The organism is Cycloclasticus sp. PY97N (assembly GCF_002443175.1).
GTDB classification, from domain to species: Bacteria; Pseudomonadota; Gammaproteobacteria; order Methylococcales; family Cycloclasticaceae; genus Cycloclasticus; species Cycloclasticus pugetii.
Window position 1 is genome coordinate 286279 of the sequence record NZ_CP023664.1, and the last position, 115343, is coordinate 401621.

Below are 115343 nucleotides of genomic sequence, written 5' to 3' on the forward strand. Positions count from 1 at the left end.
TTAAGATCATTAATGGCTTTGAAGCCATCAAAGCTCACACTGACATCTTCCATATATAAAATAATGTCTTTACTAACCTCTAGGTTAGGATTTATATCCGGCTTTAATAAATCAAACACCTCATCTCGGCGCAATACATCACGCACCATATCTAATGTACTCATACCGTAGCCTCTTTGCTTTTTTTGAATAAGCCGGCTACTCCTTGCGGTAGGTACATGGTTGCAAAGATAAATAACCCGCCTAGTGCATATAACCAAACCTCAGGAAATGCACCGGTAAAGTATGTTTTTGAAAAATTCACTAAAATCGCCCCTATTACCGCACCATATAGTGTTGACCGTCCACCAATCGCTACCCAAACGACCATTTCTATAGAGAGTAATGGTGAAAATTCACCTGGATTAATAATCGCAACCTGTGGTACATACAAGGCACCAGCAATGCCTGCAAGAATTGCAGAAAAAGTGAATATCCACAGTTTTACATTTTCAACTCGGTAACCAATAAAGCGAAGCCTATCTTCTGAGTCTCGTACCGCTATTGCAACGCGACCTAATTTAGATTGTACGATCGCTCGACAAGCTAAATAACCAAAAGCTAGCGCCACAGCCGAAGCAAAGAATAAACCCACTCTAGTTGCATCACTTTGCAGTGAAAAACCGAGAATATCTTTAAAATCCGTTAAACCATTATTCCCACCAAAACCAAGCTCGTTTCTAAAAAACGCTAACATTAGTGCATAAGTTAATGCTTGAGTCATGATTGATAAATAAACACCTGTTACACGAGAACGGAAAGCTAACCAGCCAAACAGATAGGCTAATAAACCCGGTACTAACATAACCATAATCGCTGCAAACCAAAACTGATCAAAGCCTTGCCAAAACCACGGTAATTCAGTCCAGTTAAGAAAAACCATAAAATCTGGTAACTCAGGGTTCCCATACACGCCTCTATCACCTATCTGACGCATAAGGTACATACCCATCGCATAACCACCCAGTGCGAAAAAAGCCCCGTGTCCTAAACTTAAAATGCCTAGCACTCCCCAAACCAAATCGACAGCTATCGCCAATAATGCATAAGTAAGATACTTGCCTAATAAAGTGACTGTATAGGTTGTTAAGTGAAAGGCACTTCCTTCTGGTACAACTAAATTTAATAGCGGCACCATAATACTAACGAGCAGTAAAATAGTAAGAAAAACTTGACCACCGACATCATCTTTTAAAATTTTCTTTAAATACATTTTATTTATCCCCCCACTTTTAAGTTGCTGCCCGACCTTTTTGTGGGAATAGCCCACTAGGTCGTTTCTGAATAAATAAAATGATAAATAGCAAGACGATAATTTTCGCTAACACTGCACCCGCCCAAGGTTCGAGTAATTTATTAGTGATACCCAGGCTTAGTCCAGCAACTAACGTACCCCATAAATTCCCTACCCCACCAAATACAACCACCATAAATGAGTCGATAATGTAGGCTTGCCCTAAGTTAGGGCCTACGTTTGTTAACTGACTAAGTGCTACCCCCGCGACACCTGCAATACCAGAGCCTAAACCAAACGTCATTGCATCCACCCAGTTTGCTTTAACCCCCATTGCACAGGCCATAGTCCGGTTTTGGGAAACGGCCCTTACCTTTAAACCGAGTGTGGTTTTTTTTAAAATAAACAATAAAATGAAAAACACCAATACTGCAAAAACAATAATATAGAGCCGATTCCACGTTAGTGCTAAAGCATCATTAACCTGCCACACCCCACTCATCCATGTTGGTGATTCTACTGCTCGATTTAAGGGTCCAAAAATTGATCGTACAACTTGTTGTAAAACTAAGCTGACACCAAATGTAGCCAGTAATGTTTCAAGTGGTCTACCATATAAGAACCTAATAATGCCACGTTCAATTAGAATTCCCACCAATCCTGAAACAATAAATGCCAGTGGAATAGCAATTAATACTGAATATTCAATTAGGTTTGGAAACCAAAGTTGCACAACATATGTTGTGTAAGCACCTAACATAATTAATTCGCCATGAGCCATATTGATAACACCCATCACACCAAAGGTTATAGCTAGGCCAATAGCGGCAAGTACTAACACTGATCCAAGACTTAAACCAAAAAACAGGGTTTCAACTTTGGCATACTGGCTAACTCGTTGATCAATCTTGGCTAATGTTTTCGTCGCAAGATTTTTCGTTTCTTTATCGTTTACATTGTCTATAACTTCTGCCAATACTTGACGCACACTCGGGTTAACACTGTCTTTCACATTTGCGATCAAGTTTTGTGTATCACCCTCATTCTTTTTAAGCTTTAGCGCTGAAATAGCAACATTTAATTTTTCTTTAACGTCATCATCTCGCTCTATCTTATAACGTTTTTCTAATGCGGCTAATTGCTTGACATCTATTTGACTTAACACCTGATCAACAGCTGTTTTCCTTATCGTTGCATTTTCATCATTAATTTGAATCATCGCCAGCGCATCACGTAACCTTGTACGCAAACGATTACTGATGATTATTTTTTTCCACTCTGATGAAATAGCAACACCCAGCGATTCACCTGTTAATACTGCCCTTGCGTAGTCTTTACCTGTTTTTTCAGTTAATACAGCCACCAATTTATCTGCTTTTCGGTAATGAAGCTGGCTATGTAGTAAGGCATCAATTACTAGTGGCAAGCGATTGTCATTAATTTTGACGAGTTTTTCTATCGCTTGCGTCCTTTTTTTAAATTTAGATGATGTTAAATCTGCTAACACAATTTCAAAATCGGCTGATATCCCATCATCAGCAAAAGACGAAGAACTAATGGGTATCATTACCATTAGTATTAGTACGACCATCCTAGTTACGTATGTCATGAATCACACTCTTATGTATTATTGTGTTTCTGAAAAGGTCTGCTGTTATTAAGTACAATTTAATCTCTTAATTTAAATACATGGCCAGACACAACATCAACTTACTTGTGCCTGGCCAAAAATTTCGCGATTACAACTGATTAGAAGTTTTGACCTGAACACTTTGCCGTTTTCACATTGTAATTGCCGCATGAAAGCGGTTTACGCCAATCTGAAATAAGGTCTTTCGATCCTTCTAAGTAATCTGACCATGCATCCCCTGCCACTAAACCAGATGTTTCCCAAACAGTACCAAACTGACCATCATCTTGGATTTCACCAATGACAACTGGCTTAGTAATGTGATGATTTGGCATCATCGACGAATAACCACCTGTAAGATTTGGAACTGAAATGCCAATAATGGCCTCTTGTACAGCCGCTGAATCAGTTGTGCCTGCTTTTTCTACTGCTTTAACCCACATATTGAAGCCGATATACGTCGCTTCCATTGGGTCATTCGTTACCCGTTTTTCATCTTTAGTAAAATCATGCCAGGCTGAAATAAACTTATCATTAGTCTCAGCTTCAATACTCATAAAGTAATTCCATGCCGCCAAATGGCCAACTAATGGTTTAGTATCCATACCTGATAGTTCTTCCTCACCAACTGAGAAGGCTACAACAGGAATATCTTCAGCTGAAATACCTTGGTTTCCAAGCTCTTTATAGAAAGGAACATTAGCATCACCGTTAATGGTAGAAACCACTGCTGTTTTCTTCCCTGCTGAACCAAATTTCTTTACATCAGAGACTATTGACTGCCAATCTGAATGACCAAAGGGAGTGTAATTGATCATAATGTCTTCTGCTGCAACACCCTTTGATTTCAGATACGCCTCAAGAATTTTGTTTGTTGTTCTTGGGTAGACATAATCAGTTCCGGCTAATACCCAACGCTCAACACCAATGTCATTCATCAGGTAATCTACCGCTGGAATGGCTTGTTGATTAGGTGCAGCCCCTGTATAGAAAACATTTTTAGAAGACTCTTCGCCTTCGTACTGTACTGGATAAAAAAGTATGCTATCTGATTCTTCAAATACAGGTAATACTGATTTACGTGACACTGAAGTCCAACAACCAAATACCGCTGATACCTTATCTTTATCAATTAACTCCTTCGCTTTCTCAGCAAATAATGGCCAATTTGAAGCAGGATCAACCACAACGGGTTCTAGTTGCTTCCCTAGCAAACCACCTTTTTTATTTTGCTCTTCAATTAACATTAAAACCGTATCTTTTAATGTCGTTTCACTGATTGCCATGGTGCCTGATAATGAATGCAATACCCCTACCTTAATTGTATCTTCTGCCGCATAGACATTACTTGCTATTAAGGCACCTGCTGAAACTAATGATGTAACTAATTTTCGTTTTATATTCATTTTGATTTCCCTATTTAATAGTGTTGAGCTAATTATTAATACTGGAATTGATAACCGATAACAAAAGCATCCATATCATTTGTTCCGTTGTCTGTGCTTGAGTAAGCCACAGAAATTCGAGAGTTAAACCCATCGATAACATAATTAAAACCAGCATCAATTGTTTCAGAATCGCTGCCGTTATCTGGGTTTACTTCTGAGTAAGAAAAGTAAGGTTGAACCTTGCCTATACCTAACTTGTTTGGAAACAAGTAAAGTGTTGTTGCTTTCCATGAATCACCTTCAAATAAACCAAATGCATTTGTTTTTCCGTCTAAATCAAAGTCTTTATAGGCTGCTTCAATGGTCAAAACACCTTCGTTTTCCAACACGTTTTCATATAAAACATCTGTATATAAGGCTGTGAAATCACCTAAATCACCAACAATACCGGTAGCATCTTCCTCAAATTGAGCAGCCACTGAGACAGTAAAAATATCGCCCGCTGCACCGTATGATGTACTACCTGTGTAATAACCAGGTGCTTTTTCAACATTTAAGAAGTTATAACTGAACCTCGCTGCATATAAAAAGTTATCATCTGGGTCCGCATCACCCATCCCTGCACTTTCATAACCTTCAAAAACACCGACAGCATAGGTAAAACGCTCCTCAGCTCCTAAACGACCCCATACCGTTACACCTTCATCACGCCCATATAGACCTGCATTACCTTTTCCATGATCTTCTCCTTGATCAGCAGGGCCAAATGGGGTTTTAAAAGCATTCCATATATTGGCGTAGTATGGACCACTCATTTCTTCACGATCAGCAGGCACTAGCATGCGGCCAGCCCATATATTTAGTGCAGGGTTAATTTTAAACTTTGCAATAGCATCTAAAATTCCAAACTCCTCATCAAATGGTGCATTAGAACTACTCCAAAATGTCTCGGTATTTAATTCAAACCCGATATTTTCAGAAATTTGACCATTAATATAGATTCGCGCGCTATCCAAGTTAAAATCATTTGACCAATCATCCCCACTAGGCGACGCATCCTCTACTGCAGTGAAACTTGTTCTCACGCCCACACCGAAACTTATCCATTTACCATCTGAACCTTCAAATTTTGCACCAGCCAATACAGAACCAGCCATGACTTGAGCAGCAATTAATGCCGCAATCCCTGTCACTTTTCCTGAATATTTCATCATTCATTACCTTTTATCTTGTCAATGGAAGGTACTAAAATGCGAATATCATGCCAGAATATAACCCTTTGTTTTTAATGGATAATGACTATATATTTAGAATTATTGCACAAAAAAAGCTCATAAAAATGAGCCTAAAAAAAATTAATGAATTAATTTGGTGCGATTTCCAGATATAAACTAATCGCTAAAACAAAAGAACCCTCTCTTAAACAAACCTAGACCTGATTTACTTTGTGATCTTGCATCATTCGATGAATGAATACAGGCTTATACTGGTAAAGCTAACCATTGCTTTTATTTCTTATAAGGAACCAAACTATCTAAACCCCTGCTAACAGATGTTTCGACAACTAATACATACCTTAAATATACCTATCTTGTAATTATTTAATTTGTTTCTCACACGGCTTCAATAAATTTTTTTAAATCCAGGATAAAAATGAGCTCCTGAAAGCTTATTTAAGAAGCTTTTTCACATAAAGCAACCCATTTGTATGCGTTTTTTATTTTTAAGCTCTACAGCAAAGGATAAAGCCTTTAGTGAAATTCATTTCCGATTTTTCAAAAAAAAGCGGAAATTTAATTTCCGCCTTTGATACTTTTAAACGACACATAACCCTTCTGGTTTATGTGTGTTACTTTTTCATAAAAAAACTACACATCTAAGTTTGCTACTTCTAATGCGTTTTTTTCTATAAAGTTTCGCCTAGGTTCTACTTCATCTCCCATTAATGTTGTAAACACTCCATCAGCTGCAATGGCATCCTCTATTCTTACCTGCAATAAACGTCTTGAGTCTGCATCTAATGTTGTCTCCCATAGTTGATCTGGGTTCATTTCTCCTAGGCCTTTATAACGCTGGATTTGTTGACCTTTTCTTGCTTCTTTCATTAATAATTCAAAAACTTCTTTAAAACTAGTCACAGTATGTTTCTTATCAGCAATATTAAGGTGCGTGTCTTCCTCAAACATGCCCACTAATGTTTTACCAAAACTGACTAAGCGTTTATATTCACCTGATTTAAAGAACAGACGTGGCATTTCAAAAGATTTCTCTACTCCATGAGACATGGTTATACAGTGAACCGACCAATTATCTTGTTGGTACTTTAATGACAAACTATATTGGGTTGGGCAACTTTCTATTCCGTTTAGGTTTTTTTCTAAGTCTTGCAACCAATCATTTAACTCATCTTCACTAACAGATTCTGTTATTTCAGTAGAAACCAATAGCTCGTTTAAAATCAACTCATCATAACGCCCCGCCAGTCTCGCAATCATTCCTTCAATTTGAATATGTTCTTTTGCAAGTTCTTCTAGCGCAAGGCCTGTAATAGCTGGTGTTTTCTCATTAATGACTAAACTTGCTTTTTGTAAAGCCAATTGTAGAAGGTAACTATTCAGCTCATTATCATCCTTAACATAATATTCTTGTTTACCTTTTTTAACCTTATATAAAGGCGGTTGCGCAATATAGACATTACCATTCTCAATCAACTCAGGCATTTGGCGATAGAAAAAAGTTAATAACAATGTTCGTATATGTGAGCCATCCACATCAGCATCTGTCATGATAATGATTTTATGATAACGAAGATTTTCTGGCTTATACTCTTCCTTACCAATACCGCAACCCAATGCTGTTATTAAAGTTCCCACTTCATCCGACGATAACATTTTATCGAACCGAGCTTTCTCTACATTGAGTATTTTTCCTTTCAACGGCAATATCGCTTGAGTTCTTCGATCTCTGCCTTGCTTTGCTGAGCCTCCAGCCGAGTCCCCTTCCACTAGAAATATTTCTGATAATGCAGGGTCTTTTTCTTGGCAATCAGCTAATTTCCCAGGTAAACCAGCAATATCTAAAGCAGACTTACGTCGTGTCATCTCCCTTGCTTTTCTAGCCGCATCTCTCGCCCTGGCTGCTTCTAGCATTTTGCCAGCTATTTCTTTTGCTTCTGTTGGGTTTTCTAACAAAAACTCTTGTAGCGCTTCAGCTAAGGATGATTCAACAATGGATTTCACTTCCGAAGACACCAATTTGTCTTTCGTTTGTGATGAAAACTTAGGATCTGGTACTTTAACTGATAAGACTGCCGTCAGCCCTTCACGCGCATCATCACCCGATGTTGTCACCTTCTGTTTTTTTGCTAGACCGCTACCTTCTATATATTGATTTAATGTTCGAGTGAGACCTGCTCTAAAACCTGCTAAATGTGTTCCCCCGTCTCTCTGAGGAATGTTATTTGTATAACAAAAAATATTCTCTTGATAAGAATCATTCCATTGCAAAGCCACCTCCACATTCACATCATTCTTATCTACGTTGATATAAATAATATTTTCATGGATTTGAGATTTATTTTTATTTAGGTGATTAACAAACGCTTTAATCCCACCTTCATATTCAAAGATCTCTTCTTTTGCGGTGCGCTCATCCGACAACCTAATTCTTACACCAGAATTCAAAAACGATAATTCTCGTAGCCTTTTTGCCAATAAGTCAAAATGAAATTCAATATTACTGAAGGTACCGATACTTGGTTTAAACCTCAGACTTGTTCCTGTTTTTTCAGTTGGTCCTACAACTTTTAACGGCTCTACAGGTTCACCTTTTTTATACAGCTGATAATGCTGACTACCTTCCCTGTTTATAGTTAACTCTAATTCGTCAGATAGCGCGTTAACAACAGACACGCCCACACCATGCAATCCACCGGACACTTTGTAAGCGTTATCATTAAACTTACCGCCTGCGTGGAGCACCGTCATAATGACTTCAGCAGCTGATCTCCCCTCATCGGGATGGATATCAACAGGAATACCACGACCGTCATCTGTGATAGTAACCGAATTATCTTCATGAATAATCACACCAACCTCTGTGCAGTAGCCTGCTAAAGCCTCATCAATAGAATTATCAACCGCCTCAAACACCATATGATGTAAACCTGAACCATCATCGGTATCACCTATATACATTCCTGGGCGCTTTCTAACCGCATCTAAGCCCTTTAGAACTTGTATATTTGATGAATCATAAGTCTCATTGTTTTTTTCTTCGCTCACTTAATTATCCTCTATCTGCATAACTCCACGTTTCACGTGAAACACCTTAGTTTCTTTCGCATCAATAAACTCTAAAAACAAATCTATATTTGTTGTCGTCACAAAAGTCTGTATATTTAGTTTCTGTAAAAAAAACATTACTTTTCTTACATTCTCCCTATCAAGCTCAGCACCTAAATCATCCAATAACACACAAACCGACTTAGATACTCGATCACGCATTAACTTAATTTGCGCTAAATACATCGCAATGACCAGCAGTTTCATCTGCCCTCTGGATAAATAATCCTGTGCTAACCTTCCATTAACCAGAACCTTAATATCTGCTTTATGCGCGCCTGCTGTGGTGAAGCCATACAAGATATCTCGGTCCTTTGCTTTATTAAGCGCATCCTCAAACGATAAGCTTTTATCCCAGCCTTTTAAGTAATTTAAAGTAACCTCTGCATCACCAATAAACTGACAGGCAATACCTTTAAGTTCTTTATCTAACAATTCAAGATACTTCTCTCTTTCATGACTGACTATTGTACCGTATTCAATCAGTTTATTATTCCAAACAGTTAATGTATCTAATTGTTTGGTTTTCAATAACTTATTCCTCTGTTTCAATAAGTGGTTATATTGCTTCGATATATTCAAAAATGAGTGTTTCACGTGGAACACACCGGTATCAATAAAAGCCCTTCTATCAACCCCACCATTTTCTAATAATGTTTGGGATTCAGGCCTGATAAGGTGTGCATGAAACAGACGGGATAATTCAGAAGATTTTTTTTCTGATCGAGCATTTATCCTGATAATGGTTTTATGTTTGTTTTTTTTAATCGCTATCTTATGAGAAACGTTTACATAAGCTAATTGGGCAAAAACAATAAGGCTATCTTTATTATGTGAGAGAACCTTAGTAATGTTTTGCGTTCTAAAAGAGCGCGCCCTACTTAGTATGTAAAGCGACTCTAGAATTGATGTTTTTCCACTCCCGTTAGGCCCAACAATAATATTAAGCTTAGGAGATGGTTGGAATATTATATTTTCAATATTCCTAACATCTTTAATTTGAATATCGACTAAAGACAAGAAAAATAATTACAGTAAAAATGTTTATATACGCATTGGCATAATAATAAATTGACTGCTCTTATCTTCTGGGTTTTCAAGCAAGCAACTACTGTTTGTATCAGTAAAAGAAACTAACACATTATCCGATTCAATTACATTTAGGGCATCCATTAAATAACTTGAATTAAAGCCCATACTCATCTCATCACCATTGTAATCAACCACTACTTCTTCTTCGGCTTCATCCTGTTCAGGGTTATTGGCATTAATAGTCATTAATTGGTTTGATAAGTCTAAACGTATTCCTTTATATTTTTCATTGGATAAAATGGAAACACGAGATAAAGCGGATTTAAAAGATAACTTATTGATATTAAAGCTATGTTTACTTTGTTCAGGGACTACATTATTAAAATCAGGGAAGCGTCCATCAATCAACTTTGCATTAAGTTCAACATCACCCAACGAGAATTTAATACTGTTTTTAGCGATCTTTATCTCAACAGCACCTTCAAATTTATCCATTAGTCTGAGTAATTCTTGGGCTGCTTTTCTTGGAATGATAACCTGGTTAATTGATTGGTTTTCATTATCAATTTTATTTTTAGATAGCGCTAGCCGATGACCGTCTGAGGCGACAGTTTGTAATTCACCATCAACAATTTCCATCATTAAACCATTTAGATAATAACGAACATCTTGTTGTGCCATACAAAAAATAGTTTTACTAAAGGCTTTTAATAAAACCTCTTGGTTAATGTTTAGTTGATTTAGGTAACTTGATTCATCGAAAAGAGGGTACTCATCTGATGGCAGTGTCCTAAGTGTAAATCTACTTTTGCCTGATTTAATAATAAGAACGCCATCATTGAAAGATAAATTTAATTCACAGTGATCAGGTAAAGATCGACAGATGTCTAATAACTTTCTTGCAGGAATCGTTATATTAAAGCTTTCTTCACCTATCAATATGGATTTAGCGCTGACCTGTACTTCTAAATCTGTGCCTGTGAATTTGATCGTACCATTGTTAATCGATAAATAAACATTCGATAAAATCGGTAAGGTCTGTCTTCTTTCAATAACACCAAAAACCTTCTGTAATGGCTCTAATAGATCTTCTTTATTAATATTTAATTTCATATCTCTTAATACTTATTATGATTATAGGGAATTAAAAATCGGTTAGTATTTTTAATTATTCATTTTAAATCAATAACCTACGTTATTTTGAAAGGTGTTGTTAAATATAAAAACTATTGTGGATAACTTGTTTGTAAAAGCATCTCAAATTTTATCCACAGCTTACACCTAATTAATGCGATAGGGTTCTTAACAGGTTAATATAATCTTCATCAATCAATTGATCAGAGTCTCTTAGCTCTTTTACTTTTCGTGTTGCGTGAAGAACGGTTGTATGGTCCCGGCCACCAAATTGATTCCCTATTTCTGGCAAGCTGTATTGAGTAAGTTCTTTTGCCAGTGCCATTGCTATTTGTCTTGGGCGAGCGATTGATCTTGTTCGTTTAGCAGACAATAAGTCAGATGTCCTTATTTTGTAGTACTCAGCAACTGTTTTTTGAATGTTATCAATGCTAATACGTTTGTTTTGTAGAGCAATCAAATCTCTGAGTGCTTCTTTAGTAAAATCTAAGGTAATAGGTTTACCGGTAAAGTTCGCATTTGCTAAAACTCTGCGTAAGGCCCCTTCTAGTTCTCTAACATTGGATTTAATTCTATTGCCCATAAAAAAAGCAACTTCATCAGCTAGGTCAACGCCACTTAACGCGGCTTTACTTTTTAAAATAGCCACCCGTGTTTCTAAGTCTGGCGGTTCGATAGGAATTGGTAAGCCCCAACCAAAACGAGATTTAAGCCGTTCTTCTAAACCATTAATCTCTTTTGGATAGCAATCACAGGTTAGGACGATTTGCTTATTGTTTTCAATGAGAGTGTTAAAGGTATGAAAGAATTCTTCTTGAGACCTTTCTTTCTTTGCAAAAAACTGGATATCGTCAATAAGTAATAGGTCTAATGAACGATAGTAGTTTTTAAAATCATTTATGGTGTTTTTCTGTAAAGATTGGACCATACCGGATACAAAGCGCTCGGATGATAAAAAAGACACACGTTTGTTTTTGTTCTTTTGAAGAATGGCATTGCCTATGGAGTGCATTAAATGCGTTTTACCGAGCCCTACTCCCCCATAGATAAAAAGCGGGTTGTATGAAACACCCGGGTTCTCCGAGACCTGTATAGCCGCGGCTTTGGCTAACTCATTAGATTTACCCATAACGAAAGAGTCAAAAGTAAAGGCACTATTAAGATTATGGGAAACACTGGGTGTGTTATTAGCTTTAGTCGTCGTTTTTTTACTGACAGTAGCGGGCGAAGGTTGTACTTTTGAACTGCCTATTTTTAGATGAAGCTTAATTTTATTTTCAGTTAACTTATTGATTATATTGGTTATATTTTCAATGTAGTTATCTGAAACCCAATCTAAAACAAATTTGTTTGGCGCAAATAAAAGCAATTCATCATTATTAGTTTGAGCTTGAAGAGGGCGAACCCAGGTATTTATTTGTTGAGGGGGAATTTCTTCCTCTAATCGTTGTAAACATTGCTCCCAGAGAGATGACACATTAATCCTTGATAAAATTGAAACGAATGGCTTATAAGAATACCCCTTAAAGGGAAAGTTATCCACAGTAAAAAAGATTCATTAGAGAACGACACTACGGCGGGAATCTTTATTTAAACATTGACTTTTTAGAGAAATAAAACTAACCTTCCCAGTCTTTTTCTCGAAAGAAAATCAAGCTCCAAAAAGCTATCTTTCGTCATATTATTAATTAGTCATTCATAGGACATTTCAACATGAAAAGAACGTTTCAACCAAGCAACTTAAAAAGAGCGAGAACACACGGTTTTAGAGCAAGAATGGCAACTAAATCAGGCCGTAAAATTATCAATGCTAGACGTGCGAAAGGTCGAGCTCGTTTATCAGCGTAATAAAAGAAAAAAAGCACGCGTTTACAAAAACACACAAGCTGAACAGCCCGTCGGAATACGCTAACGTTTTTAAGGGAGCTGAAAGAAGCACGGATGACTTGCTGACTGTCTTAGCGCGAAAAAAAAACTTATCTGGAGCAAGGCTTGGCCTCGCAATCGCTAAGAAAAATGTTAAAAGAGCTGTAAAAAGAAACGCTATTAAACGAGTAGTTAGAGAGTCGTTTAGACAGCAAAAAGAACACTTATCTGGCTACGACTTTGTTATTTTATGTCGCCACAAGGCTGCTTCGGCAAGTAAAAAAGAATTGGCAACATCCATTAATAGACATTGGATTAGGTTTATGAAAAGTGAATAAACTCTTTATTTATTTGATTAAATTTTATCGATATTTTGTTAGCCCATTGCTAGGTAGTCGTTGCCGTTTCTACCCTACATGCTCACAGTACGCGCTTGAAGCTTTTCAACAATACAGAACAATAAAAGCAATAAGCCTTACACTAAAAAGGCTTTTACGTTGCCAGCCTTTTTGTAAGGGTGGTGTAGACCCGTTACCAACGTCAGATAAAACTCATGGATAATCAAAGAACATTACTTTTTGCAGCGCTAGCATTTATAGCAGTGCTTATTTGGCAAGCTTGGCAAAAAGACTATGTCTTACCACAACAAATACAACAGCAAGTGCAAAGTGAGGGCGTTAATTCATCAGCGGATGTACCTAATGTTGCTAAAAGTGAGCCGTTACCAACCGGTGTTAATCAAGAGACAGAACCAAAGGATTTGGCGCTTAAAGGCGGTGTTATAGAGGTTATTACAGACGTATATGAGCTGAAAATAGATAAAGTTGGTGGCAATATAGTTAACCTTTATTTAACTCAGTATCCGGATACGAAAGGTTTAGAAGAAACAGTTCAACTGTTAAATAACACACCGTCCAAAACATTCGTTGTTGAGTCTGGCTTAATTGTCCAAAATGGTGAAAGCCCTAATCATCACGCGCTTTGGAGTGCATCTGACAGTCAATATGTAATGACAGGTGATGAGTTGCGGGTGCCGTTAACTTGGAAAAATGAAAGCGGTATAGAAGTTACTAAAACCTATGTGTTTAGCAAAGGTAGCTATAAAGTTGATGTTGAAACAAGTATAGAAAATAACGGCTCTAATAGCTGGTCTGCTAGAGAGTATTTGCAAATAAAGCGTAATGATTATGCTGATAAGAAAGCAAACTCAATGATCTATACGTATACCGGTGGTGTTTTGTATACAGATGAGGACAAGTATCAAAAAATTGATTTTGATGATATGGAAGATGAAAATCTTAGCCAAGAAGCCACAGGTGGCTGGGCAGGGATGATTCAACATTACTTCGGCGTTGCTTGGGTGCCGGAAAAAGAGAATAACTACACATACTATACAAAAGCATTAAGTGCTGGAAAGTATGTAATTGGCGCTTATTCACCGATGACTGTTGTCGAGCCTGGACAGAGAAAAACAATTAATTCGGTATTATTTGCAGGGCCAAAATTACAAGAGCAGCTTAAGGAAATTGCACCGGGCCTAGAGTTAATGGTTGATTACGGTAAGCTTACGATTATTGCAGAACCGATTTTTTGGCTGTTAAGTTTCTTCTATGATTTTGTAGGAAACTGGGGTGTTGCTATCATTATGGTAACGTTTACCATCAAAGCACTGTTCTTTAAGCTATCTGAAAAAAGCTATAAATCAATGGCGCATATGAAATTGGTGCAGCCAAGAATCGTTGCATTAAAAGAACGGTATGGGGACGATAAACAGCAGCTGAATAAAGCGATGATGGAGCTGTATAAAACAGAAAAAATAAACCCATTGAGTGGTTGTTTACCGATTCTGATTCAAATTCCTGTTTTTATCGCTTTGTATTGGACCTTACTAGAAAGTGTTGAGCTAAGACAGGCTCCTTTTGTACTGTGGATTGATAACTTATCTGCTGCCGACCCGTACTTTATTTTACCGGTTATTTATGGGATCACTATGTTCTTCCAGCAGCGTTTAAACCCTGCTCCGGTCGATCCTATGCAAAAGAAAGTGATGCAAATGCTACCGATTATGTTTACTGGTTTTTTTGCCTTTTTCCCAGCAGGCTTAGTGCTGTACTGGATCGTGAATAATCTATTAACGATTGCTCAACAGACAGTGATTATTAAACGTATAGAGTCGGGAAAAGAAAAGTAATTTATTGATGGCTAATAACGACACTATTGCTGCTGTTGCCACAGCCAGTGGTCGTGGTGGAATTGGCATTATTAGGATTAGCGGTACAAACACAAAACAAATTAGCCAGCAGCTACTGGGCAGTGAAATACCCGCCAGACAAGCTTGCTTCAAGTTATTTAAAGCAAACGATAATAGCACTATTGATAGTGGGCTTGCGTTGTACTTTAAGTCTCCAGCCTCTTATACAGGTGAAGATACTTTAGAGCTTCAGGGGCATGGTGGCCCAGTTGTTTTAGATATGCTTTTAAAAAGAGTGTTAGCCTTAGGTGCACGCCTTGCTGAACCGGGTGAATTCACCCAAAGGGCATTTTTAAATAATAAATTAGACCTAGCTCAAGCTGAGGCAGTTGCTGATATTATTGATGCAGGGACAGCTGCAGCAGCCTCATCAGCGCAACGATCGTTGCAAGGGGCTTTTTCAGAGCGAATTAATGATCTACAAAGGCAATTAACACACTTGCGTTTATATGTAGAGTCGGCGATTGACTTTAGTGATGAAGATATTGATTTTTTAGCTGGTGAAGAGCTACAAAAAATAATCTCAAACCTACAACAAGCCTTTAAAACGATTACAGAAACGGCAAAGCAAGGAAGTTTATTGCGTGATGGGATGACCGTGGTATTGGCTGGTAAACCGAATGCTGGTAAATCAAGTTTATTAAATGCACTTTCACAACGTGATACGGCGATTGTGACAGCAGTCGCTGGAACGACTCGTGACGTGCTCAAAGAGCAAATTCAAATAGATGGTATGCCAGTACATATTATTGATACTGCAGGTCTGCGTGAAACCAGCGATATTATTGAACAAGAAGGCGTTAAAAGAGCAAAACATGCCATTTCACAAGCAGATCAAGTGTTGTTAGTGGTGGATGATCAAGAATCAAGCTCTGATGATTATTTGTCTTTATTAAATGATATACCCGCCTCAGTTCCAGTAACGATAGTTTTTAATAAAGTGGATATTACCGGTACGCAGGTAGGTGAAACAACGTCGAAAGATGGGCGAACGATAATAAGGCTTTCAGCAAAACATAAAGATGGGTTAAATCTTTTAACTCAACACCTGAAAGAAAGAATGGGGTTTAATTCAGAAGAAAAAAATGTATTTTTAGCTCGTCGTAGGCACTTAGATGCATTGACTCGATCTCATGCTTTTTTAAATGATGGTATTGCCCAGTTACTTCATTATCAAGCTGGGGAGATGTTTGCAGAAGACTTGCGACTGGCACAAAATGCGTTATCTGAAATTACTGGAAAAATGACACCGGATGATCTTTTAGGGGAGATTTTCTCTTCATTCTGTATAGGAAAATAAAGAAATCTGGGTGAGTTAACTATCGACGTAGTTAGTCTACTTTATACGTTTATTTAGGGGTTAGTTTGTAAGGTATTTACCCCCTTCCAGCTTAGCTGGAAGGGGGTAAATATAGACTCTTTAGAGCATACGCATAAAGCTAATACCAAAGTCATAACAACGGTGGTCAACACCATACCCAGTACCGCCCCACATAGTACCCACTAAGACGTCGACTTTCCAGGTGTCGTATTGAATTCCCATCCCTACGTTAGCGATTTGTATATCACCTAGGGTAATGGTTGCAGGGTTCTCAAACTCAGAAGGAACACCTGAAGACTCATTGGTATAACCAGCTCGTAGAGTTATCTTGTTATTTAGAAGGTACTCGGTACCTACACTATAACCATGGGCACGATTCCAGCCAGGGTCACCATCAACATTTTGTAAGAATTTTCCGGGTTCATCAAAGGTAGCATTAGAGCCAGGCCAGTTGAAATCACTCCAGTCATTTTCTCGATAATCATAAGTAAAGGTAAGTTTTTTTGTAGGTTTATATGCAACACCTACACCCCATGAAGCACCGTATTCAAAATCAGTATGCCCATCACTTTTTTCATTAGTTTTAAATGGATCAATGTTGCTACCGCCTTTAAGCCTAATCTTTGTATCACCTTCTAGTTTTATGTCACTGCCAGTGCGATATATTGCGCCTACACTCCACTGCTCATTAAACTTATAAAGCACACCAATGTTTCCTTGAAAACCATAACCCCATTTACGGATTTTTGCATCGTAGTTATAGTTCCAGTCGGAGTCAGAGGCAGAGATATAATCTTTCTTAACATCGCCACGCCAAACATTAACAAGCATATCAACGCCAAAACCGACACTTAACTTCTGTGTGACTTGATAACCGATAGAGCCGTTGATACTCATCAAGCCAAGAACGGCAAAAACATCGGCTTCGATTTCTGCATCATTAGCAGGATCAAATATTTTATCGTTGTAACTTGAATATGCCCCGCCTACACCGAATGCACCACCGGCCAGTGTATAGCGACCAAAATTTTTAAATATAAGAAACGATGGCATGGTAGCAGCACCTAACCAAAACTCTTCATCATCATCAAAGTTAGTCGGTTCGGATGGGTAAAAGCCAGGAAATAAATCGCCCTTATTGGGGTCGTAATCACCACCAGGGAGTGAGTTATTTGAAACACCGTTTTTAGCATCAACGTCAGCTGTCATTGAGTACACGCCAAAAGTATAACCAGCACCTTTTAATTGACTTAAACCAGCAGGGTTCCAAAAGACAGCAGAAGCATCATCTGCCAAACCAATAAATGCGCTACCCATGCTCATGGCACGAATGCCTAGGCCTTCCATATTTACGCCACTAGCGTAAGTTTTTGTTGCTGGAACTGAGGACAGTGAGATTAATGCGAGGCTGAGAAAAATACTGCTAAACCAGGTTTTTTTTGAAAGAGGCTCTTTCCGTTGAGAGAGTGAATTCATTATAGTAACCGTTTCCCTTGATTTTATTTTTTATAATCAACGCATTATATCAGAGAATATTAGTATTAGATGATATCGGTGAAACAAATGATATAACGCGAAGGCGTGAATGAAGGGCGTTTAAACAGGGCTTTTGTTTTAGATAAAACCAAATCAAAGGCACTTTGTTCATTCATACTTTGGTATATTGATGGTTTGCCCTAAAGGGAAAAGAAATTTATTCTAATAATGGTATAAGTAAAAAGATGACCCACCCAATAATTGAAAGCCTGTTGTGGAGGCATACCACTAAAAAGTACGATGCTTCAAAAAAAATACCCGAAGAGGAATTAAAGGTACTTTTTGAAGCAATGCGCTTATCACCCTCCTCTATTAATTCACAGCCTTGGCGGTTTGTTGTTATTGAGAGCGATGAAGCAAGACAACGTATGAGTCGGACATTTGCTCATAAATATCAGTTTAACCAAGCGCATGTTTTCGATAGCTCTCAAATTATTCTGTTTGCTCACAAACCACGTTACACTCGTGATGATTTTGCAAAAGTGGTTGATAGAGGGATTGCAGATAAACGTATAAAGCAAGAAGACCGTGACAAAGCCTTTGCTATTTTTGGATTTGCTGAAAGCAATACCGATGAAACAGGGGATACTAGCAACTGGACAAAAGCACAGACCTACCTTGCTTTAGGGAATACTTTACATACATTGGCCCGCCTTAAGATTGACTCTACGGCTTTGGAAGGTATTGATGCGGATTTGGTAAACGAAGAATTTAAAAAAGAGTTGGGCGACTACCGTTGTGAAGTGGCGCTAGCGATTGGTTACCATCACCCTGATGAAGACTATAATGCAAAACTTCCAAAATCACGACACAGCTTAAACAGTGTTTTAGTGCGCATATAAGATGATAAGTACAGGTTTAAAACAACATTAAACAGGCGAATTTTTAGTTTCTATTTTAAATAGTGTGTTGATCGATCTTTGCTTTTGGGGCATAACGAAATAATCAGTACGGTGATGAAAAGGCTGAGCAAGTTAAAAGTGAAAGTGTTTTACCTGTTGAATAAAAGAATGTTCGGCTTCTTTTCCATAACGAGTGTTTAGATACAGTGTTTTTAATGTCGTTAGGTCACCTGCCCTTTGTGGGTATTGTTTAATGGCCCGGTTAAAGTAGTCAGTTGTGGTTTCGTGTGGTTGGCGCTGCCCTATTCTTTTTGCTAATGACTTACACAGTACTAAATATGCGGTTTGAACGGCATCATGAGATTTTTTTTGCAGTAATAGCACAGCACCAATTGAGCCAATGAGCACTAGCCCGCTTAGCACCGCTAACCACTTCACCATGCCTCTCCAGTCAAAAATACCAAGATTAGAGAGAAAATTGAGTTGTTTTTCTGGACCATAGGCGAGAACAGCGTTTTGCCAATAATAATCTAAACTATTGAGAGCCCATTTAAGCTGTTGAGCCCATTGCTGGAAGCCCTCTGGGGGCGTTATAAGAAAATTAATATCGCTATTAGCTTGTTGTGATGAAGGATCAATGCTGTGTTCAATACGGTTAGGTGCGATGGCGGCAGTAGGGTCAATTCGAACCCAGCCCGCTTCTTCTAACCAAACCTCAACCCAAACATGGGCATCTGCTTGGCGGATGTTATAAAAGTCTCCAACTTTGTTATAAACGCCACCTTGATAACCGGCAACAAGCCGAGAAGGAATACCTGCTGCGCGCATTAAGGTGGCAAAACTGGTGGCAAAGTGGCCACAAAAACCGCGTTTAGTATCAAATAAAAACTCTGAAACAGGGTCTTGGCCTAATGAAGGCGGTTTAAGTGTGTAATAAAACTCTTTATTATAAAATTCAAGCGCTTGCTTAATAACGCCTTGATTATCTGCATTGGCTTTAAGCCATTTATTTGCCAAGTCGAAGACTCTCGGGTCTGTGTTATCGGGTATGTGGAGTGCTCGATTCAGGTCGTTGTCAGACGGCTTTGCCTGGATTTTTTGCGAGGTTGAACGAATATTGAACGAAATATTTCGACTGAGTTTTTTATTTAATATTAATTGGTGGTCATGCGTTAAGCGGGCGTTTTTTGGTGCTGCTGCAGGGGTATCAAGTGCAAAAAGCCAATATTGATGATGAGGTTCCATCATCAAGGTGTATTGAATATCTAAACCTTCATTATTGATAGCTTTTGCACGTTTAAATGAGTCTGATTTAGGTGGCGTTAGTGTCCAGGATCGTCCATCGGTTTCCCAAAAAACAGGGCCACGCCAATATAAGTCTTTTTGTTTGGGTGCTGTACCATCAAAACGTACCCTAAAAGCTGTTTTATCAGAGAGGGCTAAGTTTGAAACATTGCCAGGGTTAATCGTGTCGCTTAAACCACTAATTGCAGACTGTTGATTTGGCATGGCCCAAAGAGGCCCAATCATACGAGGAAAAAAAATGAAAAATATAAGCATTAACGGAACGGATAAAAAAAGGATGGCAGCCGAGATGCGTAATAAGCCTGGGTTTTTTAAACGATGACATTGAGTATTGTTGATGGTCAGTGAAAATAAAAGCAAGAAAAACACACAGAAGGCATATGTAGCAATTTCAATGTATTGTTCGAATAAAAAAGGAGTAATGAGTATAAAAAAATTCAAATAAATCACTGCTTGCGTGTCCCTGCTAGAGCGGCTTTCGAGAAGTTTTAATCCCATCAGTATAATTAATAAAGAACTACTGGCATCGCGACCTAGAGACATGCCGAATGTTTTTAATACAAAAAAAGCTAGGCCGATTGAAAGCGGTAATAACAACCATTTACTCGGTAAAGTATTAGGAAACCAGAGAGTTAGTGCTCGCCACGCTAGCAGACTAAAACCGATCACTATAAAGGGGAGAGGAAGTTCACCAATATGTGGAATGATTAGCAGTACACCAATGCTGATGAGTAGTTTGATAATGGTGGGTTGAAGGGGCATGGTTATTTATGAATGTCCGTATAAGGCTAGCGCTTTTAAACATGTATGCAGGTGTGCATGGCCATGATTTGGCTGCTGCTCAACACCGGGTAGGCGTAAACCATACTCAAGGCCTTGGGCTTCGCAGTCTAATAGCCAGAAGCACAGCTGAGATAGTTTTGCTTCGGTGTCTAATGGCTGGCAAAAATGCCAATCTAGCCAGACAGAAATGGACTCTTCAGCACTAAATTGATTACTGTAAAAACCCTTTTCAGCGGCAAAGGCTTTCCAGTTGACTTGTCGATAACTTTGCCCTTGTTGATAGGGTTTTAAGCCAATAAAGTCATCGGTACCAACTTGGTTGCTGGCAGCTTTGTTTTGTTCGTCGCCGGGTTGGTTAATTTCTAGCGATAAGCCACTATCAATTGGTTGGGGGTAAACTAAGATGGCTTGGTTAAAAAGTAGTGGTGACCAAGCTCGAAAAAACCCAAAAGGGAAAGTAGTAGACAGTGTAATGGTATCGAGTGTGTGCCATCCGCGTTGCTTAAACTTGATCGGTAAGGTAATCAATAAGGCTTGATTTTTTTGAACATCAAAAAAAGTTTGTTGGTGCAAATAAGAAGCTTTAATGGCCCAACGTTCAACCCCTTTTGTTTCCTTAATAAGCAATTTCATTTGGCCGCTAGAGCCAGCATAACAAGGGGGAGTTTTGCTCGGTGAAATAATCAACCCATATAGGTTTTTAACGCTATAAAACGTAGACATTTGTGCACTAGCAGCCAATAGAAAGCTAAAGACAAATCCCATACTATTATTGTAATTAATCGAGGCGATCAGCATTAATAAAATAACGACGAGCAGTGATAAGCCGCCTTTATTCGGTAGGATGAAGATACGCCGGTAATTTAATTGAATAGAAGAGTGCTGAGGGGCTTCGCCTTTGGTGAAGCGTCTTAAAGACATGCGTTTTGAAAGAGTAAGGGCCATACGAAGTACGATGCTTAAGTCACTTAACTGTAACACGTGTTTGTGCTGTATAAAGATGAAAAAAGCCGCTATTGCGGCTTTTTATTGTTAGCTTAAAACGTGTCTTAAAGTGTAGGAGCGGATTCTTTTACGCTTGATTTTTCTTCCATGCGAGTCATCCATGCGCTTACTCCTGAGTAATCTGCTAATAAAGAGCCCTCAGGTATCATGCCAAAAAAAGCTAAAATAGGATAAAGAAAATAATCGGCTAAAGAAGCTTGAGAGCCGGTGAGGTAATTGTTGGTGGAAAGCGTTTTATCCAATAAAGCTAGATGTGCCTTCGCCTTAGGGATTGCAGCATCAAGAACGGACTGGTCTAAAGGAATAATTTCAAATCTAAATAAGGCAATTTCATGAATTAGTTCCTGAAAAACATAAGCGTTAATGTAACTAATCCATTGGTTCATGATTGCGCGCTCTTTAGCATCAGCAGGTTGAAGTGCTGGGCCATCAAAGGCCTGATCAATGTATTTGGTGATCGCTAATGTTTCATATAAAACAAAGTCCTCGTGTTTAAAAGCAGGCACTTTGCCTGTCGGGTTAACAGCGATCATTTCTTCAGTATTGGGTTCAAAAGGTAATAGTTCATAAGCAACACCTTTCTCAGCTAAGGCAATGCGGGCTGTTCTTACGTATGTACTGATTGGAAAGCCATATAAAGTAATGTCGCTCATTTCATTTGTCCTATTATTTTGATTAAATGGAAAGTCAATAGTAAGTAATTGTCGTTAGACTGTAAATATCAATATAGGGGAGAAAAATGAGCCAACGCTTCGAAAATAAAGTTATTGTGGTAACCGGTGCGGCCCAAGGGATAGGTAAAGCCTGTGCTTTACGGTTTGCACGTGAAGGTGGTCAGGTAATGATTGCCGACCGTGTGGAAGATCAAGCTTTGTTAGTGCAGCAACAAATACAACAGGAAGGGGGTATTGCTGAAATATGTATGGCAGACCTAGAGACCAGTGAAGGTGCCAAGCACGTTATGCAAACAACCATAGAAAAGTTTGGTCGTATTGATGTGTCTGTTCACAATGTTGGTGGCACTATTTGGGCAAAGCCATTTTGGGAGTACCCAGATGATCAAATTGAAAAAGAAATTAATCGATCACTATGGCCTACTCTATGGTGTTGCCGTGCGGTTATTCCTTTTATGATGGAGCAGCAGTCAGGCGCTATTGTTAACATTGGTTCTGTAGCAACGCGTGGGATTAACCGAGTACCCTACTCCGCAGCAAAAGGGGGTGTTCAAGCGATCACGACCTGTATGGCGCTAGAGTTAGCCGAGCACAATGTGCGGGTAAATTGTGTGAATCCAGGTGGTATCGATCAAGGCGAACGAGCCATTCCTAGAAATACAGAAGCTTACTCAGATGTGGATAAAGCGGGTATGCAAGGTGTATTTGAGCAAACAGTGCGTGATACGCCTATGAAGCGCTTTGGCACACCCGAAGAGGAAGCCGCAGCCATTTGCTTTTTAGCGGCTGATGAAGCGTCTTATATAACAGGGGAAACGATTAACGTAGCGGGCGGTGGAATTGGGTAGCAGTTAAGGTTAAAAGTAAACAATAAAAATAGGGTTTTTATTTAAAATTTGATTTGAATCAAATTTCCTTTGATAATGTTTTGTTGTAAGATCATCTCATTCTGAACCTTTAAGGCCATCAGAATGAGAAGTTTTAATGGGTATTACTGGTAAATTTTAGGTGAGTAAGTGCCTTAAGTAGCGCCAAAAATAACGATAAAATGTTAATGAGTTAGAGGAGATTTGTGTATGGGTAATAAAAGGCTCGAGAGTGATTACAGCCGTTATATGGATTTAAAAGAAGGCTGGGTCGATCGTCGTATTTTTTGGGAGCAAGAGATTTATGAACAAGAGTTAGAGCAGATATTTGCTAAGGCTTGGCAGTTTATTGCGCATGACTCGATGATGCCGAATCCTAATGATTTTTATACCACCTATATGGGTGAAGATGGTGTTATTGCTGCCCGTCAAAAAGATGGAAGTGTGAAAGTGTTTCTTAACTCCTGTACACACAGAGGTAATAAAATTTGCTATGCCGATGATGGAAACACTCGAAACTTCACGTGTAATTATCATGGTTGGGCGTTTGGAACCGATGGTGAATTAAAAGGTCTATCAAATGAGCACGTGTACGATGAAGGTGACATCGATAAAAGTAAATGGGGCTTAAAACAAGCTCGGGTAGATAGCTACAAAGGTTTAATCTTTGCTACATTTGATGAAGAAGCTCCTTCACTTGAAGAGTTCTTAGGTGACTTTAGATGGTATTTGGATATCATGCTTGACCAAGATGACGGCGGTACAGAGTTTATCGGTGGTGGTATCAAAAACTATATTAATGCTAACTGGAAATTCGGTGTTGAGAATTTCGTAGGGGATGCCTATCACGCCTTATGGACACATGACTCAGGCTTTAAGGCAATGAATAACAATGAAGGCTTTCCACCAGCTGATCCAACAGATAGCTACCACGCCAGTATGAATGGTCATGGTTGGGAATTTGGCACCGAAGGGCTGGCCGATATTGCGATTTTAGGTCAACCTAAAGTGCTTGAATATTATGAAAAAATGCGCCCAAAAATGGCAGAGCGCTTGGGTGAGATGAGATCAAAAATATTCGGTTCCTTGGCATCGGTATCGCTATTTCCTAACTGTTCATTTTTACCAGGTATTCAAACATTCCGTGTTTGGTTACCAAGAGGTCCACATAAATTTGAAATGCGGATGTGGACTATCGTGAATAAAAATATGCCAGATGAAATTAAACAAGCCATTAATATTGGTTGTATGCAAACGTTTAACCCAGCTGGTGTGCTGGAAATGGACGATGGTGAAAACTGGGAAGGTAATACATCCGTTAATAAAGGTGTAGTAACACGAAGAGGAAAGCTGCATTACGGTTGTGGAATAAACCGTAGAATTGAACATGAAGAACTGCCAGGTATTGTTTATGCTAGTCAATTTAATGATGCTAACCAACGTCAATTTTATGAGCGTTGGGCTGACTTGATGAACGCGAAAAGTTGGGATCAAGTGCCTACCCGCTACACGCCGCGCTATGCAGGCAAGAAAACAGTCTAGGGGGAGCTAAAGATGACAAACGAAACAACAAGTAATAACAAGGTCGCTTCTTTAGAGTTGATTAATGAAGTACAGCAGTTTTTGTACCGTGAAGCACGGCATCATGATAATGAAGAGTTCAGAGAATGGTTAACGATGTTAACCGAAGATATTCATTATTGGATGCCATATCGTTATCAACGTTATCGTAAAAATGAGAAAGAGCCGACGATTTACGACACGGCTTATTACAACGATGATATGGAATGTTTGGTAAAACGCATCATACGAACAGAAACAGGTACGTGTTGGTCCGAAGACCCAGCAACTCGAAGTGCCCATGTGGTAACGAATATCGAAGTTGAGTTAACGGATAATCCAGATGAATTTAGGGTTTATTCGTTGGTAACTGTGCACAGAAATATTAATGAAGATGAGGAGCACACGATGTTAGGCCACCGAACAGATTTAATTAGACGCGTAGACGGTGTGTTGAAGTTGGCTAAACGTAAAATCATTCTCGATCAAAATATCTTCAAAAATAAAAGTCTAAACGTTTACCTTTAAAAAATAAATAGATTAATAAAGCACCGTTAGTGCTCTATTAATACCGTATATTAGACCCTGCGAGAGCAGGGTTTTTTTAATGGAGTTAAATCAGTGAAGAATGAAACACTTAAAGCCGTGGTGCTGTTAAATATTGCGGGATTGCTATGGGGCGGGAATATGATTTTGGGTCGGTATTTGGCTGATTTTTTAGGCCCCTGGTCGATTGTTAGTACACGCTTGGTGATTGGGGGCTTTATTTTTATATTATTGCTGATGCAAACAGGGGAGCTTAAAAAAATTAAGCATATTACAAACTGGTGGACGTTTATCGCGTTAGCAATTTTCGGCGTTATATTTTTTCAGTCCCTGCTCTACTATGGCTTAAGGCTGACAACTTCAACCAATGCCGGCTTGATTAACTCCTTAACACCACTGCTGACTGCATTTATGGCGGCGGCTTTCTTAAAAGAAAAATTAAATTATCATCATTGGGTTGCAGCGGCCGTCACTATTTTTGGCTTGTTGTTTATACTGGGCGAAGGGGATTTAACCAATTTATTGCTGCTTAATTTTAATGTTGGTGATTTATTAGTATTAGGTGCTGTTATCAGTTGGGTGATTTATAGTCTTATTGCTAAAAACGCGATGATAGGCATGTCTCCCCTACTCCTGACGGCTTTAGGTGTGCTGCTCTCTCTTGTTGTGGTGATCCCATTAGGAATATATGAGGCAAAGGTCATACAAACACCTCATTTAACAGTTAATGCATTCTGGGCCTTAATGTTTATTAGTGTAGGGCCAACGGTGTTGTCATTGTTATTTTGGAATAAGGGTATGAAGGTTATCGGCCCATCGCGGGCTTCATTGTTTTTAAATACGGTGCCTGTTTATATTATTATTATCAATGCCGTGTTTTTGGAAGAAATGCCTTATCAATACCAAATAATTGGGATGGTTTTAATTTTTATGGGCAGTTTTTATGCGGGTTTAAAAGCGCATAAACCAAAGCTAAGGGATTAACACAGGGCTGCCAATTCTATTGCGTTGAACTAGATAGTCGTGAGCCTTGGCCACATCAGACAATGCAAAGCTCTCCCCTACTTGAATATTGATGTGGCCTTTTTCAAGCATTGCTAAATAGCGGGCCGCACTGTCAAGTATCTCTTGTCGGTTTCTCGTGTAATGATATAAAGTTGGGCGAGTTAAATAAAGCGAGCCTTTTTTTGAAAGCTCTAGGACATCAAATGGGTCGGGCTTACCTGATGCATTTCCAAAACTAACCATCAGTCCTCGCACACGCAAACAATCAAGTGATTGGGTAAAGGTGTCTTTACCGACGCCATCATAAACAACATCTACTTTTTGACCGTTGGTAATTTCATCCACAGCCTTAACGAAATTCTGTTCAGTATAATTAATAACAAAATCACAACCATTACGTTTCGCTATACGGGCTTTTTCAGCAGAGCTAACAGTGCCAATAACGGTTGCTCCAACAGCTCGGGCCCATTGACAGGCAATTTGGCCAACACCGCCCGCGGCAGCATGAATGAGGATGACATAGCTCGGTTTTAATTCATGTAGTCTGCAAAATAAGTATTCAACCGTCATACCACGTAGCAAGCTGGTGGCGACCGACGTATCATCAATATTATCGGGGATAGGAACTAGTTCATTAATATGAATGACCCTATATTGTGTGTAGGCACCCTTAGCGGCAGAATAAGCCACACGTTGACCAACTGAAAACTCGGTAACGCCCTCGCCCACTTGTTCAATGACCCCAACGGCTTCATCGCCTAAGGTGGCGGGTAAATCAATTGGGTAGAGACCAGAGCGGAAATAGGTGTCTATATAATTAACGCCAATTGCAGTTTGTTTAAGTAGTACTTGCTGTGCTTTAGGCTCTTCGATAAGGGTCGTGTCGAGTTTGAAAACACTGGAATCACCAGTTTGATAAATATTGGCAGACAAGTTTGTATGCATATAAGTTCCAAGAGGTTAATGGTTTGCAGAAATTAGCAAAGTATAGTTTGCAAGTAAAATCGAAATTTAAAAACTTTGTTTAATGAAAAAAGTTGATGCAAACATGAGTAAAGCAACTATATACTGTATAGAAATAAGCGAAATATGGCTAATGTAAAAATTGGCGCGGCTTTTATTAGCCTAATTCTAGTTAAAAACCATTGACAAATATATCTGGATTATTATAGTTTTGAACGCTTGTTTGATTGGTAGTGAAGTTAAATAATTAATAGATTCAGCTGATGAGGGGAAATAGTGAAATCGATAAATCTTAAAAGAATAAAAGGCGCACGCCTTTTGTGTGTGCTTGCCTTGGCATTTCTGGTGACAGGAATTGCAACGGCAGAAAACGGAACGTCAAGTGAACAAGGTGAGTTTCAACGATTTTGGCCGGATAACCTTTATGCGGTTGAGTTTGTAAACGAGAATATTGGTTTTATAGCGGGATATTCGGGTTCTGTCTTTAAAACAGAAGACGGTGGTGAAACATGGTCTGCTATTTATATCGGTGTCAATGAGTTAATTCGTCACTTATCTTTTGTAGATGCTAACAATGGATGGGCGGTAGGCCATCGAGGCTCCATTCTACACACAGCAGATGGTGGCTTTACATGGGTTGTTCAGAAACAAGACGAAGGAAATTATTTAAGAGATATTTCATTTGCAGACGTAAATAATGGCTGGGCTGTTGGACATGGCGCGGCTATTTGGCATACCTCAGATGGCGGTAAAAACTGGGAAAAGCAAACTTTAACAGGCTTTGATGGTAGAGACTTACCAAGGTTACATGGTGTTGTGGCTAAGGATGCAGATAGTGCCATTTTAGTTGGTGAGTTTGGCATGATTGCCCATACTGAAAATAAAGGTGAGCTATGGTTGGTTAGCTATAACCCAAGTAGAGCTACATTGCTTTCAGTAGCATCACATGGTGATGGGGCAATTGCAGTAGGTCTAGATGGGGGTGTGGTTAGTATTGCTTTGGCAACAGATGAACAATGGGCTGAAGTAGAAGCGATTGAGCAAGCGCTGCAAGCAAAAAAAGAAGAAAAAGCAAGAAAGAAAGCAGCCCGTAAAAAAAGAGAGTATGTGCCTGAGCATGTAGAGCCATTACCAAAAGTGGATACCAACTACTACATAACAAAAATAGACAGTGGTCTTACCAATCATTTATATGATGTATCAGCAACAGCGAGCAATGAAGTTGTTGTGGTAGGTGCTTCGGTTATGTTTAAAGTCTCAGAAGCTGAAAAGGAAGTCGCAGCTGCAATAGAAAGCGATGATGCTACGGTAGAAGTCGTTACAGAGCCTACATATACAGTAACAAACTTGATGCCTGAGGAAGGCTTCCCACTGCCTTATACTTGGATTGGCGGTGTGGATGTGACTGATTCAGGCACAATCTGGGCTGCGGGTTTACGTGGAATGATCGTAAAAGGTAATTTGAATGATATGTCCTTTGGACAAAAACTAAATATAGCTGAGTCAGAGAACGTAAAGCTGATATCTAGTCGTTGGGGAGAAAAATAATGATTAATAAATTGTCTAGCTTTATCGCAAGAAGGCCGGTGCTAGTTGCATCAATATTGACGGTGCTAACTATTATTCCTGGCTATTATGCGTATAAGGGTTTGTCACTTAATGTAGTTCTTGAAGAAATGCTACCCGCAAACTCTAATAATGTAGAATTATTTTTACGGTTTGGTGAACAGTTTGGTGGTGCAAATACAACCCTAATTGAAGTAAAAAATAAAAAAGGGAATATTTATAACCTAGATTATTTAACTAAGTACAAACAAATAGCCGAAGACGTTTATTACAATAAACATACTTACCGTCACTTAAGTCAGTCTTTAGTATTAAGGAAAACTAAAGCTATTTCTGGTGGTGGCGGGCGTGTGGGCGTGGATGCGCTTTTATGGCCAGACTTACCTAAAACTGAACAAGAAATGACACGGATGCGTCAGTTTGTTAATAAACAATATCGTGGCCTTCAAGTATCTAACGATGAGACTTCAGCGATAGTTATTACAGACTTTAGAGACGAAGCTGATAAGTTAGAGGTTTTGAACTTTTTCCTAGATTTACGTGAGAAATATGAAGGGGAAGACTTAGAAATCAACTTTGTTGGTCGTCCAATTCTTCTTGGGTATATTTATCAGTCACTTGACTCAGTTTTCAATATTTTGGCAGCATCACTATTGATTATTGCAGTTATTTTGTTCATGTATTTTAGAACGTGGGTTGGGGTGTTTATCCCAATGTTTACTGCAACAGTTGCTACCATTTGGGGATTAGGTGCAATGGGTGCGGTTTCTTATAATTTAGATCCGTTGCTTATCCTACTTCCAGCATTTATTTTCGCTATTGTATTGTCGCATGGGGTACAGTTTACAACGCGTATTTTAGACAATATTGCGGCTTGTGAAGAGCGTCCCTCACATTGTCGAGAGGTTACTAGAGACGGCTTGGCATTGTTATTGGTACCAAGTACCGCTGCCATTATTACAGATGCAGCTGGCTTTGGTGTGTTGGGCTTGGTAGCAATACCTAGTATTGAGTCGCTAGCGGTTATTTGTGGCCTTTGGTTACTTTCAGTTGTTCCAGCGCTGATATTCGCTGCTTCTGTGATGTGTTTGATTAAACCACCTAAATCACATAAAACAGGTTCAATTCTTCTCAATAAAATTTGGGGAGCGGTTATCAATATGGAAGACCATGCTTGGACGATGGTTGGTGCTACTGCTTTATTGTTAGTAATGGGTGGTTGGTACTCACAAAATCTAACTGTAGGTGATACAAAAGGTAGTGCAATTCTGTGGCCTGAAGCTCGTTTTAATAAAGATGTAGAGTCAATTAATACAAGGTTTTCCTTCTTAGGTACCGATATTATGCAGGTGTATGTAGAGGGTGAAAAAGATACCATGCTTGAACCATCTGTTTATCATCAAACAGAAGCGTTAGATCGTTATGTGTATGAGCATATGTCAGAAGTGCGTCCTGCTATTAGCTTGGTACCAATCATTAAATTGATTAACTCTGTTCTTTTTGAAGGGGATCCTTCATACGCGATCATCCCGGACACAGCAGAAGAAGTTGGTTTTGATATTTACATGTTCCGCTCAAGAGGTGAGCCTGGTGATTTTGCCAGCTATACCAACAAAGAGTGGGAAATAGGTAACATCTCCTTTTTCTTAGAAGACCATAGTCGTCCAACAATCCAAAAGTTAAGAGATAATCTGGATGCTTTCTTTGCTAATGAGAAAGAAGTTGTTAGTGATGCAAAGTTCCTTTATATGGGTGGACAAGTTGGTATTGTTGAGGCACTCAATGAAGAAATTGTTAATTCAAATGTGAAGACGATGGTTGCAATTGCATTTGTAATTTTCTTTTGTATTGTCTTGTACTATCGTTCTGTAACAACGGGTTTAATTCTATTGTTTAGTTTGGCTACTGCTAACTCATTGACATACGCTTTTATGGCTTGGAAAGAAGTGGGCTTAAACGTTAGTACTTTACCACTTGCTGCACTTGGTGTAGGTTTAGGTGTGGACTACGGTATTTATATGATTGATAGAATTAAAGAAGAATATAAAAACCTAGGGATAAAAGATGTCCATGAGGCAATACACCAGGCTTTCTTAACATCGGGTAACGCGATATTTATTACAGCGGTTACCATGATTGCGCCATTAATTCCTTGGGCTGTTGCATCACCATTAAGGTTCCAGGCAGAAATGGGTATGTTGCTAGCACTTGTATTATTTATGAACATGTTAGGTTCGTTACTATTCGTACCCGCAGCCATTGCCGCTTTCCATCCTAAAGCATTGTTTAAAATAAAAGAAAATGCTGCGTAGCAATAAAACAACGTTGTTGTAAAAATGACAAAAAACGTTGTTTATGTATGTGAAATGACGTATAAAACAAATGTTAGAAATGTATTACTGTAAATAAAAAAGGGGAAAAGATGAAGAAAATAACAAAAATAAGTCTAGCAGCTATACTGGGTGTCTCCATGGTGGCACCTGCTATGGCGATAGATACAGGCATTAAAGGCCTAACCCAAAGCGGTCGAATTAAGTTGGGAGCGTCTGTACTATACGATCTACCAGATCAAGGTAATAAAGCAGGCCCTGCAAACTGGATTATAGAATCTAAAACAACGTACCGCCCGAATAGACAGTGGAGTTTCATTGGGAATTTCTGGTTACGAGGTGACATGTCTTCACAGTTCACCAGCTATGACTCACCAAATGGTGGTTTACCCGATCAAGTCAATGGTGCAATTGTGCCAGGTACGGGCGCTTTTACGCAAAATGCTAACTTCAATCTAAACTCAAGTAATTGCTCAGGCAACGCATATTGTGCTGAGATGGACGATGAATTAGAAGTGTTAAAAGATTGGGAAGATGTTATTCGTGAATTATCAGTTAAATATCGCGATAAGAAAAACCGGTTCTCCATAAAAGCAGGTCGTTTCCAACGTGGCTGGGGTCAATCAGATGGTTTACGATTAATGGATGTATTGCATGCTCAAGACTTGCGTCAACGTTTTGCATTTACAGACTCTGATGAGCTTCGCTTACCAGCTTTAATGGTGTCAGCTGATTTTAACTTCAGAAAGCTTGGTATAGAGGGGCCGTTTAAAGCTATTGGTATGAAAAATCCATCTTTGGAAATTAACTTTGTGCCAGAAGTTCAAACATCAAACTTTATTATTAACAACCCAACACCAGGCGATCAGACATCAGGCGGTATTTTTGGTTTAGATTGGGCTGATGTGAATGACACAACAGAAAATGGACCAGGCTTAGTTGGACTAGGTTTTAATTTATATGACAATAAACCAAATCGTCTCAGCTTAACCGATGCAGAATGGTCTATGCGCTTAAAGTTTGGAGCACTAGGTGGCTCAGCAACCATTAATGCGTTTTACGGACAACAAGATTTACCTGTTTCAAAATTGTTAGGCTCTACATTAATTATTGGCGATGGCACAAATAATCCAAATGCAGCAGGAGCAATTACACTTCCTACTTTTGACGCAGCAACAACTGAAGCAATTGTACATGGACAAGGTGGTTATCTTGATTGGTTAAGATCAGCAGACAATTTTGCTAAAACCGGTGCAGCTCCGTTAGGCAGCCCTTTAACATTGCTTGCCGGCTGTGATGATCCATTAACACCTGTAGTGGAGGGTCCAGCTTGTTCTATCAATGGTGAAGTTGAGCTGGACTATGATTATCGCCAATTGATGGTTGGATTTACCTTTGCTCGTGATTTAAGTGACTTTATCAGAATTGGACGCAAAAGCTCTGCACCAACTGTACGTTTAGAAATGTCACATGAGTTTGATCACCCATTTAATCGTTCTAGAGTTAGCCCAGGCGCAACATTCGGACCATTTGATGGTAGTTTGGCGGGTGAAGTAACTGGTTCAGGTGTACTAGCTGTAGAAGCAAGCCGTAATATTGTGAAAGAAGATATTACTTCAACCATGATCGGCTTCGATTTCCCATTATGGGTACCGGGTTGGGAATCACAAGCTAAATCTATCTTCACTAGTTTACAATTATTTGATATCTACACACATAATTCAGATCAAGGCCTATTGCAACAATCACCCTATGCCTTTACTGAAATACAAGATCATCAAAACTTTGTAACCTTTGCTTGGAATGCACCATTAGATAACCAACGATTAGTACTAGATGGTTTATACATACGTGATTTCCAAGGCTCAGGTGATTACTACCGTCAACGTATTGATTTTAACTACTTTGGCGATTCATGGCGTCCACGTGTAGAAATCGCTCATTTCTCTGGCAACAAAGAAAGCGCACCAATTGGTACTTTTAATAATTCAGATTATGTTGAAGTATCTTTAACGTACCAGTTCTAAGTAATTAGAATAACTACCTATCACTTATTGAAAAGTGGTAGGTAGTTATTAATAATGTAAGTGAATTAAATTAAGAAATAAGGGTAATGGAGATATAAATGAAAAATAAAATATTACAAATGAAACTGGCAGCTGCCGGCATAGCGCTTGGGCTTGGCATGTCAACTGCACCTGCAATGGCAGATACCAATCGTGCATTAGAAGCTTGGAAAGCTTTTGCAGCTGAAGAAAATAACCCTCGATATGATAAATGGGTTGAATTACTTTCAGACCCAGAAGCAATTAAGTTAGCTAAAGAATGGAAAGCATTACGTGGTTATGATGCTTACGATCTATTTGATAAAGAAGAAATTCCTGCTGAACTAAAACCGGGCTTGATTATTACAGCGGAAAATAAAGCTGATTTTCCTTGGTTACCTAAGTATTTAACACAGGAGACATATGATGCAATTGGTGCTCCGTGGGGTAACATCCGAAAAATTAAAATTGTTCCTTCAAATACCTATTATTTACATAAAGGGTATCTAAAAGGTAATAAAGCAATGGCAGAGCAAAATACCAAGCTCACATTTGACGAAACTGGACAACCAATTTATGAAGATGGTTCATATGCATTATTATCTGGTCCTGCTGCAACGGCATTACCTTTCTTAGTTAACCCTAAAAATGGGCTTGAATTAAACTGGAACAATGTTGCAGCTTCAGTTGCAACAGATACATTAGAGTTTGACAGTGCTTACATGAATTCTTGTACACCTGACAGTAAGGCAGATAGACAATATAGAGCGAATTTATGGTGGTGGCATTATCATGAGAGACACAACACCGCACCATTTGGTGATATTGAAGGCAAAGGGGACATGGTTGAAGGTGGCGCAATATTTATGTTTGAGCCGAATGATGTTCGTGGATTGGCAGGTGTACGTCAACGTTATGCTTCTGGAACAAAAGAAGATGATTTCAAAATTTTCCTACCAAGTTTAAGACGCACACGTTTATTAACAGGTACTGACTCGCAAGATCCATTAGCATCTGGTCTTGAATTATCTTGGGATGATTGGCGTGGCAATTGGATTAAAACAAATATTGAAAACTTTGAATATAACCTAGTTGGAGAAGCACTTATTTTATCTCCAACTAATACAATGCATTCAACAGGTGGTTTAGAGGCATTTACTATTGATGAAGAGCGTTGTGGAGTTGATTATGTAGAGATGGAATTACGTCCTACCTATATTTTAGAACAAGTTGACAAAACCGGTAAATACCAGTATTCAAAATTACGTTATTACTATGACAAAGAAGACTACTCAATCGCTACAAGGAAAACTTGGGATCCAAGAGGTAATCTTTTCAGATCTTATGTTGATGCACGCGACTTTTTACCAGCAACAGGTGTTAGTGTCTGGGGTGCCTTACTTATTAGAAACAGTGTTAGTCATAGAACATCAACCATGTGGATGAATTCAACATGGGAAAATTTAGATGAAATTGTAGATGAATCTATGTTTGATGTGGATCAACTAAGAGATTATCAGTAATAGAAACACTTAATATTAAGCATTAATAATCAAAGCAGTGGAACGAAAGTTTCACTGCTTTTTTTATGCCTTATGTCATTAAGACATGAAATATTGCTAGGCGATAAGATACGAATTAAATAGTATATTTACAAAAAAAGGGAGAGGAATGTATACAATAATTAAAAATTTACTGTTCTGTTTTATGTTATTGATCTTAAGTGCTTGTGATGAACAAAATAAAACGACCAATAAAGAAGAATTAGTACCAAAAAGCCCTATTGAACAAATAAACAGACAAATAAGTGAAGTACCAGAAGATGTCGGTGTTCACTATTATGGTCTTGAACAAAATTTACAGCGTTATTCACCTCTAACACAAATTAATGATGGCAATGTGCATCAATTGAAACCATCTTGGGTGTTATCCCTTGGTGATAATAGAGGGCAGCAAACACAACCGTTAGTTATTAATGGGGTTATGTATATTACAAGCCACAACGCGACATATGCAGTCGATGCAAGATCTGGTCGTCAAATATGGAAAAGCACCATTCAATACCCTGCAGAAACGCTAACTTGCTGTGGTGTTACGAACAGAGGAGCAACTTGGTACAACGATGTGCTGTATCGCGCCACGCCGGATAATAGGTTGCTAGCCCTTAATCCAAAAAATGGAAAAACCATTTGGGAAAAACGAACAGCAGAGATAGAGTTTGGTTATTCAATGACCAGTGCCCCCCTTGTTGCTAATAATGTAGTGATTACTGGTGTAGCAGGTGGAGAATTTGGCGCTAGGGGGTTCTTAGATGGCTGGGATCCAAAAACAGGTGAACATTTATGGCGCTTCCATACTATACCCAAGCCGGGAGAAAAGGGGAGTGAGAGTTGGCAAGGTGATGAGTGGGAGCATGGTGGAGGGCCGACATGGTTGATAGGCTCGTATGATAAAGAACTAGACCTTGTGTATTGGGGGGTTGGTAATAAGTCGCCTTGGAATATGAGAGAAGGAGCAAAAGATAATTTATATACGCAAAGTATGTTGGCTATTAGACCTAAAACGGGTGAGTTGATCTGGCATTATCAATTTACCCCAAATGATGGCTTTGATTATGACGCTGTTAATGACCCAATACTTACTGAGATTGAGGTTGATGGAAAACAACGGAAGGTCTTGATACAAGCCAATAGGAATGGGTTTTTTTATGTACTTGACCGTAGCACTGGTAAGTTATTAAGGGCCAATAAATTTGTCGATAAAGTGACATGGGCTGATGGAATTGATATGGAGACAGGGCGACCAATTATATCTGAGCGCGTTAAAAACATGATTAAGACAGGAGAAACAACCGAGATATGGCCCTCGGCTTTTGGTGGTAAAAACTTAGCGCCGATGTCTTATAGCCCAACAACAGGGTTAGCATATGCTAATACCTTTAATATCGGCTGGAAATATACCCCCGTTGAGCAGCCCTATAAAAAAGGTGTTTTTTATATTGGAGCACGGTTTGAATGGGCTTTTCCAGAAGGGCCCAAGGGGTATTTAAGGGCGATTGATCCATTAACGGGTAAAGCAAAATGGCAATTCCCAACAGCTATTCCTATGAATGGTGGGACCTTAGTCACGGAAGGTAACCTTGTTTTTTCGGGTGCACAAACTGGAGAATTATATGCATTAAATGCACAGACTGGAGAAAAACTGTGGGAGTTCCGTACAGGGTCTGGGATTATCGCACCGCCAATTACTTATCAATTAGAAGGTAAGCAATATATTGCTATTGCCAGTGGTATTGGTGGCGTTTACAACAGCTTATCAAATGATATAAACCTAAAAAACATTAACCCAGGTGGATCTGTTTGGGTCTTTGAATTAGGAAATGGTGGGGATACGAGTACAGTCCATGCTGAAACGATTCAGCCACCCAAAGCCCCTGATGCACAGGCAGTAAGTAAAAAGCTAAAGTCATGGTCAAGCACGGTTAAAAAAGGCGCTGAGCTATACGAGCAAGCCTGCTCTCATTGTCATGGTGTGGAAATGAAAACGTCGGGAACGACATTTGACCTTCGTACATTTCCGAAGAATGATAAGGCAAGGTTTATTAATTCAGTGATTAATGGCAAGGGTTCTATGCCAGCCTGGGGCAATAAGCTATCAAAGGAAGAAATTGAGGCAATACACGAATATGTTATTAATTAATGTGAATATTGCATGAACTCAGTAGGATCTAAGAGTTAGGCCGCACAGTAAAAAACAATTGTTGGTTAAGATCTTAGGTGTATGTGTTGATATATTGCTAGTAAGATAGAAGTAGTCGGTCGACTATAAATAAGTATCGTTAAGGTTGGAGTGGGTTTAACCTCACAATTTGATTCCTTCTCGATTTTGTAGATAAAAGCATTTTACTGTTAGGTATAAAGTTATTTAGGTAAAATTAAAAAAGGCGATCGAGAGCTTGAGTGCTTAATGACGAACGGTAGTCGTGTTGTACTCGATGATAATATGAATTTCTTTAATTTTAATAAAAAGGTATAAGCAATGGGATGGTTAGATAATAAAGTAGTATTGATTACAGGGGGAGCCTCAGGCATTGGTTTGGCAATAGTTGAACGATTTGTTGAAGAAGGTGCAAAATTATGTGTGATGGATCGATCACAGGAAGGTATTGATGCACTAGAAAAAACACACGCTGGTTCTGTTGTGGGTATAGTCGGAGATGTCCGGTCATTAGCGTCAAACAAAGTAGCAGTTGAAAAAGCAGTTTCTACTTTCGGAAAGTTGGATGTATTTGTTGGTAATGCAGGCATTTGGGATTATATGGTACCCCTAGAAGCACAACCTGAAGATAAGGTTGAAGAAATTGCCGATGAAATTTTTTCGGTTAACGTTAAGGGATATTTATTAGGTGCAAAAGCGGCGTTACCTGAGCTTAGAAAAACAAAAGGTAATATGATCTTTACAGCATCCACATCAAGCTATTATACCGGTGGTGGCGGACCAATCTATGTTGCCTCTAAACATGCTGTTATTGGTTTGATAAAGCAACTTGCCTATGAAGTGGCACCAGATATTAGAGTTAATGGTGTTGCGCCAGGTGGTACGGTAACAAACTTAGGTGGTAGTAATGCAGCAGGTCAGGCAGAGAATAAGCTAAACGAAGTACCGGGCATTGATAAAATCATTGCTGATATGACGCCGATGGGTTTCATAGCTGAACCCGAGGATCATGTAGGGGCTTATTTATTATTAGCATCAGAGCAATCTAAATATATTACCGCAACGGTCATTAATTCTGATGGCGGTGTTGGTGTTGGGAAACGACCAGAGTAAAAAGCAGAAAAAAAAGCCTCAATATTTAAAATATTGAGGCTTTTTTTGTGCTCGTTATATTTTAGATAGGGTAAGGAACATAACGAGGTAATACGTTAGTATCAACAACGGCTTTACGTTGAATAAAGCTGGCGCCATTTTCAACTAATACGATATCTTCATATCGGCCAACACATAAAAGTTCACTTTTCTCAACAAGATTCTGGGTGTAGAAAATAGAAAAATTATAGTTAGCTTGGTAACGATTATTACCTAAATCTTTAATAGAAGTCAGCTGAGTCATGTGTCTCATTTGATAATGTTCAGTTGAATCATTTTGAATGACCGTGACCTGGGTGACTCTGTCTTGCAGGCGTTCATATTTATCATCGAGCATAAAGGCAATAGGAAAACCCTTAGATTCATTTTCATTTGAAATCAAAGTATAGCTGCCTTGTTTATTAAAACAGGCTAACCATTTTTCCATATCTAAATTGTCGAGCGCACAAATATAGTCTCTATTTAAGTTCTCAATACTAAAAATTACGTTAGGTTCAATCTCGCTCATGCTTCTGCCCTCTTAAAGCCCATTAATTTTCTATAGTGTTCCCAACGTGGTAGGTTTCCAGATTCATCATTTTGCCCAACCTGAAGTTCAAGTTGGTATTCGTCTTTAACACCTTTCTGGAATATTGCCATACCAGGTGTTTTATTACCCTTATCAATGCGGGAAAAAACAGAGGCATCTTCCATGCTGATTAAACCACTAGGGCCAAGCAAGTTACTAGATTGGCGAATTCTATGCGCAATCATTTCATCGTCATCATCTTCATGAGTGAAATATGCGTAATGGACTTCAATGCCTTTAGGGCCTTTAGGAAAAGCATAACGAATATTTAGCATATCCATATGTTTGGAATAAACAGTAAGAGGGAATTGCATTTGTACAATGGAGCCTGTACTGGTTTCGGTACCTTTAAAATCTAATATAGAGGCGTCTTTTAGGGCCGTAATGTCATCAGGGATTTTAAGTTCAGATTCAAAGGATAAATGACCATTTTCAGATACATTTTGAACACCTTTGCCACCCTGCCAGTTAAGCATTTTAAAAGCTAGGTGAAGGAGTGGAGCGTGATAACCATCGTTATCGCAGTATGCTTTCCAGTTACAGTCATAATGAACTTTTTGATAGCCAATGAACTTTAAACGCCCGTCACCACCAAGGATTCGACTAAGAGGTTCGTAGAAGTTTTCACCGAGATATTCCTTAAGAGGAGCAACTGTCTCGCTCATAGTAATAAAATATAAGCCACAGAATTCTTCTGTTCGGAAGGTGGGTAAACTAAAGTTTTTCTTGTCAAAATCGGGTGTAAATTCACGGCTATTTGGGCAACCGACTAACTCACCTTCAGGGCTGAATAGCCAACGATGGTAAGGGCATTCAAATTCTGTTTTGTTGCCTAAACTTTCGGTAACAAGGGTTGTGCCTCGATGAGTACAGGCGTTTTGAAAGATACGAATCTTATTGTCTTCACCGCGCACAGCGAAAACAGGGATTTCACCCAAATCAGCAGCCTTATAATCGCCGATATTTGGGATTTCACTTTGATGAACGATTGGGTGCCATTCGGCACCATAAAAGATATTTTCAAGTTCTTTTGGCCATAAATCAGCCCGTTCGAAAACCTCTTTAGGTACTTCATTATATTTAGCCGGCCATTCTAGTGTGGCACTGTTATTAGGTATTTGCGTCATGTTCTCTCCTATTGGTTAATCGTAAAAAGAATATATATAGTTTTTTAAAAGTGACCTATTGTTTTTGTCTTTGAATTTGATATATGTCACTAAGGCCTCTTAGCGGGCAGATGAGTTTGCAAGTTGCTCCAATTTTTTAAGTTCTAAAATTTGAATTTTACGTCCATCCTTATTAATGCAGCCGGTATCAATGAGTTTGGAAAAAGACCGGCTGACTGTCTCAACAGCCAGTCCAAGGTGGCTGGCAATATCTTGGCGAGTCATCGGTAGTTGAAATGAGGATGACTGTAAATTAGAGGATGAAATACGACTATGATATAAAATCAAAAAGGCTGCTAATCGAGACGAGGCGGACTGTAGGGATATGATGTTTTGCACGCGACTCATGGAAGCTAAGGCGGTGCTATACAGCTTCACTGAGAAGTCAGACAAGGTTGGAAACTCCTTACGCAACATACGCAGCGAGGGGTAGTCTATTTTACAAGCTAAACTGGCTTCAAGGGCATCAGCACTGTTTAGTGTCATTCCAAGCCCTACACTGTCCAGACCGATGACTTCACCGGGCAGAAAAAAGTTGTGTACATGTTCGGTGCCATGAGGTGAAATCATTTTTGTTTTAAATGAACCTGTCTTAACAACATATAAAAAGCTTGTTTCAGTGTGCTGTTGAAATAATGCCTCGCCCATTTTGTATGGGATATTAGTTTGGACTATATTTTCAAAGCGAAATAGCTTGTTGGCCGGCATTCCAGAAGGGACGCATTGTTTTGCGAGCACACATTCGACACAGTTGGAAGCGGCTTTGTTTTTTTGCATAGCAGGCAACGCCGTTTTTATTATAAGCCCTACTGTAAACTATAATTAGATAGATTCAAAACTTTTTAAAGCGATGAAAAAAAGCCCCTAATGCAAGGCATTAGAGGCTTTTGTTTTACTGCTAGAGTAGGATTTAGAAGTCCATTATTTCTCGGTAACCTTTCCATAAGCCTCGGATCAAACCTTCAGTAACAAGGTGGTCGTCTCCCTTCGCTTCATCACCAGCCATACGGATAACGTTTGTAAACTCACCATCCCTGATAATGGCATTTTGGCACAATTCTGTTGACTCGCCATCTTCCATTGAGATAAGTCCAGCAGGTCCAATAAGGTTAAATTGCTTTAAACGAATATTTCTAAGTTCTTCGGTGTCATCTTTATAACCAAAGTAAGTCCAGACTAACTCAAATTCATCCTTACCTTTCGGTAAGATCTGACGAAAAGCGAGGGTATTTTGGATTTGCTGTACAACTAACGAAGGAAATAATGACAAGATAACTAACGTCACGCCATCTTCGAATTCTTGTTTGCCAGCTAATATAGAGGCATCTTTAAGTTCGTATTCGCCAGTTTGAAGCGTTCTAAGCTTATCTTTCTTCATGTCATCAAGAGCGGTCTCATCTTCAGTGCCACCACTTGCCCATAGGACCGAGTGATAGTCGTTGTTGGCGATGGACTCACCTTTTTGTGAAGATCTATATAGCCCAAAGGTTGCATGGAAGAGATGTAACAAGCTTGCATGGTAAGGGTCTTTGGTGTTTTCTGAGTAGAACTTCCAGTTCCCTTTAATATACTGTCTAGTTGTGCCTAGTATTTCTATCGGCTTATTTAGCAGTCGACGCATATGGTAGCTAACATCATCGCCCATATATTCTTCAATATCCGGTGTATCATCACTAAAGGTACCAAAAATCGCACCATGGTAATTAACTACACGGACCTTACGAAGACCGTGCTTCTTTTTATCAAAGTCTTTTGGCATGCCACCTTTGCCAGCGAGTCCACGCTGGAAGGGGACCCCATGAAGGTCACCCTTCGCATCATAAGCCCATTGGTGATATACGCAGGTGTATGCACCATCTTCAGACTTACCGTGACGCTCTCGACAAATCTCAGCGCCACGGTGAGCACAACGGTTAACCCAAGCATAGATTTCATCATCTTGCCCACGGGTAACCACAACAGGGGTATCACCAATATAGGTTGATTTGAAGCTACCTTTTTCTGGCAACTCTGCATCAGCGGCTAAAAAATTCCACGTTGGGCCATTGTAGATTCTGGCTTGCTCCAGATCGTAGACTTCCTGATCATTAAAAACGGAATACGGTACTGAAGTGTGGCTTTCGTCAGCAGACCATTTTAAATGTGGAGGTGTTATTGCATTCATTTTTTTTCTCCTTAAACAGGGATCACCAATAGGGTAGTGATTCGATGAGTGTCGTAAATAGCGCTTCGTTTTTTAAATTTAAGAACGCCTTTATCGCGGACAATCTCATCAACATAACGGCCAACGTTATAAACAGTACTTTCCCCGTCATTACAGGTTTTAAATACAGCATAATTTGACTGTACGTGAAATGTTTCGCCGTCATCAGTTGTAATAACAGGGTTGCTAATAATATGGCGATACCATTGAACTTGATAGACATTAGCATGACGTAACGCGGTAATGCGGTCCTCTAGCATACCGCGGCTATCACACCACATCACAGCGGTTGGTAAGCCTATTTCATGGTTTTCTCTTGGAATGATTTGATATAAGCACTGGTCAGTAAAAAAATTTGGCCAGTTTTCTAAATCATCATCATCGATGCATTGAACATAGCTGTTAAGTAGGTCTTCTATTTCGCTTTTTAGTTCAAGGGTTATAGCATTGTTTGGCATATGGCCTCCTCTTTTTGTTTTTTTTGGATAAATTTAACCGTTGAGTATACGGGGGTCTTTTTATAAGAAAATGACTATGATCAAAAAAAGCCTCTTTATCAGCTAAAGAGGCTTTTTGACATGATAATAGTTAATGAGTTTTTAAGAGTTATCTATTAAATTCATTTTAGCAATAAGTTTTTGGATATCGACGTTAACATCATTATCAATTAACGCAGCCACGCGATTAATGGTACAGACAACTGACCCTCGCATGCTATGTACATAATAAGAATCTAATGGGTAAACAACGGAAGGGTCGTGTGATGCGCGTAGGTGACTAAGTTGGCTGATGCCCATAATAGCAAGGCCAGCTGCTTCAGCGTGAGCCATAAGTCGTTCAGCGCGATCTTCGGTAATGTTGCCGATATACTCTGTTAAAAAAGGAGGAGTGATGGCGCCTTTCCCTGCAACAGTTTCACGCCAGCGCACAGCGCCAACAATGCCTTCAATATCTAATAGGGACTCAAAAGGAACGGGTGTAGACATAAAATTCTCCTAAGGTTTTTCTATATTGATTATCTGTTTTTTATAGTAATGTTGCTATAGAGGTTAGCGCAGGAGTTAGGAGAATGGCAACTTATTATTCTGTTTTTATTACATAATTTATAATGGGGTTGAAATGGAATTGATGTAGATCAATCACAACATATGTTTTTTAAAAAATAATGTTATGCTAATATTTACTAAATTTTTTATAAAAATAATTATTAGCGTTAATGTTTTAACTAGGAGAGCCTAAATAATGAACAAAAAGCCAATTGTAGCAACAATGATAGGCGATCCAGCGGGTATAGGACCAGAGGTCGTTGCTAAGGCATGGGCCAGCGGTGAAATTCATCAATACTGTGAACCTGTTTTAGTGGGTAGTGCAGACGTGATGCAAGATGTTGTTGATGAGAATCAATTGTCATTAACGATTAATATGATTCAATCGGTTGATGAGAAGACAAATGATCCTGCTGTTATAGATATTTTGGATTCAGGGAAATTTGACATGGGAAGTTACACCAAGGGGCAAGATAACGTGTCTTGTGGTCAAATTAGCGCTAATTGGCTTGAAGAAATGGATCAGCTAGCGTTGTCTGGAGCAGTAGATGCAACGGTTATGGCGCCAATTAGCTCAGTATCAATGAAAATGGCCAATGTGCTTGATAAGATTATTGAAATTGAGCCAGGACATAGTTATTTATTTCTAATTAGCGGCCCCTTAAGAGTGATGCATTTAACGGACCATATTCCTTTGCGTGATGTATGTGAACTGATTAGTAAAGACCTTGTGGCGGGTGCTATTGAAAAACTCAATGACTCGCTAATAGAGTGGGGTATTAGTGATCCGCGAATAGTTGTGGCAGGACTTAATCCGCATGCGAGTGGTGCAGAAGAAGACAATGAAATTAGACCAGGTGTTGAGCAAGCAAAAGCATTGGGTATCAACGTCGAAGGGCCGATGCCACCAGACTCCGTTTTCAGACAATGTATAGAAGATAAATATGATGTTGTGTTGGCAATGTTTCATGACCAAGGGCACATTGCAATTAAAACATGGGGGTTTTCAGGTAATTGCGCCTTGATCATGGGGCCTCCATACCTTCATATGTCTGTGGCACATGGTACGGCTTATGACCTCGTTGGAACAGGTAAGGCAGACCATACAATGATGCTAGAAGCGATTAAGTTGACGGGTAATTTAGCTGCAGGTAACGGCTTTTTTAGCGAATAAAGTTGTAGGGTTGCTGGAACAGTATGCTCTGTCTATTGTCTTATGTAGACATGCTCGATAGATAGGTATTTTAAAGCAACTAATCTTAAGGCTACTCCTAAATTGAAGGGTATATTCAATGGGAGGGCTTCTTGAATTAATAATAGGAGAACAGTTATATGAATGCGCAAGAAATAATCAATAAAATCGATGTTAATGGTAATCATTCCCCTTTCGCAACTTATTTAGATGAAGATGTCTTTAAGTTGGAACAAGAAAATTTATACCGTGGAAAGGTTTGGTCATATATCGGTCTAGATGTTGAGGTGCCTCAACCAGGCGATTACAAAACAACTTTTGTGGGCGATACACCCATCGTGTTGACGAGAGGCGAAGATGGTAGTCTTAATGCGTGGGTCAATCGTTGTGCGCATAAAGGTGCGGTTATTTGTCGTGAACGCCATGGGCATTCTGATGATGGTGCTTTTACCTGTGTTTATCATCAGTGGGCATATGATGCCAAAGGTGATTTAAAAGGTGTACCTTTTAGGCGGGGTATGAAAGGGCAAGGCGGTTATGCAAAAGACTTTGATATGAAAAATCATGGTCTAGAAACATTACGTGTTCAGACGGTAGCACAAATGATTTTTGCAACCTTTGACCCAGAAACACCTGATTTAGAAGAGTTTCTTGGCGAAAAAATGTGTGAAAACATTAGGCGTATTATGCATAAGCCGCTTAAGTTAATTGGGCATACTCGCCAGTTTATGAAAGGCAATTGGAAGGCCTATGCTGAAAACAGTCGAGACAGCTACCATGGTGCCTTATTGCATTTATTTTACCCAACATTTGGTATTTATCGTCAGGGGCAAATTAGTGAAGGGATAACCGATAAAGTGGGTTGTCATAACTATTTTAATGTTTCAGCGCCGCCTAAAGAGGATCTTGATTATAAAGATTATGCGGACGAGGCGAATAGAGAAATGCAAGGCCCACATCAGTTACAGGACACACGGGTTTTAAACTTTATTCCTGAGCGGGATGATAATGTTGCCTTAAGTATTCAGTCGCTTTTTCCAAGTGTCGTCCTGCAGCAAATTCAAAATACATTAGCAGCTCGTCAAGTGCTGCCTAAAAGTACAAATGAAACAGAACTAGTTTGGACATTTTTTGGTTATGAGGATGATGATGCGGCTATGGATGAGCATCGGTTGCGTAATATCAATCTAGTTGGGCCTGCTGGTTTAATATCAATGGAAGATGGCGAGGCTGTCGAATTGGTTCAAAACGGCGTCCACCGTGATGGAGAATTGCGTTCATTTATTGAAATGGGTGGTAATGATGTTGAAGATTACACCAGCCCAATGGGCATGGATGAAAATGCTGTGCGAGGGTTTTGGAAAGGTTATCGAGCAGTAATGGCTAGAGACTAAATTTAAGTAAGGGGGTATGAAATGGTAGATATTAATAAACTGGTTGATACGAAGGCATCGACACAGTCAAAAGAAGTTTTTTGGGATCAAGAGGTTTATGATCGGGAAATAAAAAATATTTTTGGGCGGAGTTGGTTGTTCCTAACGCATGAATGTATGCTGGAAAAGAAGGGTGACTTTATTACCACCAAAATGGCTGAAGATTCAGTGATCGTTACTCGCCATACTGATGGTTCATTAAAGGCATTTGTTAACTCATGTACGCATAGAGGTAATAGCATTTGTTCGGCAGACAGTGGTAATACCAAGTCATTTGTATGTAACTATCATGGCTGGGTGTTTTCGACCGATGGAAAGTTGGTGGATGTGCCATTAAGAGAAAAATGCTACCACGATGAGTTGGATAGAGATTCGTTAAGCTTAAAAACCATCAGAGTTGAGAGCTATCGAGGTTTTGTTTTTGGCTGTTTTGATGAAACAGCACCTAGCTTAGAAGACTTTTTAGGCGACTGGGGTTGGTACTTAGATACATGGATGGTAGGTGCTGGCGAAGGGGCTGAATTGGTTGGTCCGCCGATGAAATCTATTCTCAAATGTAACTGGAAAGTACCAACTGAAAACTTTGTGGGTGATGGCTACCATGTTGGGTGGACACATGCATCTGCTCTACATGTATTGGGTGGAGAGTTGGGTGGACTAGCTGGAAACCAAGCTGAGATGCCATTTGATGAGTTAGGGATTCAAGTCACAACGCGCCATGGGCATGGTTTTGGTGTTATTGATAATGCAGCCATCGCTATTCATGCGAAAAGAGATGAGTATGCTAAATATATGGAAGAGACCATACCCAAGGTGGCAGAGAACCTTGGAGAGCCAAGAGCAAAGTTATTTAATGGCCATTGGAACTGCTCAACCTTCCCAAATTGTTCTTTTTTATATGGAACCAATATCTTTAAGGTATGGCACCCACGTGGGCCACATGAAATTGAAGTTTGGTCTTGGGTCATTGTGCACAAAGATATGAGTGACGAAGGCAAAAGAGAAGTTGTTAAACAAGCAGTTAGAAGTTTCGGTACGGCGGGTACATTGGAAAGTGATGACGGTGATAATATGGTGCAATCAACGCACGTTAATAGAGGCAATTATACGCGTGAGGGTACGATGAACTCAACGATGGGGCAAGGGTATGAAGGTGAGCACCCAGATTACCCGGGTATTGTGGGTTCAAGTTTTATTGGAGAAACATCGTATCGAGGGTTTTATCGCTTTTATCAAGAAATGATGTCGGCTGATAGCTGGGATGATATACGTGCAAACGATGAACATTGGGCTGATTGTTTCCCAAATAAAAATTATTGGAAAGACCGAATAGCGGCTAAGGCGGCAGAGGCAGAGGGCGAATAAGATGCATAATACTGAAGCGAAAGAACGTGTATCTTCAGAGCTACATTACGAGTTATCTCAACATTATTATCAAGAAGCGACGTTGCTTCAAAATGGAGAGTTTAATACATGGATTGAGACCTTTGTTGCCAAAGATTTGCATTACTGGATGCCAGTGACAGAGCGCCGTTACGCTAAAGATAAGCGCCCTGAACCTACGCCATATGACATGGCAATATATAATGACGATTATGATGAGGTAAAGGATCGAGTAGCGCGCTTGCTGACAGGGGCGGTGTGGATGGAAGATCCACGCTCAACGGTTCGTTATCTTATTACCAATATTGAGGCGTTTCATACTGATAAAGACGATGAGTTTGTTGTGCGCAGTAATTTTGTCGTGTATCGCCATAGAGGACAGTTAGAACACTCCGAGCATGTAGGCTGCCGTCAAGATTTAATACGAAAAGTGGGTAATGGCTTTCAGTTAGCACGGCGTAAGGTGTCTCTAGATGCTAGAGTAACGGAAGATAAAAATTTATATATATTCTTCTGATCGATAAGCGGTAAGTTTTAAAACTAAAATAAGAGGATTTAACAAATGGTAAAAGTAATAGAGTTAGGCTATATGGGGTTTAACGTCACAGATATGGACGCATGGCGTGAGTACGCAACGAAATGTGTTGGTTTGGAAATTGAAGAAGGTGATCGCGATGATCGCTTTTACCTAAGAATGGATGGTCAGCATCACCGCTTTACAGTTCATCAATCAGATGAAGACGATTTGGCATATGCAGGATGGAGAGTAAAAGGCTTTGAAGAATTCAAAGCGATGCAGCAACACTTAACAGCTAATGGCGTTGATTTTCGTGTAGCGTCTGAAGAAGAATGTGAAGAGCGTTTCGTTTTAGGCCTGCTTAAATTAGAGGACCCATCAGGCAACCCGACAGAAATTTTTTACAGCCCTCAAATGGATGTAATGAAGCCTTTTCACCCGGGTCGACCAATGTATGGCAAGTTTCTAACTGGTAACCAAGGTATTGGGCATTTCATTATTCGTTCACTAGATGATGATGCCACATATGCATTTTATTCAATGTTAGGCCTTGAAGGATCTGTTGAATATAAAATTAAGTTACCTAATGGCATGATTGCAAAACCTGTTTTTATGCACTGTAACGATCGTCAGCACTCATTGGCATTTGGACTTGGCCCGATGGAAAAAAGAATCAATCATTTAATGTTAGAGTACACAGAGCTGGATGATTTGGGCATAGCCCACGATACAGCGCGTAGAGAAGGTATTGATGTGGCGATGCAGCTTGGAAAGCATTCGAATGACCAAGCCTATACGTTCTACTTTGCTACACCATCTGGATGGTTGTTAGAATTAGGCCATGGCGCACGTGAAGCAGTGAGAGAGCAAGAGCATTACACTGGTGATATTTTTGGTCACAAGCCAGAAGCTACCGGTTATGGAATGAATGTTGATATTTAAGTAATATTTAGTATCAAAAAAAGGGCGCCTTTGGCGCCCTTTTTATTGTGCAGATAGCAATCAATGACATGATTAGCTAGAGCAAGATGATTGAGTGTTAATGATGATTCATTAGGGTATCGCAAATGCGCTGAAAAGCAGGTGTTAACATGTCACGATATTTTTCATCAATATCAACATCTTTCATGGCTTGTTGCATGCAGTGCATCCAAGCATTGGATGCTTGCTGATCAATCTTAAAGGGCTTATGTTGTTTAGTAATGCAGGGGCTGCCATGTTTCGCAACATATAGCGGTGGGCCACCTAACCAACCAGAAAGGTACTCAAATAAACCATCTCGAATATTGGTTAAGTCATCTTTATGCATGGCTCGAATAGTTTTTGCCTCTTCGTCCGAGTCCATAATGTCGTAAAACCGATTAACTAGCTTACGGACGCCTTCTTCGCCGCCAATCCAGTCATACATTGTTGTTTGTTGTTCGCTTGTTTGGTTTGCTTCGCTCATGGTCTATCCTGCATTAATTTTAGCGTAAATGTTAACTGTCGCATGATGCAGAAATATCAACCATGATCCAAATCAAATTACAGTAATTTTTCAAGTCCGCTGAGCGTATTGTCAAGTAAGGTGATTAATACTAAAGTAGCTTAGATATCAACCTTAATAAAAGGAACAGCGCTTGAAGCATAATACAATTCCCATGCCGGACGAGAAGGGTTACTTTGGTGAGTACGGTGGACAGGTTATACCGCCTGATCTTGTTGCCATCATGAATGACATTAACAGAGCTTACCAAGAAATTTCAAAGACACCGTCTTTTAAAGATGAGTTAAATGATTTGTACACCCATTATGTGGGACGTCCAAGTCCTATTTTTTATGCGAAACGATTAACGGAAAAGTTAGGTGGTGCTAAAATTTTTCTAAAAAGAGAGGATCTAAACCATACGGGTGCGCATAAGATAAATCATTGCCTTGGCGAGGCATTATTAGCACGACACATGGGTAAAACTAAGGTGATCGCTGAAACAGGAGCGGGTCAGCATGGGGTGGCGTTAGCAACGGCTTGTGCCCTAGTGGGTATCGATTGCGAAATTCACATGGGTGAGGTGGATATTGAAAAAGAACGCCCTAATGTGACGAAGATGAAAATATTGGGTTGTACTTTAGTACCGGTCAGTCGTGGGACGAGAACATTGAAGGACGCTGTAGATAGTGCGTTTGAAGAATACTTAAAAGACCCAGTTAATTTTATTTATGCGATTGGCTCGGTTGTTGGGCCGCACCCTTTCCCCATGATGGTAAGAGACTTCCAAAGCATTATAGGTAAAGAAGCGCGCGCGCAGTTTCTTGAGGAGCAGGGGCGTTTGCCTGATGTTATTACTGCATGTGTTGGTGGTGGTTCAAATGCAATAGGACTATTTACAGCTTTTTTGGACGACGAATTGGTTGATATTGTTGGGGTGGAGCCAGCAGGACGAGGCTTAGAAAAAGGTGAGCATGCGGCAACCATGAGTAAAGGGGTTAAAGGAGCTTTGCATGGATTTGAGTGCTACAACTTACAAGATCAATCAGGTGAGCCGCTACCTGTCTATTCGATTGCATCAGGGTTGGATTATCCAGGGGTTGGACCTCAGCACTGTTTGTTAAAAGATTTGGGTCGAGCGAAATATGTTGCTATAGATGATGAAGAGTGTATTGATGCCTTTATGACCTTATCAAGGGTAGAAGGCATTATCCCAGCACTAGAAAGCGCACATGCTGTGGCGTACGCGATGAAAATAGCAAAAAAAATGAGCTCAAATGAGACGATTTTAGTCAATCTATCTGGTCGTGGTGATAAGGATGCTGACTTTATAGCAGATAAGTTAGGGTTGTAGGCGGCCCGTTGTCTGGAGAAAAGCAGCGCAATTGTTAAGGCCTCGACGAGCTTAAACTAGTTAATCAACTTAGAGTCTTTGATGGGTTATTGAAAAGAAGATAATTGGCAGGACCTTAGCAACAAAAAAGACTGGGCAGGTTAAATTTAGTAGGGCAGTTCCAGCGCATTGCACAGGTAGTCCATCAAATCGCTGGCGACTTTAAAGCGGTGATGGATTGTTTTAGTTACATTAGGGCTTAAAATTTCTTCATGAGTTAAAGGGTGGATAGCAATAAAGTCCTTACGTTTTAAATCATTAATCATCGGGTGATCTTTTGCGTAACCTCGCGGGTAGGTTTTTAATGAGTCACCTGACAATGTATAATATCGTTTGAAAGTATTGTGGCGTGTAATGTTTTTCCAAGCATTAGGGCTGTCACTAATCATCTCTCTAATATTGCTTAACGCTTTACTGTTGGGCCGCCAAATACCGGCACCAACAAAGCAAGTGTCAGGTGAGATATGTAGATAGAACCCAGGGGCGTGGACATCCTTGCCAGCAGTATGTCTAAACTGGATGCCTATATTCGTTTTATACGGTGTTTTATCGTTACTGAAACGCGCATCTCGATAAATGCGCATTAATGAGCCACCTGTTTTTTTGGCCACTGCAGTAAAATTAGGAGAGAGTGATTTTATACTAGGCTCCATGGCCTCAATAAAAGCCAAAGACGGTTCACGGACACTTTGTTCATAAAGCGATTTTCTTTCATTAAACCAAGGGCGATTATTGTTATTTGATAATTGTTGAAGGAAAGAAAGTGTTTGATGGTTGAAAAAGGAAGTATTCATTGGATTAGTCGATCTAAAGTTGATTTAAAACACGGCTTGTTTGTTTAGTGTGAATATAATATTCTTTATAGGTTAACAATGTTTGAATTAAGAGGAGAGGCATGACAAGTTATAACGTAAAAATCAGCGGACAGGAACTGGAGTTTGCTTGTGAGGAAGGAGATACTATTTTGCGTGCAGCACTACGCGCAGGTGTAGGCATGCCTTACGAATGTAATTCAGGTGGTTGTGGTGCCTGTAAAGTTGAAGTGTTAAACGGTGAAGTGGAGAATATTTGGGAAGATGCGCCGGGCCTGTCACCTCGTGATATTAAAAAAGGTCGCAAATTGAGCTGTCAATGTATTCCAACTGAAGACCTTGAGATTAAGGTTCGCTTAAACCCCGAAGCGATGCCGTTACATAAGCCAATTAAGGGTAAGGCCGTTTTATTTGAAATAAATAAACTAACAGAAGATATGGCAGAGTTTTGCTTTAAAACGGAGCATCCTGCTCATTTTAAAGCAGGGCAATTTGCCTTATTAGATTTCCCGGGCATTACAGGCTCACGTGGTTATTCAATGTGTAACCTGCCAAATGAGGAAGGTGAGTGGCGTTTTATTATTAAGAAAATGCCAGACGGTAGTGCTACCACAACTTTATTTGAAGATTATGAAGTGGGTGCGGAGATTGTAATCGACGGGCCTTATGGTTTGGCATATTTGAAACCAGAAATTCCAAGAGATATCGTTTGTGTGGGTGGTGGTTCAGGCTTGTCACCCGAGATGTCGATCATTAAGGCAGCTGCCAGAGATCCTCAGCTAAGTGATAGAAATATTTATTTGTTCTACGGAGGTCGTACACCAAGTGATATTTGTCCGCCTAAGCTTATTGAAGCAGATGATGATTTACGTGGCCGAGTGAAGAATTTCAATGCCGTATCAGACGTTGAAGCAGCCGAAGCAGCAGGGTGGAATGGTGATGTTGGGTTTATCCATGAGTTGTTAGGAAAAACATTGGGAGAAAAACTTCCAGAGCACGAATTTTATTTCTGTGGCCCTCCTCCTATGACAGATGCTTTAACACGTATGCTGATGACTGAATACAAAGTGCCGTTTGATCAAATTCATTACGATCGTTTTTATTAAAATAATATTAAAGGGTCTGCGAATTTCTACTGGTATTCGGTATGATAGCCAGAAATTGTAAGAAAAACTAATAACACTAACAAAGAGCTAAAATTATGAGCAATATAGTATTATGTAAAACAGATGAGGTTAAAGACGAAGCGCCTGTTGCTGTAACGCCTGAAGGTTTTCCAGCATTAGCAGTCTATGTATTTGAAGGTGAATACTATGTTACGGACAATTTGTGTACGCATGGAATGGCGATGCTGACAGATGGTTATCAAGACGGTGATGAAGTTGAATGCCCATTCCATGGCGGCGCGTTCTCCATTAAGACAGGTGATCCAACTTCATTCCCTTGCCAGATACCGATTAAAACGTACCCTGTTACAGTTGAAGATGGCAATATTTGTATTCCAGCCGCTGAATAAGGTTAGCTAAGATTATGCAAGAATCAATAGACTTTTATTTTGACATGATGAGCCCATTTAGTTATTTGGCTCATACTCAGTTACCCGATTTGGCGAGAAAGTATGGTTTAACCGTTAAGTATTTGCCGATGAGTATCCCAGTAGCAAAAATTGCTGCGGGTAATTACGGGCCTTCAAATAGAGAGGTGCCTGCCAAAATTAAAGTGATGTTGCAAGACATTAAACGCTGGGCAGCACATTATGATGTGCCGTTTACGTTTCCTAAAAACCTTGAAATAGAGCCTTGGAATATTGGTGTTTTATATGCCAATGATAAAGATCAAGCAGAAGCCTATGTCAATGCAGCTTATGCAAAGATCTGGGCAGATGGTTGTGACCCAACAGACATGGCCGAGCTATCGCAAGTAGCAGATCAACTGGGTTGGAATGCGGATGAGTTTATTGCCTATGTGCAGTCAAATGAAGGGCAGACTCGTTTTCGTAAAGCTTGTGTAGAGGCACATAAAGAGGGTGTCTTTGGTGCCCCTATTATGATGTTAGATGACCAAGCCTGGTGGGGTAATGATCGCTTCATGTTTATGGAAGAGTATCTTAAAGATCGGAAAAATTAAGTTAAGTTCTTCAGCATTTTAATATGTGTGAACCTAGCTTCTTGAAATGGCTTCCCTGTAATATGGAAGCCATTTTTTTTATAAAAACCAACAGCGCTTTGTTGTGCGTGGCAAGTTAATTGTTGGAGTCCTTGAAGTCTTGCTTGCTTAGTGATCTGCTTTAGTAATTGATTGCCCAGTCCTTGTGTGCGGTAACTCTTTAGAACGGCCATTCTTCCAAACTGACCATTATCAGCAAGTCGAGCTGTGGCGATAGGTGTATTGTTGCCATTAAAAATAACAACATGTAAAAAGTGATTATCTTGTTTATCTAGTTCTAGTTGCTGGGGAATCCCTTGTTCTTCAACAAATACAGATAACCGAACAGTCCGACAATAGGGTTCTAAGTCAGACCAAGAGCCTGTTTTAATAAGTATGCTCAATATTAAGGTATAGCTACTTCTGTGAGCAGTGCTGTAGAGGCGGCCTTGCTTGAGGTGCTGTTATCTTGAAGTGCTAGCCGATGCTCGATGATTGATGGTGTAATGGCTTGAATATCTTCGGGGTATACGTTATCGCGATTATCAATCAGCGCCCATGATTTTGCTGCTTGAATTAACGCGATGCCGGCCCTTGGGGATAGGCCTTGGCTAAACAAAGGAGAGGTTCGAGAAAAGGCCAATAAGGCTTGAACGTAAGCGATCAATGGTTCGGCAACATGGACGGTTTGGACCTGTTGTTGAAGCGCAATCAGCTGGTCAGCGCTAATAATAGGCTGACACGACTCGAGTTTTAAACGAGTGCTGGTGCCAGTGAGCAGCTGTTTTTCGGATGCTGAGTCCGGGTATCCAATAGATAGTCGCATTAAGAACCGGTCTAGCTGAGACTCAGGTAAAGCAAAGGTGCCAATTTGATGTCCAGGATTCTGAGTGGCAACTACAATAAAAGGGTTGCTCATTGGGTAAGTCTTTTTTTCAATAGTGATCTGGCGTTCTTCCATGGCCTCAAGCAGAGCGCTTTGTGTTTTTGGGGTAGCACGGTTAATTTCATCGGCCAAAATAAAGTTGGAAAAAATAGGCCCAGGGTGAAATTCAAAATTACTATTGTCACGGTCAAAAATACTTGAGCCAATAATATCGGCAGGTAATAAATCGCTGGTAAATTGAATACGTTGAAAATTTAATCCAAGTAAGATGGCAAAGCTATGAGCCAGGGTGGTTTTGCCAACGCCGGGAATATCTTCTATCAACAGATGCCCTTTTGCCAAAATACAGGCTAACGCTAATTTAATTGTTTTATCTTTACCTAAAATGATTGAATTTGTTTGCTCTAAAAAAGCTTGAATAAGTTGGTTCATAAGGCGTTGGCAAGGGTGCTGGTTAACGTTGTATAGGTTTATTCTAGCAAATAGAATCTGTATGTGTTTTTAACGAGACCACTAAATGAGTTGAATGATGTTAAAATCAACAGCTTATACCCACATAGTTAGAGTTATGTTACATCCAAATAGATTTGACGTTATTGTTATTGGCGGTGGTCACGCCGGCACAGAAGCAGCATTGGCAGCCGCACGTACAGGTGCAAAAACATTGTTGCTAACACAGAATATCGAGACTCTGGGGCAGATGAGTTGTAACCCAGCGATTGGTGGCATCGGTAAGGGGCACTTGGTTAAAGAAGTGGATGCGCTTGGCGGTGTGATGGCAAAAGCAACGGATAAAGCAGGGATTCAGTTTCGCACATTGAATTCAAGTAAAGGCCCTGCGGTACGCGCAACACGAGCACAAGCAGACCGTTTGTTATATAAAAATGCCGTTAGAGAGACCCTAGAAAATCAAGAAAACTTGAGCTTGTTTCAGCAAACGGTGTCGGACCTTATTGTTGAGAATGACCGTGTGCAAGGCGTTGTAACGCAAATGGGACTAAAATTTAAAGCGGCAACCGTGGTGTTAACGGCGGGGACATTTTTGGGCGGGAGAATTCATATTGGTTTAGAGAATTATGAAGGTGGTCGTGCTGGTGATGCGCCATCAAATGCGTTGTCCAAACGATTACGCGCCTTGCCCTTTAATGTTGATCGATTAAAAACAGGTACGCCACCAAGGATAGATGGCCGAAGTATTGATTTTAGTGTTATGCAGGAGCAGCCGGGTGATACACCATTGCCAGTCTTTTCATTTATGGGGTCGGTAAAAGATCACCCGAAACAAATATCTTGTTATATCACCAGGACGAATGAGAAAGGTCACGATATTATCCGTTCAGGACTGGACCGGTCACCGATGTACACAGGGGTAATTGAGGGTGTTGGGCCAAGGTATTGCCCTTCAATCGAAGATAAGGTGATGCGTTTTGCAGATAAAGATTCACACCAGATATTTGTTGAGCCGGAAGGTTTAACTACAACAGAAGTGTACCCTAATGGTATTTCAACTAGTTTGCCATTTGATATTCAAGAGGCATTTATTAAAACGATTGCAGGGTTTGAGAATGCGCATATTGTGCGCCCCGGGTATGCGATTGAATATGATTTTTTTGACCCAAGGGATCTTAAATCATCGCTTGAAACAAAGCATATGCCAGGCTTGTTTTTTGCGGGACAAATTAATGGTACAACGGGTTATGAAGAAGCGGCAGCTCAAGGGTTGATTGCTGGTTTAAACGCAGCGCGCCAAGCAAGAGGGTTGGCACCTTGGTGTCCTCGTCGAGATGAGGCTTATATCGGCGTGATGATTGATGATTTGGTCACCAATGGCACGCTTGAGCCTTATCGTATGTTTACTAGCCGAGCAGAATACAGGCTGTTGCTACGTGAGGATAATGCCGATTTAAGGCTAACCGAATTAGGTTATCAGATGGGCTTGGTTAGTGAGGCGCAGTGGCAGAAATTTAATGTTAAAAGAGAGGCAATTGAGTTGGAGCAGGCGCGTTTAAAGGCGACTTGGGTTCAGCCGAACACTGCGGCATCTAAAGATGCAAACGAATTCTTGAAAACGCCATTGCAACGCGAGGCTAACTTATTGGATTTGCTTCGTAGACCAGAGGTAAAGTATGAGAATATCGCTAATCTGCCGGATATCGAGAGCACTGTGGCTGATGACTCAGTTCGCAACCAAGTAGAAATACAAGCCAAGTACGCAGGTTATATAGACCGTCAGCAAACAGAAATTGCGCGGACGTTACGTTATGAGGAGCTTATTTTATCAGCGGAGGCTGACTATCGACAGGTTCCCGGGTTATCGTCTGAGGTCGTTGAAAAGCTCGATCGGCACAGGCCAGAGACATTGGGTCAAGCGAGTCGAATACAAGGGGTAACGCCGGCAGCTATTTCGTTGTTGTTGGTGCACTTGAAGAAGAAAAGTGGGTAACGTAGATGTTTAATGAAGCGCATAGGCTCCAATTAGAAAGAGGGCTTGCAGAAATGAAGATAGAGTTACCTTCGCAAAGCATTGCTAAAATGATTGATTTTCTCCGTATGATGGTGAAGTGGAATAAGGTATATAACCTATCTGCAATTAGAGAGCCCGAGCAAATGGTGAATATGCATTTATTGGATAGTTTAGCAGTGTTGCCTTTCTTACACGGAAAACGTTGTATTGATGTAGGCACTGGGGCTGGATTACCTGGTATCCCGCTAGCGCTTGCAAGGTCAGATATGCAGTTTGCACTACTTGATAGCAACTCAAAGAAAACGCGTTTTATTCAGCAAGCATGTATTGAGTTAGGGTTGGATCATGTATCGGTTCTAAACGAGCGTATTGAAGAGTATCAGCCAGAACAAAAATTTGATACGGTAACCGCACGGGCATTTACCTCAATGCCAAATTTATTAGTAAAGACACGTCATCTATTAGCGCTAGGGGGTAGGTTGCTGGCGATGAAATCAAAAGAAACGAAGGCGGTAGATAGTAAAGGGTTTCAGTTCAGTTGTGTAGAATCTCTAGTAATACCTGAACTCGAAGTGACGCGAAATCTTGTTATTTATACAGCTGTATAGTGGTATCAATATGATAAAGAAAGGTGTCTATTAGTGGCAAGAATAATAGCGGTTGCTAATCAAAAAGGTGGTGTGGGCAAAACAACGACAAGCATTAACTTGGCTGCATCTATGGCAGAACTTGGTCGGCGTGTTTTATTAGTTGATATGGATCCGCAAGGTAATGCGACTATGGGCAGTGGTGTTGATAAGCAAGATATCGAGCTGTCTTGTTATGATGTGCTATTGGAGGATTGCGATCCATTCCAAGCAGTAGTCAGTTCGCAAACAATTAAACATCAGGTGCTACCGAGCAATATGGACCTTGCAGGCGCCGAAGTTCATTTATTAGAGGCGGTTGACCGTGATCGCCGTTTAAAAAAAGCCATTGGTATATTAGCCGATAACTACGATTATATTTTTATTGACTGTCCTCCCTCGATGAACATGCTGACTATTAATGCGTTGGTTGCGGCTGATAGCGTATTGGTGCCTATGCAGTGTGAGTATTTTGCACTAGAAGGCTTGTCATCTTTAATGGATACATTAAAACAGGTGCAGGAAACCGTTAACAAAAATTTAAGTCTAGAAGGGCTTTTAAGGACGATGTTTGATGGGCGTAGCCGCCTGACTCGTGAAGTCAGTGAGCAGCTAACAGCGCACTTTTCAGATAGGTTATTTGAAACGATTGTGCCAAGAAATGTACGACTTGCCGAAGCGCCAAGTTTTGGCTTGCCCGCTATTCTTTACGATAAAAGTTCCCGCGGGGCGCAGGCTTATATGGATCTGGCGCGTGAACTAGACGAAAAACACTACTAGGATTTAAGAATGTCTACAAAGAAAAGAGGGTTGGGCCGCGGGTTAGATGCATTGTTGAGTCATCCAAAGGTAGGTGGTCATGCAAAGGAAACTAAAAAACTTCCAATAGATTTATTACAGCGTGGTAAATACCAACCAAGAACAGAGTTTGATCCGGTTCAACTGCAAGAGTTAGCCGATTCAATCAGTGCGCAAGGCATTATTCAGCCAATTGTTGTGCGGCCTATTAGTGGTAATAATTATGAAATTTTGGCCGGCGAACGACGCTGGCGTGCTGCGCAATTAGCCGGTCTGCAAGATGTTGAGGTAGTTATTAATGATGTAGATGATCGTGCTGCAATAGCCATTTCATTGATTGAAAATATTCAACGAGAAAATTTAAATATTCTGGATGAGTCAGAGGCTTTGCAGCGACTAATCAATGAGTTTGAGATGACGCATCAGCAGGCAGCGGATGCAGTAGGAAGATCAAGGGCAGCGGTCAGTAATTTATTGCGTTTATTAGAATTAGGCCAGGAGGCAAAAGAAAGCCTTCGAGCTGGAAAAATCGAAATGGGGCACGGAAGAGCGTTATTAGCATTAAATGAATCGCAACAATCAACCATGGTTAATAAAGTAGTGGTTGGTGGCTTGTCGGTGCGCGCAACAGAAGCAATGGTAAAGCGAGCGCTAAAAAGCGGCGAAGAAAAGAAAAATGCTCTAGTGAAAGACCCTGACGTTGAAAGGCTGGAGCAAGATATATCAGAAAAACTAGGCGCTAAGGTGAAGATTAGCCACTCTAGTAAAGGGGATGGGAAGATAATAATTCAATTTTCATCATTGGATGAATTAGAGGGTGTGTTAGGTCATTTTAAATAAACTTGACTGTGAGGTGCAGCAAAAATTATAATGGGCGGCTGAATGCGACGGGCATTATAAAATGAAAGCTCAGTCTAAAATTGTTGTTTACCAGTTAGCTTTGATTTTCGTGGTTGCAATTACAGGGTATGCCTTGTATTCAGAACAGTTTGATTTAAAAGCAGTGTTGTACGGTGGATTTATATCGGTAACGGCATCTATAGTGATGGCGGTTAGGTTAAGTCAAGCAGTAAAAAGTGCGCAAAAAGGCAGTAAGCGCGGCGGATTTTATGTTTATTTAGGCGTGATAGAGCGATTATTGATTGCCATCGCGCTTTTTGGTGCGGGGCTTATGTGGTTTGAAATGAGTCCTGTTTATACAATGGTAGGGCTGGTTGTGGGTCAAGTAGGGTTTATACTTGGCGGATTTAGAGTGAAAGAATAAGAGAGAAACTATGGCAGGCGAAAACCTTACGTCATCAGAATATATTAAGCATCACTTAACCAATTTAACATATGGGCAGCACCCAGATGGGACTTGGGGTATAGCATCTGGACAAGAAGCAGCGAAAGAGATGGGCTTTTGGGCGGTCAATATAGATACGCTAGGTGTCTCTGTGATTTTAGGTTGTTTGTTTCTTTTTCTCTTTAGAAAAGCAGCTTCTGCACCAACAACAGGCGTGCCAACTGGCTGGCAAAACTTTGTTGAGATGGTATTAGAGTTTATTGATGGTAGCGTAAAAGATAGTTTTAACGGTAGAAATCCAGTTATTGCGCCACTTGCATTAACGATTTTTGTATGGATTGTGCTAATGAATACGATGGATCTAGTGCCTGTTGACTATATCCCACATTTAGGACAGCTTGTCGGTATTCCTTACCTTAAAGTGGTACCAACAACCGACCCGAATTTAACTTTCTCATTAGCGTTAGCTGTATTTTTTCTTACAATTTACTACAGCATCAAAGTTAAAGGCCCTGGTGGGTTCTTTGCTGAGTTGGCCTTCCACCCATTCCCTAAATATATGATGCCATTTAATTTGCTTTTAGAATTGATCGCATTGATTTCAAAGCCAATTTCACTAGCACTGCGTTTATTTGGAAATATGTATGCAGGTGAGATGATCTTTATTCTTATTGCTTTATTACCACTGGGTGTACAGTGGACGCTGTCATTGCCATGGGCAATATTTCATATTTTAGTTGTTATATTACAAGCGTTTATATTTATGACGCTTACAATCGTGTACCTGAGTATGGCTCACGAAGAAAGTCATTAGTTTTTTATTAATTTTAGTAAACTCAATAGGAGAGAAAAATGGAAGATGTAGGTTTGATTTATTTAGCAGGTGCGTTATTAATGGGTATGGGTGCGATCGGCGCTGCAATTGGTATCAGCATGTTGGGTGGTCGTTTTATAGATGGTGCGGCTCGCCAACCTGAATTGATTCCTTTGTTACGTACGCAGTTCTTTATTGTTGTAGGTCTAATTGATGCGGTTCCAATGATTGCTGTTGGTATTTCTATGTACATTCTGTTTGCGGTCGTTGGTTAAATTAAACGAAGATTAACCCTAAACTAAGGTTTAATAATGAATATTAATGCAACCCTAATAGGCCAAACGATAGCATTTTTTATGTTCGTTTGGTTCTGCATGAAATTTGTATGGCCGCCTTTAATGGCAGCTATGGAAGAGCGGAAAAGCAAAATTGCTGAAGGCCTAGCGGCGGGCGAACGTGGAAAAAAGGAACATGAATTAGCTGAAAAACGAGCTAAAGAAGTGTTGCAAGAAGCGCGCGCTGAAGCGTCAGATATCATCAATTTAGCAAATGTACGTGCTGGAGAAATGGTTGAAGAGGCAAAAAGCAAAGCAGTTGAAGAAGCCGTAAAAGTAAAAAAAGGCGCGGAAGCTGAGATTGAGCAAGAAATTGCTAGTGCACGTGAAGCACTTCGCCAGCAGGTATCTGTTTTAGCCGTATCAGCAGCAGAGAAAATTATTAAAAGCGAAATCGATGCGTCCAAGCACCAAGCTATCATTGACGATATCAGTGGCAAATTAGGTGCGGTTTAATGGCTGAGTTAGCAGCGCTTGCGAGACCTTATGCTGAAGCTGTGTTCTTAATGGCTGATGAAAAAGGTGAGCTTGACCAGTGGTCAAAAATGTTAGGTTTTTTAAATCTAGTCATGAGCGACGAACAAGTCAAGAAGCTAATAGATAACCCAAAATTATCCAAAAATGATCTAGAAATTGCCATGACGGGTATTTGTGAAGGTCAAATGGATGCTAGAGGGCTCAATTTCGTTAAGCTACTGACTAAAAACAATCGCTTGTCATTAACCAGCGAAATTACCAGCCAGTACGAAATTAAAAAAGCTGAAAAATGCGGAGAGCTTGGTGTAAAAGTAATATCAGCCTTTCCTATGACTGACGAAGATAAGGCTAAGTTAAGTGTGTCTTTATCGGACTCGTTCGGCAAAAAAGTAACGATTAACGTTGAAGAGGATTCAAGCTTAATAGGCGGCATGATAATTCGTGCTGGTGATAAAGTGATTGACGGCTCTTTAAATAGTCAGATTAAACAATTGGCTAATAAGCTAAAATAGCAAAGGTAAAAACGATGCAATTAAATCCATCCGAGATAAGTGATCTTATCAAGAAAAAAATCGAAAACTTCGATACAGACGTAGAAGCTAAAACAGAAGGCACAATCGTTTCTTTAACAGACGGCATTGCTCGAGTACATGGCTTATCAGATGCTATGCAAGGTGAGATGTTAGAGTTTCCTGGCAATACATTTGGTATGGCACTTAACCTTGAAAGAGACTCTGTAGGGGTTGTTATCATGGGCTCATACCTGCACCTTTCAGAGGGTGACAGTGTAAAATGTACTGGTCGAATTTTAGAAGTTCCAACTGGTGAGGCAATGCTAGGTCGTGTAGTTGATGCATTAGGTAGCCCAATTGACGGTAAAGGAGCCATTAATGCTGAGTCATCATCACCAGTAGAGCGAATTGCACCAGGTGTGATTGCACGTCAATCAGTGGACGAACCAGTGCAAACAGGTTTGAAATCAATTGATGCAATGATTCCATTAGGTCGTGGCCAACGTGAATTAATTATCGGCGACAGACAAACTGGAAAAACAGCCATCGCTATTGATGCAATTATCAATCAAAAAGGCACAGGTATTAAGTGTATCTATGTTGCGATTGGTCAAAAACAGTCTTCAATTGCAAATGTTGTTAGAAAACTTGAAGAGCATGGCGCGATGGATCACACAATTGTGGTCAATGCGGGTGCAGCTGATTCGCCAGCACTACAATTTATTGCACCATACGCTGGTTGTGCAATGGGCGAGTATTTCCGTGATAAGGGCGAAGATGCGTTAATCATTTATGATGATTTAACAAAACAAGCATGGGCGTATCGTCAAATTTCATTATTACTTCGTCGTCCACCAGGACGTGAAGCATACCCAGGAGATGTCTTTTATCTTCACTCTAGACTATTAGAGCGTGCAGCTAGAATTAATGTTGAAGAAGTTGAGAGACTAACAGATGGTAAAGTTAAAGGTAAAACAGGCTCATTAACCGCCTTACCTATTATTGAAACTCAAGCTGGTGACGTTTCTGCATTTGTTCCTACCAACGTTATTTCTATTACTGATGGTCAAATTTTCTTAGAAACAGATTTATTTAATGCGGGTATTAGACCAGCGGTTAATGCTGGCTTGTCTGTCTCTCGTGTGGGTGGCGCAGCGCAAACTAAATCAGTTAAGAAGCTAGGCGGTGGTACACGTCTTGATTTGGCTCAGTATCGTGAATTGGCAGCCTTTGCACAGTTTGCATCAGATCTTGATGCGGCGACTAAAGCGCAAATTGATCGTGGAATTCGTGTGACTGAATTGATGAAACAAAATCAGTATGCGCCATTAAGTGTGCCTCAAATGTCGATTTCATTGTTTGCAGCTAATGAAGGTTTTATTGACGCAGTTGATGTTGATAAAGTACTAGATTTTGAAGCAGCTCTTCATGGTTTTATGGAAAGAGAAAAGGCTGATCTTGTTGCAGCAATTGGTGATGAAGGTCACTATAACGATGAGATTATTGCTGACTTGAAGTCTTCTATCGAAGAGTTTGTAAACACACAAACCTGGTAAGCGAGAAAAGCGATGGCAGTTGGAAAAGAAATTAAGACCAAGATTGCGAGTGTTCAAAGTACACAAAAAATAACACGCGCAATGGAAATGGTCGCCGCAAGTAAAATGCGTAAAACACAAGAGCGTGTTTTTGCGGCTCGTCCATATGCTAAAAAAATAGGGCAGGTTATACGTCATTTGGCTCAGGCTAGAACCGAATATAAGCACCCTTATTTGGCAGATAGAGAATGTAAGCGCGTTGGCATCATATTAATCAGCAGTGATCGTGGATTATGTGGTGGTTTGAACTCAAATTTATTTCGTAAGTTTGTAGGTCAGCTGAAAACCTGGGATGAAGAAGGTGTTGATGTTGTTATGGCATCAATCGGCTCTAAAGGCGAAGGGTTTTTAGGCCGGTTAGGTGGTAACGTTCTTGGCTCTGTGACTCATATCGGTGAGACACCATCGTTAGAAGACATTATCGGTGTTGTTAAAAGCATGTTAGATGAATATGACGAAGGTAATATTGATCGTTTTTATATAGCGCATAATGACTATGTAAACACAATGACTCAAACACCAGAAATCACTCAGCTACTGCCTGTATACACAGAAGAGTTAGATGATGAACTTACACATCATTGGGACTATATCTATGAACCAGATGCAAAAGAAGTATTGGATCAATTATTGGTTAGATACATCGAATCGTTGGTATACCAAGGGCTATTAGAAAATAATGCTTGTGAGCAAGCAGCTCGAATGGTTGCTATGAAAAGTGCATCCGACAACGCAGGTACATTAATTGATGAATTGCAGCTGATTTATAACAAAGCAAGGCAAGCAGCAATTACACAAGAACTATCGGAAATCGTTGCTGGTGCAGCAGCGGTATAGAAAAATTTTAAATTAAGAATATTGAGGAACTGATATGAGCTCAGGTGTTATCGTTCAAATTATTGGCGCGGTTGTTGACGTGGAATTTCCACGTGATGCTATACCGAAAGTATATGACGCACTCCTTGTAAAGGAAGTGGGTTTAACACTAGAAGTACAACAGCAGATTGGCGACGGTGTTGTTCGTACCATTGCTATGGGTACAACAGACGGTGTTAAAAGGGGCTTAGATGTAACGAATACTGGTGAAGCAATTCAAGTACCAGTAGGAACTAAAACATTAGGTCGTATTATGAATGTTCTAGGTGAACCGATTGATGAAAAAGGACCAATTGGTGAAGAAGAACGCTGGGGTATTCACCGTACAGCGCCTTCTTATGAAGAACAAGCAGCATCAAATGATATCTTAGAAACAGGTATTAAAGTTATTGACTTAGTTTGCCCGTTTGCAAAAGGTGGTAAAGTTGGTTTGTTTGGTGGTGCTGGTGTTGGTAAAACCGTTAATATGATGGAGTTGATCCGTAACATCGCGATTGAACATAGCGGCTATTCAGTATTTGCTGGTGTGGGTGAACGTACTCGTGAAGGAAATGATTTCTATCATGAGATGACCGATTCAAACGTTATTGATAAAGTATCGTTAGTTTACGGACAGATGAATGAGCCTCCAGGAAACAGATTACGTGTTGCTTTAACAGGCTTAACGATGGCTGAGAAATTTCGTGCGGACGGCAGTGATGTTTTATTGTTTATTGATAACATTTATCGTTACACATTAGCTGGAACAGAAGTGTCTGCGCTATTGGGACGCATGCCTTCAGCGGTGGGTTATCAACCTAACCTTGCTGAAGAAATGGGTGTATTCCAAGAACGTATTACATCAACCCGTGAAGGTTCAATTACCTCCATTCAAGCGGTTTATGTTCCTGCGGATGATTTAACCGATCCATCGCCTGCAACGACATTTGCTCACTTGGATGCGACTGTTGTGTTATCACGTCAAATTGCTGAACTAGGTATTTACCCTGCTATTGACCCATTAGATTCTACAAGTCGTCAATTAGACCCATTAGTGATTGGTGAAGAGCATTATCAAGTGGCTCGTGATGTTCAAGGTACGCTGCAACGTTATAAAGAATTAAGAGATATTATTGCTATTCTGGGTATGGATGAATTATCAGAAGAAGATAAATTATCGGTTGCTCGTGCACGTAAAATTCAACGTTTCTTATCACAACCATTCTTTGTGGCTGAGGTGTTTACAGGTTCACCTGGTAAATACGTTTCACTTAAAGATACTATTGCAGGTTTTAAAGGTATTATTGCAGGTGATTACGATCATATTCCTGAGCAAGCATTCTATATGTCAGGAACGATTGACGAAGTGATTGAAAAACACGCTAAGCAAGCAGCTTAAATTAAGGGGCCAAAATGAGCATGACAATTCATGTCGACATTGTAAGTGCAGAAGCTTCCATTTTTTCTGGATTAGCTGAAATGGTTTTCGCTCCGGGTGAACTGGGTGAACTGGGTATTGCGCCACGGCATGCGCCACTTGTTACTCGACTTAAACCGGGTGAGGTTCGTGTGAATACTGGTAAAGTTGAGTTGGATTTCTTTATTTCAGGTGGTATTCTCGAGATTCAACCTCATCTAGTGACGGTTCTTGCTGATACAGCAGTTAGAGCGGATGACTTAGATGAAGCAAAAGCGTTGGCAGCCAAGAAACAAGCTGAAGAGGTATTAGCAAATAAAACATCTGATATTGATTTTGCTAAGGCTCAAGCAGAGTTAGCTGAAGCTGCAGCACAGTTACAGGCAATTAGCCGGTTAAGGAAAACACGTTAAGCTTGGTTTAAATAAGTTACTAAGTGAAGTTACCGTTTGTGTAGCAGATCGTTGGATATAAAAATAAAACCCGTCCATAGGCGGGTTTTTTTATACCTGTTAAACTAGGGCTTGATCTGGAAATATTATCAAAATGAATATAAAAACCATCGTATTAGCCGCGGGCAAAGGCACGCGGATGAAGTCGAATAAAGCAAAAGTGTTGCATCAAATTGGTGGAAAACCAATGTTACAGCACGTTATTGAGTCAGCTAGACCATTGAGCAGTGAGGTTGTTGTTGTTTATGGTCATAATGGCGAAGAGGTTAAAAAGAAACATTCGCAGTTTGATATTCATTGGGTTGAACAAACCGAACAATTGGGAACAGGCCATGCAGTCAAGCAGGCATCAAATAACATAGCTGAAGACGATATTGTATTAATTTTATATGGCGATGTGCCATTAATTAACAGCTCTACACTGCATAAGTTGATTACACAGGTTGGTACTAAGTCTATGTCTTTATTAACAGTAACACTCAAAAACCCAATGGGTTACGGGCGAATCGTTAGAGAGGGTAATAAGGTTTGTAAGATAGTTGAGCAGAAAGATGCGACAGATGTTCAATTAAAAATTAATGAGGTTAATACCGGCATTATGGCGGTTCATGGGAAGCATTTAGTAAACTGGTTGGGGAAATTAAATAATAGTAATGCTCAGGGAGAATATTACTTAACAGATATTATTGAAATGGCGGTTACTGAAGGTGTTAGCGTTAATACAGTACAGGCTTTAGATGAATTTGAAGTACAAGGTGTTAATTCAAAAATACAACTTAATGAACTTGAGAGATATTATCAACTGTGTAAGGCAAAAGCGTTAATGAACTTAGGCGCTACACTTGCAGATAAGTCGAGGATAGATGTCCGAGGCGAATTGACGTTAGCCGGTAATGACGTTTATATAGATATCAATAATGTTTTTATAGGGGCAGTTAGCTTAGGTAGTAATGTACATATTGGGCCAAATTGCGTGATTGAAAATGCGATTATTGCTGATGGTGTTGTCATTAAAGCTAATTCTGTATTAGAAAATTGTGTTGTCGGTGAAAATAGTACAATCGGCCCCTTTGCTCGACTTCGTCCGGGTGCAGAGCTGGCAAAAGGTGTGCATATCGGCAACTTTGTTGAAGTGAAAAAAGCAACTATTGATGAGGGATCAAAGGTAAACCACTTAAGTTATATTGGTGATGCTGAAATTGGTAAATTCGTTAATGTTGGCGCCGGTACCATTACATGTAATTACGACGGAGTTAATAAACATAAAACCGCTATCAAAGATGGTGCATTTATTGGCTCTGGCACACAACTAGTTGCCCCGGTTACAGTAGAGGAAGGGGCTACGTTAGGTGCCGGGACAACTCTGTCAAAAGATGCGCCCGCTAATGCCCTAACAGTGACTCGTGCAAAACAAATAACATTAAATGGCTGGAAGAAGCCGATGAAGGATTAAAAGGGCTTGTATGTGTGGAATAGTAGGTGCGGTATCACAACGAGATATCACAAATATTTTAGTAAAAGGCCTTCAAAGGCTGGAGTACCGTGGCTATGACTCGGCGGGCGTTTGTATCGTTACGGATAATGATGAACTCGAAAGGCGCCGCACCGTAGGCAAGGTAAAAAACCTTGAAAAGTTAATTGAGGCTCAGCCTTTATCGGGCTTTTGCGGTATTGCTCATACCCGCTGGGCAACGCATGGTGTTCCTTCAGAAACTAATGCACACCCGCATATGTGTGCTGACGTTGCACTGGTGCATAATGGCATTATTGAAAATTATGAAGTATTACGTAAGCAGCAATTAGAAACAGGCCATCAATTTGATTCAGACACTGATACAGAAGTGATTGTTCATGCTGTGTCTGATGCATATAAAAAAACCAATGATTTGCTGACTTCAGTTCAAAAAACAGTTGAGTCATTAGAGGGCGCCTATGCATTGGGCGTTGTTGAAAAAGGTAATAATGATCATTTAATAGCAGTAAGAAAAGGCAGCCCCTTGGTGATTGGTATTGGCAATAACGAACATTTTATTGCCTCTGATGTTTTTGCTTTGTTGGGAGAAGCAGAGCACTTTATTTATTTAGAAGATGGTGATGTGGCAGACATTACTCATAAGGGTGTGGCGATATACGATGCCAAGGGCCGGCAGGTTAAGCGCAAAATTAATAAAACAAAATTACAAGTTAATGATGCTGGTATAGGGGAGTATGACCACTACATGCAAAAAGAAATTTTTGAGCAGGCAGCGGTACTTAAACAAACCCTTGAAGGACGTATCGCAAATGGGCGATTATTATCAGATTGTTTTGGCAAAGATGCTGAGGAGGCGTTCAGAAGCATTGAAGAAGTCCAAATTGTGGCCTGTGGAACTAGTTTTCATGCAGGGCTGGTAGCAAAGTACTGGTTTGAATCAGTGGCTGGCCTACCTTGTCATATCGAAGTGGCGAGTGAGTTTAGATACAGGCCACATATTGTTATTAGGAAAACATTGTTTGTCACGATTTCACAGTCAGGAGAAACGGCGGATACTCTGGCTGCTCTCCAAGCCGCCTCGGATATTGGTTATGCACATACATTAACGATTTGTAATGTTCCTGAAAGTTCATTAGTTAGAGAATCCGAATGGGCATTGATGACGAAAGCAGGGCCAGAAATAGGTGTGGCATCAACAAAAGCATTTACCACACAATTAACAGCATTGTTGCTACTGGTTATAGCGTTGGGCAAGCACCATAAAATTGATGATAAAAAAGAGATAGAAATCGTCAGGCAATTAGAAGTATTACCAGAACAAGTGGCGGAAGTACTTCGTCTTGAGCCAGACATTATTGAGTTTGCAAAGCAGTTTAGTAATAAACACCATGCATTATTTTTGGGCCGTGGCGAGCAATACCCCGTTGCAATGGAAGGTGCCTTGAAGCTTAAAGAGATTTCTTATATCCATGCAGAAGCTTACCCAGCAGGTGAGTTAAAGCATGGGCCATTAGCACTTGTTGATGACCAAATGCCGGTTGTTGCTGTGGCGCCAAACAATGATTTATTAGAAAAGCTGAAGTCCAACCTGCAAGAAGTGCAGGCTAGAGGGGGCGAGTTGTTTGTTTTTGCTGATACACATGCAATATTTGAAGAGGTAAAGGGGTTAAAAATTATTCGAGTATCAGAGATTAATGAAATAGTTGCTCCCATTATTTATACGGTACCGCTGCAATTATTGGCCTACCATGTCGCGGTTATTAAAGGAACCGATGTCGACCAACCGCGTAACCTTGCCAAATCAGTAACGGTTGAATAAGGAGTAAATAAAATTGATCAGCGTCAATTTTTTGAGAAAAATTTCTAACAGCTGCTCGTTCAAGCCTGTATGCTTTTTACAACACCAACATATAAAGGTGTAGTAAAAATTAAACAGGGGGAGTTTCATGAAGAAATCGATTATAAAATCGAGTGCAGGTGTTGCGCTAAGCTCGGCGTTATTATTGTCTCAAATAGGCACAGCACACGCTTTTAGTTTTCATAAAGGTGAGTTAAGAGGTTCTTTTGATACGGATGTAACGTATGGTATTTCAATGCGTACAGAAGATGCCGATAGTGATAATTTCGGCGCGCATGGTAATAGAATTTTTAAAGATGCTGGCGATGTGTTCAGTAATTCTATCCGTGGATCTAGTACATTAAGCTTAGAGTATGGCGATTATGGCATGCTGGCGCGAGGTAATTATTTTTATGACTATGCGTATGATAATGAAGATTTAGCTGACCAAGCGCATGATAAATTAGCGCGTGATTTGTCACTAACTGACTTAATGTTTTATGGCTATTTTGGTGATAATGATCAAGTTAACATAAGGGTTGGTAAGCAGGTTATTAGCTGGGGTGAGAATACCTTTATTCAAGGCTCAATTAATGATATTAATACTGTTGACGTAAACAAACTAAGACAGCCTGGGCTTGCACTTAAGGATGCATTTATTGGTACAAATGCTGCTTATGTTTCATGGAATATTGATGACGAGTGGTCTATTGAATCTTTCTACCTTTTTGAATTTGACCAAGTTCAATTAGATCCAGCAGGCTCATACTTTACTACCCTCGATGCAGTAGGTGCAGGCGGTGGTTTTGATACGGCAGGTGATGGTGTTGTCGGCGGTGTGGCCACAGGTGCAGCTAACCTACCTTTTGGTGCGCCTTCTGGAGCCTGTATTTCGCCTGATCAATTAGATGATTGCGGTCTAGTAGGTGGTTCTTTAGTAAGAGTGGGTGATAAGTTTGCTGAAGGTGGTCAATATGGTTTGGCAATTCGTAAATTCTTTCCAGAAGTATTTGGTGGAACAGAGCTCGCGTTGTATTACCAAAGTCTTCATGACCATACACCGATGATCTCAACATTTTACGGAACCGGTCAATTCTTTTTAGAATACGTAGAGAATATTGAGCGTATTGGTATGTCATTTAATACCAATATTTCTGGCTGGGCGATAGGCGGTGAGTACCACGTAAGAAAAGATGCGCCGATACAAATGACTGGTGGGGTGCTATCAGGATTAGGAGCAGCAGGCCCATTTCCAGCAGGCTTAGGACTATGTGGTACTTGTGCGGTAGGTGACGAGGTAACTGGATATGACTTCGTTGATAGGCATCAAATGCAAATGACCTTCCAACGTATTTGGGGTGTTGGCTTTATGGATGCAGATGCTAATAGCACCTTACTAGAAGTTGCGTATGGCTGGGTTGATGATTTGCCAACCAAAAATGAGCCGATTGTTGGTGGTGCCTTTAGATCAGTGTTTAATCCTCAAGTGACAGAGAGCTTTTGGGGCTTCCAAATTAAGCAAAGTCTTACTTATGAAGCAGCATTGTTTAATGTCGCATCCGTTTCTCCTTTTATCGCATTTAAATACGATGTTGAAGGTGTTTCCAATGAAATTGTTCCCCTATTTGTTGATGACCGAAAAGCGTTAACAATTGGTGCTAACTTTGGATACGGCGGGGGAACATGGACGGGTGGTGTTAGTTGGACTATGTTCGATGGCGGAAATGGCATGCTAAATCAAGCGGGTAGTCGCTTAAACGGCCGTACGGATCGTGATTTCATACAAGCAAATATTAGTTACTCATTCTAAATATTGTTAATTAAAATAATTTAAGAGAGTTTAAGAGAGTTTAAGGAGATAGGATGAAATTTTTAACATCAAGAACTAAAAAAACCATAGGCATTGTGCTGTCAGCGGCATTATTGCCCGGCATAGCGATGGCAAAGTTAACTGCCGAAGAAGAAGCGAAATTGGGCATTAATGATACTGAGTTAACCCCAATGGGGGCGGTGAGAGCCGGCAATGCTGAAGGTACAATTCCTGCATGGAATAGTGAACCGATGCCGATACCTGCTGGAGGAACTGTTGATAGTTTGGCAGACCCCTTTGCAGACGAAAAACCATTATTTACCATTACCGCTCAAAACTACACAGAGCACATGGATAAATTAACGGCTGGCCAAATTGGTTTATTTAAGCAATATCCTGACAGCTATAAAATGCACGTATACCCTACTCACCGTACAGGTGCGTACGATAAATGGGTATACGATGCAACCATGGCGCAAGCAAAAAATGTTGAAATGTGTGATGAATATGCAACGGAATCAAAAGTTTGCTTAAAGAACAATATTGCTGGTGGCGGTATCCCGTTTCCGATTCCTAAATCAGGTGCAGAAGCAGCATATAACCACTTTTTTTCTTTCAAAGGGCTTGCAAATGACCGAATGATTAATGGTGCTTTAATCGATTCAAATGGAAACCGTACCGACGTGATTATTCGGCAGCGGACGATTTCTCCTTATTGGTTTTCAGCAGATTCAGAAATCAGAAGTGTTAAATGGTACAACCGTGATGGCATCGCTATGTTGTGTGACTCTTGGCAGGTTGAAAAACCACCGCGTTCATCAGGCTTAGTATTTGGTGGCTGTAACTATGTAAATGATTTTGATTTTCAAACTTATTTATATGTTCCAGGACAACGCCGTGTTCGTAAAGCACCGGAAATTGGTTTCCATGATAGCCCATCATTTGCGTCAGATGGTCAGCGAACAGTAGCCAGTCGTTGGATGCACTATTTTGGTGGTAAACATACCCGCTTTGATTATGCTAAACCTGTTAGAAAGGAAATATATGTTGCATACAACAATTACAAACTAGGTAATAAAGACTTGCCTTTTGATGAAATTTTTGGAGAAGAGCATATCAACCCAGAAGTTGTTCGATATGAGTTGCACCGTGTATGGGTTCTTGATTCGACATTAAAAGAAGGGCAGCGTCATCTTTATAAACGTCATACCGCTTATTTTGATGAAGATACTTGGTTAGGTGTCGCATTTGAAGCATATGATGCGAAAGATCGTTTATGGCGTGTGGGTGAGCAATACAATGCCTTCATTCCTGGACCAAATGTCGCAGGTCCATTAGGCGATATGCAAGTGGACTTGATTAATGGCCGATACACAACCTTCCCATACTGGCAGTACCAAGCAGGTAAAGAAATGGGCTTTGGTGGTCAGAAAGTGGTATCAAAAGAAGAAGATATTGGCTTCAACATTGACATTTTTACACCGCAAGGCTTAAGAAAGTTTGGCCGGAGATAAGAAGCGCAGCGTTGTTTTAAATGATTAGATTAGGACCGAGGCTAGACAGTTTAGCTTCGGTCTTTTTTTGAATTTTATAGGTAATAATTATGATGTTAAGAATTATTTTATGTCTAATGCTGTTGATGAGTGGTTCTGCGTTGGCGGAAACCCTTGCTAGACCAGCATTGGAGATGCCATTATCAACGAAAGCAATTTTCCTTGATTTAGATGTTAATGAAGATAAAGTTTTTGCCGTCGGAGAAAGAGGCATTATTTTAAGTTCGACTGATAGCGGAAAATCTTGGAAACAAATTAAGTCGCCAGTAGATGTGACGTTAACGGGGGTATCATTTTCCTCAAAAACAACGGGTTGGATTGTTGGCCATGAATCGACTATTTTGCAAACAACGGATGGCGGAGAAACTTGGGTTATAAAGCGTTATAAACCGGAAGAAGAACGGTTTTATATGTCGGTAAACTTTGTTAGCCCTCAGCAGGGTTATGTACTAGGCACAGATGGCGAGCTTTGGGTAACCGAAGATGCGGGAGAAACGTGGAAGTTGACGTTATTATCCGTAGAAGAATGGTATCAAAATCATCTCTTTGCGATCGAACAAATTATGGATACATCGCTGGTTGTTTCTGAACGTGGTGGAATTTTTTATTCAAAAGATAAATTTTCGAATTGGCAAGTTGTGCCTTCTCCTTATGAAGGCTCGTTTTTTGGTGTTAATAAATTAGCAAAGGATTTTGTGGTTTTTGGCATGAGTGGCAACTTATATTTGCTTGATTCTGAGACTTTAGAATGGAAAAAAATTAATAGTAAAACAGATCAGTTTTTATTGGGCTCAGCGATAACAGATGATGCTAAAAATCTTTTAGTCGTTGGACGTGGTGGGATTATTTTGGTGATTAATGGTCAAGGTGAATTGGTGAATACAGTAGAAAGTAAGAGCCGGGCCGACTACACCGCGCTAACTATTCACGGTGAGAATGTTTATTTATCATCAATGTCGGGCGGTATTGAAAAAATGTCAATCAGTGAATTAACAAAATCAGACAGGGGTGGTAAATAATGAGTATTAAACATGAATCAACCTTAGTGCATAATATTTCTGATTTTATGGCAGATGCTTTATTGAAGCATCGTTTATTATTCTTAACTCTTGGTCTATTGGTAACAGTATTTTTATCCTATCAAGGGTTCAATCAACAGTTGTCTCCAGGGTTTGATAAGGCTATCCCCTTGTCACACCCGTACATGAAAACCTTCACAAATTACCGTGATGAATTTGGTGGCGCAAACCGTATTACCATTTTTGTAGAGAATAAAGATGGTGAGATGTTTACGCCCGAGTTTTTTACCGTGTTGGAAGGCATCACGTCTGAAGTCTTAGTGATGGATGGTATTGACGCGCGGACCGTAACCTCATTGTTTACTCCAAACGTTAACTATGTCGCTGTTAGTGAAGAAGGGTTTACGGGCTCAAGAATCGTAGCCGCCGACTTTATTGCAACACCTGAACGTATTGAAGAGGTTAAAAGTAATCTTTTTAAGTCTTCTGAAATAGGTAAAACAGTTGCGAAGGATCTATCGGGCGCTTTGGTGATTGCCGATTTGGTCGAAGTTGATCCGATTACAAAGGAAAAAATTGACTATGAGTTGTTTGCTGAAAAATTAGACAAAATCAGAGCGACTTATGAAACAGAAGAAACCGCTATTCATATTATTGGTTTTGCGCCATTCATAGGCGATGTGATTGATGGTGCAGAAGGCGTAATTAGCTTTTTTGTTATTACATTAATCATTACCTTTATTTTGCTACACTTTTTTGCAGGCTCAATGAAACTGGCGCTGGCAGTGATTGCGACAGCATTGATTTCTGTCAGTTGGCAGCTGGGGTTGGTCAAAATATTAGGTTACGGTGTTGACCCTATGTCAATACTGGTTCCGTTTTTAATTCTAGCTATCGGCGTTAGTCATGCAATTCAAATGACCAATGTTTGGCGGATTGGCGTTGTTAATGGCGAAGATTCGGTCGGTGCGGCACGTCATGCTTTTTATAAGTTATTTATACCGGGTGCTACAGCACTAGTTTCAGATGCAGTAGGTTTTGGCGTTATTGTCTTGATTGATATTCCTATCATTAGAGAGCTTGGAATAATCGCTAGTATTGGGGTAGCGGTGATGCTGTTAACCAATAAAATCATGCTACCTATTTTATTGTCGTATATTAAATTGACTGATAAGGAATTAAAAAGGGCTGAAGGAAGTATTAAAGGCGCTGACCATTCTTTTTGGGCAATGCTCTCAAAATTAACAGATAGACGGTATGCAACAATTGTATTGGTGTTTGCCTTTGGCCTGAGTGTTTACACTTTATCAGTTCAAGATCAACTGATTGTCGGCGATGTTGAAGCAGGTGCACCTGAGTTCTGGCCAGATTCTCAATATAATTTGGATGCTAATGCGATACAGGAAAACTTTTCTGTCGGCTTGGATGAATTGGTGATCTTAGCAAAAGCCGATCAAAAAGGGTCTTGTGTTAATTTCAGTATTATGCAAACGATCGATGACTTTGTTTGGCAGATGAAAAATGTTGAAGGCGTGCAGTCTGTCAAGGCTCTGTCTCAAGTGATTCGTGAGCGTAATATTGGTAACTACGAAGCGAACCCTAAGTTTTTGGGTATCCCACGGAATGAGAAAATGATATCAGCTAATATCTACAGAGTAGAGATGTCTCAGGCATTATTTTCAAATGATTGTACGATTATGCCGGTAACAATTTATCTTACAGACCATCGAGCGCAAACATTAGACCGTGTAATGGATGCAGTCAAAAATTTCAGAGAGCTCAATACAAATGAGCATGTCGACTTTGTACCTGCGATGGGTAATGCAGGCATCATGGCGGCAACAAATGAAATTGTGGCTAAAGCGCAAGCTCGAATAGAACTTATTTTGTTTGCGGCAGTGGGTATTTTCTGCTTTGTAACATTTATGTCTATCAGAGCAACAATATGTATTGTTGTACCCTTAGCTCTAGTTGCTTATTTAGCAAACGTTGTCATGGTTTATTTAGGGATAGGGTTGAAAGTATCTACCTTGCCTGTATTAGCAATGGGTGTTGGCGTAGGGGTTGATTACGGCATCTATTTGTTCGCACGGATGAGGGCTCACATGACAATGGGAGAGTCGTTACAGAAATCGTATTATGAATCGTTAAAAGAGGTGGGAACGGGAGTCGTCTTTACATCAGTGACGATGACCATTGGTGTAGCAACTTGGTACTTCTCAGATCTTAAGTTTCAGGCAGATATGGGTATCTTGTTAGCGTATATGTTCTTCGTGAATATGTTGGGCGCTATTATTCTTATTCCGGCGCTGGCAAGTTTCATTTATCCGCTTAAAGACAGAGAAGGAACGGTGCAAGAAAGTAACTAAAAATGCTAGCGGCAGAAGGTTCTAAAACCTTATTCTTCAATAGCTTAATAAAGGAGTATTCTTATGAGAAGTATGCTTGATCGTTTAAAGTGGCCTGCAGATGCAGGTTGTACGGCGGTGCCTTATTGGGTGTTTAATAATCAAGAAGTTTACGACCTTGAGCAGGAGAAAATTTATAATGGCCCAACATGGAACTTTTTAGCCGCTGACGCAGAACTGCCAGAAAAAGGTAGCTTCAAATCAACCTATATTGGTGATACCCCTGTTGTGGTTACCCGTGGGCAAGATGATGAAATCTATGCTTGGGTTAACCGTTGTGCTCACCGTGGCGCTGAGATTTGTCGAGAGCGTCACGGTAAGTCTGAAGATGGTGCATACACCTGCGTATATCACCAATGGGCTTATGATGCGAAGGGTGACCTTCATGGGGTCCCCTTCCAGCGTGGACTCGCTGGCAAAGGTGGCATGCCAAAAGACTTTGATAAAAAGAAGCACGGTCTTCGTAAGGTCCGTGTAGTTAATTACCATGGTGCGATTTTTGGTACCTTTAGTGATGATACACCGGATATTGAAGAATATATGGGCGATGATGTTAGCTACCATATGCGTCGACTTTTAAATAAGCCGATAGAAATACTAGGTACAACTAGACAGTATATTAAAGGGAACTGGAAGTTCTACGCTGAAAATACCAAAGACCCTTATCATGCAAGTTTATTGCATCTCTTTCATGCAACTTTTGGGCTGTATCGATCGTCTCAACAAGGTGAATCAATCGTTAATAATAAAGTTCACTGCTTAATTTGGGTTAAGAGTTCAGAGGAAAAGAAAAGTGCTCTGGACGATGTTAAGAAAGAGAACCTTAGAACGATGCAGCAAGGAAATTATGCATTAGCAGATGAGTCTTTACTAGCAGGCCAGCAGGAGTTTGAAGACGGACATAGCTTGGATATATTATCGATGTTTCCTTCGTTAGTGTTGCAACAAATTCAAAATACCCTCGCTTTTCGTCAGATCTTACCAAAAGGTAAGGATGAATTTGAGTTAGTCTGGACTTACTTTGGTTATAAAGACGACACAGAAGAGCTTAGAAATATTCGTTTAAAGCAATCTAATCTTATTGGACCTGCTGGACTTATCTCAATGGAAGATGGTGAATCAACAGAGCTATGTCAAAAAGCGATAGTTCGGGATGGGGAATACACTAGCGTGATAGAGATGGATGGTAAAGAGCCTGAAGGAGCAAAGCATCTAGTCACGGAAGGAATGATTCGTTCAATGTGGCAAGGGTATCGAGAGATGATGGGCTTTTAAGTATTGAATAAAATGAAGAGGTATGAATTCTAAAACAATAAAGCCCAGATGAAAGTCTGGGCTTTATTGTTTAATCGATGCGTTGAGAATGGGGCCTAGTCATCAAACATGCCGTCGAAGAATAGTTTAGTTAAATTATTAAATGCTTTTTTCTTTTCAATTTGAACCCAGTGGCCGCAATGGTCAAAGACATGCAATTGCGCATTAGGGATTCTATCTATTAAATGATATGCATTATTCAGAGGAATAAAAAAATCTTCTCGGGCATGGGTGACCAGCATTTGGTGGTAAATATTATTTAACTCGTCGTCTGATAAAACAAACGCATCAATACCTTTTTTTGTACCACCGCTAAACATGGCTTCAAACTGAAGGCGTACTTCATCTTTCATAACGTTATCGAAGCGTTGAGCAGCAATGCTAGCGATATCATTGCCAAGTAAACCCGGGTCAAAAAGAAATTTAGTAATTAAGTATTCTAAAGCCTCTTTGGAAGGGTCTTTATAAAACTCCCACCCTTTAGTGAGGCCTTCGGTAGGGGCAAATGGAGCACCTACTGGGCCCATAAGAACCGCTTTTTTAAAGCGTTCAGGGTGCCTGTTAAGTAAATGAAGGGTAACGCCACCGCCCATGGAATTGCCGACAATATGTGTTTGCTCAATCCCTTTAGCATCTAATAAATCTACTTGTTGTTGCACCCAAGTATCAATCCAGTGGCTGGTTCCATTGGGTGGGCAGTCATGTTGGCTAAGGCCAAAACCTGCAATATCTGGTGCAAGGCAATGGTAGTTCTCGGCTAGAAAAGGCAGTGCATATTGCCAGTTTGACATGGCGTTAGCACCAGGGCCAGAACCATGTAGCAATAAAATACTGGTGTCCTTATCGGTTCCTGCTTCATTTAAAAACGTATTAAAAGAACCGGTTCGGATGTTTGATGTTTGCATAGCATTCCTTATTTCTAAAAGTTTGAAGTTATAGTGTTTCTAAAGATAGTTAACAACGCTAGTTTAAGAGCAATAAGTTGTTTAAAGAAAAATTGTTACATTAAAAAAATGATTATTTCTAACTAGCGTTCAGTTTGTTTAACTGGTTATAATCAATTGTATAAATAAATGCAAATTAATGAGATCCAGGAGAGAACATGTTTCCCAAAATGAATGCCCCAGATAGTATTAAAAGAAAAGTTAGTATAGTCGCTCGCTATACCACAATCCCTATATTGTTGTTTTCTACTACACCTGTTATTGCTCATTTTTTAGGTGGGGGGTATTGGTATTTGTTAACCCTTGCTGTATTTGGTATCTGTATGATACTTGACCCGATTGTAGGAGATGATCCTATTAATGCACCAGAAGAGATGGAAAAAGAATTAGAGGAAAGTTCTTTTTTTCGCTTTATGCTTTGGGTCTATGTCCCGATACAGTTTCTAATTACTTTGTTTTGTTATTCATTGATAACAAATACGCCAATGGAAATGTTCACCGTATTAGGTGTAAGCTACTACCCACTCAGCACAGCAGAAATGGTTTTCTTAGCCCTTTCTTTGGCCTTTGTTACGGCAACAGGTGCAACTCCAGGGCATGAGCTGTGTCATCATGGGAACCAGTTTGACCGTTTTATGGGTCAAGCCTTGATGACGCCAATTAGTATGGCTGATTTCTATGTTTATCATAATTTCCATCATCATATTCATGTAGCGACCCCACTAGATCCTGCAACGTCCCCATATGGTGAAAATTTTTGGAGGTTTGCACTTAGAAGTACAGTATTAAAGTCAATTACCGCATGGAAAGTAGAAGCGGAACGCCTTGGCCGAAAGGGTTCAAGTTGGATAAGTTTAGATAATAAAATGATAAAAATAACCATGGCACAAATCGCATGGTTTTCACTACTTGTTTATCTTTTTGGCTGGATTTCATTGCCGTTATTTATTATGCAATATCTTTTCCCAAGGCTGCTATTAGCCACAGCAGACTTTGCAGAACACTATGGTTTGATGCGTAAACAGCTTGAAGACGGTAGCTATGAAAAAGTAAGGGCAGAACATGCTTGGGATGACAGTATGATTATTAGTAGTTTTTTTATGTGTCAAATTGATCGGCATTCAGATCATCACGCGAATGTAGGTCGGCCTTATCAGATATTAAGGGTGATGGATAAGGCACCACGTTTACCATTAGGTTACCTAAATATCTTATTTGTAACGATGTTTCCTCCTTTATGGAGAAAAATCATGCATCCAATTATTGAAGAGTTTTATGACACAGCAGATATCGTGCCTTATGCATTGCCTAATACCTTGCCCGAGCGTTTTCTTGATAGAGCGGTTATAGCAGAGAAGTAGAGCGACAAATTAAGAAAGGAATAAAGGCCTTTTTCAGTGCAAAGGCATACATAGGAGAGCAATATGGTAAATAACATAGATTACAATCACCTGATTCAATCGGACAAGGTTCATGGGTCTTTATATACATCAGAAGATATCTATGCTGATGAAATGGAAAAGATTTTTCAAAATAGCTGGTTTTATGTCGGGCATGAAAGTGAAGTCAAGGAAGCAGGCGACTTTATTGCAAGGGATATAGGCCGCTCAGCATTGATCATGGTCAGGGATAAAGATTCTACAGTGAATGTAATGGTGAATCGCTGTGCGCATCGAGGCAATAACTTATGTAATGAAATGGAAGGCAATAAACGCAATTTTTCTTGCCTATACCATGGTTGGGTTTTTGGCTTAAATGGTGACTTGTTAGACGTACCTTATCCTGATGGCTTTACTAAAGAGAAAAAAGACCATGGGTTACAGACATTAATTACAGATAGTTATCGGGGGTTTGTTTTTGCAAGCTTTAACGAACCAACGATAAGTTTTGATGACTACTTGGGAAATGGTAAGCAGCTGATAGATCGGGCCTGTAACCTGTCTCCAGAAGGTGAGGTAGATTTAACAGGTGGTTGGGTGCGTCAAAAGTTTGATGCAAACTGGAAAATGCTGCCCGAGAATGATACGGATGGTTACCATGTAAACTATGTTCATCAATCATTTGTTCAAGTTATTCCTTCTCAATATAACGAGTTTGTGGGCGGAGAAGACACCAACCAAGGGGTGATCAGAGACTGGGGCAATGGCCACACGGAAATTGATTTTGCCGCAGGCTATGTCAATACACTTGATTGGCTGGGCTCAACGGTTGAAAAGTCCAAATCATATGTTGAAAAAATGCACGCGGCATATGGCGAAGAAGAAGGCAACAAGCGGTTGTTTGATGGGCCGCCACATGCTTGTATTTTCCCTAATTTATTTTTAGCAGAAATGAATATAGTTATTTTCCAGCCGACCAGTGTTAACTCTTGTGTGCAATGGAGCACGCCGATGTTTTTAAAGGGGGTGCCAGAGTTGAACTTTAAGTTACTGAGACAAAGCGAAGGCGCATTAGGCCCTGCTGCTTTTTTATTGGCAGATGACGCAACGATAGCTGAACGCGCGCAAAAGGCGCTTCAAGCCGGTACACCTTGGTGTGATCTAAGTAGGGGAATGGATCGAGAAACGGTAAGAGATGATGGTGTTAAGGAGTCGCGAATGAGTGATGAAACGTCAAACAGAGGTTTTTGGCACCACTATCGCTCAGTAATGTTGGGAGAAAAGTAGCATGGGGAAGCAGGTGGCATTTGAGGTAACCAAAGAGCTTGAAGCCTTTATTATTCAAGAGGCGAAGTATGCTGATGAGGGACAATACCAGGCATGGTATGAATTATGGGCAGAGGACGCCGTTTATTGGGTGCCGCGCAAAGATGGTGACGATCCAGCGAAAAAGGCATCACATTTATACGATAATTATTCGAGGCTAACAACAAGGGTTAAGCAACTCAATACCGGTAACCGATTTAGCCAAGTACCTATTTCCGGTATGCGTCGTGTCATCTCAAATTACGAGTTCTTTAACGACAATGATGACAAGTTTAGGGTAGAGGCAAATTTCTATTTACCAGAATATTCTATTCAATCGGTACATAGTTTTAGGATATGGTCTGGTCGGTATACATATATCCTTAGCCGAAAAGGAGATAGCTTTCAAATACACTTAAAGAAAGTTAATTTAGTGAATGGGCTTGAACCTATACCAACACTGTCTTTCTTAATTTAGACTGATGAGCAGGAAGCCTTTATCAGCCGTTACCGGCCTTGGGATGACTGAGTTGTGTCGCGATTACACGGTGGCTTCATGGGAGTTAGCCGTTGAAGCAATTGGTATGGCGATTAGCGATGCAGGCTTAAAGCATCACGATATTGATGGATTGCTGATTAATAAAAGCCCCATTGAAGATTTATCGGCAATGCCGATGGACCTTCAGGATTATGCTGGCCTTAGGGATTTAAGTTTGCTGAATGTTGTTGAAGCAGAGGGTAGCTCAATGATCCAGACACTACAGCAAGCAACGATGGCGATTCAATCTGGCTTGGCTAAAAAAGTGGTGTGTGTGTTTGCAGATACCCCTTTGCAACCAGGTGGTTCTGCCGCAGAATCCTTTGCAATCGCAATGCCGATGATGGGTAAATTGGGAACCGAGGTCGCGAATGGTTTTTACAGCGCGATAGCTGCGTATGCAATGGCTGCCCAGCGATACCTAGCGGTATACAACAGAACAACTGATGATCTTGCAGCAGTAGCAATTGCAAACCGAGAATGGGCAAGGCTTAATCCGTTAGCCAAAATAAAAAAACCGATGACGATGGCAGATCATCATGCATCACCGTGGCTCGTTGAACCACTACGGATGCTGGATTGTGCTTACCCTGTCAATGGGGCAATTGCTGTGGTGGTCAGTGATGTAGAAACCGCAAAAGCGGCCAAAGAATACCCTGCTTATATCTATGGAATGGGGCAAGGCCATAAAGGTAATACCAACCGCTGTGGCTATCAGCCTGAAATAGAAACGGGTGCAAAAATGGCTGCACAAACAGCGTTTAAGATGGCATGTGTCACGGTAGATGATATTGATGCCTGTGAATTTTATGATGCGTTTAGTATTTCCACGTTAATAAATTTAGAAATGTACGGTTTTTGTGAACCAGGAAAGGCGGCACAATTTATTGCAGAAGAAGGTATCGGTCCGGGTGGGCAATTACCCGTTAATACTGGCGGGGGGCATCTATCTGGCTATTATATGCAAGGCGCGACAGCGGTCTCAGAAGCTGTCATGCAATTACATAACCGTGCAGAAGGTCGCCAATTAAATACACTCAATAATATGTTAGTCACTGGTTATGGTGGACGGATGCAGTTCCATGCGGCGTTAGTTATGGGGCGATAGGAGGCACGATGGAATATCCAAAAGAAGATATTATTTGGCCAACGGTAGTTGATATTGCAAAACCTTATTATGAGGCAATGCAGCAACATAAGTTACTTATTCAGCATTGTTCGTCCTGCCAAACCAGTCTACCACCTGCACAAAAAGTGTGTGATGAGTGTGGTGGCAATGAACTCGAATGGTTTGAAGCTAAGGGCACGGGGGTTATATATAGTTACGTGGTTTTTCACCGTAGTTTTCACCCCTATTACGATGACAAAATACCTTATACAGTGGCCTTAGTTGAATTAACGGAAGGTCCACGAGTTATGGGCCATATAGTAGCGAGTGATGGGCAGCCATATCAAGTTGGTACAGCGGTGAGAGCACACTTTAAAAAAATAGATAAAAAAAACGAGTTGCTTTATTTTAAATTAGATGGGGAGGAGCATTAATTGACAACATTAGTTAGAGATTACCTGGTTCGTGCAGCGAAAGCGATGCCAAAAAGAATAGCTTTTTATGAAGGAGAAAGGTCTATCGATTGGGCTACGCTAAATGAGCGGGCGTGTCGGTTTGCAAAAGCCTTACAAACCAAAAATATTGGCAAGGGCGATGTGGTCGCTATTTTGTCTCACGAGCACATTGAAGTTTATGAGGCTTTTCATGCCTGCTTAAAATTAGGTGCGCCACGGGTCGGTGTTAACTGGCGCTATTCTCCTAAAGAAATGTTGTATGTCATCCATAACTCAAAAGCGAAAGTAGTATTAGTACAAGCTAACTGTGTGCCATTGATGGGCGATGTTGCCGAGCAATTGATATCCGAAGGTGTTTTATTGATTGGTTATGGTGGAGATCACAACCTGCCTTATGACTATCAAGAGTTGTTGGCAAAAAGTGATGGTAAGGTTGACCTGCCCGTACTTGAAAACGATGACTTGGCAGCCATCAGTTATACATCGGGTACCACAGGTTCGCCAAAAGGCGTGCTTTTATCCCAGCATGCGCTTAAAGACGCGATGATAAATACGGTGTTAAACATGGGACTCACGCCAGATGATGTATGGTATGCACCCACGTCATCGGCTTGGATTACCTTTGTACTCATAACAATGAATACAGTTAATGGAATGACATCAGTGCTTCCAGAGGGTGACTTTAATGTTGATCAATACTTTGAACATATTAATAAGAGGAAAGTAACGGTAACCATTATGGTGCCATTGATGATGCGCCGGATGATTCAAATCATGGAAGAAACGGACATTAAAATCCCATCCGTGCGACTAATAACCTATGGTTCATCACCAACAACGCCACAGTTAATCCGTAAAGCTGCTGAGACCTTCAACTGTGATTTAATGCAAATGTATGGTGTTACCGAAACCACAGGTGGTTGGATTTGTTTTATGAGACCAGAAGATACTGAAAGAGGTCTAAATGGTGAGGACCATCTTCTTCGTTCATGTGGTCGGCCAGCATTACATTTTGATATAGAAATTCGTGATGATAATGGCGTCGCTTTAGAGCCAAATACTAGCGGTGAAATTTGGTTAAAATCTGATACCTTAATGAGTGGTTACTTGGATTTAGAGGAGCAAACCAAAGAAGTGCTTAACAAGGGTTGGCTCAGAACTAATGATTTAGGCTATCTAGACGATGAGGGCTTTCTTTACCTAACGGATCGTAAAAATAACCTTATTATTACTGGCTCGGCTAATGTTTTTCCAAGCATGGTTGAAAATGTTTTAGATGAACATCCTAATGTTGCTGAAGTAGGTGTTATTGGTGTGCCACACCCTGAATGGGATGAGGCGGTGGTCGCGTTAATTATTGCCAAAGATAAAGCTGCGTTTGATTGCGATGAAATGGTTGCATTTAGTAAAGCAAGAATGGCAAAGTTTGAAGTGCCCAAACATATCGTACTAGTAGACGAGTTGCCAAAAGGGTTGACGGGGAAAATGCTTAAAAAAGATATGCAAGCGATGTTTAAAGATGGTCGTCTGTCGGTGCCATGGGACTTAGCTTAGGAAATACCTGCAAGCAGTTATCTGCAATTAGTTATTCGGTAAGAAGCTTGTCAGCTAACTGAAACATGGCTGTCATTTTTGAGTGTTAATGTTTGCGATATATTTTATTGCGAATAACTACTCATATGCCTGACACTGATGTCTTCTATACTGCGCTTGCTCTATTATCCTTTTTCTTTTTAATAAAAGTCTCAACACGACTGAAGCTTTCTAGGGCTAAGCATCCCTCTGTCCGAGGACATTCAAAATGGGCTAGGCGAATTGCTAAATGGGTTCCTTATTTTTCTTACGATGAAGAGGCATTCTTTAGTAGCGATGAAGCTCCAATAGCTGTCGTTAATCAACGAAAAAAGGGTTTTAAGCAGCTAAGTGAAAGCTTAGCCTGCCACTCGCCAAAATCTACCGGGTTTTATGCCAGCTTAGAAGACAGTGTATCGGATGTACGCTTTACCAATTTATATCGGGTTCCCTATCCGTATCGTAACTACCTTGGTGAGCATATAAAACCAGCCTCAATTGTCACTGAGTCCTCAGGTGTTATGCTGAAGGATCTCGATGGTCGCTGTGGAATTGACCTGAGCGGTTCCTATGGGGTGAATGTTTTCGGCTACGACTTTTATAAGTCTTGCTTGAAAAAAGGGTTCGAAAACGCACAAAACCTTGGCCCTGTCCTAGGGCCTTATCACCCAATAATTAAAAATAATGTTGAAGAATTGAAGCGAATATCTGGTCTTGATGAGGTGTCGTTTCATATGTCTGGTACAGAAGCAGTTATGCAAGCGGTACGCTTGGCTCGTTATCATACCGGTAAGCGATATTTAGTTAGATTCTGTGGTGCTTATCATGGCTGGTGGGATGGGGTTCAGCCAGGCATTGGCAACCAACGTAAAACTAATGATGTTTATACATTACGTGATATGAGTGAACGTACGTTGAGTATTTTACGAACACGACGTGACATTGCCTGTGTGTTGGTTAATCCGTTGCAAGGGCTGCATCCAAATTCAGATGCCTCAAGTGACGCTATGTTGGTTAATAGCGAAAGAGCGGCGGCCTTTGATAATACAGCGTATAGCGAGTGGTTACAAAAACTTCAGCAAGTGTGTAAAGAGCGCTCCATTGTATTAATTTTTGATGAGGTATTTACCGGGTTTAGGCTCTCTCATAAAGGCGCGCAAGGTTTTTTTGCTGTGCAGGCCGATTTGGTTACTTATGGTAAGACCGTCGGTGGCGGTTTACCGGTGGGTGTTTTATGTGGCAGGCATCATTTAATGCAGCGTTTTAAAGAAGATCGGCCGGCGAATGTGTCTTTTGCGCGTGGCACGTTTAACTCACACCCGTACGTTATGACCAGTATGGATGCTTTTTTACAAGCACTGCAAACAGCAGAGATTCAACGCTCATATCAAGTGCTAGAGCAGGTCTGGAACGATAGAGTGCAGCAGATGAACCAAGCATTAAAGGAAGCGAATGTGCCAGTCAAAATGGCCAACCTCAGCTCTATTCTCACTGTTTTATATACCCAACCGAGTCGCTATAACTGGATGTACCAGTATTACCTCAGGAATGAAGGCATCCTGCTGAGCTGGATCGGAACAGGGAGGCTGATTATGAGCCATAACTTTACTGATGAGGAATTCGCTGAGGTGATTAAACACTTCGTATCGGCTGGCCTAAAGATGAAAAAAGATGGCTGGTGGTGGCAGCATTCGGCATTAACGAATAAATGGATAAAAAGGCGGATGTTGAAGGATATGGTGAAATCGGTATCAGCAAAAAGGTTAGTGAAAGAGGCGAAGCGATGATTGACTTTACATCGAATGCGGTTATTAGTGATTTTCGCCAGTCATTAAAAGATGAGTTTGGGGAGTACCTGAGTACAGCACAAGAAGGCTTGGATTACGAAAACTGTCTGAAGATTGATTTTCACTGCCATGATCACAATAGTGATGTGCCCGATGAGCTTTGGGGAAGAATCCTTGGCTTACCAGAAACATGGCTTAAGACGGATAACTTGGTTAAATGTTTACATAAAAATGACTGCGACGTTGTGACGATAACCAATCATAATAATGCTCGGTCATGTTGGGAGTTAATTGCTGAAGGGAAGGATGTGCTGGTAGGTACTGAATTCACCTGCTATTTTCCTGAATATAATTTATTTGTTCATGTGTTAGCGTATGGTTTTAATGCAGAGCAAGAAAAACACCTTAATAAAACACGCGAAAATATTTACCAATTTTTAAAATTCGCAGCTGCTCAAAATATACCCGTTATATTGCCTCACCCGCTTTATTTGTATACACGTGATAACAATATCGATCAGGCTTTATTCGAGAAATTAGCGGTCATATTTCAGCGTTATGAAGTGCTCAATGGTCAACGAGATTTATGGCAAAGTGTTTTAACCTTAAATTGGGTAAAAACGTTAACGCCTGAAAAAATCAATTTGTATGCTGAAAAGCACGGCTTAACGCCCAGTGACTTTGCTGTTGACCCTGACAAACCCAAAGTATTAACGGGTGGCTCGGATGATCATATGGGGGTGTTTGCAGGCGAATGTGGGTCGTACCTCTATGTGCCAAATTTAGCGCAGCGCTTGAAAACAGAAAAACCTTCAGTGTTAGCCTTAGAGGCGTTAATTGAGGGCCGTGTCGTGCCATTTGGTTATGTGGAAGAAAATCAAAAACTGAATATCGCCTTGTTGGACTACTTTGTACAAGCCGCCGTTAAAATAGAAGACCCCGGCTTACTTAGACTGTTTTTTCACCGAGGAGAAACATCAGATAAAGTAGCCTGCTTTATTATTGCGAACTTATTGTTGGAGCTAAAAAAGAGTAAGAACGCTCAGAATTTTTTTAAATTTATTCATAAGGCGCTGCAAGGTAAAAAACCAGGCAAACTGCTGTCTTGGAAGGTAAAAAAAGATTATAAATTTTGTATCGAGCATTTAACGCGTATCGCAGATAGTAAAGGCGGGTCGCCGAATGTTTTTGTGAATACAGTCAATAGCTCTGTTCAGGTACTCTATAAAAAACTAAGTTTATTAATTGTACAGAGGCTAAAGACTTCATCGGTTGGATCGGGTAAGCAGTTAAGCAGCTTTTCTACCGCGGATCTGACCAGTAAGTTTGAAATTCCCAGCCAGCTAACGGCGCTGTTTTATAAAGACAAACCCCAGCAAGATTCCATCAGCAATATTAATATTGGTGAGCTATTAGACCATCTATCGTTTCCTATGTTGGTGAGTATGGTTCTCTTTAGTGCAACATTTGCTAGTACACGGTTGTTATACCAAAACAGATCATTCCTTAATGACTTCTCAGAGCGTTTAGGGTGTAACCAACACCCTAAACGTGCGCTTTATTTAACCGATACGCTCAGAGATAAAAACGGTGTTTCTAATTCATTGTCAGCCAAACTTAAGGAAATTCAGCAGTCAGACTTGCCAATTGATTTTCTTGTTTGTAGTACTGATATTGAAGAAGAGGCACATTTATATGTCGTTGAGCCAATAACAACGTTTAGTGTTGGGAAGTTTGGTGAGCAAGAACTTAGAGTGCCTGATTTTCTTGAAGTGGCGAAGGTGTTTTATGAAGGGGGTTATGATCGAATTATTTGTTCAACCGAAGGCCCTATGGCGATTGTTGCACTGGTACTTAAGCATATGTTCAATGTGCCGGCATTCTTTTTTATGCACACTGACTGGGTCGAGTTTATTAAAAATACCACAGACCTAACGCAACATGAATTAGATAGAGTTAGGCGCGCACTTCGCTTCTTTTATAAGCAGTTTGAAGGCGTTTTTGTGCTTAACACGGAGCATCAGTCATGGCTCACTGGGCACCATATGCAATTAGAAGAAAGTCGGGTGCACCTAACTGCACATCACGTCGGGAAATTTGATGATATGCAAGTCACGCCATTGAGAAAAGAAGGGCTGTTTAACGATGCAAACAGTGAGACGCCGGTGCTGCTTTTTGCCAGCCGCTTAAGCAAAGAAAAGGGCATATTCGATTTGCCGTTTATTTATCAAGAACTGAAAAAAAGGCTGCCAGATATTCGCTTTGTGATAGCCGGGTCTGGGCCAGATGAAGACGAATTAAAGGCTCAAATGCCAGAGGCAAATTTCCTTGGGTGGGTGGATAAGCAAACAATGGCAGCTGCTTATGCAGGGCTTGATTTAAAAGTGTTCCCATCACGTTTTGATACGTTTGGAAATGTTGTTTTAGAAGCATTTACCCAAGGCATGCCAGTGATTGCATACAATACAAAAGGCCCCAAAGATATTATTGAAGATGGAATTAATGGGTTTTTGGTTGAAGATAAGCAGCAAATGGTTGAGCAAATAGAGCAGTTTTTTTCAAGCAATGTTAATAAAGCGGCGATGCGAGAAAATGCCCTTAATAGATGTCAGCAATATCAAGCGGAGCCAATAATGGCTGAATTTATGACAAACCTCGGCCTTAACGATTAATAAAAAAGTGAATGTCGTTGAAGGTTAGTGCGGCTTGAGACAGATGATTTCTAGGCTAACGCGAATGGAACGGTTAAATTTCTTATTAACAAACCGTATACCCCGTAAACTTTTCACTCACCTAATGGGTTGGTACAGCAAGATACAAAGCCCAACGCTAACAAGCTTATCCATCAGTATTTGGCGTATTTTTTCACCCGATTTGGACTTTTCCGAAGCAAAAAAACATAGCTTTAATTCATTGCATGAGTGCTTTATTCGCCAACTAAAAGAAGGGGTAAGGCCGATAGATACGTACAAAGGAGGCGTTGTTAGCCCTTGTGATGGCATTGTTGGTAGTCATGGCAAGATCGATAATGGGGTGGTCTACCAGGCGAAGGGTTTTCCCTATCACGTTGCCGATTTAATTCCGGATAAGGCGCTGCAGAAACGGCTACAAAATGGCTGTTATGTAACGTTAAGGCTAACCTCAACGATGTATCATCGTTTTCATGCACCCATCGATTGCGAGGTAGATAAGGTTACATATATCTCGGGTGACACATGGAATGTAAACCCAATTGCTCTGACCCGGATTAAGAACTTATTTTGTAAAAATGAGCGAGCGTTTATAGAGTTAAAAACAGGGCACAAAGATGAGTGTCTTGTGCTGGTGCCCGTTGCAGCTATTTTGGTGGCTAGCATGCAGTTTCACTGTTTAGCAGCCCCCCTGAATCTTCGCTATAAAGGACCTAATGTCTTGCCTTGCTCAGCCCTTTATAACAAAGGGGATGAGATGGGTTATTTTGAACATGGCTCAACTATTTTAGTTTTTGCCTCCAGCGAATTTGTAATAAACGAAGGCATTAGACAGGGCGAGTGTATAAAAATGGGTTCGCCGCTGTTACATAAAGCTACGTTTCGATAGTAATTAAAAGCTATTACAGTTCGCTAAACGGTCATGAGGGTGACATGCTAATGTCATATAAAGACGGCAAGCTGGTGTAAATTAATGATTGGAATTTCACCATGGGTTTTTTTGAAGAGCTACGTCAACAGCGCTGGGATGATCACCGTTACTATCATCATAATAGAGTAAACCAAGCGCTACATCTTTTTAGTGCAATGAGTTTTCTACTTAGTTATTACTACTTGTTTAAAGACCCAGTTGTTGCGGTTATGGTTGGTTGGTTAATTGCAATGGTGTTAAGGCAGATAGGGCACTTCTTTTTTGAACCTAAAACCTATGATGATGTTAATAACGCATCACATGAATATAAAGAGAAAGTGAAGGTGGGTTATAACCTACATCGTAAAATAATTTTATTGAGTGTTTGGCTGCTGTCGCCTCTATTTTTATTGATAAGCCCTAGTTTTTTCGGCTTATTTGAACACGCCTCATCGAGCTATGATTATTTATACAACACCTCAATTCTTTGGTTGATTGTTGGTATTGGCGCTATTTTATTTAGAACGATTCATTTGTTTTTTATTATGGGCGTTCAATCCGGTTTGGTCTGGTGTAGTAAAATTATGACAGACCCGCTTCACGACATTTATATCTATTACAAATCTCCGTACCTTTTATTAAAGGGTGATATGTATGATGAAATGAGTGATTGGTATGATGAAGATTTACAGGGCAGTCTAAAGAAAAATGGCCGTGTGGGCTAGCGAATGAAAATAGCGATAGCAGGTGCAGGCTATGTAGGCATATCGTTAGCTCTGCTACTGTCACAACGTAATCAGGTTGTTATTTTTGATATTTCAGCAGAGAGAGTTACTTTATTAAAACAGAAAAAATCGCCTATAGACGATTCAGACGTTAAGCAGTTTTTAAAGGATGACAGTCTTTCCTTGGTGGCTACCAACGATCAATATGAGGCGTATAACGAGGCTGATTATGTCATTATTGCCACGCCCACCAATTACAATGTGGATACCAATGCTTTTGATACCTCTTCTATAGAAACGGTTGTTGGCGATGTTTTGAGCATTAACCCTGAGGCTGTGATGGTTATTAAGTCAACGATTCCAGTTGGCTATACCTATAAAGTAAGGGAGCAATACGGTACAAAAAACATACTGTTTTCGCCGGAGTTTTTACGCGAAGGAAAAGCACTGAATGACAATTTGTACCCTTCTCGCATTATTGTTGGTGAAAAATCAGAGCGAGCAAGGCTGTTTGCTAAGCTGTTGGTGGATGGTGCAAAACTGCCGGCTGATGAAATACCGATATTATATACACACTCAACGGAGGCCGAAGGGGTTAAGCTGTTTTCAAACACCTATCTGGCAATGCGGGTTGCCTACTTTAATGAACTCGATAGCTATTGCGAGTTACATCAATTAGATACGCGTCAGGTGATTGAGGGCGTTGGTCTAGACCCAAGGATTGGCAAGCATTACAACAACCCGTCATTCGGTTATGGCGGCTATTGCTTACCTAAAGATACCAAGCAATTATTATCGAATTATCAACAAGTGCCGAATAACTTAATTAAGGCCATTGTTGATGCCAACAATACGCGTAAGGACTTTATTGCCGAGCAAATTATAAAAACCCAGCCAAAGGTGGTGGGTATCTATAGGCTTATTATGAAGCAAGGCTCCGATAACGTTCGTTCTTCAGCCGTGCAGGGTATTATGAAGCGTATTAAAGCCAAAGGCATTGAGGTGATTGTGTATGAGCCAGTGCTGGAGGTGACGAGTTTTTTTAATTCGCCGGTCATAAGCAATTTGGATTCTTTTAAAAGCCAAGCGGATCTTATTGTCGCCAATCGATTATCAAATGATTTACACGATGTGCTGTGCAAAGTGTATACAAGGGATTTATTTGGTAATGATGCATAGGTGAGAGCAGAATCGTTGCAGCCAATATAAGCTTATTTATAACGCACAGTTCTTTCAAATAAAATTAAGCACAGGTAGCTTGCCGAACCGTATAGTTGTGGGTAAGTTGCCTGCTTCAATTGATCAAAAACGCAAAGGGTTTGGAACTAATATTGGTTTTCGCTGAGAAGAGGCTCTTTTTTATGAAAGAGCCGATAAAAAGCTGGCTGCGTACTCTATGAGTATATACATATCAGCTATTTATCGGCACGTATGACGGTTTTAGTTGTATTGAGCGTCTTCCATAAAGGCTTCTATCCACATTTTGCATAGTGGTGAGCGAACAATGTCTTCAACTTGAAACTCAATAATAGGAACCGGTAAGTTTAATTTGTTGATCAGTTGTAGAACTTTGTGTAAGCCATTGGAGCCCATGATGTCAGACTGCATAATATCGCCATTGATGATGACTCGTGAATTGTCGCCAACACGGGTAACAAACATTTCCATTTCTTTCGGGCTGGTATTTTGTGCTTCATCTAAAATAACAAATGCATCATTAAACGATCGTCCGCGCATGGTTTCAAAAGGGGCTATTTCTAAGTTGCCGTTTTTAAGCATGGTGTCATAGGTTCCCTCGCCTAATTGCTGCCGAATAACATCGGTAAATGGGGCCACCCAAGGCGCCATTTTTTCAGTTAACGTGCCAGGGAAAAACCCCAGTGACTCCGATGCAGATACATTAGGCCGGGTTAAGACAATTTTGTTAATTTCGCCATCAAAATACATACGTGAAGCTAGCGTAGCCGCTATGTATGTTTTACCTGTACCGGCGGGGCCCATCACGCAAACCATATCATTTTCAAAAATGGCTCGAATATACTCTTTCTGGGTGAAATTTTTAGCCAATATTTCCGGGCGGTTATCAACGACATAGAACTTTTCCTTTTTACGACGGGCGCTCATAAAGTTATCTCCAGATCATTTAGGGGGGGGTAAAGCGAGTGATGATTAAGTATTAGGTCGAAAATAAGTAGATGGCTTGCTACAACACATATGAAAATACTAAGGAAGTTGAAGAGCGCGATTAATGCACCCTTATCCATATTGTTTAAGCTTATTAGACGTATATGCCTGACTGTATTTTTCTTTGGTCTATTAAATACACCGTGATGGGTTATCGGTTGAGGCTTGTTATCTGCGCGCAAGTTTTTAGCAAAGGTGGCACTGTGAGCTAATGATGAGGGAGCATTAGCGACCAATGTCATCGACCTTGGTTTTTTTGAGTTTTGCTACTACCTGACGCAATCACGCTATTCATTCGAACAATCCCTGAAGCCAGTATTAAACTTAAATAGCTAATGTAGTGATGTTTTATCACAGTTCTTTAAAGCTGTATAGCCGTCATGACGGTTGATTTTGGGCTTATTTAGGTTGAAGGTTTTTTTTGCTAGACTAAGAAATAAGCATGGTCAGCTTTAGTATGGGTATTCTAAGCATTATTCTTGATATTTTACTGAGTAAGCATATAGAGCAGCCGTTAAACTGCACGATTAGTAACGAATATAAAATTGAGATATCAAGATGATGAAAGCATGTACAGCGGTATTGCCCAGTAAAAAACTAGTTTGGTTGATGCTTATTGTCTTCAGTCTTCTTTTGGAATCGGTTGCGTTAATTTATCAGTATGTTTTGGATTACCCTCCTTGCGTTGTGTGTATTCAAATACGAATTTTACTTGTTGCGATGATTGTCATTTCGTTAATAGGGCTGTTATTAAGGGCTTATATGCCTTCACGCTTTGTTGGTTTATTGGCCTTGTTAGCTGTGAGTGGTGTTTCTATCGAGCGCTCTTGGATGTTATTGGGCACAGAGCGGGGCTTTATTTTTGGCAGCTGTGGTTTTGATTTAGGCTTGCCAGCTTGGTTAGCGCTTGATGAATGGCTGCCGTTTGTTTTTAAAGTACAAACAACATGTGGTTATACACCTGAAATAGCGTTTGGCATTACGATGGCGGAAGCCTTATTGGCCTTTTTTAGTGTGATGGCCTTATTTATTGTTTATTTATTATTTGTTATTGCGAAACCAGCTGAATAGGGCTTTATCGACAATAGTGTATCGTTTAGAGCAATATTGCGATGCTAAGCAACAAGGGTATCGATACTACAACGGCAACATTGCTTGCTAGATAAAGTGGGTGTTTGCCAATGCGCTCTTTATGTTTTATCGCACCATATAAAGCAACGCATGCCAGTGGCATAGGCGTTAAGGCAATCCAACTTTGGCTGGGCAAATAACCAACAAAAACATTAGCAGTAATTATTAACATTGTTAAAAGTGTGAATAAACCGTAAATAAAATTACTTAGGTTAAAGCCGTAGGCAATTGGAAAGTGGTTGCGCCCTATTTGAGCATCGGCTTGTATATCGGGGTATTGATTAAGCAGTAATAGGTTATTAGCGAGTAAAAAAGGAATTACGCCAATGACAAAGCTTTTAGCCAAATATTCGCCGGTTAATACAAACTGGGTGCCCACGACCATCAAAATGCCAAAGCCTATCCCCGGTGTGAGGAGGCAAATGATGGGGCGTTTATTGATGTATTGAGTATATGTCAGTATCAAGCCTATTCCAATCAGTCCGATCGGCAATAATCGAATGCCACAGTGCGAGAGGAAAAAACAGCCGATCAAAGTGGTTAGAAGGAGAGAAAAAATGCCAATATAGAAGACCATATTGGCATTGTCAGGATGTTGAGGTAAGGCACCACTGCCACCTGAAAAAGGTGTTTTTATCGTGATTGAATCTAGCCCGCTTTTGAAATCAAAATATTCATTAAGGGTGTTGACGCTGATGTGGGCCAATAAAGCGCCGGTTAGTGCCAGCAACAGAATGGGAATGCTAATGTCTGGCTGGCTAGAGATCGCAATACTGGCTCCTAGGAACACACAAGCCATCGTTAAAATCAAGAACGGCAACCTCATTGATAAAGTGGCGACGGCGAGCATCATGGATTAAGAATGCTAAATTAGACGCAAGATTTTACAACACCACCATCAACGCGTACGGCAGCGCCGGTGGTTGCCGAGGCTAACGGGCTGCATAAATAGGTGACCATGTTGGCGACTTCTTGTGTATCAGCAAAACGTTTGATCAGTGACGAAGGCCGCACAGATTGGAAAAACTCTTTTTCGAATGCTTCAAAATCTTGGCCACCGCTGACCTGATCGACAAACTCAACCACGCCTTCTGAGCGTGTGGGGCCAGGTAATACAGCGTTAACAGTAATGCCGGTACCGGCACACGTTTCAGCTAAGCCGCGTGAAACTGCCAGCTGGGCTGTTTTGGTGGTACCGTAATGAATCATTTCTTGCGGAATTTGTATGGCGCTTTCACTACTAATAAAGATAATTCGCCCCCAGTTTTTTTCTCGCATATAGGGTAAATAAGCACGTGATAGTCTGACACCGCTGAGAACGTTAACGTTAAAAAAACGTTCCCAGTCTTCATCAGGAATATCCATAAAGTCTTTTGGCTCGAAAATGCCTAAGGCATTGACCAAAATATCTATGTGAGGGTGCTCGGCGGTTAGTTGATCACAGCCTTTGCTGGTTGAAAGGTCAGCGCTTATATATTCAATCTGTGCTTGCGGATATTCAGATAGGATTTTTTCTTTAGCCGCGACCAATTTGGCTTCATTTCTGCCGTTAATAATAAGCTGTGCGCCTTCTGCTGCGAGCGTTTTGGCGATGGCAAAACCAATGCCTTGGCTAGAGCCTGAAACGAGGGCTTTTTTATCTTTAATTTGTAAATCCATTATGTGTTTTCTCCGAGTGTTGTTGCTTTTTCCTTCGCTATAGCAATGGCATTGTTCACTGAGTTTGGGTCGGCTAAAGTGGGTTCTATCAAGACACTATTTATTTCCCTAAAGCCAATAAAGCCTAAAGCCATTTCTAGGTAAGTTTTTTGAAAATCCATGCCCTTCGCCTCAGGAGTGCTGTATTCGCCACCACGAGAATAAATGGCGGTAACCGGTTTTCCTGTCACTAACCCAAAGAAGCCGGTCTCGGGGTTAACGCTAAAAGTAAGGCCAGGTTGAGTGATGATATCAATATAGTGTTTTAACTTATAGGGGATGGAAAAATTCCACATAGGAACGCTAAGCAAGTAGCAGTCTGCGTTTTTAAATTGCTCAATAAGCGTAACGATCTGTTGCCATGCAAGGGCCTCAGCTTCATTGGGGTTTTGGCCGTGTAAAACACTGTATTTGGCATTCAGGCGATCGCCATCAAACTCAGGCAAGTTCATATCCCAAATATTTAATGTGGTAACAGTATTGTCTGCTGAAACTGATTTAAAGGCACGAATGTATGTATTCGCAACATCAGTAGAACTTGAGCGTTCACCGCGTGGTGATGCTTGAATATAAAGTAGTTTGCTCATGGTGTCCTCGTAAATTATTGAGTTGATATTTACCCTAACATCCCTTAACGAAGCTGTGAATTTTTTCATATTAGATGAAGCTAATTTGCGACGGGGTTTACAAAATTTATTTCAGTCGAACGATTAAAAATCTCAGAAATAGCATGGTGTTATAGGTAAAAATTAGATGACTGAAAATATAGCTTGCCAATAGAAAATTTTCATAGACAGCCACGAAGCATTATGATTTACTAATTAACGTTCGTTAGAATTTTGCGGGTAAACATAAATCCCACCTTCATAGGTCGGAGAAACTTCGGAGAAAGAGAATGGGAAATGCAAGTGTTATGGCGATACCGCCACTGGGCTCACATGAACTTGGTACGGAAGCTATTCCGTCCGATCATTATTCGTCGCAAGCCTTTTTTGAGCAGGAAAAGGAAAACATATTTAAGAAAACATGGTTGATGGTAGGCAGAGAAAGTGATGTTGCCGAGCATGGCGATTATATTACTTATTTTATTGATGCCTTAGAAGTCTCCATCGTCATCACTCGAGATAAGCATGGGCAAGTGAACGCTTTTTATAATGCGTGTACACACCGAGGGGCGCATGTTTTGACTGAACCATGCGGTAAAGCAAAATTTATGACCTGTGGCTTTCATGGCTGGGTCTTTGACGCTGAAGGTCAGTTAGCAGATGTGCCGGGTGAAGATCTTTTTGCTGACTTTGATAAAAGTAAATTGGGCCTTAAGCCAGTATCTGTTGATGTATGGGGTGGGTTTGTTTTTATTAACCTTGACCCCAAGCCAAGTGTTCCTCTGAAAGAATATCTACAGCCGCTTAATGAGTCTTTTGACAAGTACCTAGGCAATAAAGATTGGACGTGGAGCTATGGCTGGCGCTCTACATTTAATGCCAACTGGAAATTATTGGTGGATGCACAAATCGAAGGCTACCACGTTGATCAGACACACCGTAATACCATCGCGGGTGCTATCCCGGGTACTTATGCGCCAGCTGATGTTTATCCAGACAGTATTGGCGTGCCGGCAAGAGTTTGTGCATACCGGCCGGAGGAAATGATGGGTATACAAACAGACGTTGCTCTATTGTCGGCCAAGCACGGAGCGACTTCTTTGTACACAAAGTCTGAAAATGAGTTTAGCGCAGATGATGGCGCTGGTGTTTTAAATGACGATCACCCGTTGTGGATTTTTGATGCTTATTTATTATTTCCTAACGTCGTTTTATTTATCCAGAAAGGCCAAATTCTAGTTCAAAGAACGCTGCCTATTTCGCCCGATAAGTGTCTTTGGGAAGTAGATTTCTTCCACACCGGTGAAATAGAAAACTTTGGCCAATTGTTCAATTCTGAACAAGGTCGTATTCAGATTAGGGATGTATTAACCGAAGACTTGTACACGGCTGAAGGCATTCAGATGAACTTTAATGCAGGCATCATAAAAGAGATCCATATTAATAGGCAGGAAATCCCTATTCGTGCTTATTACCATCGTCTTATGAGCGCAATGAAAGGAACAGGAGAATAAAATGAGCAACGCGATAGCACGCCCAGATACCAGTGATATTGAGGCTGAAATAAACAAATGGGCGCTTCCAACCACAGAAGATAGGCTGGTAAAGCGAATGAATAGCACAATGGATGAGATTAATTCATTCCATTATGCAATGTTACCAAAGCTGCCTGCGATCATTGATTACTTAAACCAATTTAAATTGGCTGACTTATCAGAAGAGGACCTTAAGCTATCAAGAGCAGCTCTTGCCATGTGTGAGGTTGATAATGCGGTGTATAAATGGAAAGCACCGATTTTAAACACCGGCATCGATACGTTGAGAATGGTTAAAAAGTCAGGCTTTAGCGACAGGGTTATCTTATGAGCGGTCGTCTAGCAGGAAAGGTTGCTTTAATAACAGGTACCGCAGGTGGTCAGGGCCGTGCAGCGGCAGAAATGTTTGCCGCACAAGGCGCAAAAATTGTTGGCTGTGACGTAAAAGAAGGCGAGCACGAGGAAACAGTTCGCCGGGTTGTTGATGCGGGTGGTGAAATGGTCAGCCGTGTTGTTGATTTAGGCGACGAAGATCAAGTAAAAAGCTGGATAGATTTTGCAGTAGAAAGCTACGGTGATTTTGATATTTTATATAACAATGCGTCCGCCGTACGTTATGGCAAGATTGATGAATTTTCAACCGAAGACTGGCACTGGCTAGTTCGTAATGAGCTGGATTTGGTGTATTACGCGATCAAACATGCCTTTCCAATTATGAAGCGCCGAGGGGGTGGCAGTATTGTCAATACTGCGTCTGCTGCGGGTGTTATTGGGTCTACTTTTGCAGGTCATATCCATCAATTTGCACATTCCATGACAAAAGGCGGGGTGATTGCGATGACGCGAACATTAGCGGCAGAGTTTGCCGATGCCAAAATACGCGTTAATAGTATTTCCCCAGGATTAATTGAAACCCCCGCATTTGCTGTTTTCCCAGATAAAGCGCTGTTGAAGAAAATGATCGATGACATTATGAAACTACAGCTGATGGATGTATTAGGGCAGCCTGAAGATATTGCTTATTGCGCACTCTATTTGGCCTCAGAAGAATCCCGCTTCGCGACGGGGCAAAATTTTTGTATCGATGGTGGCCTCACGGCTATTTAATTAAACAATCACATAAGGAATGAACATGATTAAGCTTTATCATATAGAAGCTGAAGGGGATCCCTTCGGTGGCTCACGAAACGGTTGTAAAGCCGTTATTGCATTAGAAGAAATTGGTGTGGGTTATGAAATCAATGCATTAGATCGGATGGCTGATTGTCGACCTACCGATGCGCCTTACCGACAAATAAATCCAAATGGTGTCACACCCACGATAGATGATAATGGTTTTATTCTTTGGGAGTCAGGCGCTATTCTTCAGTATCTAGCCGATGCAAATCCGTCATCTGGCTTATTACCAACAGATTTAAAAGAACGTGCCAAAGTTCTACAGTGGGTAGCGTGGGAAGGAGCATCCTTTGCGCCGGCTTTACTCAACTTCTTTTTCGCCATGACCGCGCCTGAGCCAGATGAAGCAACTGTTGCCAGTACCAAAGAAGCTTTCCTAAGCACGTTAGGTATCCTAAATAAGCAATTAGCAGGGCAAGACTATATCTGTGGTTATTACTCCATTGCCGATATCGCTATTGGCGCGATTACCTCGCTATCTTTTCTTCTTGGTCTTGATTTATCACCCTACCCGAACATTTTATCTTGGTTAGCTCGTTTGCGTGAAAAACCATCTTGGCAAGCAGCGCCAGCGGTAATGTCGGATATGGAGGCTGGTAAAGAACAAATTGGTTAATAGTCAATTCGAGTGCTTAGCCAAGGTATAGCGCTTAGGGAGGATAAGAGATGAGTAAGTTTGATTACAATAAATTAATAGATAATGAAGCGGCGCTGCAATCACGCAGTATTTTTTGGGAACCAGAGATTTATCAAGAAGAGCTAAAGCAGATCTTTAATCGCTGCTGGCTTTTTTTGGGACACGATAGCCAATTACCTGAAGCAGGCGACTTTTTAAGAACTTACATGGGCGAAGACGATGTTATCGTCGTGCGTGGTGAAGATGGTGAGGTAAGAGCCTTTTTGAATGCCTGTAGTCACCGAGGTAATAAAGTGTGTCATGCAGAGTGGGGTAAAACAAAAGCCTTTACGTGCTCCTATCATGGTTGGGCGTATGACAATATGGGTGAGCTGGCTGCCGTGCCGCTAGAAGAATCAATCTATGACAATTTGGATCGTAGTAAGTTAGGTTTGGTACCGGTGGCTCGGGTACAAAACTACAAGGGAATGATCTTTGGTACCTTTGCCGAAGAAGGCCCGGACCTAGTGGAATACTTAGGCGACATGGCCTATTACCTAGATGTTGTACTCGATGCTTCACCAGAAGGGATGGAGCTTATCGGCACGCCATACCGAGTAGAAATACCCGGCAACTGGAAGCTACCTGTAGAAAATGCGATTGGTGATGGCTATCACGTAGCTTGGGCACATGCGGGTGCTATGCGAGTGGTGGGCACTATTGGTCAAGGACGTAGTGAATCGGTTCTTGGTATTGGCAAAGATAACACCGGTTTTGATGACTCAGGGCAATTACAAATTGCAATACCGCCACATACTATCTTATCCACACTCGATGGGCAGTCAGGCTATGCACTATATGATAATCCCGGGCCGTGCATTGAGCACCTTGAGCGAGTGAGGCCAAGTGTTGTGGAGCGTTTAGGTGAGGTGCGTGGTAAACAATTACTAGGCTCAGAGACGCATATGGGGGTTTTCCCTAACTTGCAAATTATTCAGGGTTTAAACCTGCTGCGGGTTATTCACCCGAAAGGCCCAGGTGCTTTTGAGGTGGCAACTTATTCTATGGCAGATAAAAACACACCTGATGAGGTGAAAGATATTATTGTCAAACATGTCGGTCAGACATTCGGCTCAGCGGGTATTTTAGAAGGTGATGATGGTGATTTTACCGAAGCGATCACACACTCTCCCAATGGGTATGCAACTAGGCAAATGAAGGGTTGGCTGGGTATGGCTAAGGGGCGAACAATGGATTGGGATGGGCCTGGGGAAGCCTCCCCGGGTATTGTTAATGAGCTTTGTCAGCGAGAGTTTTATGCGCAGTGGCAACGAACTATGTTGGCTGAATCAGCCAGCGATATTTTGCCGCAAGCACCGATCCAGAAGGAGTCTGTCAATGGCTAGAAAACAAAAAATAGCGCCAGTGGGCAAAGACACAGATATGCAAACAGCTTATCGAATAGAACGGTTTTTGGCAGCTGAAGCACGTGTTTTGGATGAAGAACGTTACGATGATTGGCTGACCATGTTGGATGAAAACATTGCTTATAAAATGCCTATTCCAATGAATACTTATCGAAGGAACAGGCTAGGCAAAAGTTCCATTTGTGAAACGATGATCTATGATGAAAACTTTGAAAAGTTAAAGCAACGAGCAGCCAGAGAAGATACTGGCATGGTTTGGCTAAACGACCCAGCGACCCACCATGTTCGTACCGTAACAAATATTGAGTCGTTTTGTACCGAGGAGGCGAGTGTTTACGATGTACGAAGTAAATTTACCTTATTGCGTGCAAGACGCGATAAAGACCATATTAGCCATACCGGTACACGTAAAGATTTGCTGCGTGATACTGGTGATGGCCTGAAGTTAGTCGCAAGAACGGTGTTTTTACCTGCGCGGGTGATCGTCGACAAAAACTTAAACATGTTTTTCTAAGCATAAAACTAATTAATTAAGGAGTCATAATGACAGCACGAATGGAAGGGCATAATGCCATAGTGACAGGTTCATCATCGGGAATGGGGCGTGCAACAGCACTTCGTTTAGCTTCAGAAGGGGCCAGTGTGTGTTTGGCAGATATTAATACAGAAGGCAATGCCGAAACGCTGGAATTAATTAAACAACAAGGTGGGCGTGCCATTGCACAATACTGTGACGTGTCAGATGAAACACTGGTAAAAGAAATGACCGCTTCGGCAGAAGCGGCTTTTGGTTCGGTCTCTATCTTATTTAATAATGCCGGTTTTGAAGACGGTGATGGCAATACCGATGAGTTGGACGTTGATGCTTGGGAAAAAGTGCAGTCGATTAATACACGAGGTGTATTTTTGGCCGCTAAATATGCACTTAAAAGTATGATAGCGGGTGGTAAAGGCGGCTCGATCACAACAACATCCTCTATTGGTGGGCTGATAGGTACACCCGGCGGCCTGCATTCTTACTGTGCTTCAAAAGGGGCGGTTATCTCATTAACTCGTTCATGGGCCGTCACGTATGCGAAGCATAAAATAAGAGCAAATGCTATTTGCCCAGGCCTTGTGTTAACCTCTATGGTTAAGAGAATTGGTCCAGAGTTTATAGAGGCAGCCTCTGGTATGACACCGTTAGGTCGGGGGGGGGAGCCAGAAGAAATTGCCAATTTAGTGGCGTTTCTTTCAAGTGAAGAATCACAGTTTATTACTGGGGCGATTATCCCCATTGATGGTGGGTATACGGCACAATGAGTCAATATCCAGCCTTCTCGTTAGATTTATTTCGCCTAGATGGGCAGATCGCGCTGGTTACTGGCGCGGGCTGCGGGTTAGGTAATGTATTTGCGCGCGCCTTGGCTTCAGCAGGCGCAACGGTCGTGTCGGCAGATATTAATTTGGCATCAGCGGAACAAACGGCTGAAGAAGTTCGCCTGTTGGGTGGTAAGGCTTTATCAGTTGAGGTTGATGTCAGTGATGTTGATTCAGTGGCGGCAATGAATAGGGCGGTACTTCAGGCATATGGCAGGCTAGATATTTTAGTGAATAATGCAGGTATCGCCAGTCCAGCAGATCGAATACATGAGATGCCAGTAGAAGACTGGGACCGTGTGAACGCGGTTAATACTCGGGGGGTATTTCTGTGTACTAAAGCAGTGCTTCCACAAATGATGGCACAAAAGAAAGGTTCTATTATTAATATTTCTTCGGTGGCTGGTTTAGCGGGTGTATCGAATGATTTATCTGCGGTGGCTGCTAATTACTCTGCTTCTAAAGGGGCGGTAGCAACGTTGACCAAACAGATTGCTGTGGAGTATGGAAATGAGGGTATTCGTTGTAATGCGATAGCGCCAGGCTGGCATTTGGGTACGCAGCTAGGCCGTGAAGCATTGCCGTTAAGTGAGGCTGATATTGCTGCGATGGTAGAGAAACTGCACGGGTTAACGCCGTTGAATAGAACAGGCGACCCTGAGGAGTTGGCTGGTTTATTGGTGTACCTAGCTAGCGATGCGGCTTCTTTTATGACGGGGCAAGTGATTGCGCATGATGGTGGTTGGACGGCTTGGTAAATTTAATACGTCGATAATAAAAAAGGGCTGATGGCGCACCCCTTTTTAGTATTCTAATACAGCGCTTGTATTGTCTTGCTTGAGTTTTAGCGGCATTAAACGTGCGCTAATAGTTAGCTTAATCAAATTGATAGGCTGAAACGTTAACGCCCATAACATTGTCTTGGAATATGTTTTTGCCTTGGTTGTTTCCGCCCGCTCCAGCAACGACCATTAACGGCAGTAGGTGTTCTTCCCGTGGGTGTGCTTGTCGAGCGGAAGGTGCGTTGAGCCAGTTGCCAAGTCGCTTGTTTCGTTCGTCGGGTTTAGACTCACAGGTGTTTGTTAGCCAATGATCAAATGTAGCGGCATGATTACCAATATCTTGCCCCTGCATTAAGGTGTCCATATTGTGAAAGCTCATACCACTGCCGAGAATGAAAATATCTTGTTCTCTTAAAGACTGAAGTGCAGCGCCAACTTGAATATGGTAAACGGGGTCTAAGTTATGTTGTAAGGACACTTGAACAACAGGAATATCCGCATCTGGAAACATCACTTTTAAAGGCACAAAGGTGCCGTGATCATAGCCATGATCGGGGTCAAGTGCACAGTCAATATCTGCATTTTTTAAAAGCGCTTGTATTTGCTTAGCAAGCTCTGGCGAGCCTGGGGCAGGGTAAGTCAGTTCGTAAGTATGTGGTGGAAAACCGTAGTAATCAAAATATAGCGGCGGGTGAGGCTGCGAGTTGATCCTAATAACGTCTTCTTCCCAATGCGCAGAGATAACAATAATGGCTTTTGGTTTTCTCGGAAGAATTTTATGAAGATTTTGTAACCATCCTTTCATGGTGTCCCACGTATCTGCAGGGCCACGCGTCCAATCCATAAAAAAACAAGGGCCGCCTCCATGAGGGATGTAAATAGTTGGAAAAATTGGGTTGGACATAAGCCTTAAATAACTATTGAATTAGGTAAGATATGATATATCATCTAACGCTTAAGTAACTAAAAAAAGAGGGGGTTTAAATGAGTGATTCGAGAGTTAAGCTGTCGTGTGTATCCGTTGCGCTGCATTGGATTGTCGGCATTTCAATAATTATGTTGGTAGCCGTTGGTGTGTACATGACCGATTACAAGGTGTATGCCTTGTATCCTATCCATAAGTCGGTAGGAATGATTGTTTTTATCTTTATATTTGCACGTGTGGTCTGGCGCGTGAAACAAGGTTGGCCGGAGCCCGCAAGTACCTATAAATCATGGGAGCATGCACTGTCTAAACTGGTACATTGGACGCTTATTATTGCGACAGTAGTGATGCCTGTTTCAGGAATGTTAATGTCGGGTCTAGGCGGGCATGGGCTTTCTGTTTTCGGCTTAGAGCTCTTGGCTGCAACACCAAATCCTGATGAGGTTGGAAAAATGATCCCTATTAACGGGCCTATTGCAGGGGTGGCGCACGAGACACACGAAATTGCTGGTAAGTTAATGTTTGTAGCATTTCTTTTACATGTATCAGGTGCACTAAAGCACCACTTTATGGATAAAGATGGTACTTTGAAAAGAATGCTTGGTCAGCGCATAGACTAAACATCAAAAGGGCGGGAAACCGCCCTTTTTTATTTGTTTGATTTTATTTAAACAACACCGATACACTAACGTGCTGTTGATTTCCAAGTCCTGTATAGATGGCAGTTAAACGACCTTTTTTTATAGGTACTGGCGAAGTAAGGCTACCAAGTGATAAGTAAGCGCCTGGCTTTAGAGGGTAATTTAAAGCCAATAGACGATCTCTTAGCCAACGAATAACATTAACTGGGTTGCCCATCAGCGAGGAACAGGCGCCAGTTTTTAAATGGCTGCGGTCCTCTTCGTAGACAATGCCAACTTGACAGAGGTTTAGGTTTTCAATCAATTCCATTGGAATTGGTTCCCCCATTACTCCATAACGAGCGCCGGTATTAATCGCCATCAGCATGTCGGCTGTTAACGGTTTATCTGTTGAAAAAAGTCTATCGGGCACCTCGATAAAGGGAATAACTTGGTCAATAGAGGCGAGTATTTCTTGATCGGTTTTTGCGTTATTGATGGCGGAATCTTTGATTCGTACCAATAAGTCAGCTTCTGCAAACGGGTGAGTGGCGGCGCTTATGTTGATTACGGCCGGGCTTTCTAGCAACATTTTATTTAAAAATATGCCTAGCAACGGCTGCTCAATGCCCATTTTTTGTTGAATGTCCGGGTTTGTTATAGCCGCTTTGTACCCAGCGATGCCGCCCCAATTTTCCGATAAGGCATAGACAACGTGTTTTTGAATTTCTAGCGCCGTTTCTGTTGTCAGTCCGGGAATGGCATCCGCCTCAGTGTTATCAGTAAAGTGCTGATAAATATCCAACGCTGTACGTGGTACAAAGTTTTCTTGGCGCATAAAAAAGATAGCCACGGCGGCCACGGCAAAGATTAAAAAGGTAAATTTAAATTTCATAAGCTTTAACTGAAGAATTGAGTAAATACATGAGTGATGTCGTGATGGTCGGCGACCCCTGCGCTTTCGCGGATGCTATGCATTGCCCACATTGGGCAACCTACATCAACGGTTTGGATGCCTAGTTGTGCCGATGTCATGGGGCCAATAGTGCTGCCACAACCCAGATCGGTTCGGTGGGAATATTGCTGATAAGCGACTTTAGCCTGTTCGCACAAATGAATAAATCGAGATTGAGAGGCACTGTTTGAGGCATAGCGAATATTCGCATTTACTTTGATAACGGGACCCTGATTAACGAATACCTTGTGCTCAGGTTCATAAGCATTAGGGAAATTAGGCTGATAAGCGTGAGCCATATCGGCGCTAATCATAAAACTATTAGATAAAGCGCGTTTATAGTCCTCGGTAGATAGGCTTAGTGAGCCTGCAATGCGTTCGAGTACATCGGGTAAGAAGCTGCCATCGGCCCCTTTATGGCTGTTGCTACCTATTTCTTCATGGTCAAAAAATGCACAAATATTAAATTGTTGCGAATTCAGGGAGGCGTCAGATATTAACGCACTGAGACCAGCGTGACAGGAGGCTAAATTATCGAGTTGACTATTGGCGTAAAACTCATCATTCAAGCCGTATAGGGAGCCTGCCTGCGTGTCGACAGCATGTAACTCCCAGGCAGAAATAGTATCACTATTGATGCCCAGCTCCGTTGCTAACAGCTCAACAAGAGCCGGTTGCTCATCATCAAGAGACAGCAATAAGGGCAGCTCGGTTTGTTTATTAAGCTTTAAGCCATCGGTATTAACCTGCGGATTCATGTGTATAGCAAGGTTCGGGAGGCGTAGAAAAGGCTTTTTAAAATGTACTAATTTGGAGAGTAAGGTGCCGTTTTGGTTGATATGTACGCGCCCTGCTAGACTTAAATCGCGGTCGGTAAAGGTGGCTAGCAATGGGCTACCATAAATCTCTACAGCTAAACGGTTGATACCGCTTTGTTGCTGGTCTGGTTTAGGTTTTACCCGTAACCCTGGTGAGTCAGTGTGGGCGCCGATCAGCCTAAACCCCTCTTGAGCAAGGTTATTTGAACCGACGGTAAAGGCGATGATGCTAGAGTCGTCTCGTTTGACGTAATAACGCCCATTCGGTTGTAATGCCCATGTATCACCCTCTAATAGTTCACTAAAACCTTTGTTATCTAGGATTTCTTTGCTCGTGTGAACAGCGTGCCAAGGGCTTGGGCTAGCATCGATATATTGCAGTAAGGCTTGGGCGTGTTGTTGGGCAGTTAACATGTTATTTCTTGGGGTCTAAATTGAGTGATGCGGAATTAATACAATAGCGTAAGCCTGTTGGTTGCGGACCATCTGGAAAGACGTGTCCAAGGTGGCTTTCACATTGAGCGCAGACCACTTCAATACGGACCATACCGTGACTTTCATCTCGGTTTTCTTTAATAGCATTTGATTGGATGGGCTTCCAAAAGCTTGGCCAGCCACTACCCGAGTTGTATTTGCTGTCGGACTCAAACAGAGGCGCGTCACAGCACTTGCAGAGATAGAGGCCCTCGGTTTTAGTGTCTACATAAATGCCAGAAAAAGCAGCTTCGGTGCCCTTTTGGCGGCAAATATTATATTCTTCTGCGGTTAATTTAGCTTTCCAGTCGTTGTCACAGTCTGTTTGCATGCGTTGACCCTTTGATGTTGATGAATAAATTATACCTGACAAAAAAGTGCTGGTTTATAACCAATCATTCAGTTGGATTCCAAAGCCTAGGCTATTGGTGTGGTTGTTATAGTCGAGAAGGCTCTCGCCGTAACCATTGAACCATTGCACATAGCCGCGAACATTATTATGTATCGGGAAGCTCCAGCCTAGTTCGATAGCACCTTTATTGCTGCTTGTTTTGAGGTTATTTCTGAATAGAAGTGAAAAGCTATGTTGTTGTTTTTTATACACGCCCCTTAATTCAAAGTGACCTAAAAAGTCGTCAATATCATGGTTGTCATCTTGTGATTCACTTTCAGGAATACGGTACCAGGGTTTAAATGACAGGTAGATGTCGCCCTTTTCTAGGATAAAGTCTGTATAGAGGCGGTTCCAGCTTCTTGATAATAAGCCTGATTGGCCATTCGATTGATGGGTGAACCCCGTCAAAATGGCAGAGTTGCGGAACCCTAAAATTGTATAGTCGGTGTCGAACGAAAGCCATGTTTCAGCTTCATGATTGGTGTCACGAAAGGGGGAAGAGTGAGTTTTATTGAATTGCTGCCAGAAAGACCGGTTGGTGTATGCGGCATATAAATCCCCTTGCCCAAAGATAAGGTTTCGAGCGATGGGCAGTTTCATGCTGATTTGAAACTTTGTTTCTAGGTGCTGAAGATCTGGGTTAACGTCTGGGTAAGCGGCTTCAAATGGTGTTGTGCTAGGATCGCTGGTGTTATAGCTGGCAATAATGTAATTAGGTTTATGTGGCAGCAAAGAAAAAGCATTCCAACTGGCAGTTTTTTCTTGCAGTTGGCGACGCTTTAATGCAGAAAAATGCTCCTCCTCTGAAGCCATTGTGTCTTGGCATTGCTGTTTCAGTTCGCCCACGGTCATAGTGTTTTCTGCCGTATTGAGTAAATTGGACAAGCAAGTTGTCATCGGATTGTCTTCGGCAGCAAATAGCGGAGTACAGAATAAAGTCAGTACGGTAAGAAGTTTTTTCATAGTCATGATTTGGGTAATAAAAAAGCAGCTGAAAAAAGGTCAGCCGCTTTTTTTGTATTGTGAGGGTGGTTTATTGCTGTTTGGGTAGGCTATTAAAGATTATTTTAATCCAGTTCTCTTCATTGATAAAACCACCACCCCAAGCGGCCCATTTGCTAGGTAATCCGGCCAGTTGGATTTGATCAAGTGTTTTACCTGAAGCGGCTTGCTGCTTAACGAACTGTGTTGTATCGGTTAGCATTGCGTAATAGTTTTTTAGCCCTTTCACATCCGATAGTTCGCCATGGCCTGGGATAACAAGCGCATCTTCAGGTAATGACTCAATTATTTCGCCGATATTGTGTGTCAAGGTAAAGGCATTGCCTCCGGTGTCTAAGTCTACAAAAGGGAAAAAACCATTAAAAAAATGATCACCTAAGTGAGCAACATTGCTTTTTGGAAAATAGACGACAGCATCACTATCAGTGTGACCATGTGCATGGTGGATAAATTGAATTTCCTCATTATTAAAATGAATGTTAATGGCTTGTTCAAAGGTGATGATGGGCCACGCTTCTTTTGGTGAGGCCGGTGACTTCCCAAAGAAGTTTTCTTGGTCAGTCATTAAACGTTTCCTGGTATTCGTATGCGAAATAATGGTCGCATCTTTTGAAAAATAAGCGTTATTACCAGAATGGTCACCATGCCAGTGAGTATTAAGAATAAAGCGCAGCCGACCTTTGCTGATATCGTTTAGTGCGGCATCAATTTTTTTGGACATTGGCCCCAGTTGGTCATCGACCAATAAAAGGCCATCTGGGCCAGCCGATACGCCAATATTGCCGCCGGCAAAGCCACCTTCGCCCTCAAGCATATAAATGTTGCCACGCACGTGCGTTGTTTTAAGCGTGATGTTTGAAATCCCTTCGTCTGCAGGTCCGGCATAAGATTGGCTGGAAAGGAATAAAGAAAAAAATAATAAAAAAATCTTGTTGCTTACGTTCATTTATTGTCTCCGAGATTTTTTGTTTTATGAGTCATCATTCGGTGTTGGATGCCACCCAGAATACCATAAGTCAATAGGGATTATTTCAGGCTTGATACCATTTTTATGGAACCACGAATCAACAGCAAACCGTTTGCCAGAGTCTAGCTGCTCGATGACCGCAGACGTATGCGGCCAACCGTTTAGGAAGAAACCGCGGTTAATACGATAGCCTTCTTTATGAAAGCGCATTAGCCCGCGCTCACGAAAGAGTCTTAGGTATAAAGTTGTGTTTGTGGCCTCATCAACGCAGTCCATTTGATGGCTACGGTCTTGAAAAAAAGCGGCAAACGTACCCGGCAAGTCGTCTTGGGTGTGTGTTATCCCACCAATAAAAGTTTCCATTTGAGCAATGGCCAGTGAGAGTTGCTGGCGTTCTATTTTGGCTGATGCTGCTTTAGGTGAAAAAAGTTGCTCAATGGTGAACCATTGAGCGTCGTCGAGCGTTACAGTCTGAACTGTTTTGCAACCATAGCCATAACACACCTCAAAGGCGTCAGCGGGTACCGTCACCAGTTCTTTTTTTGGCAAGGCGCAACCGGCCAGTAGGGTTAAAAAGCCAAGCCCGATAATAAAAGAGGTAAGCGCAGGTTTGTGCATTAAGCCAATGCCTTAGCGACTAATTTTTCTAAATGAGGCGGTAAGGTTAAGGCTAACGCCGCTTGGTGGCCCTTATCCGACATTTTTCCCCAAGTTTTTTGCACAATGTCAATGATTTTTTCTTCATTATGTTTGTTGGCAAAGGCATCGAAATAATGGTTTAAAAAAACCAAGCAAGACACGTCTTCCAATGTTTGTGCCTCAGGGTCAGATTTAAGCCTCTTTTTTTGAATAATACTGTTTGCTCGTTCAATGTCGGCGTCGTCATAGCCACTTTCTTGCATCGCGTCGACTAAAATTTTTGCATGTAATTTCGCCAGCTCTGTGCGCCACGTTAAATAGCCCGTTAAACCGGCAGGGTAATCTTTTCGAGCTAGTTTCCAACGACACACATGCTGGGCATAGCAAGCTAAGGTGAGAGCGTCAGATGCGTTTGGTTCAAAAGCCTGAAGGGTTTTTAGCATGCGTTGTGAATATAGCGCTTCTGTGCCGTTTGTTGGGTCGCTAGCATTTGCGAGGTCAATGCGTTGCAGTGTTTGTTGTAATTTAGTTGTCATAGTGTGTTGAGTTGCTGTTTGATGGGGTTAGCGTAGGTGCCGATCGTAGGCGTGTATTCTTACTTCTCATAAAGGTAATATAGCAAGAAAATTCAATTTAAATGGGAGAAGCTGATGAGATCTTGGGTGATGCTATATGGGGTGGCTAGTTATGCTCTATTTTGTGCGGTCTTTGTCTATTTTATAGGATTTGTTGGTGGCTTAGGTGTCTCGAAGAGTCTCGCAACACAGTCGACAGAATACTCCCCTTATGCCTTAGTGGTGAATATTGGCTTACTACTCATATGGGGAGTGCAACACAGTGTTATGGCGCGTGGCTGGTTTAAAGACATGATATCGTCAATGGTGCCGCATCAAGTAGAGAGAAGCACCTATGTATTGGCTTCAAGCCTTGTGTTGGCGATGCTTATGATTTGTTGGCAGCCAATGAATGGCATTGTTTGGCAAATAACAAACAAAGCTGCCATAACACTAGTGTGGTCGGTGTTTGCTTTGGGTTGGGTGGTGGCTCTTCTTTCAACATTTTTAACCAACCATTTTGATCTATTTGGCTTGCGTCAAACGTGGTTGTTTTTTGTTAATAAAACATACACTCAGGTTAAATTTAAAGAGCGTTTATTTTATCAATGGGTTCGTCACCCAATGATGTTAGGTTTGTTAGTAGTATTTTGGTCCTTACCAACGATGACTATTGGGAATATCGTGTTCTCAATTGGCATGTCAGCCTACATTTTTATTGGGATTTACTATGAAGAAAAAGATCTGGCTAGAACCTTGGGTCGGTCTTACACAGATTACCAGCAAAGAACGGCGAGAATTCTGCCAACAATATATTAGCAAAGGTGGTTTAAGGGCATTGCTAAGCTAAGCCCTTGAAATTTTTAATATATGATCTAAAATAGCTCCACCTTGAATAAGGAACGCTGCGACAGGATCTTCCTGCTAGGCTTATTCAAACAGTCAAATTTTAACTGCGTTCATTATTAACAGGAAACTGAAATAATGAGCATGGTGTCTAGATAAAACGGTGAGTTTTTATCATCTGCCTAACTGGCAACATCCATATAGCCCAACTTTTAGTGCCTATTTTTAAACCGAAGAGGCGAGTTTACTATGAGCAAGAATTTTATTTTTACATCTGAGTCGGTATCTGAAGGACACCCAGACAAAGTAGCTGACCAAGTGTCAGATGCGATGTTAGATGCCTTATTAGAACAAGATGCCTCATCGAGAGTCGCCGTTGAAACAATGGTTAAGACCGGAATGGTGATTTTAGCCGGTGAAGTAACGACAAATGCATGGGTCGATACCGAAGAGCTAGTACGTCAAGTGGTTAACGATATTGGTTACGACAAACCAGAGATAGGCTTTGATTGGCAAAGTTGTGCGGTGCTAAATGCTATTGGCAAGCAATCTCACGATATTGCTATTGGTGTAGATGAAAGCGAAGAGCATGAGCAAGGCGCTGGCGATCAAGGGCTGATGTTTGGTTATGCCTGTGATGAAACTGATGTTTTAATGCCGGCACCGGTCACCTATTCTCACCGATTGGTACAGCGCCAAGCAGAGGTGCGTAAGAATGGCGTATTACCGTGGCTGCGCCCTGATGCGAAAAGCCAGCTGACCCTGCGTTATGAAAACAATAAACCAGTGGGTGTTGAAGCGATCGTGTTATCTACACAGCATGCACCCGAGATCAGTTTGGCCAATTTACGCGAAGCGGTGATTGAAGAAATTATTAAACCGGTATTGCCAGATGCGTGGTTTGCCAGTTGTTTGTCTGAAAATATTCATATTAACCCGACAGGCCAATTCATTATTGGTGGCCCTGTGGGGGACTGTGGTTTAACAGGCCGTAAAATTATTGTGGACACCTATGGTGGCATGGCACGCCATGGCGGCGGCGCATTTTCTGGAAAAGATCCTAGTAAAGTAGACCGATCTGCTGCTTATATGTGTCGATATGTTGCTAAAAACATTGTTGCAGCGGGTTTGGCGAAACGTTGTGAAATACAAGTTTCGTATGCGATTGGGGTCGCCAAGCCAACATCCATTGCGGTTGAAACATTTGGTACTGGGCTTATCGACAACGACAAAATAGCTGTACTGATCGGCGAACATTTTGATTTGCGCCCGAAAGGCTTAATTGCAGAATTGGACTTATTGCGTCCGATTTATCGTCCAACCGCAGCCTATGGACACTTTGGCCGTGAATTACCCGAATTTACTTGGGAGCGCACAGATAAAGCCGAGCTATTAAGAGATGCGGCTAAATAGTCAGGCGCACCGACACACAACAATTTAGAGAGATAAAAAAATGAGTTTTACAGATTATAAAGTAGCTGATATGTCATTGGCTGAATGGGGTCATAAAGAAATAGCCATTGCTGAAAGCGAAATGCCGGGTTTAATGGCCTTACAAGAAGAGTTTGGTGAGAGTAAGCCATTAGCAGGTGCGCGCGTTGCAGGCAGTCTACACATGACCATACAAACGGCGGTACTGATCAAAACCTTAGTGGCTTTAGGGGCTGAGGTTCGCTGGTGCTCTTGCAATATTTTTTCTACACAAGATCACGCAGCAGCGGCGATTGCCGATCTTAATATTCCAGTGTTTGCTTGGAAAGGCGAAACGATTGAAGAATATTGGTGGTGCACAGAACAGATGATGACTTGGCCGGAAGGGCAAGAAGCGAATATGATTCTTGATGACGGTGGTGATGCGACCTTGCTACTGCATAAAGGTGTTGAGTTTGAAAAAGCAGGCGCTGTACCGGATGCAAAAGAGGGCGATAATGAAGAGTGGGTCGCCATTCTTGATGTCTTACGTCGCAATTTGCCGGTAGCACCGACTAGATGGCAAAACATGGCCAGCAGTATCAAAGGTGTGACAGAAGAAACGACCACGGGCGTACATCGTTTATACCAAATGCAAGAATCAGGTGAGTTGCTTTTTCCAGCAATGAACGTGAATGATTCTGTGACGAAAAGTAAATTTGATAACCTGTATGGTTGTCGTGAATCATTATTAGATGGGATTAAACGTGCAACAGACGTCATGATAGCTGGCAAAATTGCGGTTGTTATTGGTTATGGTGATGTTGGTAAGGGCTGTGCGCAAGCCTTCAAAGGCATGGGTGCAAGTGTGTGGGTGACCGAGGTTGACCCTATTTGTGCATTACAAGCAGCGATGGAAGGTTATCGCGTCGTACGAATGGACGATGTGGCCGACCAAGGTGATATCTTTGTGACAACAACGGGTAACTTGGGTGTTATTAATCACGACCATATGCTGGCGATGAAAAATGAAGCGATTGTTTGTAATATTGGTCACTTTGATTCTGAAATAGATATTGCGTCGCTTGAAAAATACGAGTGGGAAGAAGTAAAGCCACAAGTGGATCACGTCATTTTCCCCGATGGCAAGAGAATTACGTTGTTAGCAAAAGGCCGTTTGGTTAATCTTGGCTGTGCAACAGGGCACCCAAGTTTTGTGATGTCGGCATCATTTACCAACCAAGTCATGGCGCAAATTGAGTTTTTCTCAAATGGAGATAACTACAAAAATGAAGTCTATGTGTTACCTAAAACCTTAGATGAAAAAGTAGCGCGTTTGCACCTAGAGAAAATTGGCGTAAATTTAACCGAGCTTACGCAAGAGCAAGCTGACTATATTAATGTCCCTGTTGAAGGACCGTATAAACCACATCACTACCGTTACTAACTATGAGTTTAGAGTCATATCAAAAAATTAGCTTTGAATTCTTCCCACCAAAAACCGAAGAAGGGCGAGTTAAGCTGTTAAACGTCAGTAAAGAGTTGGGCCAACTTGACCCAGCATATTTTTCTGTCACCTTTGGCGCAGGAGGTAGTACTCAACAAGGTACCATTGATACCGTGCTGGATATTAAAAAGCAAGGTTTCTCAGCGGCACCACATTTGTCTTGTGTGGGGTCTACAAAAGCAAGCATCCGTAAAATTTTATCAAATTATAAGGATAACGGCGTAGACCGCATTGTTGCCTTACGTGGGGACATCCCATCAGGCACCTTGGATATTGGTGAATTTCGCTATGCCAATGAGCTAGTGGCTTTTATTCGTGAAGAAACAGGTGACCACTTCCATATTGAAGTGGCCGCTTATCCCGAAGTTCATCCGCAAGCTGCGAATGCTCAAACAGACTTAGCTAACTTTAAACAAAAAGTAGAAGCAGGCGCAGATAGTGCCATTACACAATACTTTTTTAATTTTGAGGCGTATGTCCGGTTTGTTGAAGATTGCGACAAAATGGCTATAAATGTACCGATTGTACCGGGAATTATGCCAATAACAAACTATTCACAGTTGGCGAGATTTTCTGATATGTGCGGTGCTGAAATCCCCCGTTGGATACGTAAACGCCTAGAAGGCTTTGCCGATGACCGCGAATCGATTAAAGCATTTGGGACAGATGTGGTCAGTGAGTTAAGTCAAACATTGCTTGACTATGGTTGTCCGGGACTGCATTTTTACAGCATGAATCAGGCAGAAGCGAGTTTGGCTATTTGCCGCAATTTAGGGATCAGCGCGAAATGAGTCGTGTAAAAGAAATATCCTGTGCCATTTACAAAACGGCTAAGCGTGATGGTTTATATTTATATGTCAAAGAGCAGGATGATTTTTCAGATGTTCCTGTTGAAGTGATGCAGCAATTTCCAGTGCCT

General features: G+C 40.9%; 108 protein-coding genes and 1 riboswitch (2 of these 109 only partly in view). Of the genes, 71 read left to right on the forward strand and 37 right to left on the reverse strand.

The window, feature by feature from the left end:
• From urtD to dnaA, 9 genes are all read right to left on the reverse strand, one after another.
• Positions 1-164: the start of an urea ABC transporter ATP-binding protein UrtD gene (gene urtD, locus CPC19_RS01480; RefSeq protein ID WP_016390248.1), read on the reverse strand. 667 nt of this gene lie to the left of the window's left edge; 164 of the gene's 831 nt are visible here — the first part of the coding sequence; it begins with the start codon at positions 162-164; its stop codon lies off the left edge, out of view.
• Positions 161-1261, reverse strand: a complete 1101-nt coding sequence (urtC, locus tag CPC19_RS01485; RefSeq protein ID WP_371595775.1) for an urea ABC transporter permease subunit UrtC — start codon at positions 1259-1261, stop codon at positions 161-163. The genes urtD and urtC overlap by 4 nt, the downstream gene beginning before the upstream one ends.
• A gap of 10 nt (positions 1262-1271) precedes the next feature.
• Positions 1272-2882: an urea ABC transporter permease subunit UrtB gene (gene urtB, locus CPC19_RS01490; RefSeq protein WP_236610526.1), complete on the reverse strand. Its 1611-nt coding sequence runs from the start codon at positions 2880-2882 to the stop codon at positions 1272-1274.
• Between the two features lie 140 nt (positions 2883-3022).
• The gene (gene urtA / locus CPC19_RS01495; RefSeq protein WP_015004819.1) at positions 3023-4309 is read right to left on the reverse strand and encodes an urea ABC transporter substrate-binding protein; all 1287 of its coding nucleotides are present in this window, start codon (positions 4307-4309) and stop codon (positions 3023-3025) included.
• Positions 4310-4344: 35 nt separating this feature from the next.
• Positions 4345-5505: a hypothetical protein gene (locus CPC19_RS01500; protein WP_035850651.1), complete on the reverse strand. Its 1161-nt coding sequence runs from the start codon at positions 5503-5505 to the stop codon at positions 4345-4347.
• 654 nt (positions 5506-6159) lie between these two features.
• Positions 6160-8574 carry a DNA topoisomerase (ATP-hydrolyzing) subunit B gene (gene gyrB, locus CPC19_RS01505; protein WP_016390243.1) on the reverse strand — a complete coding sequence of 805 codons (2415 nt, stop codon included), beginning with the start codon at positions 8572-8574 and terminating at the stop codon, positions 6160-6162.
• On the reverse strand, positions 8575-9654 hold the full coding sequence (gene recF / locus CPC19_RS01510; protein ID WP_016390242.1) for a DNA replication/repair protein RecF: 1080 nt from the start codon (positions 9652-9654) through the stop codon (positions 8575-8577). It abuts the gene before it with no gap.
• Between the two features lie 24 nt (positions 9655-9678).
• Positions 9679-10779, reverse strand: coding sequence for a DNA polymerase III subunit beta (gene dnaN / locus CPC19_RS01515; protein WP_016390241.1), 1101 nt, complete (start codon positions 10777-10779; stop codon positions 9679-9681).
• Between the two features lie 172 nt (positions 10780-10951).
• A complete protein-coding gene (dnaA, locus tag CPC19_RS01520) occupies positions 10952-12277 on the reverse strand; it encodes a chromosomal replication initiator protein DnaA (protein ID WP_015004814.1) in 1326 nt (441 codons plus the stop codon).
• Positions 12278-12513: 236 nt separating this feature from the next.
• Here dnaA and rpmH point away from each other — a divergent pair, with 236 nt between their 5' ends.
• The 5 genes from rpmH to mnmE are packed head-to-tail and all read left to right on the forward strand — an operon-like array spanning position 12514 to position 16217.
• Positions 12514-12648 (forward strand): 50S ribosomal protein L34, encoded by a 135-nt coding sequence (gene rpmH, locus CPC19_RS01525; RefSeq protein ID WP_015007058.1) that lies wholly within the window; start codon positions 12514-12516, stop codon positions 12646-12648.
• 38 nt (positions 12649-12686) lie between these two features.
• Positions 12687-13004: a ribonuclease P protein component gene (gene rnpA, locus CPC19_RS01530; RefSeq protein ID WP_050999779.1), complete on the forward strand. Its 318-nt coding sequence runs from the start codon at positions 12687-12689 to the stop codon at positions 13002-13004.
• A complete protein-coding gene (gene yidD / locus CPC19_RS01535; protein ID WP_015007056.1) occupies positions 12997-13227 on the forward strand; it encodes a membrane protein insertion efficiency factor YidD in 231 nt (76 codons plus the stop codon). The genes rnpA and yidD overlap by 8 nt, the downstream gene beginning before the upstream one ends.
• A complete protein-coding gene (yidC, locus tag CPC19_RS01540; RefSeq protein WP_016390240.1) occupies positions 13220-14857 on the forward strand; it encodes a membrane protein insertase YidC in 1638 nt (545 codons plus the stop codon). The genes yidD and yidC overlap by 8 nt, the downstream gene beginning before the upstream one ends.
• Positions 14858-14864: 7 nt before the next feature.
• Complete coding sequence (gene mnmE, locus CPC19_RS01545; protein ID WP_016390239.1) at positions 14865-16217, forward strand: tRNA uridine-5-carboxymethylaminomethyl(34) synthesis GTPase MnmE; 1353 nt, start codon at positions 14865-14867, stop codon at positions 16215-16217.
• A gap of 120 nt (positions 16218-16337) precedes the next feature.
• Here mnmE and CPC19_RS01550 read toward each other — a convergent pair whose 3' ends face one another.
• Positions 16338-17714, reverse strand: a complete 1377-nt coding sequence (locus tag CPC19_RS01550) for an OmpP1/FadL family transporter (RefSeq protein WP_016390238.1) — start codon at positions 17712-17714, stop codon at positions 16338-16340.
• A 245-nt stretch (positions 17715-17959) separates the two neighbouring features.
• On the opposite strand from CPC19_RS01550, the gene CPC19_RS01555 reads away from it, so the two are divergent.
• Positions 17960-18616, forward strand: a complete 657-nt coding sequence (locus CPC19_RS01555; RefSeq protein ID WP_015007051.1) for a nitroreductase family protein — start codon at positions 17960-17962, stop codon at positions 18614-18616.
• A gap of 132 nt (positions 18617-18748) precedes the next feature.
• Here CPC19_RS01555 and CPC19_RS01560 read toward each other — a convergent pair whose 3' ends face one another.
• From CPC19_RS01560 to CPC19_RS01570, 3 genes are all read right to left on the reverse strand, one after another.
• On the reverse strand, positions 18749-20683 hold the full coding sequence (locus CPC19_RS01560) for a DUF3488 and transglutaminase-like domain-containing protein (protein ID WP_016390237.1): 1935 nt from the start codon (positions 20681-20683) through the stop codon (positions 18749-18751).
• Positions 20684-20689: 6 nt separating this feature from the next.
• Entirely contained in the window at positions 20690-21685 is a 996-nt protein-coding gene (locus tag CPC19_RS01565) for a DUF58 domain-containing protein (protein ID WP_035850642.1), read from the reverse strand.
• Positions 21686-21753: 68 nt separating this feature from the next.
• Positions 21754-22362 carry a glutathione S-transferase family protein gene (locus CPC19_RS01570; RefSeq protein ID WP_016390235.1) on the reverse strand — a complete coding sequence of 203 codons (609 nt, stop codon included), beginning with the start codon at positions 22360-22362 and terminating at the stop codon, positions 21754-21756.
• A gap of 86 nt (positions 22363-22448) precedes the next feature.
• Between CPC19_RS01570 and CPC19_RS01575 the strand changes: the two genes are divergently transcribed.
• From CPC19_RS01575 to CPC19_RS01590, 4 genes are all read left to right on the forward strand, one after another.
• Positions 22449-23231 (forward strand): 1,6-dihydroxycyclohexa-2,4-diene-1-carboxylate dehydrogenase, encoded by a 783-nt coding sequence (locus tag CPC19_RS01575; RefSeq protein WP_016390234.1) that lies wholly within the window; start codon positions 22449-22451, stop codon positions 23229-23231.
• Between the two features lie 228 nt (positions 23232-23459).
• Positions 23460-24791: an aromatic ring-hydroxylating dioxygenase subunit alpha gene (locus CPC19_RS01580; RefSeq protein WP_016390233.1), complete on the forward strand. Its 1332-nt coding sequence runs from the start codon at positions 23460-23462 to the stop codon at positions 24789-24791.
• Between the two features lie 12 nt (positions 24792-24803).
• Positions 24804-25337, forward strand: a complete 534-nt coding sequence (locus tag CPC19_RS01585) for a 3-phenylpropionate/cinnamic acid dioxygenase subunit beta (protein ID WP_015007045.1) — start codon at positions 24804-24806, stop codon at positions 25335-25337.
• 93 nt (positions 25338-25430) lie between these two features.
• Positions 25431-26339, forward strand: a complete 909-nt coding sequence (locus CPC19_RS01590) for a DMT family transporter (protein WP_016390232.1) — start codon at positions 25431-25433, stop codon at positions 26337-26339.
• Here CPC19_RS01590 and CPC19_RS01595 read toward each other — a convergent pair.
• A complete protein-coding gene (locus CPC19_RS01595; protein WP_016390231.1) occupies positions 26328-27305 on the reverse strand; it encodes a quinone oxidoreductase in 978 nt (325 codons plus the stop codon). The genes CPC19_RS01590 and CPC19_RS01595 overlap by 12 nt on opposite strands.
• A gap of 294 nt (positions 27306-27599) precedes the next feature.
• Here CPC19_RS01595 and CPC19_RS01600 point away from each other — a divergent pair, with 294 nt between their 5' ends.
• The 6 genes from CPC19_RS01600 to hcaB all read left to right on the forward strand — a co-directional run bounded on the left by CPC19_RS01600 (position 27600) and on the right by hcaB (position 38094).
• Positions 27600-28871, forward strand: a complete 1272-nt coding sequence (locus CPC19_RS01600; protein ID WP_035850639.1) for a YCF48-related protein — start codon at positions 27600-27602, stop codon at positions 28869-28871.
• Positions 28871-31201 carry an RND family transporter gene (locus CPC19_RS01605; protein WP_016390229.1) on the forward strand — a complete coding sequence of 777 codons (2331 nt, stop codon included), beginning with the start codon at positions 28871-28873 and terminating at the stop codon, positions 31199-31201. The genes CPC19_RS01600 and CPC19_RS01605 overlap by 1 nt, the downstream gene beginning before the upstream one ends.
• A 110-nt stretch (positions 31202-31311) precedes the next feature.
• Positions 31312-33246, forward strand: a complete 1935-nt coding sequence (locus tag CPC19_RS01610) for a hypothetical protein (protein ID WP_016390228.1) — start codon at positions 31312-31314, stop codon at positions 33244-33246.
• 98 nt (positions 33247-33344) lie between these two features.
• Entirely contained in the window at positions 33345-34787 is a 1443-nt protein-coding gene (locus CPC19_RS01615) for an outer membrane lipoprotein-sorting protein (RefSeq protein ID WP_016390227.1), read from the forward strand.
• A gap of 148 nt (positions 34788-34935) precedes the next feature.
• Entirely contained in the window at positions 34936-36963 is a 2028-nt protein-coding gene (locus tag CPC19_RS01620; RefSeq protein WP_016390226.1) for a PQQ-dependent dehydrogenase, methanol/ethanol family, read from the forward strand.
• Positions 36964-37302: 339 nt separating this feature from the next.
• The gene (gene hcaB, locus CPC19_RS01625; RefSeq protein ID WP_016390225.1) at positions 37303-38094 is read left to right on the forward strand and encodes a 3-(cis-5,6-dihydroxycyclohexa-1,3-dien-1-yl)propanoate dehydrogenase; all 792 of its coding nucleotides are present in this window, start codon (positions 37303-37305) and stop codon (positions 38092-38094) included.
• A 61-nt stretch (positions 38095-38155) separates the two neighbouring features.
• On the opposite strand, the gene CPC19_RS01630 is transcribed toward hcaB, so the two are convergent.
• From CPC19_RS01630 to CPC19_RS01655, 6 genes are all read right to left on the reverse strand, one after another.
• Entirely contained in the window at positions 38156-38641 is a 486-nt protein-coding gene (locus CPC19_RS01630) for an aromatic-ring-hydroxylating dioxygenase subunit beta (protein ID WP_015007036.1), read from the reverse strand.
• Positions 38638-39828: an aromatic ring-hydroxylating dioxygenase subunit alpha gene (locus CPC19_RS01635; RefSeq protein WP_016390224.1), complete on the reverse strand. Its 1191-nt coding sequence runs from the start codon at positions 39826-39828 to the stop codon at positions 38638-38640. Before CPC19_RS01635 ends, CPC19_RS01630 begins: the two co-directional genes overlap by 4 nt.
• A 99-nt stretch (positions 39829-39927) precedes the next feature.
• On the reverse strand, positions 39928-40644 hold the full coding sequence (locus tag CPC19_RS01640; RefSeq protein WP_016390223.1) for a Crp/Fnr family transcriptional regulator: 717 nt from the start codon (positions 40642-40644) through the stop codon (positions 39928-39930).
• A 133-nt stretch (positions 40645-40777) separates the two neighbouring features.
• Entirely contained in the window at positions 40778-42031 is a 1254-nt protein-coding gene (locus tag CPC19_RS01645) for an aromatic ring-hydroxylating dioxygenase subunit alpha (protein WP_020933215.1), read from the reverse strand.
• Between the two features lie 11 nt (positions 42032-42042).
• A complete protein-coding gene (locus tag CPC19_RS01650) occupies positions 42043-42528 on the reverse strand; it encodes an aromatic-ring-hydroxylating dioxygenase subunit beta (protein WP_015007032.1) in 486 nt (161 codons plus the stop codon).
• A 141-nt stretch (positions 42529-42669) separates the two neighbouring features.
• Entirely contained in the window at positions 42670-43056 is a 387-nt protein-coding gene (locus tag CPC19_RS01655) for a hypothetical protein (protein WP_015007031.1), read from the reverse strand.
• A gap of 256 nt (positions 43057-43312) precedes the next feature.
• On the opposite strand from CPC19_RS01655, the gene CPC19_RS01660 reads away from it, so the two are divergent.
• From CPC19_RS01660 to bphC, 5 genes are all read left to right on the forward strand, one after another.
• Positions 43313-44290 carry a PdxA family protein gene (locus CPC19_RS01660; RefSeq protein WP_016391026.1) on the forward strand — a complete coding sequence of 326 codons (978 nt, stop codon included), beginning with the start codon at positions 43313-43315 and terminating at the stop codon, positions 44288-44290.
• A gap of 158 nt (positions 44291-44448) precedes the next feature.
• Positions 44449-45702, forward strand: a complete 1254-nt coding sequence (locus CPC19_RS01665) for a Rieske 2Fe-2S domain-containing protein (protein ID WP_016391027.1) — start codon at positions 44449-44451, stop codon at positions 45700-45702.
• A 21-nt stretch (positions 45703-45723) separates the two neighbouring features.
• Positions 45724-47106 (forward strand): SRPBCC family protein, encoded by a 1383-nt coding sequence (locus CPC19_RS01670; protein WP_016391028.1) that lies wholly within the window; start codon positions 45724-45726, stop codon positions 47104-47106.
• A gap of 1 nt (position 47107) precedes the next feature.
• Positions 47108-47641, forward strand: a complete 534-nt coding sequence (locus CPC19_RS01675; RefSeq protein WP_015007027.1) for a 3-phenylpropionate/cinnamic acid dioxygenase subunit beta — start codon at positions 47108-47110, stop codon at positions 47639-47641.
• 45 nt (positions 47642-47686) lie between these two features.
• Positions 47687-48583 carry a biphenyl-2,3-diol 1,2-dioxygenase gene (gene bphC, locus CPC19_RS01680; protein WP_015007026.1) on the forward strand — a complete coding sequence of 299 codons (897 nt, stop codon included), beginning with the start codon at positions 47687-47689 and terminating at the stop codon, positions 48581-48583.
• Between the two features lie 97 nt (positions 48584-48680).
• On the opposite strand, the gene CPC19_RS01685 is transcribed toward bphC, so the two are convergent.
• Positions 48681-49088, reverse strand: a complete 408-nt coding sequence (locus CPC19_RS01685) for a group II truncated hemoglobin (RefSeq protein ID WP_016391029.1) — start codon at positions 49086-49088, stop codon at positions 48681-48683.
• A 193-nt stretch (positions 49089-49281) separates the two neighbouring features.
• Between CPC19_RS01685 and trpB the strand changes: the two genes are divergently transcribed.
• The gene (gene trpB / locus CPC19_RS01690; RefSeq protein WP_035851154.1) at positions 49282-50460 is read left to right on the forward strand and encodes a tryptophan synthase subunit beta; all 1179 of its coding nucleotides are present in this window, start codon (positions 49282-49284) and stop codon (positions 50458-50460) included.
• Positions 50461-50606: 146 nt separating this feature from the next.
• On the opposite strand, the gene CPC19_RS01695 is transcribed toward trpB, so the two are convergent.
• Positions 50607-51293: a DUF2461 domain-containing protein gene (locus CPC19_RS01695; RefSeq protein ID WP_015007023.1), complete on the reverse strand. Its 687-nt coding sequence runs from the start codon at positions 51291-51293 to the stop codon at positions 50607-50609.
• Between the two features lie 101 nt (positions 51294-51394).
• Here CPC19_RS01695 and CPC19_RS01700 point away from each other — a divergent pair, with 101 nt between their 5' ends.
• The 3 genes from CPC19_RS01700 (at position 51395) to CPC19_RS01710 (ending at position 53438) form a co-directional block, all read left to right on the forward strand.
• The gene (locus tag CPC19_RS01700; RefSeq protein WP_015007022.1) at positions 51395-52417 is read left to right on the forward strand and encodes a 2Fe-2S iron-sulfur cluster-binding protein; all 1023 of its coding nucleotides are present in this window, start codon (positions 51395-51397) and stop codon (positions 52415-52417) included.
• Positions 52418-52512: 95 nt separating this feature from the next.
• On the forward strand, positions 52513-52827 hold the full coding sequence (locus tag CPC19_RS01705; RefSeq protein WP_015007021.1) for a non-heme iron oxygenase ferredoxin subunit: 315 nt from the start codon (positions 52513-52515) through the stop codon (positions 52825-52827).
• Positions 52828-52841: 14 nt separating this feature from the next.
• Positions 52842-53438: a 2-hydroxychromene-2-carboxylate isomerase gene (locus tag CPC19_RS01710; RefSeq protein WP_015007020.1), complete on the forward strand. Its 597-nt coding sequence runs from the start codon at positions 52842-52844 to the stop codon at positions 53436-53438.
• Here CPC19_RS01710 and CPC19_RS01715 read toward each other — a convergent pair.
• Complete coding sequence (locus CPC19_RS01715) at positions 53435-53860, reverse strand: GNAT family N-acetyltransferase (protein WP_016391031.1); 426 nt, start codon at positions 53858-53860, stop codon at positions 53435-53437. The two genes, CPC19_RS01710 and CPC19_RS01715, sit on opposite strands and share 4 nt — an antisense overlap.
• A gap of 2 nt (positions 53861-53862) precedes the next feature.
• Positions 53863-54774, reverse strand: coding sequence for a MoxR family ATPase (locus tag CPC19_RS01720; protein ID WP_015007018.1), 912 nt, complete (start codon positions 54772-54774; stop codon positions 53863-53865).
• 136 nt (positions 54775-54910) lie between these two features.
• Here CPC19_RS01720 and mnmG point away from each other — a divergent pair, with 136 nt between their 5' ends.
• The 20 genes from mnmG (at position 54911) to CPC19_RS01820 (ending at position 77348) form a co-directional block, all read left to right on the forward strand.
• Positions 54911-56785 carry a tRNA uridine-5-carboxymethylaminomethyl(34) synthesis enzyme MnmG gene (mnmG, locus tag CPC19_RS01725; protein WP_015007017.1) on the forward strand — a complete coding sequence of 625 codons (1875 nt, stop codon included), beginning with the start codon at positions 54911-54913 and terminating at the stop codon, positions 56783-56785.
• 5 nt (positions 56786-56790) lie between these two features.
• A complete protein-coding gene (rsmG, locus tag CPC19_RS01730; RefSeq protein ID WP_016391033.1) occupies positions 56791-57414 on the forward strand; it encodes a 16S rRNA (guanine(527)-N(7))-methyltransferase RsmG in 624 nt (207 codons plus the stop codon).
• 33 nt (positions 57415-57447) lie between these two features.
• A complete protein-coding gene (locus CPC19_RS01735) occupies positions 57448-58212 on the forward strand; it encodes a ParA family protein (protein ID WP_015007015.1) in 765 nt (254 codons plus the stop codon).
• Between the two features lie 9 nt (positions 58213-58221).
• Positions 58222-59070, forward strand: a complete 849-nt coding sequence (locus tag CPC19_RS01740; RefSeq protein WP_016391034.1) for a ParB/RepB/Spo0J family partition protein — start codon at positions 58222-58224, stop codon at positions 59068-59070.
• 61 nt (positions 59071-59131) lie between these two features.
• Complete coding sequence (locus CPC19_RS01745; RefSeq protein ID WP_015007013.1) at positions 59132-59494, forward strand: ATP synthase subunit I; 363 nt, start codon at positions 59132-59134, stop codon at positions 59492-59494.
• Positions 59495-59504: 10 nt separating this feature from the next.
• Positions 59505-60329, forward strand: coding sequence for a F0F1 ATP synthase subunit A (gene atpB, locus CPC19_RS01750; protein WP_015007012.1), 825 nt, complete (start codon positions 59505-59507; stop codon positions 60327-60329).
• A 38-nt stretch (positions 60330-60367) separates the two neighbouring features.
• Positions 60368-60604, forward strand: a complete 237-nt coding sequence (gene atpE, locus CPC19_RS01755) for a F0F1 ATP synthase subunit C (RefSeq protein WP_015007011.1) — start codon at positions 60368-60370, stop codon at positions 60602-60604.
• Positions 60605-60640: 36 nt separating this feature from the next.
• Positions 60641-61120, forward strand: coding sequence for a F0F1 ATP synthase subunit B (locus tag CPC19_RS01760; protein WP_015007010.1), 480 nt, complete (start codon positions 60641-60643; stop codon positions 61118-61120).
• Positions 61120-61653 carry a F0F1 ATP synthase subunit delta gene (locus tag CPC19_RS01765; protein WP_016391035.1) on the forward strand — a complete coding sequence of 178 codons (534 nt, stop codon included), beginning with the start codon at positions 61120-61122 and terminating at the stop codon, positions 61651-61653. The genes CPC19_RS01760 and CPC19_RS01765 overlap by 1 nt, the downstream gene beginning before the upstream one ends.
• Before the next feature lie 14 nt (positions 61654-61667).
• The gene (gene atpA / locus CPC19_RS01770; protein WP_015007008.1) at positions 61668-63209 is read left to right on the forward strand and encodes a F0F1 ATP synthase subunit alpha; all 1542 of its coding nucleotides are present in this window, start codon (positions 61668-61670) and stop codon (positions 63207-63209) included.
• Positions 63210-63221: 12 nt separating this feature from the next.
• On the forward strand, positions 63222-64085 hold the full coding sequence (gene atpG, locus CPC19_RS01775; RefSeq protein ID WP_015007007.1) for a F0F1 ATP synthase subunit gamma: 864 nt from the start codon (positions 63222-63224) through the stop codon (positions 64083-64085).
• A 34-nt stretch (positions 64086-64119) separates the two neighbouring features.
• On the forward strand, positions 64120-65502 hold the full coding sequence (atpD, locus tag CPC19_RS01780; protein WP_015007006.1) for a F0F1 ATP synthase subunit beta: 1383 nt from the start codon (positions 64120-64122) through the stop codon (positions 65500-65502).
• A 14-nt stretch (positions 65503-65516) separates the two neighbouring features.
• On the forward strand, positions 65517-65933 hold the full coding sequence (locus CPC19_RS01785; protein ID WP_015007005.1) for a F0F1 ATP synthase subunit epsilon: 417 nt from the start codon (positions 65517-65519) through the stop codon (positions 65931-65933).
• 133 nt (positions 65934-66066) lie between these two features.
• Positions 66067-67425, forward strand: coding sequence for a bifunctional UDP-N-acetylglucosamine diphosphorylase/glucosamine-1-phosphate N-acetyltransferase GlmU (glmU, locus tag CPC19_RS01790; RefSeq protein ID WP_016391036.1), 1359 nt, complete (start codon positions 66067-66069; stop codon positions 67423-67425).
• A 10-nt stretch (positions 67426-67435) separates the two neighbouring features.
• Positions 67436-69265: a glutamine--fructose-6-phosphate transaminase (isomerizing) gene (gene glmS, locus CPC19_RS01795; protein WP_016391037.1), complete on the forward strand. Its 1830-nt coding sequence runs from the start codon at positions 67436-67438 to the stop codon at positions 69263-69265.
• A 127-nt stretch (positions 69266-69392) separates the two neighbouring features.
• Entirely contained in the window at positions 69393-71093 is a 1701-nt protein-coding gene (locus CPC19_RS01800; RefSeq protein ID WP_015007002.1) for a DUF1302 domain-containing protein, read from the forward strand.
• A 53-nt stretch (positions 71094-71146) separates the two neighbouring features.
• Positions 71147-72607 (forward strand): DUF1329 domain-containing protein, encoded by a 1461-nt coding sequence (locus tag CPC19_RS01805; RefSeq protein WP_015007001.1) that lies wholly within the window; start codon positions 71147-71149, stop codon positions 72605-72607.
• Between the two features lie 89 nt (positions 72608-72696).
• Positions 72697-73665 (forward strand): YCF48-related protein, encoded by a 969-nt coding sequence (locus CPC19_RS01810; RefSeq protein ID WP_016391038.1) that lies wholly within the window; start codon positions 72697-72699, stop codon positions 73663-73665.
• The gene (locus CPC19_RS01815) at positions 73665-76034 is read left to right on the forward strand and encodes an RND family transporter (protein ID WP_016391039.1); all 2370 of its coding nucleotides are present in this window, start codon (positions 73665-73667) and stop codon (positions 76032-76034) included. Before CPC19_RS01810 ends, CPC19_RS01815 begins: the two co-directional genes overlap by 1 nt.
• Before the next feature lie 63 nt (positions 76035-76097).
• Positions 76098-77348, forward strand: a complete 1251-nt coding sequence (locus tag CPC19_RS01820; protein ID WP_015006998.1) for an aromatic ring-hydroxylating dioxygenase subunit alpha — start codon at positions 76098-76100, stop codon at positions 77346-77348.
• Positions 77349-77443: 95 nt separating this feature from the next.
• Here CPC19_RS01820 and CPC19_RS01825 read toward each other — a convergent pair whose 3' ends face one another.
• A complete protein-coding gene (locus CPC19_RS01825; protein ID WP_016390783.1) occupies positions 77444-78292 on the reverse strand; it encodes an alpha/beta fold hydrolase in 849 nt (282 codons plus the stop codon).
• A gap of 197 nt (positions 78293-78489) precedes the next feature.
• Here CPC19_RS01825 and CPC19_RS01830 point away from each other — a divergent pair, with 197 nt between their 5' ends.
• From CPC19_RS01830 to CPC19_RS01880, 11 genes are all read left to right on the forward strand, one after another.
• The gene (locus CPC19_RS01830) at positions 78490-79692 is read left to right on the forward strand and encodes an alkane 1-monooxygenase (protein ID WP_016390784.1); all 1203 of its coding nucleotides are present in this window, start codon (positions 78490-78492) and stop codon (positions 79690-79692) included.
• Between the two features lie 63 nt (positions 79693-79755).
• A complete protein-coding gene (locus tag CPC19_RS01835) occupies positions 79756-80997 on the forward strand; it encodes a Rieske 2Fe-2S domain-containing protein (RefSeq protein ID WP_016390785.1) in 1242 nt (413 codons plus the stop codon).
• A gap of 13 nt (positions 80998-81010) precedes the next feature.
• Complete coding sequence (locus CPC19_RS01840) at positions 81011-81493, forward strand: aromatic-ring-hydroxylating dioxygenase subunit beta (protein WP_223253208.1); 483 nt, start codon at positions 81011-81013, stop codon at positions 81491-81493.
• 4 nt (positions 81494-81497) lie between these two features.
• Entirely contained in the window at positions 81498-82661 is a 1164-nt protein-coding gene (locus tag CPC19_RS01845) for a thiolase family protein (RefSeq protein WP_016390787.1), read from the forward strand.
• Positions 82662-82669: 8 nt separating this feature from the next.
• Positions 82670-83095: a Zn-ribbon domain-containing OB-fold protein gene (locus CPC19_RS01850; RefSeq protein ID WP_015006992.1), complete on the forward strand. Its 426-nt coding sequence runs from the start codon at positions 82670-82672 to the stop codon at positions 83093-83095.
• A complete protein-coding gene (locus CPC19_RS01855; RefSeq protein ID WP_016390788.1) occupies positions 83096-84670 on the forward strand; it encodes a class I adenylate-forming enzyme family protein in 1575 nt (524 codons plus the stop codon).
• A 125-nt stretch (positions 84671-84795) separates the two neighbouring features.
• A complete protein-coding gene (locus tag CPC19_RS01860; protein WP_016390789.1) occupies positions 84796-86475 on the forward strand; it encodes an aminotransferase class III-fold pyridoxal phosphate-dependent enzyme in 1680 nt (559 codons plus the stop codon).
• Positions 86397-89147: a glycosyltransferase gene (locus CPC19_RS01865; protein ID WP_016390790.1), complete on the forward strand. Its 2751-nt coding sequence runs from the start codon at positions 86397-86399 to the stop codon at positions 89145-89147. The genes CPC19_RS01860 and CPC19_RS01865 overlap by 79 nt, the downstream gene beginning before the upstream one ends.
• 64 nt (positions 89148-89211) lie before the next feature.
• Positions 89212-90054 (forward strand): archaetidylserine decarboxylase, encoded by an 843-nt coding sequence (gene asd, locus CPC19_RS01870; RefSeq protein WP_016390791.1) that lies wholly within the window; start codon positions 89212-89214, stop codon positions 90052-90054.
• Between the two features lie 101 nt (positions 90055-90155).
• Positions 90156-90800, forward strand: a complete 645-nt coding sequence (locus CPC19_RS01875) for a hypothetical protein (protein WP_016390792.1) — start codon at positions 90156-90158, stop codon at positions 90798-90800.
• A gap of 3 nt (positions 90801-90803) precedes the next feature.
• On the forward strand, positions 90804-91979 hold the full coding sequence (locus tag CPC19_RS01880; protein ID WP_016390793.1) for a nucleotide sugar dehydrogenase: 1176 nt from the start codon (positions 90804-90806) through the stop codon (positions 91977-91979).
• A gap of 261 nt (positions 91980-92240) precedes the next feature.
• On the opposite strand, the gene CPC19_RS01885 is transcribed toward CPC19_RS01880, so the two are convergent.
• Positions 92241-92924 carry a PhoH family protein gene (locus CPC19_RS01885; protein WP_016390794.1) on the reverse strand — a complete coding sequence of 228 codons (684 nt, stop codon included), beginning with the start codon at positions 92922-92924 and terminating at the stop codon, positions 92241-92243.
• A 618-nt stretch (positions 92925-93542) separates the two neighbouring features.
• Here CPC19_RS01885 and CPC19_RS01895 point away from each other — a divergent pair.
• Positions 93543-94055 carry a disulfide bond formation protein B gene (locus CPC19_RS01895; RefSeq protein ID WP_016390796.1) on the forward strand — a complete coding sequence of 171 codons (513 nt, stop codon included), beginning with the start codon at positions 93543-93545 and terminating at the stop codon, positions 94053-94055.
• 25 nt (positions 94056-94080) lie between these two features.
• Here CPC19_RS01895 and CPC19_RS01900 read toward each other — a convergent pair whose 3' ends face one another.
• From CPC19_RS01900 to CPC19_RS01910, 3 genes are read right to left on the reverse strand one after another with little or no spacing between them, the layout of a single operon-like run.
• A complete protein-coding gene (locus CPC19_RS01900; RefSeq protein WP_016390797.1) occupies positions 94081-94968 on the reverse strand; it encodes a prenyltransferase in 888 nt (295 codons plus the stop codon).
• 17 nt (positions 94969-94985) lie between these two features.
• Positions 94986-95774: an SDR family NAD(P)-dependent oxidoreductase gene (locus tag CPC19_RS01905; RefSeq protein ID WP_016390798.1), complete on the reverse strand. Its 789-nt coding sequence runs from the start codon at positions 95772-95774 to the stop codon at positions 94986-94988.
• Positions 95774-96400 (reverse strand): FMN-dependent NADH-azoreductase, encoded by a 627-nt coding sequence (locus tag CPC19_RS01910; protein ID WP_015006981.1) that lies wholly within the window; start codon positions 96398-96400, stop codon positions 95774-95776. Before CPC19_RS01910 ends, CPC19_RS01905 begins: the two co-directional genes overlap by 1 nt.
• Before the next feature lie 308 nt (positions 96401-96708).
• Between CPC19_RS01910 and CPC19_RS01915 the strand changes: the two genes are divergently transcribed.
• From CPC19_RS01915 to CPC19_RS01950, 8 genes are read left to right on the forward strand one after another with little or no spacing between them, the layout of a single operon-like run.
• Positions 96709-97932 carry an SRPBCC family protein gene (locus CPC19_RS01915; RefSeq protein ID WP_016390799.1) on the forward strand — a complete coding sequence of 408 codons (1224 nt, stop codon included), beginning with the start codon at positions 96709-96711 and terminating at the stop codon, positions 97930-97932.
• Position 97933: 1 nt separating this feature from the next.
• The gene (locus CPC19_RS01920; RefSeq protein WP_015006979.1) at positions 97934-98284 is read left to right on the forward strand and encodes a hypothetical protein; all 351 of its coding nucleotides are present in this window, start codon (positions 97934-97936) and stop codon (positions 98282-98284) included.
• The gene (locus CPC19_RS01925) at positions 98281-99060 is read left to right on the forward strand and encodes an SDR family NAD(P)-dependent oxidoreductase (protein WP_015006978.1); all 780 of its coding nucleotides are present in this window, start codon (positions 98281-98283) and stop codon (positions 99058-99060) included. The genes CPC19_RS01920 and CPC19_RS01925 overlap by 4 nt, the downstream gene beginning before the upstream one ends.
• A 25-nt stretch (positions 99061-99085) precedes the next feature.
• Positions 99086-99745, forward strand: a complete 660-nt coding sequence (locus CPC19_RS01930; protein ID WP_015006977.1) for a glutathione S-transferase family protein — start codon at positions 99086-99088, stop codon at positions 99743-99745.
• A 50-nt stretch (positions 99746-99795) separates the two neighbouring features.
• The gene (locus tag CPC19_RS01935; RefSeq protein ID WP_016390800.1) at positions 99796-101151 is read left to right on the forward strand and encodes a Rieske 2Fe-2S domain-containing protein; all 1356 of its coding nucleotides are present in this window, start codon (positions 99796-99798) and stop codon (positions 101149-101151) included.
• Entirely contained in the window at positions 101144-101686 is a 543-nt protein-coding gene (locus tag CPC19_RS01940) for a 3-phenylpropionate/cinnamic acid dioxygenase subunit beta (RefSeq protein WP_016390801.1), read from the forward strand. The genes CPC19_RS01935 and CPC19_RS01940 overlap by 8 nt, the downstream gene beginning before the upstream one ends.
• 29 nt (positions 101687-101715) lie before the next feature.
• Positions 101716-102474, forward strand: coding sequence for an SDR family NAD(P)-dependent oxidoreductase (locus CPC19_RS01945; RefSeq protein ID WP_096910736.1), 759 nt, complete (start codon positions 101716-101718; stop codon positions 102472-102474).
• Positions 102471-103289 (forward strand): SDR family NAD(P)-dependent oxidoreductase, encoded by an 819-nt coding sequence (locus CPC19_RS01950; protein ID WP_016390802.1) that lies wholly within the window; start codon positions 102471-102473, stop codon positions 103287-103289. The genes CPC19_RS01945 and CPC19_RS01950 overlap by 4 nt, the downstream gene beginning before the upstream one ends.
• 118 nt (positions 103290-103407) lie before the next feature.
• On the opposite strand, the gene CPC19_RS01955 is transcribed toward CPC19_RS01950, so the two are convergent.
• Positions 103408-104217, reverse strand: coding sequence for a class III extradiol ring-cleavage dioxygenase (locus CPC19_RS01955; protein WP_020931897.1), 810 nt, complete (start codon positions 104215-104217; stop codon positions 103408-103410).
• An 80-nt stretch (positions 104218-104297) separates the two neighbouring features.
• Between CPC19_RS01955 and CPC19_RS01960 the strand changes: the two genes are divergently transcribed.
• The gene (locus tag CPC19_RS01960; protein ID WP_016390804.1) at positions 104298-104858 is read left to right on the forward strand and encodes a cytochrome b; all 561 of its coding nucleotides are present in this window, start codon (positions 104298-104300) and stop codon (positions 104856-104858) included.
• A 43-nt stretch (positions 104859-104901) separates the two neighbouring features.
• Here CPC19_RS01960 and CPC19_RS01965 read toward each other — a convergent pair whose 3' ends face one another.
• The 7 genes from CPC19_RS01965 to CPC19_RS01995 all read right to left on the reverse strand — a co-directional run bounded on the left by CPC19_RS01965 (position 104902) and on the right by CPC19_RS01995 (position 110643).
• Positions 104902-105753, reverse strand: coding sequence for a 2-keto-4-pentenoate hydratase (locus CPC19_RS01965; RefSeq protein WP_016390805.1), 852 nt, complete (start codon positions 105751-105753; stop codon positions 104902-104904).
• 5 nt (positions 105754-105758) lie between these two features.
• Positions 105759-107045, reverse strand: a complete 1287-nt coding sequence (locus CPC19_RS01970; protein WP_016390806.1) for a M18 family aminopeptidase — start codon at positions 107043-107045, stop codon at positions 105759-105761.
• A gap of 1 nt (position 107046) precedes the next feature.
• Positions 107047-107436 carry a peptide-methionine (R)-S-oxide reductase MsrB gene (gene msrB, locus CPC19_RS01975; protein ID WP_016390807.1) on the reverse strand — a complete coding sequence of 130 codons (390 nt, stop codon included), beginning with the start codon at positions 107434-107436 and terminating at the stop codon, positions 107047-107049.
• Between the two features lie 54 nt (positions 107437-107490).
• Positions 107491-108396, reverse strand: coding sequence for a phospholipase A (locus CPC19_RS01980; RefSeq protein WP_020162745.1), 906 nt, complete (start codon positions 108394-108396; stop codon positions 107491-107493).
• 136 nt (positions 108397-108532) lie between these two features.
• Positions 108533-109447 carry an MBL fold metallo-hydrolase gene (locus CPC19_RS01985; RefSeq protein ID WP_016390808.1) on the reverse strand — a complete coding sequence of 305 codons (915 nt, stop codon included), beginning with the start codon at positions 109445-109447 and terminating at the stop codon, positions 108533-108535.
• A 24-nt stretch (positions 109448-109471) separates the two neighbouring features.
• Positions 109472-110086, reverse strand: coding sequence for a hypothetical protein (locus tag CPC19_RS01990; protein WP_016390809.1), 615 nt, complete (start codon positions 110084-110086; stop codon positions 109472-109474).
• A complete protein-coding gene (locus CPC19_RS01995; protein WP_016390810.1) occupies positions 110086-110643 on the reverse strand; it encodes a DUF4202 domain-containing protein in 558 nt (185 codons plus the stop codon). The genes CPC19_RS01990 and CPC19_RS01995 overlap by 1 nt, the downstream gene beginning before the upstream one ends.
• 114 nt (positions 110644-110757) lie before the next feature.
• Between CPC19_RS01995 and CPC19_RS02000 the strand changes: the two genes are divergently transcribed.
• The 5 genes from CPC19_RS02000 to CPC19_RS02020 form a co-directional block, all read left to right on the forward strand.
• Complete coding sequence (locus CPC19_RS02000; protein ID WP_016390811.1) at positions 110758-111480, forward strand: isoprenylcysteine carboxylmethyltransferase family protein; 723 nt, start codon at positions 110758-110760, stop codon at positions 111478-111480.
• A gap of 72 nt (positions 111481-111552) precedes the next feature.
• Positions 111553-111629: riboswitch (S-adenosyl-L-homocysteine riboswitch) on the forward strand.
• A gap of 127 nt (positions 111630-111756) precedes the next feature.
• Entirely contained in the window at positions 111757-112920 is a 1164-nt protein-coding gene (gene metK / locus CPC19_RS02005; RefSeq protein ID WP_016390812.1) for a methionine adenosyltransferase, read from the forward strand.
• A 40-nt stretch (positions 112921-112960) separates the two neighbouring features.
• Positions 112961-114364 (forward strand): adenosylhomocysteinase, encoded by a 1404-nt coding sequence (ahcY, locus tag CPC19_RS02010; RefSeq protein ID WP_016390813.1) that lies wholly within the window; start codon positions 112961-112963, stop codon positions 114362-114364.
• A gap of 2 nt (positions 114365-114366) precedes the next feature.
• A complete protein-coding gene (gene metF, locus CPC19_RS02015; protein WP_016390814.1) occupies positions 114367-115215 on the forward strand; it encodes a methylenetetrahydrofolate reductase [NAD(P)H] in 849 nt (282 codons plus the stop codon).
• Positions 115212-115343, forward strand: partial view of a YcgL domain-containing protein gene (locus CPC19_RS02020; RefSeq protein ID WP_015006959.1) — the 5' portion only. Its footprint extends 165 nt past the window's final position; the window shows 132 of its 297 coding nt (coding positions 1-132); it begins with the start codon at positions 115212-115214; the stop codon falls past the right edge of the window. The genes metF and CPC19_RS02020 overlap by 4 nt, the downstream gene beginning before the upstream one ends.

Bases quoted from the DNA above. Each gene is read 5' to 3' on its own strand.
- urtB (WP_236610526.1), bottom strand. From the start codon at position 2,882: ATGACATACGTAACTAGGATGGTCGTACTAATACTAATGGTAATGATA.
- urtA (WP_015004819.1), bottom strand. From the start codon at position 4,309: ATGAATATAAAACGAAAATTAGTTACATCATTAGTTTCAGCAGGTGCC.
- CPC19_RS01500 (WP_035850651.1), bottom strand. From the start codon at position 5,505: ATGATGAAATATTCAGGAAAAGTGACAGGGATTGCGGCATTAATTGCT.
- dnaN (WP_016390241.1), bottom strand. From the start codon at position 10,779: ATGAAATTAAATATTAATAAAGAAGATCTATTAGAGCCATTACAGAAG.
- rpmH (WP_015007058.1), top strand. From the start codon at position 12,514: ATGAAAAGAACGTTTCAACCAAGCAACTTAAAAAGAGCGAGAACACAC.
- yidC (WP_016390240.1), top strand. From the start codon at position 13,220: ATGGATAATCAAAGAACATTACTTTTTGCAGCGCTAGCATTTATAGCA.
- mnmE (WP_016390239.1), top strand. From the start codon at position 14,865: ATGGCTAATAACGACACTATTGCTGCTGTTGCCACAGCCAGTGGTCGT.
- CPC19_RS01550 (WP_016390238.1), bottom strand. From the start codon at position 17,714: ATGAATTCACTCTCTCAACGGAAAGAGCCTCTTTCAAAAAAAACCTGG.
- CPC19_RS01555 (WP_015007051.1), top strand. From the start codon at position 17,960: ATGACCCACCCAATAATTGAAAGCCTGTTGTGGAGGCATACCACTAAA.
- CPC19_RS01560 (WP_016390237.1), bottom strand. From the start codon at position 20,683: ATGCCCCTTCAACCCACCATTATCAAACTACTCATCAGCATTGGTGTA.
- CPC19_RS01570 (WP_016390235.1), bottom strand. From the start codon at position 22,362: ATGAGCGACATTACTTTATATGGCTTTCCAATCAGTACATACGTAAGA.
- CPC19_RS01575 (WP_016390234.1), top strand. From the start codon at position 22,449: ATGAGCCAACGCTTCGAAAATAAAGTTATTGTGGTAACCGGTGCGGCC.
- CPC19_RS01580 (WP_016390233.1), top strand. From the start codon at position 23,460: ATGGGTAATAAAAGGCTCGAGAGTGATTACAGCCGTTATATGGATTTA.
- CPC19_RS01585 (WP_015007045.1), top strand. From the start codon at position 24,804: ATGACAAACGAAACAACAAGTAATAACAAGGTCGCTTCTTTAGAGTTG.
- CPC19_RS01595 (WP_016390231.1), bottom strand. From the start codon at position 27,305: ATGCATACAAACTTGTCTGCCAATATTTATCAAACTGGTGATTCCAGT.
- CPC19_RS01605 (WP_016390229.1), top strand. From the start codon at position 28,871: ATGATTAATAAATTGTCTAGCTTTATCGCAAGAAGGCCGGTGCTAGTT.
- CPC19_RS01610 (WP_016390228.1), top strand. From the start codon at position 31,312: ATGAAGAAAATAACAAAAATAAGTCTAGCAGCTATACTGGGTGTCTCC.
- CPC19_RS01615 (WP_016390227.1), top strand. From the start codon at position 33,345: ATGAAAAATAAAATATTACAAATGAAACTGGCAGCTGCCGGCATAGCG.
- CPC19_RS01620 (WP_016390226.1), top strand. From the start codon at position 34,936: ATGTATACAATAATTAAAAATTTACTGTTCTGTTTTATGTTATTGATC.
- hcaB (WP_016390225.1), top strand. From the start codon at position 37,303: ATGGGATGGTTAGATAATAAAGTAGTATTGATTACAGGGGGAGCCTCA.
- CPC19_RS01630 (WP_015007036.1), bottom strand. From the start codon at position 38,641: ATGAGCGAGATTGAACCTAACGTAATTTTTAGTATTGAGAACTTAAAT.
- CPC19_RS01635 (WP_016390224.1), bottom strand. From the start codon at position 39,828: ATGACGCAAATACCTAATAACAGTGCCACACTAGAATGGCCGGCTAAA.
- CPC19_RS01640 (WP_016390223.1), bottom strand. From the start codon at position 40,644: ATGCAAAAAAACAAAGCCGCTTCCAACTGTGTCGAATGTGTGCTCGCA.
- CPC19_RS01645 (WP_020933215.1), bottom strand. From the start codon at position 42,031: ATGAATGCAATAACACCTCCACATTTAAAATGGTCTGCTGACGAAAGC.
- CPC19_RS01650 (WP_015007032.1), bottom strand. From the start codon at position 42,528: ATGCCAAACAATGCTATAACCCTTGAACTAAAAAGCGAAATAGAAGAC.
- CPC19_RS01655 (WP_015007031.1), bottom strand. From the start codon at position 43,056: ATGTCTACACCCGTTCCTTTTGAGTCCCTATTAGATATTGAAGGCATT.
- CPC19_RS01660 (WP_016391026.1), top strand. From the start codon at position 43,313: ATGAACAAAAAGCCAATTGTAGCAACAATGATAGGCGATCCAGCGGGT.
- CPC19_RS01665 (WP_016391027.1), top strand. From the start codon at position 44,449: ATGAATGCGCAAGAAATAATCAATAAAATCGATGTTAATGGTAATCAT.
- CPC19_RS01670 (WP_016391028.1), top strand. From the start codon at position 45,724: ATGGTAGATATTAATAAACTGGTTGATACGAAGGCATCGACACAGTCA.
- CPC19_RS01675 (WP_015007027.1), top strand. From the start codon at position 47,108: ATGCATAATACTGAAGCGAAAGAACGTGTATCTTCAGAGCTACATTAC.
- bphC (WP_015007026.1), top strand. From the start codon at position 47,687: ATGGTAAAAGTAATAGAGTTAGGCTATATGGGGTTTAACGTCACAGAT.
- CPC19_RS01685 (WP_016391029.1), bottom strand. From the start codon at position 49,088: ATGAGCGAAGCAAACCAAACAAGCGAACAACAAACAACAATGTATGAC.
- trpB (WP_035851154.1), top strand. From the start codon at position 49,282: ATGCCGGACGAGAAGGGTTACTTTGGTGAGTACGGTGGACAGGTTATA.
- CPC19_RS01695 (WP_015007023.1), bottom strand. From the start codon at position 51,293: ATGAATACTTCCTTTTTCAACCATCAAACACTTTCTTTCCTTCAACAA.
- CPC19_RS01700 (WP_015007022.1), top strand. From the start codon at position 51,395: ATGACAAGTTATAACGTAAAAATCAGCGGACAGGAACTGGAGTTTGCT.
- CPC19_RS01705 (WP_015007021.1), top strand. From the start codon at position 52,513: ATGAGCAATATAGTATTATGTAAAACAGATGAGGTTAAAGACGAAGCG.
- CPC19_RS01710 (WP_015007020.1), top strand. From the start codon at position 52,842: ATGCAAGAATCAATAGACTTTTATTTTGACATGATGAGCCCATTTAGT.
- CPC19_RS01720 (WP_015007018.1), bottom strand. From the start codon at position 54,774: ATGAACCAACTTATTCAAGCTTTTTTAGAGCAAACAAATTCAATCATT.
- mnmG (WP_015007017.1), top strand. From the start codon at position 54,911: ATGTTACATCCAAATAGATTTGACGTTATTGTTATTGGCGGTGGTCAC.
- rsmG (WP_016391033.1), top strand. From the start codon at position 56,791: ATGTTTAATGAAGCGCATAGGCTCCAATTAGAAAGAGGGCTTGCAGAA.
- CPC19_RS01740 (WP_016391034.1), top strand. From the start codon at position 58,222: ATGTCTACAAAGAAAAGAGGGTTGGGCCGCGGGTTAGATGCATTGTTG.
- CPC19_RS01745 (WP_015007013.1), top strand. From the start codon at position 59,132: ATGAAAGCTCAGTCTAAAATTGTTGTTTACCAGTTAGCTTTGATTTTC.
- atpB (WP_015007012.1), top strand. From the start codon at position 59,505: ATGGCAGGCGAAAACCTTACGTCATCAGAATATATTAAGCATCACTTA.
- atpE (WP_015007011.1), top strand. From the start codon at position 60,368: ATGGAAGATGTAGGTTTGATTTATTTAGCAGGTGCGTTATTAATGGGT.
- CPC19_RS01760 (WP_015007010.1), top strand. From the start codon at position 60,641: ATGAATATTAATGCAACCCTAATAGGCCAAACGATAGCATTTTTTATG.
- CPC19_RS01765 (WP_016391035.1), top strand. From the start codon at position 61,120: ATGGCTGAGTTAGCAGCGCTTGCGAGACCTTATGCTGAAGCTGTGTTC.
- atpA (WP_015007008.1), top strand. From the start codon at position 61,668: ATGCAATTAAATCCATCCGAGATAAGTGATCTTATCAAGAAAAAAATC.
- atpG (WP_015007007.1), top strand. From the start codon at position 63,222: ATGGCAGTTGGAAAAGAAATTAAGACCAAGATTGCGAGTGTTCAAAGT.
- atpD (WP_015007006.1), top strand. From the start codon at position 64,120: ATGAGCTCAGGTGTTATCGTTCAAATTATTGGCGCGGTTGTTGACGTG.
- CPC19_RS01785 (WP_015007005.1), top strand. From the start codon at position 65,517: ATGAGCATGACAATTCATGTCGACATTGTAAGTGCAGAAGCTTCCATT.
- glmU (WP_016391036.1), top strand. From the start codon at position 66,067: ATGAATATAAAAACCATCGTATTAGCCGCGGGCAAAGGCACGCGGATG.
- glmS (WP_016391037.1), top strand. From the start codon at position 67,436: ATGTGTGGAATAGTAGGTGCGGTATCACAACGAGATATCACAAATATT.
- CPC19_RS01800 (WP_015007002.1), top strand. From the start codon at position 69,393: ATGAAGAAATCGATTATAAAATCGAGTGCAGGTGTTGCGCTAAGCTCG.
- CPC19_RS01805 (WP_015007001.1), top strand. From the start codon at position 71,147: ATGAAATTTTTAACATCAAGAACTAAAAAAACCATAGGCATTGTGCTG.
- CPC19_RS01810 (WP_016391038.1), top strand. From the start codon at position 72,697: ATGATGTTAAGAATTATTTTATGTCTAATGCTGTTGATGAGTGGTTCT.
- CPC19_RS01815 (WP_016391039.1), top strand. From the start codon at position 73,665: ATGAGTATTAAACATGAATCAACCTTAGTGCATAATATTTCTGATTTT.
- CPC19_RS01820 (WP_015006998.1), top strand. From the start codon at position 76,098: ATGAGAAGTATGCTTGATCGTTTAAAGTGGCCTGCAGATGCAGGTTGT.
- CPC19_RS01825 (WP_016390783.1), bottom strand. From the start codon at position 78,292: ATGCAAACATCAAACATCCGAACCGGTTCTTTTAATACGTTTTTAAAT.
- CPC19_RS01830 (WP_016390784.1), top strand. From the start codon at position 78,490: ATGTTTCCCAAAATGAATGCCCCAGATAGTATTAAAAGAAAAGTTAGT.
- CPC19_RS01835 (WP_016390785.1), top strand. From the start codon at position 79,756: ATGGTAAATAACATAGATTACAATCACCTGATTCAATCGGACAAGGTT.
- CPC19_RS01845 (WP_016390787.1), top strand. From the start codon at position 81,498: ATGAGCAGGAAGCCTTTATCAGCCGTTACCGGCCTTGGGATGACTGAG.
- CPC19_RS01850 (WP_015006992.1), top strand. From the start codon at position 82,670: ATGGAATATCCAAAAGAAGATATTATTTGGCCAACGGTAGTTGATATT.
- CPC19_RS01860 (WP_016390789.1), top strand. From the start codon at position 84,796: ATGCCTGACACTGATGTCTTCTATACTGCGCTTGCTCTATTATCCTTT.
- CPC19_RS01865 (WP_016390790.1), top strand. From the start codon at position 86,397: ATGGATAAAAAGGCGGATGTTGAAGGATATGGTGAAATCGGTATCAGC.
- asd (WP_016390791.1), top strand. From the start codon at position 89,212: ATGGAACGGTTAAATTTCTTATTAACAAACCGTATACCCCGTAAACTT.
- CPC19_RS01875 (WP_016390792.1), top strand. From the start codon at position 90,156: ATGGGTTTTTTTGAAGAGCTACGTCAACAGCGCTGGGATGATCACCGT.
- CPC19_RS01880 (WP_016390793.1), top strand. From the start codon at position 90,804: ATGAAAATAGCGATAGCAGGTGCAGGCTATGTAGGCATATCGTTAGCT.
- CPC19_RS01885 (WP_016390794.1), bottom strand. From the start codon at position 92,924: ATGAGCGCCCGTCGTAAAAAGGAAAAGTTCTATGTCGTTGATAACCGC.
- CPC19_RS01895 (WP_016390796.1), top strand. From the start codon at position 93,543: ATGATGAAAGCATGTACAGCGGTATTGCCCAGTAAAAAACTAGTTTGG.
- CPC19_RS01900 (WP_016390797.1), bottom strand. From the start codon at position 94,968: ATGATGCTCGCCGTCGCCACTTTATCAATGAGGTTGCCGTTCTTGATT.
- CPC19_RS01905 (WP_016390798.1), bottom strand. From the start codon at position 95,774: ATGGATTTACAAATTAAAGATAAAAAAGCCCTCGTTTCAGGCTCTAGC.
- CPC19_RS01910 (WP_015006981.1), bottom strand. From the start codon at position 96,400: ATGAGCAAACTACTTTATATTCAAGCATCACCACGCGGTGAACGCTCA.
- CPC19_RS01915 (WP_016390799.1), top strand. From the start codon at position 96,709: ATGGGAAATGCAAGTGTTATGGCGATACCGCCACTGGGCTCACATGAA.
- CPC19_RS01920 (WP_015006979.1), top strand. From the start codon at position 97,934: ATGAGCAACGCGATAGCACGCCCAGATACCAGTGATATTGAGGCTGAA.
- CPC19_RS01925 (WP_015006978.1), top strand. From the start codon at position 98,281: ATGAGCGGTCGTCTAGCAGGAAAGGTTGCTTTAATAACAGGTACCGCA.
- CPC19_RS01930 (WP_015006977.1), top strand. From the start codon at position 99,086: ATGATTAAGCTTTATCATATAGAAGCTGAAGGGGATCCCTTCGGTGGC.
- CPC19_RS01935 (WP_016390800.1), top strand. From the start codon at position 99,796: ATGAGTAAGTTTGATTACAATAAATTAATAGATAATGAAGCGGCGCTG.
- CPC19_RS01940 (WP_016390801.1), top strand. From the start codon at position 101,144: ATGGCTAGAAAACAAAAAATAGCGCCAGTGGGCAAAGACACAGATATG.
- CPC19_RS01945 (WP_096910736.1), top strand. From the start codon at position 101,716: ATGACAGCACGAATGGAAGGGCATAATGCCATAGTGACAGGTTCATCA.
- CPC19_RS01950 (WP_016390802.1), top strand. From the start codon at position 102,471: ATGAGTCAATATCCAGCCTTCTCGTTAGATTTATTTCGCCTAGATGGG.
- CPC19_RS01955 (WP_020931897.1), bottom strand. From the start codon at position 104,217: ATGTCCAACCCAATTTTTCCAACTATTTACATCCCTCATGGAGGCGGC.
- CPC19_RS01960 (WP_016390804.1), top strand. From the start codon at position 104,298: ATGAGTGATTCGAGAGTTAAGCTGTCGTGTGTATCCGTTGCGCTGCAT.
- CPC19_RS01965 (WP_016390805.1), bottom strand. From the start codon at position 105,753: ATGAAATTTAAATTTACCTTTTTAATCTTTGCCGTGGCCGCCGTGGCT.
- CPC19_RS01970 (WP_016390806.1), bottom strand. From the start codon at position 107,045: ATGTTAACTGCCCAACAACACGCCCAAGCCTTACTGCAATATATCGAT.
- msrB (WP_016390807.1), bottom strand. From the start codon at position 107,436: ATGCAAACAGACTGTGACAACGACTGGAAAGCTAAATTAACCGCAGAA.
- CPC19_RS01980 (WP_020162745.1), bottom strand. From the start codon at position 108,396: ATGACAACTTGCTTGTCCAATTTACTCAATACGGCAGAAAACACTATG.
- CPC19_RS01985 (WP_016390808.1), bottom strand. From the start codon at position 109,447: ATGAACGTAAGCAACAAGATTTTTTTATTATTTTTTTCTTTATTCCTT.
- CPC19_RS01990 (WP_016390809.1), bottom strand. From the start codon at position 110,086: ATGCACAAACCTGCGCTTACCTCTTTTATTATCGGGCTTGGCTTTTTA.
- CPC19_RS01995 (WP_016390810.1), bottom strand. From the start codon at position 110,643: ATGACAACTAAATTACAACAAACACTGCAACGCATTGACCTCGCAAAT.
- CPC19_RS02000 (WP_016390811.1), top strand. From the start codon at position 110,758: ATGAGATCTTGGGTGATGCTATATGGGGTGGCTAGTTATGCTCTATTT.
- metK (WP_016390812.1), top strand. From the start codon at position 111,757: ATGAGCAAGAATTTTATTTTTACATCTGAGTCGGTATCTGAAGGACAC.
- ahcY (WP_016390813.1), top strand. From the start codon at position 112,961: ATGAGTTTTACAGATTATAAAGTAGCTGATATGTCATTGGCTGAATGG.
- metF (WP_016390814.1), top strand. From the start codon at position 114,367: ATGAGTTTAGAGTCATATCAAAAAATTAGCTTTGAATTCTTCCCACCA.